The sequence below is a fragment of the Trinickia sp. EG282A genome (genome assembly GCF_040965455.1).
Classification (GTDB): domain Bacteria; phylum Pseudomonadota; class Gammaproteobacteria; order Burkholderiales; family Burkholderiaceae; genus Trinickia; species Trinickia symbiotica.
On record NZ_JBFRCC010000001.1, the window covers coordinates 1537431 to 1651954 of the forward strand.

Below are 114524 nucleotides of genomic sequence, written 5' to 3' on the forward strand. Positions count from 1 at the left end.
ACTCAACGGCAGCAACCGTCCGCCGCGGCTTCCGATCCCATCGTCCGCACGACCACGCTGCTCGACTTCGACACGACGCAGCGCGACGGTCACATGACGCCCGAAGAGCGCCACCTGCTGCGTCAGCACATCGAGGACGCCGTGCGCGAGCTCTACAAGCGTTGACGCGCGGCCGAAGGTTCTCCGTTTCCCGGAAACGTCGCCACGAGTCAATGACCGGTTCGCTCCGTTTCTTGCCCTTGCTCTCTCCCTGCGTTACCGTGCGCGCGCCGCGCGCCAGGCAATCCATAGCTTGCGAATCGGCGTGAGCGCGATCCGCTGATGCAGGATCTGGTAGCCGTCTCGCTCGATTTCGTCGAGCAGCGCGAGCGCCATCGCCGATTGCGCGCGCAGCGTGCGCTGGGTCTTGCGCTCGGAGGCCGGGATGCCGGCGAGCGCCACCTGGAGCGCGTCGCGAGCCCGGCTCGTCTGGAAGCGCATGAGCTCAGAAAACTCGGCGCTGTATTTGCGATTGATGAGATCGGCCGCGGTGACCTGATGGCGCTGCAGTTCGTCGATCGGGATATAGATGCGGCCGTGGCGCGCATCGTTTCCGAGCTCCTGAACCAGCTGCGCCAGCATGAGCGCATTGCCGAGCGGCGGCGCCCACTCGCCCGCGCGCTCGGGCTCGCGCGCCGTGACGCGGGCGACCGCGCCCGCGAACGCGCCGCCGACCTTCTCGATGTACCCGCGCAAGTTGGCGAAGTCGAGATAGCGCGCCTGATTGAGGTCCATTTCGAAACCGGCGACGAGCGCCTCGAGCGTTCCGGCTTCGGTGCCGATGTCGGCCCCGTGTGCCGCGAGCGCGAGCGAGACCGGATGCGAGGGCCGTCCCGTCGCGAGCGCGCCGAGTTCCTGCTGCCACCAGGCGAGCTTCGTGCGGCCGATGGCCGGATCGCTCGTTTCCTTGACCGTTTGCTCGAGCTCGCGGCGCAGGGCGAACAGCGCGGTCAGCAGCGGCTGCCGCGCGACGGGCGCCTGACGGAGCGCGTAGTAGACGCTGGAGCCTGGCGGCCCGGCCTTTTGCGCGCAATAGTCGTCGAAGTTCTGATGGGATAAGCCTGAATCTTGTGACACGTCTGGCAAGCCGCGAGCGACGGAACGAGTGGAGTGCGGATACTACCTCATCCGCGTGTCGGGGCTGGCTCTCCGCGTTCCGGCGGGAAGCGCGCGCAGGAAGGAAAGCACGTGTCCGGCGCCGCCTTTGGTCCAGACGTCGACATGGTCGGCGTCGTCGATCAGCACCAGCCGGCGCAGCCCGGGCACGGCGGCGTGCAGCGCGGCGAACTGGCGCGGCGGGATCAGTTGGTCGGCAAGGCCGCCGTATATCAGCACGGGCGCACGCACGGCGCCGATCTTCGCAAGGTTGTCGTACCGGTCGCGCAGCATCCAGCGAACGGGCACGTAGGGAAAGCGCGTGCGGGCGACATCGGCCATACAGGTGAAGGGCGCTTCGAGAAGCAGCGCTTCGACAGGGTACTCGGTCGCCATTTGAACCGCGACGCCGGAGCCGAGCGAATAGCCATGCAGAACGACGCGCGACGTTTGCCGATAGGCAAACTCGAGCGCCGCGCGGCCGTCCGCGTAGAGCCCCGCTTCGTGCGGCTTGCCGGGGTTGCCGCCGTAGCCGCGGTATTCGGCGAGGACGACGCCGTAGCCGACCTCGACGAGAGCGTGCGCGATGTGTACGCGTTGCGAGAGGTCTTCGCCGTTGCCGTGAAAGAGCACGATGGTCGCGGCGTCAGGAGTGGCGGGCGGTTTATATCGAATACCGATCTCGAGGCCGTCTCGCGTTCGCACGACAGCGGGCGAGAGCCGATCGGCGTCCGGGTGTGGAGGAATGTCGCGGATCCGTTCGAGCGGATAAATGAGCCGGCCCTGCAGCCAGAGCAGCATCGCGACGATCGATCCATAGCCGAGCGCGGCGATGCCGGCGACGGAGAGCAGTGTCGTGCGCACCGGGATCTTCATGTCAGTGTGCGCCGGGCCGCCCCAAGCGCACTGACCGCCCCCGCGGGGGGCAGCGAACGAAGTGAGCGTGGGGGTCGTTCATGTCAGTGTGCGCACGCGTTCTAGGCAATGGACATCGTTGGCCGGACCGTGGTGGTGCAGCAGGGTCTCGAAGCGCGCGGGCGCAAGCCGTGGCGGCGGCTCGTAGCGCGGCGCGAGCTGCGAAAGCGCGCGGTGAAAGCGCGTGAACGTCGCAAAGTCGCGCGGATAGCGCGCTTCGTCGACGCCGAGAAACCGCCCCTCGCGCGTCGCGGAATCGATCAACGTGCGCCATCGCGCGATCGGCTCGATCCCGATGCTCTCGGTGCCGTGCGAGAACAGCATGAGGTCGATTTCCTCGAAGGGCGGCTCCCCGGCGAGGAAGCGCCGCAGCGCATCGGCCGATCGCTCGACGCAAAAGAGCAGCCAGAATGGCAGCGCGTGCAGTCGCAATGTCGTGAACGGATCCATCAGCAGGAAAGAATCGACGATGAGCCGCCGCGGCTCGATACCCGCGTCGCGGTACCAGTCGCGGTAGATATTCGCGGCGACGAAGCTCGCTGCCTCCGGTTCGCGAAAGCGAATCTCGACGATGCGCCAGTTCATCCTCGCTCCCATTGCCAGCAGCTCCTCGACGAGCGCCGCGTCGAAGCCCCATTCGGCTTCCGGCGCGATGTCGTCGGGCTCGGGCGGATCCCAACGGCTGCGTGTGCTGCCGTAACGAGCCAGATAATCGCGCACGCGCGGCCCTCCGTGCAAGTATTCATGCTCGGTTGCGCCGCCTGTCGCACCGAGCTGAAAGCAAGCGCGCTCGTTCAACCGAGTGACGGGCCACCTGCGTTTGCACGCCGCGACATAGAGCGTGCCCCCGCGCACCAGGTTGCGCAGCAGGAATTCGCGGTAGGCGAGCGGCAGGGTGCGGTGCTTGAGCCGGAAGTAGCGCATCGTCTGCAACATCAATCGATCCTGGTTCGGATCGAACATGTGATGGACGGCGATGCGGCTGTCGGCTTCGAGCAGTGCGTCGACGATGCGCCGACCCTCTTCGAAGGCGCGACGCGCATCGTCGGGATCCGATAGCGGCGCGCGCACCGGGCAGAGAAAAGTCTGCGGCAGCCACGGAACACCCAGCGCGGCGGCCAGATGAACGAGCGCGCCGTTCGAGGAGCCGACGAACGCGGCCGGGAAGGGGCCGTCCGGGTAGAGGCCGGCGACCCATTCGGCGATCTTTTCAATATCGAGCCGGCGCGCTTGCCGCGGGGCGATGCTTTCGGTCATGCCGCCGATCGCGTAGGCCCATTCGCGCGCCGTGCGCGGCAAGCAATTGATCGCCGGCATGGCGGCATCGAGGAGCGGCGACTGGCTGGGGCTGCTGAACGGATTTCCCGTCAGCGAGGCCGCCAATGCTTGTGCCATCGCGGCGGCCGAATCGAAGCGCGCGATTCCGCGCGGCGGTCTGTTCACGACTGGGCTCCCGCATGCGAGACGGCATCGGCCAGCCTGACCGGTTCATGCGAACGCAGCAGAAACGGCAGGATCTCGAACGCGAAACTTTCTGGATAGACGAAATTGAGCGTGTGCGTGCCCCCCGCGATGACGAGCAATTCGCCATTCGGCAATCGCCCGGCGACTTCCTCGGCCCAACGCTGTGTCGCGATCGAATCGCGGGAACCGCGTACGACGAGGGTCGGCGCCACGATATCGGACAGCCGATCCTCGATCCGATCGCGCATCGCCATCCGTATCGCGGCAAGTGCATAGGCAATGCCGGCCTTCGCATAGTCGATCCGAGCGACGGGGGCAGGCGAGGGCCGCCGCTCGCGCCGGCCGTTGATCAGTGCGCGCGTGATTTGCCGCGGCAGCGAGCGGGCGCAACGATCGATCGTCGGTCCTTGCAGCACGAGCCGATCGACGACATCGGGATAGCGCACGGCAAGCTCGGCGAGCACCTGGCAGCCGAACGAATTGCCGACGAACATGGCGCGCTCGATCCGGCACGTCTGCAGCCAAAGATGCAGCGCATGAGCCAACTCGACGACTGACAGCGGCGGCCGGTGAAGATGCTGGAGGCAGGCGCTTTCGCCGAAGCCGGGCAGATCGGGCGCATAGACGCGAAAATTCCGGCTGAGCGCGCATGCGAGCGGCTCCATGTAGCGGCTGGATACCACGAGACCGTGAACGAGAACGACCGGCGGGTAGTTCGCGGCGGAGGGCGGCCCGGGGCGCATTCGGTGAAACATCGAAAACGTACCCGCTTGCACGGAGCAGCCGGCTATCCCGGACGCACGTGTTGACGGCGTGAGCGCGGGCATGTGCTCGAGCCGACGCCATTCGACGGCGAGGCGCGCGGCTCCGGCACAGGCTGCCGCGCCGGCCGCAAGCGCCAGCGCTCCATCCAACATCGGATGTCCTCCACTGCCCCCCGTCGATCGAATCGGATTCTTCGGCATGGTCCGGCGACGTCATGCATGCGTGACGGATAGCGGGAATGTTGCAATGTTTGCGCCAGGGTTACCGGGCTCAGTCCGACGAATCCGCTCACGCCGGTAGTCATGAAATAGGGAATAATGGAAGTATTGCGTCAATGCAACATCTTTAATCCCGTTTTCTTAATCTTTCGAACGCTCCAATCCATCCTCGATTACGAGCGCGCGGCTCGGCCCCGGCAGGCTGCGCGTCGGTCCACCAAAAGACATGTCGAATACCTCAGTAGTCCAATCGAACGACGCACCGAGCGCACGCAACGCCGTGCGCGCATTGCGTTCGTCGCAGATCCGCGAAGTCGCAAACGCGGGCTTCGGCAACGGCGACGTCCTGCCGTTCTGGTTCGGCGAATCCGATCGCGTGACGCCTCGTTTCATCCGTGATGCGGCATCGGAGGCGCTCAACTCCGGAGCGACGTTCTACACGCACAACCTCGGCATCGCACCGCTGCGTGAAGCTATCGCGCGCCATGTATCGGCGCTGCACGGGCAGACGTCCGTCGATCATGTGGCCGTTACCAGCGCCGGCGTCAACGCGCTCATGCTCGCATCGCAATTGATCGTCGAGGCAGGCGATCGCGTTGTCGCCGTCACGCCGCTTTGGCCCAACATCGTCGAAATTCCGAAGATCCTCGGCGCCGATGTCGAGACGGTCTCGCTCGAATACGGGCCTCACGGCTGGCGGCTGGACCTCGACCAGCTGCTCGCGGCGCTCACCCCGTCGACGAAGCTTCTCATCGTCAACTCGCCGAACAATCCGTCCGGCTGGGTACTGACTCGCGACGAGCAGCAGACCGTGCTCGACCATTGCCGGCGCCACGGCATCTGGATTCTCGCCGACGAGGTCTACGAGCGCCTCTATTACGACGATGTCCGTCACGACGCTTGCGCGCCGTCTTTTCTCGACATCGCGTCGAGAGACGAGCGCGTCATTTGCGTGAACTCGTTCTCGAAGGCTTACCTGATGACGGGTTGGCGCCTCGGCTGGCTCGTTGCGCCGGCTGCGTTGATGGACGACCTCGCCAAGCTGATCGAATACAACACATCGTGTGCGCCGTCGTTCGTGCAGCAGGCCGGAATTGCCGCGCTGGGAGACGGCGGGAGCACGCCACGGCAGTTGGTCGGCGATTTGCGCGTGGCCCGCGACCATCTCGTGCAGTCTTTGCAGGCGTTGCCCGGTGTCGACGTCACGTCCCCGGCGGGCGCCATGTACCTCTTTTTCTCGATGCCGGGTGCCGGCGAAAGCCTCGCGCTCTGCAAAGCGCTCGTCCGCGAAGCCGGTCTTGGACTCGCGCCCGGCAGCGCGTTCGGCCCCGAGGGAGAAGGCTATGTTCGGTGGTGTTACGCCTGCGACGTCGCGCGCATCGATGCGGGGCTCGAGCGGTTGCGAACTTTCCTCGAGCGGCGAGGACTCGGACAATGACGATGACGAGCGCTCCGATTCGCGCGTTCCGCTATGCGCCACGGCAAAGCTGATTTCGTTGTATCGATAGCGCGATAAATTCGTTTGCCTCGAGGCGCGCCGCGCCCAGAATTCTCGCCATGCAGTCAGTGGGCCGCGTCATGAGCGCGCAAAGCGGGAACGCGGCGAGAAAGCGGCACGATGCCGCGCCTTCGGGGAGAGCGATGACGCCAATTCAAGAGAGTGCGCGTCCCGGGCATGCGCCCGGGGAACGGTCGGCCAGACTGAGCGGTTTGTTTGCGACGGAAGACTGGTGGGCCGTCTGGATCGGCCTCGGCGTCGTCGTGATCGCTTATGCCTTGTTCGCGGCAGGCGGCAGCATCAAGCCGATCGCCGTGGCGCCGGCGAAATGGAGCGCGTTGTCCGGCGCCGCCGGCGACCTGGGTTCGCACATCGTTTCTTACCTCGCGCTCGGGGCGGCGTTTGCCGTGCTCTTCGGCGTGAGCATCGCCGCGCAAGGCGGCTCAGCGTTCCAATTCGTCCGCGCTTTCATCGTGCTCTTCATCGTGTCGGCGCTCGTTTTTGCCTTCGGCGCCTGGACGGTCGCCGTGCGCTACAACCTCGAGCCGCCGCTCGTCGCGTTGGCGCTCGGCCTCGTCGTCTCTAACGCGTTCGGCGTGCCGGAATGGCTGAAGCCGGCGCTGCGCGTGGAGCTCTTCATCAAGGTCGGCATCGTTCTGCTCGGCGCGACGCTGCCCTTCACGCTGCTCGTCTGGGCCGGACCCGTTGCGCTCGGCCAGGCGACGATTGTTTCGCTCGTCACGTTCTTCACGATCTTCATCGTCGCGCGCTGGGCCGGACTCGAGCCGCGCTTCGCCGCCGTGCTGGGTGTCGGCGGCGCGGTATGCGGCGTTTCGGCTTCGATCGCCGTTGCCGGCGCCGTGCGCGCCAAACGGGAGCAGGCTTCGGTCGCGATCACGCTCGTCGTCGTCTGGGCGATCGTAATGGTCTTCGTGCTGCCGTTCGCCTCGCGAGCGCTCGGACTGCCCACTGGCGTGGCGGGGGCGTGGATCGGCACGTCCGAGTTCGCGGACGCCGCGGGAATCGCTGCCGCGCAGGCGTACGGCGATATGGCGCGTCACGCGGGCGGCGCCATTGCCGGATCGCCCGAGGCGTCCGTCCAAGCGTTCACGCTGATGAAAGTAATTGGCCGCGATATCTGGATCGGGATCTGGGCCTTCGTGCTCGCGATCGTCGCGACGAGCCGCTGGCAGGATGCCGCCGACGGCATTCGTACGCGGACGGGCTCAGGCGAAATCTGGGCGCGGTTCCCAAAGTTCGTGATCGGTTTCGTCATCGCATCGGCATTCGTTACGTGGGTCGCCAGCCATTACTCGATCGGCGACTATCGTGCGATCGTGACGCCCGCGCTCGTCGCGCCGATCACGACGCTGCGTATCTGGGCCTTTACGCTTTGCTTCCTGAGCATCGGGCTCACGACGAGATTTGCCAGCCTCGCGGCAACGGGCAAAAAGCCGTTGGCTGTATTCGCGGCCGGTGTCGTCGTGAATGTCATCGTCGGTTATTTGCTTTCCGCTCATCTCTTCGCCCCTTACTGGGAGCGGCTCGCGAAATGACAGACATTCCGAATGGCTGCGCTGCGTGCGGCTACTGGTCGAACGCGCGTTCTTCGCTCGAGGCCTCCATCCCTGGGCTGACGTCGCTCGGGTCGGCGTTCGGCGCCAGTGCGGCCGATACGCGCGTGTGTCGACTGCACGACCGGCTCACCGCGCCGCGCGACGGCTGTCGATCGTTCACGAGCCGATCGTCCGCTGCGATCGGTTGACTCGCTCGTTTCCGTTTTCTGCCCGCGAACGCGGACTTACGGCAATTGCCACCAGCGGGGCAACAGGCGCCGCACTTCGGGGCGGCGGTAGCGATCGTCGATCAGATGAAGCACGCCTACGTCATTTTCGCTGCGCACGACGCGCCCCGCGGCCTGAACGACCTTTTGGAGCCCTGGGTACAGATAGGCGTAGTCGTAGCCGCGGCCGAATCGGGCTTCCATGGCGAGCCGCATTTGTTCGTTGACCTCGTTCACCTGCGGAAGGCCCAGCGTGGCGATGAATGCGCCGATCAGACGCTCGCCGACGAGGTCGATCCCTTCGGAAAACGCGCCGCCCAACACGGCAAGGCCGATGCACGAATCCGTCGCGCGAAAGCGTGCGAGGAACGCGTCGCGCGCCGCCTCATCCATGCCTGGCGCTTGTTTGCATATCGGCAGATGCGGATGCCGCGTGCGAATCAGCGTGCAGAGGCGATCGAGATAGTCGAAGCTGCTGAGGAAACCTAAATAGTTTCCGGGGCGAGCCGCATATTGCTCGGCAATCAGATCGGCGATCGGCTCGAGCGATCGCTCGCGGTCCCGCCAGCGCGTCGACACATGGCCTGCTACCTGCACGGTGAGCTGCTCGGATCGGAACGGGCCCTCGATGTCGAGCCATGCCGTCGTGTCGGGCAAGCCGAGCATGTCGCGGTAGAAGTGTTGCGGGTTGAGCGTGCCCGAGAACATGACCGTCGAATGCGCCGTGGCGTGCCGCGCGGCGAGAAATGGAGCTGGAACGACGTTGCGCACGCATAGCGTCGAGGTCCTGCGTGCGCGGCCACGCGCAACGTATTCGACCGATGTCGCATCGAACAGAGAATGATCGTCGAACTGCTCCGCGAGTGCGACGAAATGCGTTGTATCGAAGAAGAATTGCAGCAGCGGCTCTTCGATCGCGACCGACGGTTCTCCGAGTTGCTCGCTGACCAGGCCGATGAACTTCTGCGCGGCGATGAGCAGCGTCTTGGGTATCTCGTCGTAGACCTGGTAGGCGGTGCCTTGCGTACGAGCGAGCGCGTTCCATTCGCGCTGCAGGCGTTGGAGCGATCTTTTCAAACCCGCGGGCGCCGCTTTGATCGCTTTGCGCAACGCGCTTTGATCGAGCGAGGCCGTGTACATCTTACGCGCTCGCTCGAGCAGGTTGTGTGCTTCGTCGACGAGCACGGCGATGCGCCATTGGTTCATCCGCGCCAGCGCATGCAGCAATGCGCTGCTGTCGTAGTAATAGTTGTAGTCGCCTATGACGACATCGCTCCACCGCACCAGTTCCTGCGCGAGGTAGTAGGGGCACACCTCGTGCGCGAGCGCGGTTTCGCGCAACGCTGCCCGATCGAGGCGCCGCGTGGCGAGCGCCGCGCGGCGAGCCGCGCCGAGACGGTCATAAAAGCCGCGCGCGAGCGGACACGATTCGCCGTGACAGGCTTTGTCCGGGTGCTCGCACGCCTTGTCGCGTGCGGTGAGTTCGAGCGTACGAAGCGGCAGCCCGCCTGTTTCCGCGCCAAGCGCATCGATCGCCTCTAGCGCAAGCGCACGGCCCGGCGTCTTCGCCGTGAGAAAAAAGATGCGTTCGACGCGGTCTTCCCCGCAGGCCTTCAGTGCGGGGAAGAGCGTCGCAAGCGTTTTGCCGATGCCCGTTGGCGCTTGCGCCATCAGCGTCCTGCCGTCGCGCGCGGCACGGTAGACGGCCACGGCAAGCTCGCGTTGGCCCGTGCGAAACGTCCGATACGGAAAGGCAAGGGCGCTCAAGGCCGCGTTGCGCGCGCGGGCGTGGGCTTGCTCTTGAACGGCCCAGTCGAGAAATCGCTCGCATTGCTCGACGAAGAACGTTTCGAGCTCGGTTGCATCGTATGTTCGAGTGAGCGCCGTTTCCTTTCGCGTCGAGACATCGAAGTAGATGAGGGCGACATGCAGTTGCGACAGTTCGCGCGCTCGGCACAACAAATGCCCGTAGACAAGCGCTTGTGCCCAGTGCAGCGCACGGTGATTGTCCGGCATCGCGTCGAGATCGCCGCGGTACGTTTTGATCTCCTCGAGTCGATTGTCGGCCGGATCATAACCGTCCGCTCTGCCGCGCACGGTCAGTTCTCGATGCGTGCCGGTCAAGGAAATTTCGGACTCGTAGCGAGGCCCACGTCGTGCGGTGACCACCGCATGCCCCTCGATTCCTTCGAGCGCCGTGGGAGCGGGAGTGAAGCGAAGATCGAGATCGCCGCGCTTGGCCGTGAATTCGCAAAGCATGCGGACGGCGACAACGTAGCTCATGCCGACGCTTCCGTCTCTTCGGCCTCGTGCCAGCGCACATCGACGACACGCACGGGAATGCCGTTACGCGCGCAGTATTGGAGCCAGCGGCTTTGATTGTCCTGCAGCCGGTCGCCGGGACCCTTCACTTCGATCAGCTCGTAGCGGCGCTCGCGAGGCCAGAAACGGACAAGATCGGGCAGGCCAGAGCGGTTTTCGCGAATGTCGTCGAGCAACCGCATGAACCACAGCTTCAGGTGCGCGGCTGGCAGACAATCGAGCGCCGTTTCCAGTAGCTCAGGGGTGAGGACGCCCCAGAAGACGAACGGCGATTGCAGCCCCGCTTTGCATTCGAAGTGACCGACGATCGTTTGCCGATAGGTGCCGTTGTCGAGCTGCGCGATGCAATGAGCGAACTCGCGTGCGCGGCGCACAGAGAAGTCAGGGGCGTGCAAATCGGCGGGGCCGCGCTGGAACGGATGGAAGAACGCGCCGGAGACCGGCGCGAATACGGCTTCCCAGCAAAGGAGCCCGAACAGCGAGTTGATCAGTGCGTTTTCGACGTAGTAGACCGGCGCATGCGGCGCGTCGAGATGATCGCGCACCGCGTATTCGACGGCGAACGATTCCCGAGGGCGGGCGAGCGTCAACAGCTCGCGTGGAACGACCGAGGCGCGCTCTGCGCGCAAGGCCGGAAGTTGCAAGCGCCGCCGCAGCCGCGGCAACAGTCTCGCGACGCGCTGGCTCTCGGCTTCGTTTTCCGGAGCGATCTCAGCCTCCGAGGCAAGCGTCAATGCATCGCCGAACCGATCGCAAAGTTCAAGCACGCGCATGCGGCGGTGGCGAGCGCCGGGCCAGGTGCAACGCTCGTAGACCGTCAGCGCGAAATTCCATTCATGCCGTCGTTCGGCGCATTGGCCGATTCGAAACAAAAGCTTTGCTCGACGCGTCTCGAGCCACGCATTGTCGATCTTGATCGAAATTGCCGCCCCGAAGATGGACTCGAGCGAATCGACGTCTTCAGCGGCATCGAGCGCTTCTCGGCAGGCATGCAGAGCGAGCCAGGCGTCGACGTCGGCCCGTTGCCGGAACGCCCGCGCCGAAGGGGCGATCGATACCGTCTCGTATTGGTAGACACCGAGATCGGCCAGCACGAACTCGGACCAATCTTGGTGCAGATTGCCGAAGAACAGGAGCTTCAGCCGATCGGCGAGCGGTGCGATGCAGACATGGAGCACCTGATCCGGCGTATCGGCATCCCAATCAACGAGACGCCTTGCGTCCGTGTGCCTCGCGCGTAGAAGGTCGAGCCAATCGGACTTGCGCGCCGACTTCGAGATGTCCGCGTCACTGAAGATCCGCTGCAACTCGGAACGCGTTGACAGTGCGAAGAGCTCGTCGATCGTCAGCGGCGGATCGGGATCGACCCAGCCGAGGATCGTGAGAGGAGCGGCGGCTGCGACGGGGCAACCGACCTCTTCGTACGTCAGGCGGCTCGTGCGAAAGAGCATGCCCTTGCGCATCAGCATGCGCACGAGCAGCGCGCGCGAGTTCAGCGGAAGGCGAGGGAATTCGGCGAGAAAGGCGCGCTCGCTCGCGTCGACCAGGTCGTCGTAGCGTTGCGCCAGCCACGCCAGCGCGCGTTCGAAGTTATGCAGGTAATAGAGCGGGGACGGAACGTCGGTAAGCACGGGCGGAACGGCAACCTGTATATTTGTACAGGCATAATAGCAAAGTCGGCGGTCTATCCAAGGTCGAACCGACGAAATTTGCCATGCGCCGCTCGGCCCGCTTCCAAGCTCAGGGCCGAATTCGCCAGGCGCCCGCGGTTACGCGAGCATTTCGATGCCGTGTTTCCGGACGATCTGCAGAAGCTTGGCTGCCATTCCACTCGGATGTTTCGCGCCCGTCTCCCACTTTTGAACGGTCGAAAGACTCGTGTTTAGGTAACGAGCGAATACTGGCTGGCTCACCCTTGCGTTCTTGCGGATGTTGGCAACGTCCTGGGCACTGAATTCCGGCGTATCGGCGATGCAGAGTTCGTCGTATTCGCGCATGGTCTTCTTGTCGATTACCCTTGCGCGGTGCAGGCCCGCAGCGGCGCTATGGATTGCCTCGTCCAGGTCGCTTTTGTACCGTGGTTTAGCCATCGCTGAAAATTTCCTCTAGTTCCTTGTATCGGACCAACGTATCGATGTCGGCTCGATTCATCTTGCCGTAGTCCTTCGCGAGCTTCTTGAGTCTCGCCAGCTGACTGTCGTCTATGTTCTCCATATCCTGCTTCGCAAACAGGAATACGAAAATCCAGACTGTGCCGACCTTGCTGATAACGATGCTTCGCTGCCGGTTGTCGTCGAGCCGCTTTTTCCAGACGTTGCCGCCAAGATCGTTTCCTTTTCCCTCCGCGAGATCAGAAGCTGCTCGCCACAACGCTTGATTCGAAAGTCTGGATTTCTTCGCTGACTTGGCGAATGCCTTCGTCTTGAATACCCGTATCTTCTTCCTGAACTTCGTCATCTTCACATGGATCGAGGATTGAAATATAGCACTGGGTGCAAGCTTTTTCTAGCGTGCAGATCGCGTCGAAAAAACGGACCTAGAAGTGCCACCCTCGAAGCAGTGTCAAGGACGATTCGGCGAAGGAGTTGCGCATCGCGTCATCTTCGGACGTTCGACCGTCATTGGCCGCGAGCCTCAAGCAGCAAACGGTGGCCCTCGGCATTTGCGCGTTGCCGTCGACATTGCAACGATGAGCGATGGTAGGACCCCAACACGGTCGTGAGGAAGCGCGGCGCCGCCGCTGCTTTTCGTTGGCAGCGGGGCGCCGGCGACGCCGTGCCACGTGCAGGCCGTCTCAGACGTGGGGCGGGCAGGTGCCCGACAATCAGGCCCGGTTAGCCTTTTCCAACCCTTCCCAGAGCCCGTTCAAATAAACGGCGCCGAGCGCTCGATCAAAAAGGCCGTAGCCCGCGCGTCCCGTCTCGCCCCAGATCATCCGGCCGTGGTCGGGTCTCGCATAGCCCTCGAACCCGATTTCGAAGTAGGCCTTGACGATCTCGGCCATATCGAGCGACCCGTCGGCGGAGCGATGTGAAGTCTCGTAAAAGTCGCCCTCCGCATTGGTTCGCACGTTCCTCAAGTGGGCGAAATGGATGCGGCCGCGCGCGCCAAACTCGCGCACGAGCGCGGGAATATCGTTGCGCGGGTCGGCGCCGAGCGAACCCGAGCAGAGCGTCAGTCCGTTCGCGGGATCGTCGACGATCGAAAGCAGGCGCTCGAGGTCGTCACGATTCTTCACGATGCGCGGGAGGCCGAAGATCGGACGCGGCGGATCGTCGGGGTGCATCGCCATCCGAATGCCGCAGTCTTTGGCGATCGGAACGATGGCACGCAGGAAGTACTCGAGGTTGGCCCAGAGCCCCGATTCATCGAGCGTTTCATACTCGTGCAACAGCGCTTTCAGCTCGTCGGGACGATAGCTCGTATCCCAGCCGGGCAGCGCGATGCCTTTCGAGAAGTCGAGCGCTTCGATGGCGTCGGCATCGAACGCGAGCGTCGTCGACCCGTCGGGCAGGCGCATTTCGAGCGACGTGCGCGTCCAGTCGAAGACGGGCATGAAGTTGTAGCAGACGACCTTCACCTCGCAGGCGGCGAGGTTGCGCAGCGTCTGCCCGTAGTTTGCGATCAACGCATCGCGCGTGGGCTTGCCGAGCTTGATGTCCTCATGCACGGGCACGCTTTCGATCACTTCGAGCTTCAGCCCGTGCGCCTCGACTTTTTCCTTCAGCGCGCGGATCTTGTCGAGCGGCCAGACATCGCCGACGGGCACGTCGTAGATCGCCGAGACGATCCCGTACATGCCCGGGATTTGGCGAATATAGGCGAGCGGGATCGGATCGTTGTCGCCATACCAGCGGAAGGTCATCTTCATGATTCGTTCGGTGTCCTATCTATTGACCGGCAAATGCGTGCCGCGTGCGCGACGATGCGACAACGCGACCGGGGCCGGGGCCGGGCTTGCGTCGCCGCGTCAGGCTTACGCACCGCTTAGGTAATGACGCCGACCTGCCAGGGTACGAACTCGCTTTGGCCGTATCCATGCAATTCGCTCTTCGAGCGCGTGCCGGAAGCGCAGTCGAGCATCATGCGGAAGATCGCCTCGCCGAGCTCATCGATGGTCGCCGTGCCGTCGATCACGCCGCCGCAGTTGATGTCCATATCGTCTTGCTGACGCTCCCAAAGCGCCGTATTCGTCGCGAGCTTCAGCGACGGCGACGGCGCGCAGCCGTATGCGGAGCCTCGTCCCGTCGTGAAGCAGATCAGATTCGCGCCCGACGCGACCTGTCCCGTCGCCGATACCGGGTCGTAGCCGGGCGAATCCATGAACACGAACCCCTTAGCGTCGATCCGTTGCGCATACTCATAGACCGCGACGAGATTCGTCGTTCCGCCTTTCGCCACGGCGCCGAGCGATTTTTCGAGGATCGTCGTCAGGCCGCCCACCTTGTTACCGGCTGAGGGATTGTTGTCCATCGCCGCGCCGTTGCGCGCGCAATAGTCTTGCCACCAACCGATGCGTGCGAGCAGATTCTCGCCGACTTCGCGGCTCACGGCGCGACGCGTCAGCAGGTGCTCGGCGCCATAGACTTCCGGCGTCTCTGAAAGGATGGCGGTCCCGCCGTGCCGAACGAGCCGATCGACGGCCGCGCCGAGCGCCGGATTGGCCGAAATGCCCGAATAGCCGTCGGACCCGCCGCACTGAAGCCCCACGACGAGATGCGAGGCCGGCACCGGCTCTCGCTTCACGCGATTCGCTTCGGGCAGCATTTCGCGGACCATCGCAATGCCGCGCTCGATCGTCTTGCGCGTGCCGCCGCTGTCCTGAATCGTGAACGTCCGCAAACGCATGTCGGACTCGGTCAGCCCGCCCGATTCGAGTACGCCGCCGATCTGGTTGGTCTCGCAGCCGAGGCCGACGAACAGCACGGAAGCGAAGTTCGCGTGAACCGCGTAGCCGGCCAGCGTGCGGCGCAGGATCGCGATGCCTTCGCCTTGCATGTCGATGCCGCAGCCGAGACCATGCGTCAGCGCGACGACGCCGTCGACGTTGGGGAAATCCGCCAGCGCTTCGGGATGGACATCGCGCCGGAAATAATCGGCGATGGCGCGCGCGACAGTCGCCGAACAGTTCACGCTCGTCAGCACGCCGATGTAATTGCGCGTGGCGACGCGGCCGTCCGCTCGTCTGATGCCCATGAAGGTGGCCGGGTCGGCGACGTAGTCCGTCGGATGCGTATCGATCCCGAACGCGTGCTCGCGCTCGAACTCGGCCATACCGAGGTTGTGTACGTGCACGTGCTGGCCACGCGCGATGTCCTCGCGGGCGACGCCTATGATCTGGTTGTAGCGCTTCACGGGCTCGCCTTTGGCGATCGCCCGCGTCGCGATCTTGTGCCCGGGCGGGACGAGGCCCGTGACCACGAGATCTTCGGCATCGAGACGGGTCCCCGAGACGAGTTGACGCGTGGCAATGACGACGTCGTCGTTCGGATGAAGGCGGATGACCGCATGCGCGGCCGATGTCCGGGTGGGAGCTGAAGTCGACATGTCGGGCCTTCTCAAACAGGGTGAAACGATCGATCAGATCGGCGTGCGTGCACCGGTCCGCATCTCGCTGCGCTCGCGCTCGAGCGAGAGCGGCTCGATCCGGCCAACGATCACGAGATAGCTGAACGCGCCGAGAAAGCAGAAGCCACCCGCGACGACGAGCGGAATCGTGAACGAGCCCTTCGTCATGGCGACCATAAAGCCGGTGAACGTCGTGATAACGATGCCGGCCAGATTCGACGCGAAGTTCTGGATGCCGCCGATCGAGGCGACGTGGCGCAGCGTAGGCGCGACGTCGCCGGGCAGCGACCAGATGCTCGCGGCGGCGAAGGCGAGACTGCCGTACGAAATGCCGAAGAACGCCAGCATCAGATAGACATTCGAGGTGAACGCGGACAACGTGATGACTGACGACATCAGCATGCCGCCCACCATACAGGTCTTGCGCGCGGCAGTCAGCGAGAGACCGCGGCGATAGAGCGCGTCGGAGACGAGCCCGCCGATCCAGCCGCCCGGAATCGCGATCAGCGCGGGAATCATGCCGAGCGTGCCGAGCGACTTCAGCGAAAAGCCGCGCGTCTGCACGAGATAGGTCGGAAACCAGGTGATGAAGAAGTAAATGACGAAGTTCAGGCAGAAGAAGCCCAGCATCATGCCCCAGAGGGTGCGATGGCGAAAGAGCGACGACCACGTCACGTTGTTCGCTTCGTCGCCGTCGCTGGCGCCGGCCGCGCGCGGCGCATGAACGACGTCGTGCTCGCCCGTCATGTCGCCGTGCGCCGGGCTGCGATAGATGATAAGCCAGCCCACGATCCAGACGGCGCCGAGCAAACCGGTGATGACAAAGGCGGCTTTCCATCCGAGCGTGCCGATGATGAGGGCGACGACGGGGATCGACAATGCGGAGCCGACTCGCGAGCCGCTATCGAAGATGCTGGTCGCGAGCGCGCGCTCCTGAGGCTTGAACCACTGGCTCACGAGCTTGGCGCAAGAAGGATAGGCGCCGGCTTCGCCGACGCCGAGCAGCAGCCGGCAGCCGAACATCGACGCCACGCTCGACACGCCTGCCGTCGCGGCCGTGAAAAGAGACCACCAGCCGACCGCGAGCGGCAGCGCGATGCGCGCGCCGACGCGATCGACGAACCAGCCGAACGGCATCTGCATGAAGGCGTAGGTCCAGAAGAACCCGCTCAGAATGAGGCCCATTTGCGCCGGACCGATGCCGAGCGCCTTTTCGATCTGGGGGGCTGCGACTGCGAGATTGGCGCGATCGATGTAATTGACGGCGAGCGCGAGAAAGCATAGAAAAACAACGACCCAACGCATCTTTCTCATCTGATAGTCTCCTTGAGTAGGGCATCTGTCACGCGAAACCGGCGGCTCGCCGCGATGCCTCGTAAGTGAACCTGCAACTGCGTCACATAGGCATGGCTACGCGAAGCGCCGCATGCAGGCGGGGCTGCTCGATCTTCAATCCGAGCTCGCGCGCCAGATCGATGACGGGCTGGAAGCGTCGCCGCTTTTTCTCGTCGTGATTGCGCGCGATATCGGCCAGGCGGTGGTCGAGAAACGGGTTTTCGAAACGCTCGCGCACTTCGTCGAGATAGTCGCGAGCGGCGCTGGCTTTCCCGAGTGCGTCGAAGACCGGCAAAACTTCGTCGCGCCACAGCGACTCCAGGTCAGCCCGCAGGGCGGGATCGCGCATGGCGTGCAACGTGTTTTCGTCGGCCGGGCGGCGATCGGTCTGCCAGCGCTCGGCGAGATAGGTGTGGCCGAGATTCAGCAGCAGCAACTTCAGCCGTTCGTAGTGCGAAAGATCGTCGGTCACGATCATGGCCTCGTGCTCGCAGGGCAACACCATGCCAGGGCGCCGCTCGATGGCCCATAGCGCATACGGCTCGGCGATCGCGCCGATCGGCCGTATCGGTTCGGAGACGATACGGTCCACGAGCGAGTTGACCCATACGCAGCGCTCTTCGATGTAGCTCAGAAACGCCGGATCAATCGCCCAGACGCGCGCAATCCCGGCGACGAGCGTGCGCAGCGTATCGCCGTTGTTGGAGACGAGCTCGCAAGGCAATACGGTCAGCGGCTCGCCGCCCGCGCGGAAGCGGGCGTGGAGCAGAACGACGAGCTTGGCGGCAAAGCCGCGCGGCGGCGGCGCGCCAGCTTCGAGCAGTGCGGGCGTGTCTTCGTCGAAGAGAACATAGCCGCTATCGCTCGTATTCGAGATCACGACGCGTGCATCGCGAACGAATCGTTCGAGCACGAGAGGCCACTCGCTATTGGCGTCGAGCGCTTCGCTGACCGCATGACAATCGACGGTCGCATCGACGACCGCTTCGTGGCGCAAGCCGCGAATCCGCACGGGATAACGTCCATGCGCGCGCAGCGCTTCAATGCGTGCGCGGCTTTCGGGGTTCGTCGTAGTTTGAACGACGGTGATGCCGCCCAGCGCGCGACCCGCGCCGAGCGCCTCGGAAACGAACAGGTCGGCATGGGCCTGCAGGAATCGGCTCGTGCCGAATTGGAGAATCGGGTTGCTCATGATCGTTCAGTGATGTCTCGTTACCGGCCGGGGCGGGGCGCCACGGCCGCAGTAGCGAGTAGGGCAAGCGTTGGCGTCGTGCGACCTCAGCACGCAACGAGCGCTTTGATGACGCCCGCGCCCGGGTCGAGCAGCTTCGGAAACTCGGAAGGCAGTTCCGCGAGCGACAGCTTGTGCGTGTTGAGCGCGTCGGTCGGGATTTTGCCGGCGCGCATCGCGGCGAGCACCGTTTCAAAGTCGGCCACCGTCGCATTGCGGCTCGCGAGCAGCGTCGTTTCGCGCTTGTGAAACTCCGGGTCCGAGAACGAGATCCGGCTGTTCACGATCGAAATCAGTACATACCTGCCGCCGTGCGCGACGAATTCGAGGCCGCGCTCCATCGCTTTCGCGTTGCCGGTCGCATCGAAGACGACTTCGAAGAATTCCCCGTCGCTCAACTCGGCGAGGCGCGCTTTGTCAGCGCCGGCTTCGCTCGTATCGAGCTCGACGGTGCCGTCGGCGCCGAGCGCCGTCTTGCACGCGGCAAGACGGTCGGCGCGGCCGTCGAGCACGTAGACGCGCGCTCCGCGCAGCTTGGCGAAGATCGTGGCCGCCATGCCGATCGGACCGGCGCCGACCACGAGCACGCGCTCGTCCGCTTTCACGTCGGCGCGGGCGACCGCATGCGCGCCGATTGCGAGAAACTCGATCATGGCCGCCTGGTCGAGCGTGACGCCATCGGCCTTGAAAACGAATCCTTGCGGCACGGCAAGGTACTCCGTCATGCCACCGTCCGTGTGCACGCCGAGCACGCGGATGTTCGTGCAGCAATTGGTCTTGCCGGCCCGGCAGGCGACGCAGCGACCGCAGGACAGATACGGCATTACATAGACCTGGTCGCCGGCTCGCACGCGAGCGCCAGCCGGCGCCGATTCGACGATGCCGGCGAGCTCGTGTCCCATCACGCGCGGATAGGCGAGATAGGGCTGGTTGCCGGTGAAGATATGCAGATCGGTGCCGCATACGCCGATTCGCTTGACGCGGATCAGGACGTCGTCAGGGCCGGGTTGCGGGATGGGCTGGTCGGCGACGGCGAGTTTGCCGGGTTCTTCGCAGATGACGGTTTTCATCGACGGGCGGAGTTCTCTGGGAGCGGAATGCGTCGCGCGGCGGACAGCGCGATGCGGGTTGAGCGTGCGCGAGCGATGAAGTCGTCGTGAACGACGTTGCCTCGCTGTTGCTTCTGGCCTTACCAGTTGCGAAAATATCGAAACTGACCGAGCTGGTCAAGCCAGTTTTACCCGAGGTCGCCCATGGGGCGTCATGGGGACAGCTTCGATCGTGCGCGGGCGTCGCATTTGCGCGACGATCGGTTCGATTTACAATCGCCCGTCGCCAGGCAGCCGGAAAGGCTTGCCGATCGCCGATCAATGGTTTGCCGACAAGCAGGAACCGTCACGTGGCCATCAAACCCGCCGAGACACGGCGTCTTTACCTACAAATTGCCGACAAGCTGCGTGCGTTGATGGAGCAGCCCGGCTTCACGCAGAACGGGCGGTTGCCGTCCGAGCGTGTGCTGGCCGAGCAGCTCGGCGTATCGCGGCCGTCGGTGCGCGAAGCCCTCGTCGCGCTCGAGCTCGAGGGGCGTGTGGAGATCCGCATGGGGTCCGGCGTCTATGCGTGCGCGACGCCGAGTGCGGTTCGCGATGCCGCGCGGCCCGAAGCGGAGCTCGGCGAGAGCCTCGTCGACATCATGGGAGCGCGCGTCGTCATCGAAGGCGCGGTTGCGGCAAGCGTCGCGCCGTTCGCCAAACCGAAGGCGCTGAAGGCGCTGCGCACGCTCTACGACAAGATGGTGCGCGAAGTCGAGGCGGGGCAGCAGCCGACGGCCTTGGACCGGGCGTTTCACGTCGCCATTGCGCAAATGACGGGCAACGACCTGCTCGAACGCACCGTCGGCTCGCTGTTCGACGAGCGCCACAGCCCGCTCTCCGCGAAGCTGCGCGATCACTTCGAGAACGAAACGACCTGGCAGGCCGCGCTCGACGAGCACAAGGAAATTCTCGAGGCGCTCGAAGCGCACGACGCGATCCAGGCCCAGGCCGCGATGCAACGGCATCTGAAGGCCTCGCTCGATCGCGTCATGCCGCTTCGTAAGCAGAACTAAACGCCTCTCATCGCTTCGCGTGTCTACGCCCAGAAGTCGGAGACTTCGATGTCGCGCAGGTCGAACACGAGCACTTCGGCGTCATGGCCATCCGTGAGCGTGAGGCTCCGCTCGGCGCGCACGCGGACGCCGTCGCCTTCCGACAGCACGGTGCCATTCACGCTGATGCTGCCGCGCGCGACGTGAACGTAGGCGAACCGGTTCGCTTCCAGATCGAGGCGAGCTTGCTCGTCGCCGTCGAAAAGGCCGGCGTAGACACGCGCATCCTGCCGGATCTGCAGCGCTTCGTCAGCGCCTTCCGGCGAGATCACGAGACGAAGCTGGCCACGCTTGTCCGAATCGGAGAACGTCCGCTGCTGGTAGCGCGGCGTCGCGCCTTTCGCCGCGGTGGCGATCCAGATCTGCAGAAAGTGGACCGGCTCCGTGCTCGACGGGTTGAACTCGCTGTGCGCGACGCCCGTACCCGCGCTCATCAACTGGATGTCGCCGGGCCGGATCACCGAACCGGTGCCCATCGAGTCCTTGTGTTCGAGCGCGCCTTCGAGCACGTATGAAAAGATCTCGACGTCCCGGTGCGGGTGCTTGCCGAAGCCGCGGCCCGGCATGACGCGATCGTCGTTGATGACGAGCAGGTCGGAGAAGCCCATCTGCTTCGGGTCGTAGTAATTGGCGAACGAGAACGAGTGGCGGGAGCTGAGCCAGCCGTGTTCGGCGCGTCCGCGCTCGTCTGCGCGGCGGATTTCAAGCATGTCGATCTCCAGAGTCGGTGTTCCCCGGCAACGAACGATACGTTGCCGTTCACCACGCTCCGAAGTTTAGGGCGCCTAACGAATTTGAAATCCGTCACCAATGCGAATCACTGTCTCGTTGCCGACGACAATCTAGCTTTCGATGAACGGCGCGAGCAGAGACCGGTCCGCTGGCCCGAGACGATCGCTTGCCGTCTGCACCTGGTGCCAATAGGGGTAGAGAAGCGCAGGCACGCTGATCTTGTCGAGCCGGGCTCTTTCTTCGGCCGTCAGCTTCAAGTCCGCGGCGCCGAGGTTGTCGCGCAACTGCGCTTCGTTGCGCCCGCCGATGATCACGGAGGCCACGGCGGGTCGACCGAGCGTCCATGCGAGCGCAACCTGTGCCGCCGATACGTTGCGTGCGCCGGCGATATCGACGAGCACGTCGACGATCGACCAAAGCCGCTCCTCGTCGCGAATCGGCGGCTCCGTCCAGCCCGCGAGCTGACGCGTCCCTTCAGGCGTGACGCCGCGCCGATGCTTGCCCGACAGCAGGCCGCCCGCGAGCGGGCTCCAGACGAGTATGCCGAGGCCTTGATCGAGCGAGATCGGCACCAACTCATACTCGGCTTCGCGCGCCTCGAGCGTGTAGTGAATCTGCTGGCTGACGAAGCGGGGCAGCCGGTCGCGCTCGCTGAACCCGAGCGCCTTCATGATGTGCCAGCCCGAGTAGTTCGAGCAGCCGACGTAACGTACCTTGCCTTGACGCACCAGGAGATCGAGCGCGCCGAGCGTTTCTTCGACGGGTGTAATGCCGTCCCACTCGTGAATCTGATAGAGATCGATGACGTCGGTCCTCAGTCGCTTGAGACTGGCTTCGCAGGCCTGAATCAGGTGGTGCCGCGACACTCCGCGATCGTTGGGACCGGCGCCCATCGGAAAGCGCGCTTTCGTCGCGATCAGTACGCCACCTTTGCGCTTGCCGCCGAGCGCCTCACCGACGATTTCTTCCGATGCGCCGTCGGAGTAGACATCGGCCGTGTCGATGAGGTTGACGCCGGCATCGATGCATAGCTCGATCTGGCGACGCGCCTCGTCGAGGCCCACGCGGCCGACGCTCGCGAATTTGCCCTTGCCGCCCATCGTCATCGTGCCCAGCGTAATGGTCGACACCATGAGGCCCGAGCGGCCAAGTTGACGGTATTCCATGAAAACGCTCCTCCGTTGGAAGTGGACGGCGCGAAGGCTTGCGAACCGAAAGGCGTGCCAAGCGTGCGCGCCGGATCGAGGAGGGCATTATCGCGTCCGAACGAAATTGATGTCGGGTTCGCGCGCATGGCGGTGGTAGGGCGACGGGACACCCGAAAGGGTGCCCCCGCGTGCGATAATGCCAAATCGCGTCTCTTTCCGCCGCCGGCCAGAGGCATCGTCGCTTCGCGCCGCGGCGCTCATGCTTTGTGAAAAACCTTGCCGTTCCCGTCGATGAGCTCCCTTCGTTCGACGAGGTCATCGACGTTCGCACGCCGCTCGAGTTCGCCGAGGATCACGTCCCCGGTGCGATCAACGCGCCAGTGCTGTCCAACGAAGAACGCGTGATCGTCGGCACGCTCTACAAGCAATCGCCATTCGAGGCGACGAGGCTCGGCGCCGCAATGGTCGCACGCAACATCGCCCACCATCTCGACACGCTCTTCGCCGACCGCCCGCGTACCTGGCGGCCCCTCATCTACTGCTGGCGCGGCGGCAAGCGCTCCGGCTCGATGACGACCTGGTTCAATATGATTGGCTGGCAGGCTCGCCAGCTCGACGGCGGTTACCGGTCCTACCGCCGTTGGGTGCTCGATCTGCTCGAGCGCGTGCCGCCGCAGCTGACTTATGTCGCGCTGACGGGCCACACGGGCACCGGCAAAACGCGGCTCCTGCACGCGCTTGCCGCGGCGGGCGAGCAGGTGCTCGACCTCGAGGGGCTTGCGCGGCATCGAGGATCGCTGCTCGGTGCGTTGCCCGACGCCGAGCAGCCGACGCAAAAGGCTTTCGACACCGCGCTCGCCGCGGAGCTTGCCAAATTCGTCCCTGAGCGCCCCGTCTTCATCGAAGCTGAAAGCCGCCGAATCGGCCGAATTAGCCTGCCGACAACGTTGCTCGACGCGTTTCGCGCCGGCCGCCGCGTGCGCGTCGTCGCGCCGCTCGAAACGCGCGTGAAATTCCTGCTCGAGGATTACGGCCATCTGTTCGATAACCCGCAGTACTTCAAAGATCAACTCCAGCGGCTGATCGGCCTTCATAGCCGGCAAACGGTCGAGCATTGGCACGCCTTGATCGATGCGGGCGAGCGCGAAGCGCTCTTTGCCGAGCTCGTCGAGCGGCATTATGATCCGGCCTATGCGACCAGCAGCTTGCGATCGTTCGGCGACACGGAGCACGCTTTGCGGTTCGCTTTCGATCCTTGCGCCGAAGATCGAGTCGGCGAGGCGCGGCGGCTCGCGGCGCTGATTCGCCCGAGTAAAGAAACGGCGCTCGACGGCAACCCTGAGAAGCGCGCCGAGCGCCGCGGGGCCGAGCGGCATCTGACGGCCGGTACATAACCGCAACTGGATATCTGCGAGGCACTATGGAGACGCTCGGACAGAGCCGGCAAAAGGTCAGTTTTCCGGTGGCCGTCGTGATTTTCGCGCTCGTCGCGGTGGTCGGCCTTTACTACGTCAAGTGGTCGCCGTACTACCATCGGGTGTTCGTCGCCGCCGACACCCATTCGATCGGCCGTTCCATCCTCTCGGGAACGGCTGCGACGCCCGAGCCGGTGTCGTGGCAAGCGGCCCTCGACTATGCCAGCGCGTACGGGCGCGCAATCTGGCAGGCGCTCGTGCTTGGCTTGCTGCTAGGTTCCGCGGTTCAAACGCTGCTGCCCGTCCACTGGGTGGCAAAGCTCCTCGGCAAGGCCGGATTGCGCAGCGTCGCGGCGGGTGGCCTGCTGTCGCTGCCCGGCATGATGTGCACCTGTTGCGCCGCTCCCGTGGTCGTCGGGCTGCGCGAGCGTCAGGCCTCGCAGGGCGCCGCCGTGGCGTTCTGGCTCGGCAATTCGGTGCTCAATCCCGCGACGCTCGTGTTCATGGGGTTCGTGCTCGGCTGGCACTGGACGGCGCTGCGCCTCGCCCTCGGCATCGTTCTCGTGTTCGGCGGCGGCTGGCTCGTCGATCTCACCGCCACCGCTTCGGAACGCACCGCGGCGCGCGTGCAGCTCGATGCGTTGGCCTACGAGGCCGCCCCGCAGGGCAACGCCATCGCGAGGTGGTTCAAGTTGCTCGCGCAGATGGCCGTGCGGCTCGTCCCTGAATACATCGTTCTCGTCCTGCTGCTCGGCGCGGCGCGCGCCTGGCTCTTTCCGCATGTCGGCCCCGAAGTCGACAACGCGATCGGATGGATTCTCCTGTTCGCGCTCGTCGGCACGCTGTTCGTGATCCCGACCGCAGGCGAAGTGCCGATCGTTCAAGCGATGCTTTCGTTCGGTGTCGCGGCGGGGCCCGCTGCCGCCTTGCTGATGACGCTGCCGCCCATCAGCTTGCCGTCGCTTGCGATGACGGCGCGTTCGCTGGGCCGGCGCGTCGTGGTGATGATGGTGTTGATGGTGTTCGCCGTCGGCGTGGCGGGCGGGCTTGCCGCCATTGCGCTCCATTTTTGATTTCTCTGGGGGTTCTCCATGAACGCGCCAACAGCCGGTTCGTCGACGGTGCCGCGCCTCACTGAGCTATCGCACGGCGGCGGCTGCGGCTGCAAGATCTCGCCGAGCGTCCTCGCCGAATTGCTCAAGCGCACGACGCCGATGCCGACGTTCCCCGATCTGCTCGTTGGTTCCGAGACGGCCGACGATGCGGCGGTCTACCGTCTGAACGACGAGCAGGCGATCGTCGCCACGACGGACTTCTTCATGCCGATCGTCGACGACCCGTACGACTTCGGCCGCATCGCGGCGACGAACGCGCTGTCCGACATCTACGCGATGGGAGGCAAGCCGCTCTTTGCGCTCGCGCTCGTCGGCATGCCGATCAACGTGTTGCCGCACGAAACGATCGCGCGCATCCTCGAAGGGGGCGAGTCCGTCTGCGCCGATGCGGGGATTCCGGTGGCCGGCGGCCACTCGATCGACTCGGTCGAGCCGATCTACGGGCTCGCGGCGATCGGCGTCGTCGATCCGCGGCGGATCGCCCGCAACGCCGGCGCGCGCGCCGGCGATCTGCTCTTGCTCGGCAAGCCGCTCGGCGTGGGAATTCTGTCCGCCGCGCTGAAGAAACAGCGGCTCGAGGCGGCCGGTTACGCCGCCATGATCGCGGCGACGACGAAGCTCAACCGCCCCGGCACGGCGCTCGGGAGGCTCGATGGTGTGCATGCGATGACGGACGTGACGGGATTCGGGCTGCTCGGCCACTTGCTCGAGCTTTGCCGCGGTGCAGGGTTGGCGGCGCGCATCGATTACGCGGCGCTGCCGTGGCTTGAATCCGTGCCCGAACTCGCGCAGGCGGGATTCGTTACCGGCGCATCAGGCCGGAACTGGGCCGGCTACGGACACGAGGTGACGCTATCGCCGGAACTGCCGCCGATCGCGCAGGCCTTGCTGACCGATCCTCAGACGTCGGGCGGATTGCTCGTGGCGTGCTCGGAGCAGAGCGTCGACGACGTGCTCGAGCGCTTCCGCGCCGACGGCTTTGGCGATGCGGTAGTGATCGGCACGATGACGGAAGGGACGCCGCACGTGCTGGTTGCCTGACCGAGGCTCCTGTTCTTGCGGCGTTTCGTTCGCGGTGCGAGCGTGAGCTTCATCGCTGCAGACATCGATCGACGAATCAGTTACAATCTCGCGCTTACGCTTTCGGGACCTGCCTTCCGCGCTCACCGCGCGAGCCGGAATGGTCGAGAGCGTGCCGGATATCGGAACGCGCAGCGCGCCGTTCCGGCTGCGAGGATGGCGAAATTGGTAGACGCACCAGGTTTAGGTCCTGACGCCAGCAATGGTGTGCGGGTTCGAGTCCCGCTCCTCGCACCACTGGAATTCCCCACGTCGAAAGGCCGCCTTCGGGCGGCCTTTGTCGTCTACTACTGAAGGAATTTCACGATTGCGAAGCAAATACCGATCAAGGTGCTGACACAGACGAACGGCATCCAGCGCCTTTCTCTGTCTAGTTTGATCGATTCGGAGACCAGTTTCATCGTCTCCGCGGTCAGCTTCGTAATTTCCGCTTCGAGCTTGGCGACATCCAACGACTTTTCCATCTTCTTTCTCCTTTTCGGCCGCTGGCTTCCGGCGACCCGCATTGCATGGTTACGGCAGTGGATCGTATTGCCAGCAATCGGGCGACTGCAGACTGGACTACATTTTCGGACCAAATTACGAGCGGGTGGAGTCGTCCGATCGGCCAGGGGCGTGCCGAATTGCGACGCGGATCGCATCGCGCATCGGGCGACTCGCGGCCACAGGCGGAGCCGAGTCGGTTGTGAGCGCAACCATTGATGCTCTATGCTTCCGTCCATCGGGCACGCACGTGCCTTCCAAGATCGAATCCCATGAGCCAAGAATCAGAAGCGCCGGATCGTGTCTCGCACACGGCCGTCATTGGAGCAGGTGCGATCGGTGGCCTGATGGCTGCAGCGCTTGCACGGGCCGGTCATGAAGTCAGCGTGCTCGCGCGCGGCAGGACGCTCGATGCGATCCGCGAGCATGGCGTGCGCGTCATCGATGGCAACGGCCAAACATCGTCGATCATGCCCCGCGCGAGCGACGATGCCGCGGAGCTGGGCGCACAGGACTTCGTCGTCATCGCGCTGAAGGCGCAAACGCTCCCGGCGATCGCGGCGACTCTGCGTCCCCTCGTCGACGAACGGACGACAATCGTCAGCGCGATGAACGGCCTGCCGTGGTGGTTTCTCGACGGCACCACGACGCCGCTCGCGGGTCAACGCATCGATGCCGTCGATCCCGAAGGCGTCGTTTCACGCGCGCTGCCCGCGCCACGCGTTTTGGGTTGCGTCGTTCACTTGTCCGCGTCGACGGACGCTCCCGGCATCGTGCGGCGCGGGCTCGGGAATCGGCTCATCGTCGGCGCGGCATATGCGGCACACGCGCCGATGGCGCGAGCGTTCGCCGCGGCGCTGGGGGCGGGCGGGTTCGACGTGCAAGCCGTCGACGACATTCGCACGGAGATCTGGGCCAAGCTCTGGGGCAACATGAACATGAATCCGCTCAGCGCGTTGACAGGCTCCACGGCCGATCGCCTGCTCGACGATCCGTTCACCCATGCGCTCGTGCTGCGGATGATGGAGGAGGCCGAGGCGATCGGCGCGCGCCTCGGCCTTTCGACGGGCATGAGCGCGGCTGAGCGCGTTGCGGTGACGCGCAAGCTCGGGGCATTCAAGACGTCGATGCTTCAGGACATGGAGGCGGGCCGGCCGCTCGAGATCGATCCGATACTCGGTGTGTTTCCCGAGCTGGGCCGCAAGCTAAGCGTGCCCACCCCGTTCTGCGACGCCGTGCTCGGGCTGCTGCGCCAGCGCGCGGCCAATAGCGGTCTCACGATCGTTTGATTCGATCGACGATCGTCATTCGTCCATCGTCGGTCGCCGATCGTCATTCGCGAGGGCGCTGGCAATGACCTTGTCGAGCGCGCGGCTCAAGGCGGCTTTCTCGGCCTCGTCGAGGCAGCCGAAGAGATCCGCGTTCCATTTGCGCGCGATCGGCATGACCTTGCGATAGAGCGCGCGCCCCTCGTCGGTCAGCGAAACCATGACGACGCGACCGTCCTCGAGGCTCGGCGTGCGGCGCACGAGTCCGCGCTTGATCAGGGCTTCGGCGGCGCGGCTCGCCTGGCTCTTGTCGAGGTTCGCGTGTTTCGCCAGATCCATGATCGAAAACGGCCCGAACGATCCGACCGACGCGATGATGCGCGCTTCGGGCAGCGAGACGTCGAGCTTCGCCTGGTATCGCTCGCTGATGCCGCGCTCGGAGAGCTTGTTCAGCACGTGCATCCGATAGGTCAGAAATTGCTCGAGCCCGGCCTTGGCGGCCTTCGCGGAACTAGTGCTCATAAGCCGTACTTCAACCGCGTGAGTTGCTCGGCCTCGTTCGCTAGCAGCCGCGCCGCATCGCGGATCGCGGTGTCGAGCGAAATCGGCCCGGGCGCGGGTGAAAAGCAGCCGCAAAAATGCTCGGAGAGCCGCTCGAGCGCGGAGGAATCGACGGCGCCGGAGAGCAGCGTCGCGGGCACGCCCGCGGTCCGCGCGTGGCGGCAGGCGACGAACGGCGCCTTGCCGTGCAGCGTCTGGACATCCGAGCGGCCTTCGCCCGTGATGAGCCAGTTGGCGCCGTCGAGTGCCGCGTCGAGTCCCACTTGCGCCGCGACGACTTCCGCGCCCGCCTCGAATTCGGCGCCGAGCATGCGCAGCGCGAAACCGAGCCCGCCGGCGGCACCCGAGCCCGGAAGGTCGCGCGCGGTGCGCCCGAGCGCCGCTTCGAGAAGCGCCGCAAAGCGGGCAAGCACACCGTCAATCAAAGCGATCTGGTCGGCGCTCACGCCTTTTTGCGGACCGAACACGGCCGTCGCGCCGTGTTCTCCCGCGAGCGGATTATCGACGTCGGACATCGCGACGAAGGAAGCCTCGGCGAGCCGCGCGTCGAGCCCTGACGCATCGATGCGCACCAGTCGCGAGAGGTCGGCCGGCGTGGGTTCGAGCTCGCGCCCATGATCGTCGAAGAGCTTGAGCCCGAGGCCGACGAGAAGGCCCGCCCCGCCGTCGTTCGTGCTGCTGCCGCCGAGCGCGACGAAAAAGCGCCGCATGCCCGCATCGAGCAGCAGACGAATCGCTTCACCCATGCCGCGCGTGCTGCGCGCTTCGACGGGCGCGCACATCGCGACGTCATCGGTAATCCCGACGATCTCGGCGGTCTCGACGATCGCGGCGCCGTTCGACAGCAGGCCCACCGCGGCGTCGCGTCTGGCGCCGCTCGCGCCGCGCACCTGCAACACACGCCGCTCGCCGCCGCGCGCGAGCATGGCATCGAGCGTGCCTTCACCGCCGTCGGCCATCGGGCAGAGCCGCACGACGGCGTCCGGCCTGGCGCGCGCGACGCCCTTGGCGATGGCTTCGGCGACGCCTTGCGCGCTCAGAGAGCCTTTGAACGAATCGGGGGCAATGACGATGACCGGCGAGAGGTTCGGCATGAGTGTGTCTCCGAATGGGTCTTATCTCTATAACCTATGGCGAATGCGAGTTGCCGCGCGCCGTGCGCGGCCGCTGTCCGGGCGACAGCTTAACAGGTCGGTCATCGGGGGTGGGAGCTGTTGGCGGCGGCAAAGCGACGCGCGATCGAGACGGAAGCGGCCACGTCCATGCGCGGCCAGCCGGGCGGAATAGTTTGCTAGAATAACCGATTCTTCCGATCCGAACCGTGCTCCTCGAGAGCGCCGACTCCGGTCGATATTGCCAAGAACAACGTCAAGGCAAGCGCCACGCAATGCCAACGAGGAAGCGAAAGGATGGTGATCAAGCACCGTTTTTTCGCGTCCGTTCGTGCGGCTGGCTCGACTGGGGAAAAGGTGCGCTCGCGATACCCGATGGTGTCGACGAGCAGTGGACACGGGGAAGGTTACTGACACGCTTGAACAATTTAGGACGATTGAAGCCATGGCTAACGTTGTTGAAAACCTCGGCAAGCTTGAACGCCGCGTGACGATTTCCCTGCCGAAGGAGGCGGTGCAAAAGGAGATCGAGTCTCGGATCCGCCAGATCGCCAAGAACGTGCGCATGCCAGGCTTCCGTCCGGGCAAGGTGCCGCTCAAGATGGTGACGCAGCAGTACGCGGGGCAGGTCGAGGCCGAGGTGCTCTCCGACAAGGTCGGCAAGCAGTTCTTCGACATCAGCCGCGCCGAGAACCTGCGCGTTGCCGGACAGCCGAGCTTCAGCCCGAAAGAGGATAGCGATACGGACAGTTACGCGTTCGACGCGACGTTCGAGGTCTATCCCGAAGTGAAGATCGGCGAGCTGTCGACGGCGGAAATCGAGCGCTCGGTCACGTCGATTTCGGAAGCCGAAGTCGATCGCACACTCGAGATCCTGCGCAAGCAGCGCGTGCACTATCACGCGCGCGGCGAAGCGGGCGAGCATGGCGACGGTGGCGCGGATGCGGCGGCGCAAAGCGGCGATCGCGTTACCATCGACTTCGTCGGCAAGATCGACGGTGAGGCGTTCCAGGGCGGCACGGCCGAGGATTTCGTGTTCGTGCTCGGCGAAGGACGCATGCTGCCCGAATTCGAACAGGCCGCGACCGGCCTGAAGGCCGGCGAAACGCGCGAGTTCGATCTCCAGTTCCCGGACGACTATCACGGCAAGGAAGTCGCGGGCAAGACGGCGCAGTTCACGGTCACGATGAAGAAAGTCGAGTGGCCCCATCTGCCCGAAATCGACGGCGAATTCGCGAAGTCGCTCGGCATCGCCGATGGCGACCTCACGAAGATGCGCGCCGAAATCAAGGAAAACCTCGAGCGTGAGGCGAAGCGCCGCACGCAGTCGATCGTCAAAAACCAGGTGATGGATGCGCTCCTGAAGCTCGCCGAGCTCGACGTGCCGAACGCGCTCATCGAACAGGATCAACAGCGCCTCGTCGAAATGGCGCGCCAGGATCTCGTGCAGCGTGGCGTGCCGAACGCGGCCGATGCCCCGATCCCGGCCGAAATGTTCAAGGAGCAAGCCGAGCGCCGCGTGAAGCTGGGCCTCGTGCTGGCCGAGCTCGTCAAGGCGAACAACCTCGAGGCGAAGCCCGAGCAGATCCGCGCCGAGGTCGAGGAATTCGCGAAAAGCTACGAAGACCCGAAGGAAGTGATCCGCTGGTATTATTCGAACAAGCAGCGCCTGGCCGAAATGGAAGCCTACGTCGTCGAAAGCAACGTCGTCGAGTTCGTGCTCGGCAAGGCGAAAGTGACGGATAAGGAAGTCAGCTTCGAAGCACTGGCGAGCGCCTCGGCGCAAGCGTAAGGCATCGCCGCGAACGGCGTGCTGGCTGTCGGGGCGACGGCCGCACGCCGTTTTTTCTCGCAAAAGGCATCCCGGGGCCGGGTAGTTTTGGCGCCGGGTTCTCGAGGCAAGACACCGGTGCGCTGCCGTCGGCATTCAAGACACATTCCAAGAGAAGGACTCATCGCATGACCTTTCGCGCTCAATTGCTCGACACGTTGGCCTCACAAGCGCCGCGGGATCTTGAAACCCAAGCGTTGGGGCTCGTGCCGATCGTCGTCGAAACGAGCGGCCGGGGCGAGCGTTCGTACGACATCTATTCGCGCCTGCTCAAGGAGCGCGTCGTCTTCATGGTCGGCGAAGTCAACGATCAGACGGCAAACCTCGTCGTTGCGCAGCTGCTGTTCCTCGAGAGCGAAAATCCCGACAAAGACATCAGCCTCTACATCAACAGCCCAGGGGGCTCCGTCTCGGCGGGGATGGCGATTTACGACACAATGCAGTTCATCAAGCCGGACGTCTCGACGCTGTGCATGGGGCTTGCGGCGAGCATGGGGGCGTTCCTGCTCGCGTCCGGGGCAAAAGGCAAGCGGTTTGCGTTGCCCAACGCGCGCGTGATGATTCACCAACCGCTTGGCGGCGCGCGCGGCCAGGCGTCGGACATCGAAATCCAGGCACGCGAAATTCTTTATCTGAAGGAACGGCTCAACCAGTTGCTCTCGCACCACACCGGGCAACCCGTCGAGCGCATCGCGCGCGACACCGACCGTGACAACTTCATGTCTGGCGAGGACGCCCAAGCATATGGCCTGATCGACCAGGTCTTGCAAAAGCGCCCGTAAGATGCCCTAAGCGCCGCGGCGAGCCGAATTCTTTCATACCTCGGTATGGTTGCCGGCTCAAGCGGTGTTATAAATGGTCGATAATAGTTTCAGGCGCGGGCAGCGGAGGCGCCAGACAAGTTCGGCGAACTTGTTCCGTCCCCAATGGGGGCGGTGGCGTGCCCTGCCTGCGTAGTGATTCGAGTGTCCGGAGGCTCGTATATCCATGGCGGACAAGAAGGGTTCGAACAGCGAAAAGCTGTTGTATTGCTCGTTTTGCGGTAAAAGCCAGCATGAGGTGAAGAAACTGATTGCCGGCCCGTCGGTGTTCATCTGCGATGAGTGCATCGACCTGTGCAACGAGATCATTCGCGACGAAGCCGCGGGAGCAGGCACGGACGCTGGCTTGTCGAAGTCCGACTTGCCGAGCCCGCAGGAAATTCGTGAGATTCTCGATCAATATGTGATCGGCCAGGAGCGAGCGAAGAAGATTCTCGCCGTGGCGGTTTACAACCATTACAAGCGGCTCAAGCACCTTGACAAAAAGGACGACATCGAGCTGTCGAAAAGCAATATTCTGCTAATCGGACCGACCGGTTCGGGCAAGACATTGCTCGCGCAGACTCTTGCGCGGCTGCTGAACGTGCCGTTCGTGATCGCGGACGCAACGACGCTGACCGAAGCCGGTTACGTCGGCGAGGACGTCGAGAACATCATTCAGAAGCTGCTGCAGAACTGCAACTACGAAGTCGAGAAGGCGCAGCGCGGCATCGTCTACATCGACGAAATCGACAAGATCAGCCGTAAATCGGATAACCCGTCGATCACACGTGACGTTTCCGGCGAAGGCGTGCAGCAGGCGTTGCTGAAGCTTGTCGAGGGCACGATGGCGTCGGTGCCGCCGCAGGGTGGCCGCAAGCATCCGAACCAGGACTTCATCCAGGTGGACACGACGAACATTCTGTTCGTCTGCGGCGGCGCGTTCGACGGCCTCGAAAAGGTCATCACGGACCGGACCGAAAAAACAGGGATCGGTTTCGGCGCGACGGTCAAGAGCAAACAGGAGCGCGACGCGGGCGAGGTGCTGCGCGAGGTCGAACCCGAGGATTTGATCAAATTCGGGCTGATTCCCGAACTGATCGGCCGTCTGCCGGTCGTGGCGACGCTCGGCAAGCTCGACGAAGCAGCGCTCATGAAGATTCTCGTCGAGCCGAAGAACGCCCTCGTCAAGCAGTACCACAAGCTGTTCGCGATGGAGCGCGTCGAGCTCGAAATCCGGCCCGCGGCGCTACAGGCCGTGGCGCGCAAGGCCATCCGGCGCAAAACGGGCGCGCGCGGCCTTCGCTCGATTTTGGAACAGGCGCTCCTCGACGTGATGTATGAATTGCCGGCCATGAAAGGGGTCAGCAAAGTAATAATCGACGACAACGTCATCGATGGCGACGGCAAACCGTTGCTGATCTATGAAGAAGCGCCGAAAGTGGCGGGTTCGAATTGATCGAGCAGCCGAGAAGGCTTTTGGAGAAGCCGTTCATGGCCGACGTGAACGGCTTTTTTCGTTTATCTTGTGGGTGATGCTGACTACCGCGACACGTGCACTGAACTTTTTCCCACACGCGAAGGCTTGCATTCCGTATAGCGGGCCTCAACTACTGAACGTTACGAAACCATTCTTGGGGAAATGAAAATGTCAGGAACCCAGCTCCTTCCTTCCGAGCGCACCACGCTCCCACTGCTGCCGTTGCGGGATGTGGTCGTGTTCCCGCACATGGTCATCCCGCTGTTCGTGGGGCGGCCGAAATCCATCAAGGCGCTCGAGGTGGCGATGGAGGGCGGCAAGCACATCATGCTTGTCGCGCAAAAGACCGCGGCGAAAGATGAGCCGACCGAAAAGGACATGTATGAAGTGGGATGTATCGCGAACATCCTGCAAATGCTGAAGTTGCCCGACGGCACCGTGAAAGTGCTCGTCGAGGGGCTGCAGCGTGCGAAGACGTTGACGATCGAAGAGCAGGAAACGCAGTTTTCGTGCGAAGTCATGCCGCTCGAGCCCGATCATGCCGATAGCGCCGAAACCGAGGCGTTGCGCCGTGCGATCGTCTCGCAGTTCGATCAGTACGTGAAGCTCAACAAGAAGATTCCGCCTGAAATCCTCACGTCGCTGGCGGGCATTGACGAAGCCGGTCGCCTGGCCGACACGATCGCCGCGCACCTGCCGCTGAAGCTCGACCAGAAACAGCACATCCTCGAGATGTTCCCTGTCATCGAGCGGCTCGAGCATCTGCTCGCGCAACTCGAGGCGGAAATCGACATTCTGCAGGTCGAAAAGCGTATCCGTGGTCGCGTGAAGCGGCAAATGGAGAAGAGCCAGCGCGAGTACTACCTGAACGAGCAGGTCAAGGCGATTCAGAAGGAGCTCGGCGAGGGCGAGGAAGGCGCGGACCTCGAGGAGCTCGAAAAGCGGATCGAAGCGGCGCGCATGCCGAAGGAGGCCAAGAAGAAGGCCGACGCCGAGTTGAAGAAGCTCAAGCTGATGTCGCCGATGTCGGCCGAAGCAACGGTCGTGCGCAACTACATCGACACGCTGATCGGCTTGCCGTGGCGCAAGAAGAGCAAGGTCAACAACGACCTCTCGAACGCCGAGCGTGTGCTCGACGAGGATCATTTCGGCCTCGAAAAGGTGAAGGAACGGATCCTCGAGTATCTTGCGGTGCAACAACGCGTCGACAAGGTCAAGGCGCCGATTCTCTGTCTCGTCGGGCCTCCTGGAGTCGGTAAGACTTCGCTCGGTCAGTCGATCGCTCGTGCGACGAACCGCAAGTTCGTGCGCATGGCGCTCGGCGGCGTGCGCGACGAAGCCGAGATCCGCGGTCACCGCCGGACCTACATCGGTTCGATGCCGGGCAAGATTCTGCAGAGCCTCACGAAAGTCGGCGTGCGCAATCCGCTTTTCCTGCTCGACGAAGTCGACAAGATGGGCATGGATTTCCGCGGCGATCCGTCGTCGGCGTTGCTCGAAGTGCTCGACCCCGAGCAGAACCATACGTTCGCCGATCACTACGTCGAAGTGGATTTCGATCTCTCGGACGTGATGTTCGTCGCGACGTCGAACTCGCTGAACATTCCGCCTCCGCTGCTCGACCGGATGGAAGTGATTCGCCTCTCGGGCTACACCGAGGACGAGAAGGTCAGCATCGCGCAGCGCTACTTGCTGCCCAAGCAAAAGCGCAACAACGGCCTGAAGGACGGCGAAATCGAGGTCAGCGAGCAGGCGATTCGCGACATCATTCGCTACTACACGCGCGAAGCCGGCGTGCGTTCGCTCGAGCGCGAAGTATCGAAGATCTGCCGCAAGGTCGTGAAGATGCTGCTGCTGAAGAAGGCGGAAGGCGCGGTCAAGGTCGATGGCGAGAACCTCGACACGTTCCTTGGCGTGCGCAAGTACGACTTCGGCCTCGCGGCCAAGCAGAACCAGATCGGACAGGTCACGGGTCTGGCGTGGACGGAAGTCGGCGGCGATCTGCTGACGATCGAGGCGGCCGTGATGCCGGGCAAGGGCAACGTCATTCGCACGGGTTCGCTGGGCGACGTGATGAAGGAGTCCGTCGAGGCGGCGCGGTCCGTGGTGCGCTCGCGTTCGCGGCGACTCGGCATCAAGGATGAGGCGTTCGACAAGCAGGACATCCACATCCACGTGCCAGAGGGCGCGACGCCGAAAGACGGTCCTTCCGCGGGTATCGCGATGACGACGGCGCTCGTGTCGGTCCTCACGGGCATTCCCGTGCGGGCGGACGTGGCGATGACGGGCGAGATCACGCTGCGTGGCGAAGTCCTGCCAATCGGCGGCCTCAAGGAGAAGTTGCTGGCGGCGCACCGTGGCGGTATCAAGCTCGTGCTGATCCCGGAAGAGAACGTCAAGGACTTGACCGAGATCCCTGACAACGTCAAGAACTCGATCGAGATCGTGCCGGTGCGTTGGATCGACAGGGTGCTCGAGCTCGCACTCGAGCGCGTGCCCGAGGCACTCCCCGAGGAGGAGCCGAAGCCGGCCGCGCCCGTCGCCGATGCGACCAAGGAGACGGCTACCGAGTTCGTGAAGCACTGACGATCGATCGGAACGGATCGCTTCGGCGGTCCCGATCCGCTGGCGCGCCGTGCCGCATTCGCGCGGCGTGGCCAAGAGCCCATAGGGTCTTTGCCCTGTGGGCTTTTTTGCGTGTGCATGCGGTGATCTCGTCAGGGATACCTCGATTCGGGTCATCCCGGTGCAACCCCGGTTGACATGGGCGTTTCGTCTGCATCTAATGAGCAAGCTCAGCTTTGCGTGCCGAACGCTGCGCGCATCGCAAGGGCATTCACCACGATTGCAACATTCACGCTCGGGGGTTTTGGATGAACAAGTCGGAACTGATCGATCACATCGCGGAGCAGGCGGATTTATCGAAGGCAGCGGCAGGGCGTGCGCTCGATGCGTTGATCGCAGGGGTCAAGAACACGTTGAAAAAGGGCGATTCGGTCACGCTCGTCGGGTTCGGCACGTTTGCGGTGGGTAAGCGGACGGCCCGCACCGGGCGCAATCCGCGCACGGGCGCTGCGATCAAGATCGGTGCGGCGAAAGTTCCGAAGTTCAGGCCTGGCAAAGCGCTGAAAGATGCGCTAAACTAGCGGGCTCGCTGATTGAGTAGATAAGCCGTTCAGCGAGAAATCCGCAAGCTGCGGCGTCGAGCTAGCTCGAATGAGCGAGCAATGTGTCACGCAGCGCGAACGGGTGCTTAGCTCAGTTGGTAGAGCGGCGCCCTTACAAGGCGTAGGTCGGGAGTTCGAGCCTCTCAGCACCCACCATTTCCGTTCGCGATTTGCTTCAGGCAGTTCCATCGTGTTCTGTTGCAGTACCCCGAAACCCGCACTGCTATTGGCTCTGCGGGTTTTTTGTTTTCGGTCGAAGGTACGAAGGCGTTCGCGGTCTCGCCTGAATGAATTAGGTTCGACGAGCCGCCCAATAGGTTCGTGTATTGGTAAATTCTCGAATCCCGGCCGTTGCAAGTTCGCGGCCATATCCAGATTTCTTGGTGCCGCCGAATGGAACGCGCGCGTCGGACGCCGTCATCGCATTGATGAAGGTTGCACCCGTCGTGACGCGCTTGGCAATGTTGAGCGCCCGATCCATGGACGAGGACCAAATGCTGATGGACAGACCAAATTGTGTGGCGTTTGCGAGTCGAATGGCGTCTTCGTCGTTCTTCGCAACGGCGATTGCAGCGACGGGCCCGAAGGTTTCCTCGTCGAACGCTGCGATACCCGGGCGGGTGTTGCCAAGTACGGTCGGCGCATAGAAATAGCCGGGACCATCGATAGTGGCGCCTCCGGTGAGCAGCGTAGCGCCGGCCTCGAGTGATCGCTTGACCTGGCTTTCCAGGGCGTCGCGCAAGTCGGCACGGGCCAGGGGCCCCATCTGCGTTCCTTGTGCAATTCGCGAAAAAGGCGCAAGCGCTTGTGGTCGGCGATCCCTTTGAACATATGAAGCGCTTCGCGCAAACGCAGCTTTGGCCCGCGTTGTTGAAGCGAGCCTTCACGGCGGCTGCTACCGCATTCGAAATGTCCGCATCATCGAGCACGACGAATGCATCTGATCCGCCGAGCTCGAGTACCGACTTCTTCGATGCGCGCCCGGCGGCACTACCGACGGCTGCTCCCGCCCGGTTCGAGCCGGTGAGCGTCACTGCAGCGATGCGATCGTCGTCGATGAGCGTGTTGATCACTGCCGGGACTTCTGGTTCCGCGACAACCAACGTCGTTACCAGATGCGACGGGAAGCCGGCGTCGACAAATAGCTGCTCCAGCGCAAGAGCGCACCCCGTGACATTAGGCGAATGCTTGAGAACGACGCCATTGCCAGCGGTCAGCGACGGAATCGCAAAGCGCATCACCTGCCAGACGGGAAAGTTCCATGGCATCACGGCCAAGACCAACCCAATGGGTTCGTAGCTGATCCAGGCATCGACGCCATTGATGTCGACCTTCTCGTCCGCAAGAATCCGTTCTGCGTTATCGGCGTAGTAGAGCGCAGTTACTGCAGATTTTTCCACCTCTCCTGCGGCCTCTGCGGTGATTTTGCCCATCTCCGTCGTGATGAGCTTGCTTAGCACCGGGCTTTTGCGGCGGAGTTCGTCTGCGAGTCGTCGGATCGCCGCGACTCGCAGGTCGAGCGGTGTCTTTCCCCAAGACAGCGCCGCGCTATGGCCGGCGGCGACCGCTCGCTCGATCTGCTCGGGAGACCAACCGCGGTAGCTTTGTAGAACCGAACCATCGATTGGGTTCAGCGTGGTGATGGTTGATGTCATGACGTTTTCCTGTTGGATCGGCGCGAGCGGGGGGCTTCCGGCTGCTCGCGGCAGGGCGATCAAGCGTGATGGAAGAGCTGAGTGCAAAGCGTATTGACTTGGCTGCCTTTGACGACGCAGCGGTCTGCTGCCTCTCGCCACTTCGCGAAGTGGGGAGCGGCCCGGTGAGCCTCGATTGCCGCCTCGTCGTCGTACAGCTCGTAGAACATGAAGTGCAGCGGATCCTTCATGTCCCGCGTGACGTCGAAATACCTGCAGCCAGGTTCGTCGGAAAACGTGCGCGCGGCGTTTTCGTTGATGGCGGACAGAAATTCTTCCAAGTGTTCGGGATAGACCTTCAAAGAAACAATAAGCGCAATCATTTTGAAGTATGAGTTGGTTAGGCGTATGCGGGTTGGGGAAGGGGAACGTTGGTTTCTTTGGCCAGCTTGGCCATGCTCTGCCAAGTGTTGTCGGCCAGCGCGATGCCAGACTCGCTTAGCTGTTTGCGGTTGTGGTCTTCCAGTTCACCAGGGAAGAAGATTTCTTCGATGCCGTGCGCTTTTGGCACTCGCTTGATCTCGTCGATCAAGGTTTCCATCCGTTGCTCGAATTCGGCCAGCGGCATCATCGATTTAATGTCGATCGTGATCAGAAGGTGGCCGCAGCCGCTGTGCCTTGTGGCGTCATACGGCCCGACCACCTTGGAGCCGAACTGGCTTCCCGTGAGCACGCCGGCAAGCACATCCATCATGAAAGAAATGACGTAGCCTTTGTGGCCCGCCATAGGGAGGATCAAGCCATGAATTGCCTTGGCGGCATCCGTGGTCGGCACTCCGTTTTCGTCGGCTGCCCAGTTGTCGGGGATGGCGGCTCCGCGCTCTGCGGCCAGATAGACTTTGCCGCGCGCGACTGCGGTGTTCGCAATGTCCATTACCGCCACACCGCGCCGACCGCCTGGCGCGGCAATCGACCACGGATTCGTGCCAACGGTTTTGTCTCGGCCGCCCCAAGGCGCCATGGCGGGACTCGCATTGGTGGCCAAAAATGCGATGCAGCCGGCTTTGGCTGCCTCTCGCGTGAAATAAGCCGCTGTTCCGAAGTGATTCGAGTTGCGCACGCCGACGGCGCTGACGCCGAATTGACGCGCACGATCGATCCCCTGCGCGACTGCCTTCGCGGTCAGAACCTGTCCTATCCCGTGGCGCCCGTCGAGCACTGAAACGGCACCGGCCTCGAGTACATGCCCCGGTTCAGTGACAGCGGTCATGACGCCGCTGCGCAAGCGATCGACGTACCAGGGCAAACGCAGCATCCCGTGCGACGAATGCCCCCATAGCTCCGCGGTCACGAGGCTATCGGCGAGCAGATGTGCGTCGTTTTCCGGAACGCCCAAGTGCTTCAAAGTAGCCGTACCGAACTGCGTCAGTTCCTCCGCGTGTACGGTGAATGGCATGAAAAATCTCCCAGCAATATTGACTGATTTGTTTACCGTTTGCCGTGTTCCGCGACGACCGGATTGGTTTGGCCGGACGCAGTCAACGTACGCGTCGCCTCGAGGGTGGCGTATATCCATAGGATTTTCATCGGCTGCGTTTTCGAAAGATTGCGGAACCGATGGTTGACGTTGGGCGGGATGAACGTGACGTCGTGGGGCTTCAGTGGGTACGCCAGTCCGTCGATATCGAGCATCGCTTCGCCTTCCATCAGCACAACGCTTTCTTGACAGTTGTGGCTATGAAAGGGAATCTCCACACCGGGGTCGAACGACGTATAACCCGTGATGAAGCTGGTGGAACCCAGTTCTCGTGAAATCAGCGGCGTGGTCCTGGCGCCTCCGCCACGCTCGTGCGTAGGCAGCGACTCTGGCTTCAGAAGGGCTGCGCCCGAGGGAGTCTTCACAGACATATTTGTTCTCCAATCAAAAAGAAAAAGTGGCTACGCTCGTCGTAGACATGCGCTGAGTCGTTGCGCCTGATGCTGGCGGGAGCGCGCCATCAGGCCGCCACTTCCGCTTGCGAGCGTTTTTGGTCTCGTGTCATCGGCGATCGCGTCATGGTGAGCACGACGATTGCACCCACGAGCAGCAGCAAGCCGGCGATGCCGAACGCCCAGTTGTAGCTGCCGGTGGCGTGAATGACATAGCCGGTCGCGATGGGAGCGATCATGCCAAACACATTTCCACCGACGACAAGGAATGCCATGGCTTTCGCAATGTCGCGCGAGTTCGGGAGCAGGTCGTTGAGGAGGGCAAAGTTGAGTGACGTCGTGGACGCGATGCCCGCAAGCGTGATCGAAAACACCAGTAGCAACCAAGGAAGGTCGGAGATGAACGGAACGGCGAGAATCGTCGCGCCCGTAATCATTGCAAGCGCGACCGCGTTGCGGCGGCGGCCGGTCCCGACTCCGCTCGTCTTGAGATACCGGTCGCTCAGGCGGCCGACGATAATGCAAAGGACGACGGACGCTGCATAGGGAACGGCGGCGAGCACCCCGGTATGGGCAATCGTAATATGCCGGGTCGTCTGCAGGTAGCTAGGCAGCCAGGTCAGGAAGAGATACTGCGTGTAGACGTTGCAGCCCTGTGTGATAGCCAAGCCCCAGATCGTGGGCGAGCGCATGAGAGCCAAGAGCCCGCCGGATTCAGTCGCTTGATGATCGATGCCCGCGGGTTTGGCATCGCGCTCGCGGAGAATCTTTTCGCGTTCGTCGGTACTAAGCCACCGCACCCGCTCCGGCGTATTGAAGAACAGCAGCCACGCAGCCAACCATACAAAGCCGATCGCGCCGGCAACCACGAACGAGATGCGCCAGCCGAAGAGTGCAACAAGTGAACCGAGCATGACCGAGCAAATAGCGGGTCCGGCATACGATCCGCTGTTGAACATCGCGTTGACCACCCCGCGTTCGCTGGCCGGGATCCATTGACGGATCACTTTCGCCCCGACTGGATTGCTACTCGACTCGCCAGCGCCCATGACCAGGCGCGCAAGCATCAAGCCGGCAAAGCTCGACGCTGCGCCAGTCAACGCCGTAGCGGCGGACCACACCGCAATGCCCAGACCAGCCATCTTCTTTGTGCCGAACCGATCGGTCAGAAAGCCCATCGGGAGGAGAAACAGCGTGTAGGTCCAGACGAACGACGAAAACAGATAGCCCATGCCAATGGACGTCAGATGAAACTCCTGCGCGATGGGTTTGGCCGCAATGGAGAGCGCGATCCGGTCCATGTAGTTGATCATCGATAGACAGAAGAGAAAGAGGGCTATCCAGCCGCGACGAAACGACATCCGTGTCTCCGTATTTGCCAACCCCATCCAGTAGACGGACCAGGCTTGAATTAAGCGTTTTGTAAACACAAAACGCAGTTTGGGTTAAAAAAATGCGGCCGCTCTGGCCACGATCGAAAAAACGCCACGCCTATGGCCGTGGCGTAAAGACTTCTTGGGCGTGAACCTTGGCGCGCCGCGCGCCTTCTATGTGCTGGCGCAGCAGCGTGGCAGCGCGGAGCAGGTCGTGCGCAGCGATCGCATCAAGGATGGTCAAATGCTCGATCGCCTGCTCCTGTCGCGGTTTGCGCGCCCTGGCCTGTCGATACTCCACGAGGCGCCTAAGACGGTCCATCCGACGGACCGACTGCGCGATGAAACGGTTGCCGGACCATTTTGCGATCGTCTCGTGAAACTCGCTGTTTGCTTCGAAAAGCTCCACGGAGTTCATCGACAGATACCCGCTCCCCGCAATGAATTGCTGCCTGCGCCGCAAGGCTTCCAGCTCAGCGGGGTTCGCGTTGAAAGTCGGTGACATGATGCCGGTCGGCTCGACCGCTGCGCGAAAAAGATAGCTTTCCTCGTAGGCTTCGACCGAGTCGATCATCGGCATAAATTGCCAGCCGTGGCCGACTTGGCGTTCGATCCACCCTTCTTCCTGCATGCGCGAGAGAACGCGACGCAGCTCGCTTCGAGATACATCGTAATGCCGCATCAAATCAGCCTCGGACACCACATCGGATAGCTGGTGCGCGAGCCGGTCGTCGGCAATTTTCAGATAGAGCGGGTCGTCGGGCTCCTTGAAGAACTGCTCAGCGATTTCCGATACGTCTCGCGCGCGCTTGGCCATGAAGAATCCGCGGTTGGCGTCGTAATACACCACCCCGAGCGCGGCCAAGTAATGCAGTGCCACGTTGACCGGTGTGCGGGACGTACCGATTTTCTCGGCCAGGAGCGATTCGGCCAGGCGGTTGCCTATACCGAGGTCCTCCCGGCGCGCCAACGCAAGGATCTCCCGCGTCACGCGGGTTTGCAGCGGGGTGAGAGCGGGTGCGTCGACGAAGGTGCCCATGTCCGGTACGTGTGCGTGCAGCAAATCGCCATTCACGACCGCCAGATTCGGCGGTGCCACTGAAAAGTCAGCATGTGATTGTGCCATTGCTTGCTTCCTTCGATGACGGCCCGCCACGCCGCAGTTGGGGTAACTACCGAGCGGGACTTCGTTTGCGTATTGCTTTTTGTGATCATAGAATGCACGCAACGGAAACGCAAGGCGCTCGTCGTCGATCAGGAGGAAACCCGTAATGGCAAGCGTTCTTTTCAACCCATGCGCCAGCGTGTAAGGCGGCACCCATGCTTGTGACCTACGCATATGTCGGATGTCGAACGACGCGAGCGCGGAACGCTCGGGGCAAAGGCATCAGCGTGTACCGGATCGATTCGACCACGGGACGTTGGGAACCGATCGAAGTCTGCCCGGCCATGGATAACCCTTCCTTTCTCGCATTGAACGCGCAACAGGACAGGCTTTATGCAGTCCACGGCGATGGCAGCGATGTGAGCAGCTATTGCATCGATCACGCAACTGGGCGGCTGGAGATGCTGAACACGCAATCGTGCGCGGGCATGAATCCCGTCCATCTCGCGTTGTCGCGCGACCGTGCATCGCTCGTGGTATCCAACTACGCGACCGGTGCGGTTGCTCGAATGCCCTTGGGCGCCGATGGGGAATTGCTGCCCGTTGCTTCCATGGTGAATTTATCGGGCCTGCCGGGGCCGCACCGGACGGAACAATCGAGCTCGCACCCGCATCAGATTTCACGGTACGCGACGGTCCGCTACAACTCCAACTGGCACATCGTCCCCGACAAGGGCCTGGATACCGTATTCGCCGTGCAGTGGAAGGAAAACGGCGAACCGATGCTTATGGCACATCGTTGTCGCGAGGGTTCGGGCCCGCGCCACGCCGCATTTCACCCCATGTCGCCAATCGTTTACGTGGCCAACGAACTGGACTCCACGGTGACGACTTGGAGGTTCGATGTCTTCACAGGCGAATTGGAGCCGTTGGACACCGTATCGACTATTCCACGCAGCATGCATGGACCTACAAGTGCCGCGGGAATCGCGATCGATCCGACCGGCCGACATCTCTATGTTTCGAATCGAGGACATGACTCGGTCGTCACTTTTACGCTGGATGGGGCGAGCGGATTTCCTAAAGAGCCACGTTGGACGGACACGCAGGGAGAGTTCCCGCGCTTCATCTGTCTCAGCCCTTGCGGAGACCATCTCTATGCTGCGAACGAGCGATCGGACACGATCGTTCAGTTCCTGCGCGACAAAGTCGCAGGCAACCTGACGCCAACCGGTCGCACGATTCATACAGGCAGTCCCGTATGCATCGTCTTCAAAAACAATTAGCGCCATTTCGCGCCGCGAATTTCCAGTATTGGAGACCGGCGTGCCAGTTCGGAGCCCAGTGTACGCAGGCGCAGGGAGTGGTTTCCGCTAGTGTCGTCGTCGGCCGCCATGCGATGACGAGCGTAATTGGCCGGCTGCATTTTTGCGGCTCGCTGTCGTAGTCAACAAAATAGGAGACGCAGTCGATGAAGTCCTCAGTTCGTTGTATCGCAACTGCAGTACTTATGCTAAGTGCATGTTCGGTGGTGGATGCCGGCGCTGCCGAAAAAATCACCATCATCGTCGGCGGGATCAACAAGCTGATTTACCTGCCGCCCAAACTCGCGGAAAACTTGGGCTATTTCAAGGACGAGGGCCTCGACGTTGAATTGCAGTCGCAGCAAGCGGGCGTCGATGCCGAGAACGAACTTCTTGCTGGAGCGGCGCAGGCCGTAGTCGGTTTCTATGATCACGCCATTGATCTGCAAACGAAAGGGAAGGACGTAGAGAGTATCGTCATATTCGGACTCGTGCCGGGCAGCGTGGAAATGGTCCGGACCGACGAGGCGCAGCGGATTAAGACCATGGGCGATATCAGAGGCAAAACGCTGGGTGTAACGGCGCTCGGTTCATCGTCCACGTTCCTCGGCCAGTACCTCGCGTCCAACTATGGGTTGAAGACAAACGAATATTCGATGCTGCCCGTGGGCGCGGGCAACAGTTTAATGGCGGCGATCAAGCAAAAGCGGGTCGACGTTGCATGGACGACAGAGCCGACCACTTCGCTCTTGCGCGCTAGCGGGGACGCCAAGCCACTGGTCGACCTCAGCACCATCGAGGGCACCAAGGCTGCGCTGGGCGGACTCTACCCGGCGTCGAGCCTTTACGTGACGCGCGATTGGGCGCAAGCACATCAGGACGACGCGCGGAAATTGGCGAGGGCGTTCGTTAAGACGCTGCAGTACATTCGCAGTCATTCCGCTGAAGATATCGCAGCGAAGATGCCTGCGGATTACTACGGCGGCAACAAGGCACTCTACGTTCAGGCTTTGAAAGCGTCTCTGCCGATGTATTCACCGGATGGAAAGATGCCGCAGGGCGGCCCCGAGACAGTGTTGAAGGTCCTGAGCGGCTTCAATCCCAACATCAAAGGCAAACACATCGATCTTCCGAAGACCTTCACGAACGAGTTCGTCGACGAAGTCAAATAGCGGACGGCTTCACCGGAGGCAGAGCAGCTACCCGGAAACCTGCACCGCCATCGGCTCTGCAGGTTTTTTGCTGCCGCCGCGATATCACCCCAATCCCAACGGCTCCCGGTAGGTGCGCGCCTGTTCCTCGATCCACTCACGAAACGCGCCGAGCGGCGCGCTATCCGATTTCTGCTCCGGATAGATCAGGTAGTACGACCGGTCGCTCAAATAGTCATGCTGCGCAACGGGAATCAAAATGCCGCGCCTCAACTCGTCCTCGATCAAAAGACGTGGGATGAGGGCAATCCCGATGCCCTGAATGGCCGCTTCGGTCTGCATCGAAAAGAGCTCGAATCTCGGCCCCGACATATCGCCTTCCACTCGCATGCCGCGTGACGCGAACCAGTCGCGCCAAGCATACGGCCGCGTGCTCTGCTGCAGCAGGCGATAGCGGGACCAGTCGGAAGCCTTGAGTCTTTGCCGCGGTGCGATGAGGTCGGGACTGCAGACGGCGATCAAGCTCTCGCGCATAAGAAAGCAGCTTGCCGTGCCGGGCCATGTCGCGGGGCCGGCGTAAAGCGCGGCGTCGAAATCGGTGTCGCCGAACAGGAACGGGCGCGTGCGTGTGCTGAGATTGACGGTGATGTCCGGATGAGCCGCCATGAACATCGACATGCGCGGGAGCAGCCATTTCGTCGCAAACGTAGGTACGACCGCGACTTCGAGCGTGCCTCCCTTGCCGCCTCTGCCCATCAATTCCACCGTATCGCGTTCAACATCGTCGAGGCGGGAGGCCACCTTCCGACTGTAGGCAACACCGGCTTCGGTCAGCGCCACGCCGCGGCGATCCCGGCGAAACAACTTGAGGCCGAGGAAATCCTCCAAGGAAGCAATCTGCCTGCAGACAGCGCTTTGCGTCACCGCCAGCTCATCCGCAGCTTTCGTGAAGCTCTGGTGGCGTGCCGCCGCTTCGAACGCGGACAGTGCGAGGGTGGACGGAATCTTTCTACGCATGGTGCTGGAACTCTTGTCGGATGACCTGTGCAATTTTCGCACAGGTCGCTGACAACAAATCGTTTGCTCGAGCGGAATGCTGCCGATAGATTGATGGAACGATCAACAGTTCCGAGCCAGAAATGAGTCAACAGCACAAATCTTCGTCGTTTCAATGGGACGACCCGTTACTGCTGACGCAGCAGTTGAGCGAAGAAGAGCGCATGGTCGCGGAGTCGGCGCGATCCTATTGCCAGGAGCGTCTCGCGCCGCGCGTGCTCGAAGCGTTTCGCAATGAGCGAACAGACCCGGCCATTTTTCGAGAGATGGGCGAACTCGGGCTGCTCGGCGTGACGATACCGGAAGCGTACGGTGGCGCCGGTCTGAATTATGTCAGCTACGGTCTCGTGGCGCGCGAAGTGGAGCGCGTCGATTCGGGCTACCGCTCGATGATGAGCGTCCAGTCTTCGCTCGTCATGGTGCCCATCAATGCATTCGGCAGCGAAGCCGTCAAACAGAAATATCTGCCGAAGCTCGCCACGGGAGAATGGATCGGCTGCTTCGGTTTGACGGAGCCCAATCATGGCTCGGATCCCGGAAGCATGGTGACGCGAGCACGAAGGGTAGCAGGCGGTTACCAACTGACGGGCAACAAGATGTGGATCACGAACAGCCCGATCGCCGATGTCTTCGTCGTTTGGGCGAAGGACGACGAAGGTGCGATTCGCGGCTTCGTGCTCGAAAAAGGCTGGAAGGGACTGTCCGCGCCCGCGATTCATGGGAAGGTTGGATTGAGGGCATCGATTACGGGAGAGATCGTCATGGATGAGGTGTTCTGCCCGGAAGAGAATGCGTTCGCCGATGTGCGCGGCTTGAAGGGCCCCTTCACGTCTCTGAACAGCGCGCGTTACGGTATCGCCTGGGGTGCGCTCGGAGCGGCCGAAGATTGCTGGCACCGCGCGCGTCAATACGTGCTGGATCGGAAGCAATTCGGCAAGCCCCTCGCCGCGAACCAGTTGATCCAGAAGAAGCTCGCGGATATGCAAACGGAGATTGCGCTCGGTTTGCAGGGCTGCTTGCGGCTCGGCCGCATGAAGGACGAAGGGACGGCCTCAGTCGAGATCACATCCATCATGAAGCGCAACTCGTGCGGCAAGGCGCTCGACATCGCCCGCATGGCGCGCGATATGCTCGGCGGAAACGGCATCAGCGACGAGTTCGGCGTCGCTCGCCATCTCGTGAACCTCGAAGTCGTCAATACCTATGAAGGGACGCACGATATTCACGCGCTGATTCTCGGGCGCGCCATCACCGGCATCGCCGCTTTCTAACAGCAATGAACGAAATCCTGCAACCGGGGGCGCTCGCCGGCGTACGCGTTCTCGATCTTTCGCGCGTGCTCGCGGGCCCGTGGGCCGGCCAGTTGCTTGCCGACCTGGGCGCCGATGTCGTCAAGGTGGAGCGTCCGGGCGCGGGCGACGATACCCGTGCGTGGGGGCCGCCGTGGTTGAATGATCCCGAGGGAGAATCGACCGGCGAATCGGCCTACTACCTGAGCGCCAACCGCAACAAGCGATCGGTGACGATCGATCTGGCCGACCCGGAAGGCCAAGATGTCGTGCGGCAACTGGCGAGCAAGGCGGATGTCTTGCTCGAGAACTTCAAGGTGGGCGGCCTCTCGCAATATGGGCTCGACTACGCCAGCCTCAACGCGATCAATCCACGACTCGTCTATTGCTCGATTACCGGATTTGGGCAGACGGGGCCTTACTCGTCGCGCGCCGGCTACGACTTCCTGATCCAGGGCATGGGCGGTTTGATGAGTCTCACCGGCCGTCCCGACGGCATGGAGGGCGCAGGCCCGCTCAAAGTCGGCGTCGCGTTGACGGACATCATGACGGGACTGTACGCGACGGTTGCGGTGCTGGCCGCACTGAAGCGCCGCGAGCAGTCCGGGGAAGGGCAGCATATCGACCTTGCGTTGCTCGACGTACAGATCGCGTGTCTCGCGAATCAAGCGGCCAACTACTTGGTGAGCGGGGTCGCGCCACGGCGTATGGGCAATGCGCACCCGAATATCGTTCCGTACCAGGAGTTTCCGACAGCCGACGGGTACATGATCGTGGCAGTCGGCAACGACAGTCAGTTCGCGAGCTTGTGCAAGACGCTGGGCAAGCCGGAATGGTCCGGTGACGAGCGCTTTGCCACCAATCCCCAGCGCGTGAAGCACAGGAACGAGCTCATTGCGCTGATTCACGGCATGACCGTGCGCCGTACGACCGACGAGTGGGTGGCCGCGATGGAAGCCGCCGGCGTGCCCTGCGGCCCGATCAATACGCTCGATCGAGTGTTCTCGGATCCTCACGTGCAGGCGCGCGGAATGCGCATTGAGATGCCTCACCCATTGGCGAAGCAGGTGCCGCTCGTGGCGAACCCGATTCGGCTGTCAGAGTCGCCCGTGCAGTATCGGCACGCACCGCCGACGCTCGGCGAGCATACCGACGAAGTATTGTCGGATTGGCTCGGCGCAACCGCCGCGGAAATCGATGCTTTGCATGCAAAGCGCGCGATATGAATAGGCGGGCGATGCGCATTGGCGGCGCGGAGCACATGCGGCGTGGGATTGCGCACGTCCCTGCGATATGAACACTATGCAGCAAGCTCGGCGGGATGCCGCCGCCGCCGCCAATGCCGAAGATGCGTCGACTTGGCGCTGGCTTTCGGCACTGCTCGAAGAGCGACGCATTCGCTGGCGCTTTGCGTTCGGCAGGTGGGTCGTGACTGTCGATCGGGCGCAGGTCGCTTCCGAACTGACCTTCTATGACGCAATTCGCACGGCGAAGGACGAAGCCGGGCAGCGCGGAGTGGGGCAGTTCGACGAATGGGCGGATCGACCGCGGCGTTCGACGTCACCCGCAAACCGACGCAAGGTCGGGCACGACACCTACCCCCATTAGCCTGCACGCATCGTTTCACTCTGTTTTCCAGCGAACATTCGCCGCTTTCCAGGCGCCATTGACGAGCGCGCCGCAAACACACGTAAACACTGACCACGATTTGCCCCCGAGGGCATTGACCGTTGCTGACGTTTTCATAGAATATGCACAAAATACGTTATTACGTGTAAGTGAGTTGGATATGCATATACGTTCATGCGGTCGACCTCGGAGGAGACAATAGTGAAGAAGCGAATCATGGCTGCGGCGACAATCGCAGCGGGAACGTGCGCCGGCATCGTGCCAAGTGCGCACGCTCAGAGCAGCGTGACGCTGTGGGGCTTGCTCGATGCAGGTGTGTCTTACGTCAGTAATATCGGCGGGCATTCGGCGTGGAGGCTCGACGACGGCATCGCGCTGCCGAATCTCGTGGGTTTCAAGGGCAGCGAAGATCTCGGTAACGGCACGCACGCGGTCTTCGAGTTGGTGACGCAATTCACGTTGCAGGGCAATCTCGTCGCACAGGCGACGAACGGAAGAGGAACGGGAACGGGGCTTTTCGCTCGCAACGCCTGGGTTGGGCTCGATAACGATCGGTACGGGAAGCTCACGTTAGGGCGGCAATACGACTTCATGGTCGAGACACTCTTTCGCGACGTCGGCGCAGACATCGCAATGTATGGCGGGGGCTTCTATCAGTTTCGCGACGGTCCGTTCGCCAAGCTGGGCATTCCGGACTCACCGCCCGACGAAGCGTTCGACTTCGATCGCATGAACGGCGACACGCCGTTGAACAACGCGGTGAAATACACGAGCCCGCTCTTCGGTGGATTGCGGTTCGGGGGCATGTATGCCTTTGGCGGCACGGCGGGAAACTTTCGCCAAAACAGCGCGGACAGTGTCGGTGCGAGCTATGCGGCCGGGCCATTCGCCTTCGGCGCGGCTTATACGGACGTACGCTATGCCGCGCTGCTCGGCGACAGCATCCGCAACTTCGGTTTGGGCGCGAAATACAAGGGGGACACGCTGCTGTTGACGGCACTCTTCACGAATACGCGCAATTCGCACAACGGTGCGGCTGTCAACGCCGCGGAAGCAGGGGCGCTTTACAGCTTCACGCCCGCATTCTCGACGAGCTTTGCGTATACCTACATGTGGGGCAACGCAGGCGTCGATCACAATCATGCGCATCAGTTCGGCGCGGTGGCCAAGTACTTCCTATCAAAGCGCACCGCGGTCTACGCGCAAGGCGCCTATCAGCTGACCAACGCGGGCGCTAATGCGGTCATCAACGGGACGTTCGGCCCGTCGAGCGGTCGCTCGCAGTTCGTCGGTCGGATCGGTATGCAGACGGTGTTTTGATGAAACGCCTATCGGCGAGGCGATGCACGGCCTCGCCGATATTGCGGCAATGGAATGCCGCGCGGTCCCGAATCAGCGTGGCACTTGCTTACTGCACCGTGGCCAATTGCCGTTCGAGCGCTGCGGCGACGCGTGCCAGCGTGCCTTCGATATGCTTGCGCAAGAGCCGCGAGGCCTTTTCCTTGTCCCGGTCGATCGCGGCCTTCATGATTGCCTCGTGCTCACTGTTCTTATGACGCTCTTCGGTCCGGTGCAGCGCGGAATAGCGGCGATAACGTTCTGCGCGATCGAAGAGCGAGGCGATCATATTCGAGAGCAGGGCGCTCGGTGTCGCCGATAGCAGCGCCAGGTGATAGGCGCGGTGGCGTTCCGACCAGTCGTCGTCGAGCGCGACAGGGCCCGAGCCGAGACGCTTCTCGGCAAGGCTCAATCGATGAAATGCCGTCAGGACGGCCACTTCCCATTCTTCGCCGCCGTACTCGATGGAATCGCTGAGCGCTTCATGTTCGAGCAGCACGCGCATCCGCGTGATGTCTTTGAAGTCGTCGAGGCTGATCGGGGCAACCCAAAAGCCGCGATTTTCCGTCGCCTGGACGATGCCGTCTTGCGCAAGCCGGTTCAAGGCTTCTCGAATCGGCGAGCTGCTGAGGCCATATGCCTTCGAAAGGCTTTCGACCTTGAGCCGGCTGCCCGGGGCGAGTTCGCAACGGATGATGGACGTCTTCATCCGGGCAAAGGCAACGTCAATCAGCGGTGCACCGTTCGAGACGGGTGTCGAGTCCATGAGTGTAGGTAGACTACGGAATTGTGGATGACGTCATTTTATGCGCAAAATGTGGCCATATGCAATATAGGGCGCTTTCATTGGTCCAGCGAAAGCGCGAGGGTCATCCATCCCTCGCGCCGCACGGGTTGTCTTGAGGATCAAGCGCAGGCGGCAGCGGCCGGATTCTCGTGTGGCTTACCCGCTCCGAGCGCCGCGGCCAGCTCGCGGATCATTGCGCACGCCTCTTCGGCTTGGCGGGAAGCCCCATACACATAGTGATCGGGTCGAGCAATAACCGCGCTGCAAGCGTGCCGTCGCATCCAACCCACGAGCATGCCGTCCGAATCCTGGAAGGTGTGCGGCGGTGCGTTCGTCCCAACTGGCTCTGTGCCGATCACGACCAGCTCTACCGGAATGTCGCGCACGGCATCGCATTCCTCTGCGATACGCGCGATGACGGCCGCATCGACGTCGTTCGAGACAACGAGGCGAAACGTTGCGCCGGTCGCTTGATCGAGCAGGCATTGACGACCGTCCGGCAATTTGACGAGCGGCTGCGGAAACAGTTGACCGCGCGGTCCGTGAGCCGATGCGGACAAGAAGCCTGCGGCGAGTCCAGGAATCAGCGATTGCCGCACGGTACCGCGCGGATTCGCCGCCATTTCCTCGAGCAAGCGTTCATCCCGCTGGCGCGCGGCGGCCGGATCGCGCTCGCAGATAAGCTTGCCCAGCGATTTGGTGACGAGCGTCGTCTGCTTCACATGCGGGAGTCGCTCGGCCTGATACGTATCGAGTAGGAGAGGGGCTGCGGTGCCGCGGTTCACGAGCGCGAGCTTCCAAATCAGATTGGCCGCGTCGCGAATCCCTTGGCACATCCCCTGGGCCAGAAACGGTGGGGTCATGTGCGCCGCATCGCCGAGGAAGAACACCCGGCCGGAGCGCCATTGGCGCAGGACTAGCGCGTGGAAACGGTAGGACGAAGCTCGCCAGATGTCGTACTCGCTTTCGTCGAGCCAGCGCGAAATGAGCCGGCGAACGAACGCAGGTTCCATGACCTGCGCCGGCGTTTCCCCGGGATTGATCATGAATTCCCAGCGCCGAACCTGGCCGGGACCTACCACGAACGTGCAAGGGCGGTCGATTTCGCAATACTGGACATTCGTCTTCGGTAAGCTCGCGCCGCACCCGTTTTTGAGGACAACATCGACGACGAGCCACGGTTCGTCGAAGTCGAGGTCTTCCATCTCGAGACCAAGCGCCATTCGGATCGGGCTCGTTCCGCCGTCGCACGCGAGCACGTAGCTCGATCGATACGTGCACGGTGCATTCGACTCGCTCGGCGACTCGGTCACCGTCACGGATGCCCCGTCTTCGCCAGACGTCACGGCGTTGACGTGCGCACCGAGGTTGATCGTCACGGACGGGAAGCGGGCGAGATTGTCCCGCAGCGTGCTTTCGATCTGCGGCTGCATGAACACGTAGTTGGGCGCCCAGCCCAACTGGAACGGTGGCTCTGCCGCCTCGATGCGCCGAATCACGCTTGAATTCGTTGTCCGATATTCGGAAGGTCGATAGGGCATCACGTAAGGTGCGATTTTATCGGCGAGCCCCAAATCGCCGAAGATGCGCATGACTTCCTGATCGAAGCCCATTGCGCGCGGCTTATCGAAGACCGTCAGGGACTTTTCGAGCACGAGCGTGCGCAACCCGGCCTCGCCGGCAAGATTCGCGGCGACGGCGCCCACCGGACCGAGCCCGACGATGATCAAATCGAAGTCCACGTCTCCTCCTTATCGAATACTGTTCCGCAAGCGCACGCGAGACGCGCCGCACCTACGCATCGAACGCCACACGCTGGGCGGCAATGCGCGCGCGCATCTCGGCTATCCAGGCTTCGCGCGACAAAAAGCCGGGGCGGCGGCGGCACATGGCTTCCGTTCGTTCGAGGATTTCGTCCGCGGAAAGATCGAGGTTCAGCGGCTCGCGGCACGGTTGTGCCGTGAAGAACGGGCTGTCGACATACAACTCTAGCGGATTGCCCTCGGGATCCTTGAAGTAGATCGACCATGCGTTGCCGTGATCGACTTGCTCAATCCCTTGAACGCCGGCGCTCACGGCGCGCCGGTAGTAAGACTGCAGATCGGCGAGCGATTCGAGCAGCAGCGAGAGCTGATTGACGGGATTGAACGGCAGATCGGTCGGCTTCCCGTCAAAGAGCACGAGCTGATGATGGATCCGGGGATCCTGCGTCATGAAGTACAGACGGTGGCCGGTCGAGGCAACCCCTTTGTCACTGACGACGAAGCCAAGAAACTTGCGGTAGTAATCGACCATCTTCTCGAGGTCGCTGCAGAAGATCCCGCAATGCGTGAACTGAATTTTCGGTAATGCCGTCATGCCTGTCTCCGGATGTCTCGTTTCGTTCTGGTTCACGTTCACGCGTTCACGCTTCGTCCGCGACGGGGTTCGACAGTGTTCCGAGGCCCGGAATGACGACGTCGAACGTATCCCCCGGCTTCAGGAAAATCGGCGGCTGACGTTTGAAGCCGATTCCGCTCGGGGTGCCGGTCGCCAGGATGTCGCCGGGTTGCCAGTCGAGTGCCTGCGATACGTAAGCGATTAATCCGGGAATGTCGAACGCGAGCTCGGAGAGCTTTCCCGTCTGCAAACATTCGCCGTTGAGCGATCCTTGGATCGAGAGCTCGCGATAGTCGCGGATTTCGTCCGCGGTGACAAGCCACGGACCGAGCGAACCCGTGCCGCGGAAGTTCTTGCCCATCCCGTACTGGTGCGTATGGAATTGCCAGTCGCGCACGCTCGCGTCGTTGAAACAGGTATAGCCGGCGACGTGATCCATGGCGTCTTCCGGCTTGATGTGCGAGCCGCCCTTGCCGATCACGACAGCCAGCTCCGCTTCGAAGTCGAATTGGGTCGACACGCGCGGACGGATGATCGGAGCGCCGTGCGCGACCAGCGTTTGCGCGAAGCGGTGGAAGATGACAGGGTATTGGCCCACGGTGCGGCCGGCCTCCGCGGCATGCGCGACATAGTTGATGCCAACGCAAATGATCTTGCTCGGGTTGGGAATGACCGGTTCGAGCGCGAGCGACGAGAGCGCAAAGTCGGGCGACGCTGTATCGACGAGCCGCCGCGCTTGCGCGAGCTCGGCTGGATTCGATACGAGCGCGGCGAGATCGGCAACGGCCGGCAGACGCTTCGTCAGATCGACGACGCCGTCGTCCTTGACCGCGCCGAACCCCGATCGGCCTTGATTTCGGTACGAGATCAATTTCATACGTTTGCTCCTTTAGAGCGTAAAAGATATTTTTGTGCATATTACACCGCGATGGATATAATGCAAGCGCCGGTGTGCGATACGGCGCCACCGTCGGAAGTCGATGCGGACGGACCATTTCCTGGGAGCAACGGATGTCGCTAGTGAATGTAAGAAAGATCAAGCTGGACGTCGAAGAGGTCTGGCACGAGGGCGGTGACCGGCTGGGAGAGCCGTTGATGGTCGCCGTGGCAACGGCGATCGTCGCCAATCCTTACGCGGGGCGGTACGAGCCGGATCTATTGCCGTTCATGAGCGAATTGCGTCAGCTCGGAGCTGAGCTGTCGTCGCGTCTCGTCGCTCAGTTGGGCGGCGCGTCGAAAGTTCAGGCCTATGGGAAGGGCGCGATCGTCGGTGAAGACGGCGAACTCGAACACGGCGCCGTTTGGCACGAGGCGGGCGGATGGGCCATGAGGGAAACGCTGGGCGCGCCGAAGGCGATCGTGCCGTCCGCAAAAACGATCGGCGCAGTCGGCACGCGCCTGATGGTTCCGCTCGGGCACATTCAGGCTTCCTATGTGCGAAGCCATTACGGAACATGCGAGGTCACGGTGTGGGACGGCCCGCGTCGCAACGAAATCGCCTTTGCGCTGGCCATGGCGACGGGCGGGCGCGTTCATGCGCGGCTGGGTGGTTTGCAAGCATCGCAAGTCAAAGGGCTGGACGGCCTGCGCTAGCGTTCAGGTAAACGATGATTCGCTTTGTGCACAAAAAGAAATAGTGTGCACTTTTAGATAAAACAGGAGACAAACGATGACGACGAAGATGATGCGGGCGGCGCGCATGCACCATGTAGGCGAGCCGATGGTGGTGGAGAATATTCCCGTGCCGTCGCCGCGACCGACCGACGCGCTCGTGCAGGTGAAGGCATGTGGGATTGTGCCGAATCTCGGCAACGTGTTGAGCAATTGGGAGAAGTGGTTCCCGCATCTTCCGTTGCCGAAGCTGCCGGCCATTTTTGGTCTCGATGCAACCGGGGTCGTCGCGGAGGTAGGAAGTCAAGTTCATGCGTTCAATCCAGGCGATCGCGTCTATGTGAACCCCGCTCGCTATTGCGGAGGGTGTCGCGCTTGCCGTTCCGGTGACACCACCGCGTGTCCCTACTACACATTCAACGGCTATTTCGGATTCAGCGAACGCTCGCAGGCGATATTCGACGACTACCCGTACGGCGGGCTGTGCGAATACATGACCGCTCCGCAATATAGTCTCGTGAAGATCCCCGACAACCTGAGTCACGAAACCGCCGCGAGGTTCGGCTACTTGGGGACGGCCTATCGGGCGCTTAAAAAGGCGGAAGTCGGGCCCAGCAGCACGATTCTCGTGAACGGTATCAGCGGGACGCTCGGCATCGGCGTGGCTCTCTTCGGGCTCGCGATGGGAGCGAAGAAGATACTCGGCACGGCACGTAACCGCGAACTCCTGCAGCGCGTCAAAGCCATTGCGCCGGAGCGCATCGAAGTCATGTCGTTGGATGATGGCTCGGTCAGCGAATGGGCCGCGCGTGTGACGCGGGGTGCGGGTATCGATGCAGTCATCGATGCATTGGGACCAGGCGCGCCGCAGGAGACGCTGCGCGAAACGCTGAAGACACTGCGGCGCGGCGGCCATCTGATCAACATCGGCGCCGTGGCGGGCGAAGTCCCGATCAACCTGCACTATATGATGGACAACGATCAGCGCTTCAGCGGCTCTGCTTGGTTCACCGCGGGTCAAGGCCAGGAGATGGCCGATATGGTGGAGTCGGGCGTCGTCGATTTATCGGTATTCGAACATTGCGTCTTCAAGCTCGAAGACATCAACACTGCGCTCGGTGGTATCGAGAATCGCAACGGCGGCTTCAGCAATTACGTGATTTGCCCTTGAGCAGGGACGTATGTGCCTGACGTCGCGATGAGCCGTCGCGCCAGGCGCATCGATTATTTTTCTTTCTTCCGTCGAGCATATTCATGCATATCAGACGAGTCGTAACCGGTCATGACGACAGCGGCCGGTCCGTCTTGCTTTACGACGGTCCGACGCCGCGTACCGTCGCGTTTCAATCGATTCCCGGGCACGCCTTCGCTCAAGTATGGACGACACCCAGTTCGCCGGTTTCGCCTGCGAGCGGTGCCGATCCGACCGAAGGGCAGACCAACTTGCTGCCTGAAGCGGGCGGAACGAGTCTGCTGATCGTCACATTTCCGCCGGACAGCACGATGGCCGCACCGGATTTCGATCCCGCCGCGGCGGGTGCGGAATGCATTGCGCGCATGCCGGATCTCGCCAGCACGTTCGAGCCCGATTGCCCGGGCATGCATACGACCGATACGGTCGATTATGCGATCGTGCTGTCCGGTGAAATTTGGCTGGAAGTCGATGATGGAAAAGAGACTTTGCTGCGCCCGACGGATGTCGTCGTGCAACAGGGCACGCGGCACGCGTGGCGCAACAAGAGTCAGGTGCCCGCGCTCGTCGCGTTTTTCATGATCGGCGCCAGTCGCTCGAAGAGCGGGGCAGCGCTGTGAGCAGAGCGGAACTGGAGCATGCGTTGACGGCGAAACCCCTCGATAGCCCCATTCGACAGCAATTGTTGACGCATGCCCGCAGTCAGAACGCCTGGCTCGCGCGCCCGGTATCCGACGAACTGCTGCGCGAGTTATATGAATTGGCCAAGTGGGGCCCGACGAGCATGAATTGCTCGCCAATGCGAGTGACGTTCGTGCGTTCGGCGGATACGCGCGCGCAGCTGCTATCGGCTGTCTCGCCGGGCAACGTCGAGAAAGTCCGGACGGCGCCCGTCGTCGCGATCATCGCCCACGATACCGCGTTTTACGAGCAACTTCCCAAGCTGTTTCCGCACCGTCCGAATGCTGGCGATCTCTTTCGCGATCAACCTGCGCTCGCGGAAGAAACCTGCTTGCGCAACAGTTCGCTGCAGGGCGGATACTTCATTCTGGCTGCGCGCATGCTCGGTCTCGACTGCGGACCGCTGTCGGGCTTCGATGCGCGGCTGATCAATTCGCTTTTTTTCGCCGGCACTTCGTTGCGCGTCAACTTCCTCTGCTGCCTCGGCTATGGCGATCCGGCCGGGCTGTTCCCGCGCAGTCCTCGCTTCGATTTCGACGAAGCCTGCGCGATCGTCTAGCTATCCGAGCGGTTCGCGGCCGCTCGTTTCCCGTTTCCGCCTGTCCGCTTCGACTGAGGGCTCAGTAAATTCCCTAGTATCCGCTCGTCACCCAAGATGGTGTACTCATTATACCAGCGGCCGCTTAGGCGACCCGCACGGACGGGGAGCAATCGGCGATCGGCCGCCAGGCTCGCGGCTGAAGCGCCTACCCAATCACCATCGGTGTTCGAACCGACTCTCCATCGGAGAATTAAATGAACGAGAAGATCGCGCTATTCGGCGCGGGCGGCAAGATGGGCTACCGCCTGACGAACAATCTGCTGAAATCGGACTACCGCGTCGCGCACGTCGAGGTCAGCGAGGGGGGACGCAAGCGGCTAAAAGACGAACTCGGCGTCGAATGCGTCAGTGTTGACGCAGCGCTGGATGGCGCCGACGTCGTCATCCTGGCCGTGCCCGACACGTTGATCGGAAAGCTGAGCCATGAGATCGCACCGAAGCTGCCGGCCGGCACGATGGTGATGACGCTCGATGCGGCCGCCCCTTTCGCGGGCCACCTGCCTGATCGGAAAGACCTCGTTTATTTCGTCGCGCATCCCTGTCATCCGCTGATCTTCAATGACGACGCCGATCCGAAGGCACGACGCGATTTCTTCGGCGGCGCCTACGCCAAGCAATCGATCACCAGCGCGTTGATGCAGGGCCCCGAGGAGGCCTTCGATCTCGGCGAGCAGGTGGCGAAAACGATCTACGCGCCGATCCTGCGTTCCTATCGCCTGAGCGTCGAGCAGATGGCCTTGCTCGAGCCTGGGCTTTCGGAAACGGTGTGCGCGACGCTGCTCGACGTGATGCGCGAAGCGATGGACGAGACCGTCAAGCGCGGCGTGCCCGCGCAAGCCGCACGCGATTTTCTGCTCGGCCATATGAACATTTTGGCGGCGGTCATCTTCAAGGAGATCCCCGGCGCATTCTCGGATGCCTGCAACAAGGCGATTACGTTCGGCAAGCCGCGGCTCATGCGCGACGACTGGAAGCAGGTATTCGATCGCGAGGAAATCGCCGAGAGCATTCGGCGCATTACGTGACGCCGCAAAGTGACATCGCAAGAGCGCACCGAAATGCATACGACCTGGCCTGACGGCTTGCTGCTTGCCTTCTACGGCGACGACTTCACGGGATCGACGGACGCGATGGAGGCGATGACGGCGGCAGGCGTGCCCACGCTGTTGTGCCTCGATACGCCGTCGCGCGAGCTGCTCGCGCGGTTTCCGGGCGTTCGCTGCGTGGGGCTCGCGGGCGCCTCGCGCGGGCGCACGCCGCAATGGATGAGCGATACCTTGCCCGATGCGTTCTACGGTCTCGCGAAGCTGGGCGCGCCCATCCTGCAGTACAAGGTTTGCTCGACGTTCGATTCGTCACCCGAAATCGGCTCGATCGGTCGCGCCATCGATATCGGCGTGAAGGCGATGAATGGTGAGTGGTCGCCGATGATTGTCGGCGCCCCGCGGCTCAAGCGCTATCAAGTGTTCGGCAATCTGTTCGCGGCGATCGGCGGCGTAGGGTATCGGCTCGATCGCCATCCGACGATGTCGCGGCATCCGGTCACGCCGATGAACGAGGCCGACCTGCCCGTGCATCTCGGACGGCAGACCGATAGACGCATCGAGCTCGTCGACATGGTGCGCCTGCGATCGTCGGACGCGTTGCCGTTCGTGCATCGAATCGCCGGCAGCGACGTCCCTGTCGTGATGATCGACGTACTCGATGACGAAACGCTCGTCGAAGCGGGCAGGTTGGTTTGGGAAGGGCGCGGCGACGGTGTCTTCACCGCGTCGTCATCGGGCCTGCAGTACGCGCTCGCCGCCTGGTGGCGCAAGTGCGGCATGCTGCCCGCGTCACCGTCTCTGCCGGCGGCGGACGCGGTCGATGCCATCGCTGTCGTGAGCGGCAGCTGCTCGCCCGTGACGGCCGAGCAGATTCGTTGGGCCCGCGCAAACGGATTCCATGTGGCTCGACTCGATCTGAGACGTGCGCTCGATCGCGAGAGCGCAGGGGCAGAAGCCGAGCACCATGTTCGCCAGGCCGCCAAGGCCATTGCGCAAGGGCGAAGCGTCGTCGTGCACAGCGCCGAAGGCCCTGACGACCCCGATGTGCTCGGCTTCGAGGCGATTGCGCGAGCGGCCGGCATGACGCGCCACGATGCGGCGCGCCGCGTGGGCTCGACGCTCGCGGACATCATGCGACGCCTGCTCGATGAGATCGCGCTCAGGCGCGTGGTCGTGGCCGGCGGCGACAGTTCCGGTGAAGTGGCGAGCTCGCTCGACATCACAGCGCTGAGCGTGCTGGCCGCAATGGCGCCGGGTGCGCCGCTGTGTCGCGTCTGGTCCGATTCGCCGCGACGCGACGGGCTGGAGATCGTACTAAAGGGCGGCCAGATGGGCGAGGCTTCGTTTTTTGGCGCCTGCCTGAAGGGCGCGATGCCGACACCATGAAACGGCACCGCGTTCGCGGGCGAACGCAAAGCGCAAGCATGAGCGTCCCACCATTGAAGGGAGCATTGTCGTGACTGAACGGATTCATGCCTCTTACTGCCTCGAGACCGGAGCGGACCCGCGCGTCGCAGCGGATGTGATCGCGGGCGAGCAATCGAGCGGCACGTTCGTGGCGCTGCCGAACGAAACGCCGGAACTGAAGGAAAGATCGGGCGCGCGCGTCGAGCGGCTGCGAATACTAGGCGAAGTTGACGGACCGAGCCTGCCCGGCGGCATGCGCTCGAACCGCTACACGCAATGCGAGCTCGAGCTTTCGTGGCCCATCGAAAACCTGGGACCGTCGTTGCCGAATCTCGTCTCGACGATCGCGGGCAATCTGTACGAACTGCGTCAGGTGTCGGGCCTGCGGCTGACGGGCTTGCGTTTGCCGCCTTCGTTCGCGGCGGCCTATCCGGGCCCCGCGTTCGGGATCGAAGGTACGCGCCGGCTCACGGGCGTCAGCCACGGCCCGGTCATCGGCACGATCATCAAGCCGAGCGTGGGGCTGTCGCCGGAAGAAACGGCGCGGCAAGTGCGCGATCTCGTCATGGGCGGCATCGACTTCATCAAGGATGACGAGCTGCAAGCCGACGGCCCGCATTGCCCGTTCGACGAGCGCGTGCGCGCGGTGATGCGCGTCGTCAACGAGCACGCGGATCGAACCGGCAAAAAAGCGATGGTGGCGTTCAACCTCACGGGCGATCTCGATCAGATGCGCCGCCGCCATGACCTTGTGCTCGCCGAGGGCGGCACCTGCGTCATGGCGGTCTTGAACTCGGTCGGGATCGTCGGCCTGCACGAACTCAGACGTCATTCACAGTTGCCGATACATGCGCATCGGGCCGGATGGGGCTATCTGTCGCGCAGTCCGCAGCTCGGCTGGGATTACGCACCATGGCAGCAGATCTGGCGGCTCGCGGGCGCCGATCACCTGCACGTGAACGGGCTCGCCAACAAGTTCAGCGAATCGGACGAGAGCGTGATCGCGGCGGCGCGCGCCGTCCTCTCGCCCGTCATGCCCGAGGCGCCGATGCCGGCCATGCCCGTCTTCAGCTCCGGGCAAACCGGGCTGCAGGCGGCGCCTACCTATGCGGCGCTCGGCTGCGCCGATCTCATTCATGCAGCGGGGGGCGGCATTTTCGGCCACCCGGGAGGGGTGGCCGCCGGCGTGGACGCGTTGCGCGAGGCATGGGTTGCAGCGATCAAGGGCGTGCCGCTCGAGCAACATGCAATGCGTCATCCGGCATTGCAAGCTGCTCTGGGTTTCTGGAAGTGACGCTGTAAGGGGTGGTCGCGCAAGTCGCTTCAGTCGCCTCGGGTATTAGTGAAATGATGAAGCGATAGGAAGCCTGAGCGCGTCCGCGTTGGTACGTTGACATCATCAAGAGTGATAAGCACCAGTGGCAGCGGCAGCGGGAGCCGGCTCAATTGGCAATGCTGCTCGCCGCACATCAAGGAGACGAGACATGAAAGGTCTGAAGCAGTGGCTTTCCGGCGGAGCGTGCGCGCTCATCGTTTTGGGCGCTACCGGTCCGGTGCACGCGGCCGGCTTGATTGCGATCATCACGCCGTCGCACGACAATCCGTTCTTCAAGGTGGAAGCTGATACGGCCGACGCCCGCGCGAAGTCGCTCGGTTATGACACGATCGTCCTCTCGCACGACGACGACGCGAACAAACAGATGAATCTCGTCGATACGGCGATCGCACGCGGCGCGAAAGCGATCATTCTCGATAACGCGGGTTCGGAGGCCTCGATTTCGGCTGTGCAGAAAGCGAAAGATGCCGGTATTCCGTCGTTCCTCATCGATCGCGAGATCAACAAGACGGGCGTGGCCGTTTCGCAAATCGTCTCGAACAACTATCAGGGCGCACAGCTCGGGGGGCGCGCATTCGTCAAGGCAATGGGCGAAAAAGGCAACTACGTCGAGCTCGTCGGCCGCGAAGCGGATATCAACGCCGGCATTCGCTCGAAGGGCTATCACGACGTCATCGACCAGTTCCCGAACCTGAAGATGGTGGCGCGCCAATCGGCCAATTGGAGCCAGACAGAGGCTTATCGCGTGATGGAGTCCATCCTGCAGAGCCACCCCGACATCAAGGGTGTGATCGCCGGCAACGACACCATGGCGATGGGCGCCTCGGCCGCGCTCAAAGCGGCCAAGCGCGACGACGTGATCGTGGTCGGGTTCGACGGCAGCAACGACGTGCGCGACGCAATCGAGCGCGGCGAAATTCGAGCAACGGTATTGCAGCCGGCCGCGCTCGTGGCGACCCAAGCCGTGGACCAGGCCGACAAGTATCTGAAGACGCACTCGACGGGCAAGCCGGAAAAGCAGCTGATCGATTGCTCGCTGATCACGAAGGCCAACGCGAAGAAGCTCGATCTGTTCGCGCTGCGTTGAGCGTTGAGCGTTGAGCGAAACCGAGGGGGGCGCGGCCCGCCGGCGGCGCCGCCTGATGAGTTGTCGAGGCGAGGATACCGATGAGACGAATGGTGTGGGCGGGCGTGCTGCTTGCGCTGTGCGGCGCGTTGCCAGCGTGCAAGCTCGTGAAGAACGATGCGGCGGCCGTTGGGGCCGCGAGCGGCGCGGCGGCCGATCCTTATGCCGTGTCGGCGTACGATCCGAATGCCGCGGTCGCGAAGGAGTGGGAAGCGAAAGTGGTCCCCGATATCGCGAAGCGCGCGACGGACTTCAATCTGCTGCGCGATGCCGTTGCAGCCGATGCCGATGCGGCGGGCCAGAAGTACGGCTATCGCGACAAGACGAGCGGCGGGCCGTGGAATTTCCCGACGAAGCTGCGCGGCACGATCGTATCGGTCGACACATCGTCCAGCGAAGGGACGATCGGCGTCGATACGAGCGGCAGCGGCAAGCCGGACGTCATCGTCGATATCGGCCCCACCGTGCTCGGCACGGCGTTGCGCGATTCGCTCGATTTCGTTTCGTTTTCCGACTTCACGAATCAGATCGACTACGCGCGCTTTGGCACCGCGCTCAATGCCTACGCGGTCGAACATGTCATGAAGGCGCTGCCGCGCGACGGCCTGAAGGGCAAGACGATCACGGTGACCGGCACGTTCTCGTACGACGGGACGAGCGATCAGCCCGAGGTCGTGCCCGTTGCAATAGCACTGGAGAAAGCGCAATGAGCGACGGGGCCGATGCGGTGGTGTCGCACGACGACGTGATCCTTTCCGTCGAGGCGGTCACGAAGGTCTATCCGGGCACGACGGCACTGAAGGAAGTGAGCTTCGTCGTGCATCGGGCGGCCGTCAACGTGCTCGTCGGCGAGAACGGTGCCGGAAAATCGACGCTGATGCGGATCATCGCCGGCGCCGAACAACCGACTTCCGGCCGCCTCGTGCTCGATGGTGCGCCGATCGAGCTGGCCGACAGCGCGCAAGCGTTGAGGCACGGTATCGGGATCGTCCATCAAGAGCTCAACCTCTTTCCGAATCTGTCGATCGCGGAGAACGTGTTTCTGGGCCGCGAGATGACGCGCGGCCGCATTCATATCGACGCGAACACGCAGCGCACGAAGGTCCGTGCGCTCCTCGAGCGGCTAGAGTTGGACTTGAGCCCCGACACGCTCGTCGAGGAATTGCCGATCGGTCAGCAGCAATTGATCGAGATCGCGAAAGCGCTCGCGCAGGACGCGCGCATCCTGATTCTCGATGAGCCGACGTCGGCACTGAGCGCGGCGGAAGTGGAGGTGCTCTTTCGTGTCATTGCCGACCTCAAATCACATGGCGTCGCGATCGTCTACATTTCCCACAGACTCGAGGAGCTGGTTCGGATCGGCGACTACATCACGGTGCTGCGCGATGGGCGTATCACGGGCCATCAGCGCATGGCGCGGGTCGACGTGCGCTGGATCGTGCAGCAGATGGTCGGGCGGGAAACGCGCGATTTCGCGCGCCCCGTCGGGCATGAGCGCGGCGCCGAAGTGCTCGGCGTGCGCGCGCTGTCGCTGCCCAAGAAGGGCGGCGGCTATCTTGTCGATCACGTATCGCTGACGCTGCACGCGGGCGAAATCGTGGGCATCTACGGTTTGATGGGAGCGGGCCGCTCGGAGCTCTTCGAATGCATTCTCGGCTGCCACGCCGAGGCGGAAGGCGAAGTTGTGCTGGCCGGCAAGCCGTTGAGCGGCAGGGCGATCGCCGAGCGCGTGGCCGAAGGCGTCACGCTGATTCCTGAAGACCGCAAAGCGGATGCGCTGCTGCCGATCCTCTCGATAGGCAGCAACATGACGTTGTCGAGCCTGCGAACGTTGGCGCGGGGCTTCGACATCGACCCGAAACACGAGCAAAGTCGGATCACGCGGTATATCGGCGAGCTCGCCATGAAGGTCGCCGATTGGCGCCTGCCCGTCAGTTCGCTTTCCGGCGGCAATCAGCAGAAGGTCGTCATCGCGCGAGCCTTGATGACGACGCCGAAAGTGCTGCTGATGGACGAGCCGAGCCGCGGCATCGACGTCGGGGCGAAGGCCGACATCTTCAAAGTGATGCGCGATCTCTCCGTGAAGGGGCTCGGGATTCTCTTCGCCACCTCGGACCTCGAGGAAGTGATGGCGCTGTCGGACCGCATTCTCGTCATGTCGAGCGGGCGCGTAACGGCCGAGTTCGAGGCGGCCGAAGCCACCCAGCACGATATCGTCGCCGCATCAGCAGTCGGCCGGCGCGCGGCCGCGAGCTTGCACGAAACGGATGCCGTTCGCGCATGATTTCGACGAGGCACGGCATGCACACCGCTGAACGCAGACTCATAACATTGGAGACATCGAAATGACGGCTGTCGTCAAGCAAACGAGCTCGACGTGGACGGTCGGAGAAGCGCCGTTGCTGCTGTTGCTGAAGCTGCGTACGTTCATTGCGCTCTTCGCCGTGGTGATCTTCTTCTCCTTCGCCGCCACGAATTTTCTCAACATCGAGAACCTGCTCATCATGTCGAGACACGTCGCGCTCAACGCGTTTCTCGCGATCGGCATGACGTTCGTCATCGTCGCGGGCGGCATCGACTTGTCGGTCGGCTCGGTCGTCGGGCTCTCGGGGATGGTGGCGGGCGGACTGATTTTGCATGGCATCCCGTTGGGCGCATACACGCTCTACCTCAGCGTGCCGATCGTGATCGTCGCCGCATTGGCCGTCGGCATCGCGGTCGGAGCCATCAACGGCTTGCTGATCACGCGGCTCAACGTGGCGCCGTTCATCGCGACACTCGGCACGCTTTATGTCGCCCGCGGCGCGGCGTTGCTGTCTTCGGACGGCGAAACCTTCCCGAACCTGGCCGGCAATCCCGCTTACGGCACGACCGGGTTTCCGCTGCTCGGCAGTGCTTCGGTCCTCGGCGTGCCGCTTACCGTCTGGCTGTTGGCGATCATCGGCGTCATCGCCGCCTATGTCGCCGCGCGCACGCCGCTCGGAAGGCAGATCTACGCGATCGGCAGCAACGAGCGGGCGGCCCAGCTCTCGGGCGTGCGCGTGAATCGCGTCAAGATGATCGTCTACATGTTCTCGGGTTTTTGCGCGGCGATCGTCGGGCTCATTATCTCGTCCGAGCTCGTCGCTTCGCATCCGATGAGCGGCGAGACGTTCGAACTGAACGCGATCGCCGCGGCTGTGCTCGGCGGCACGTCGATGTCGGGTGGGCGCGGCAAGATCGGTGGGACGATCGTCGGGGCGTTCGTGATCGGCATCCTGTCCGACGGGCTCGTCATGATGGGGGTCAGTGCGTTCTGGCAAACCGTGGTGAAAGGCGTGGTGATCATTGCCGCCGTCGTCGTGGACCAGATCCAGCGACGCGTCCAGCATCGCTTCGCATTGCAACGACAAGCGGCTTCTGGAGGCTGAACCCATGACGGATGCTTCGGTGAATGTGCACGCGGCTGCCGGCAAGATCCGAGGGGCACTGATCGGCTGCGGCTTCTTTTCGCGCAACCATCTGCATGGATGGGGGGAAATCGATGGCGTCGAAATCGTGGCGCTTTGCGATGCGAACGAGGAGCGGCTGCGCATGGCGGGCGCGGCGTTCGGGATCGAGCGACTCTACAGCGATGCGGCCGCGCTGCTCGAGAGCGAGCGGCTCGATTTCGTCGACATCGCCACGACGGCGCCGAGCCATCGGGCGCTCGTCGAGCTCGCGGCGAGGCACCGCGTGGCCGTGATTTGCCAGAAACCGTTTGCCTTGTCGATGAGCGATGCCGAGGCGATGGTCGCCGTTTGCCGGCAGGCGGATGTGCCATTGATGGTGCACGAAAACTTCCGTTGGCAGCCCGCCATCCGCGCGGTCGGCCGCGTGCTGGCCGAAGGCGAGATCGGAACACCGTTCTGGGGCCGCATATCGTTTCGCTCGGCGTTCGATGTGTTCAGCGGCCAGCCATACCTCGCGCGCAATCCGCGCTTTATCGTCGAGGACCTTGGCATTCACGTGCTCGATATCGCGAGATATCTGTTCGGCGATGTCCGGCGGCTCTCGGCGACGACTGCGCGTGTGAATCCGGACATCGCCGGCGAAGACGTGGCGACGGTCCTTCTTCAACACGTTGCGGGCGCGACGAGCATTGTCGACTGCAGCTATGCGACGAGGCTGCCGAAGGAGCGTTTCCCGCAAACGCTCGTCGAGGTGGACGGTTCAGAGGGGACGCTGCGGCTTTTCGCTGATTACCGGTTGCAAGTTCATGGCCGCCGGGGTACCCGCGAGGAGCTCGCCGCGCCGAAGGTCTATCCGTGGTCCGAGGCGCCGTGGCACGCGATCCAGGATAGCGTCGTCGGCATTCAGTCTCATTGGATCGATTGCTTGAGGAAGGGAATCGAGCCATCGACGTCGGGGCGGGACAACTTGAAGACGCTCGCGTTGGTCGAGGCCACGTACCGATCAGCGGAAGCGGGGCAGGATGTCGTGCTTGGGGTGCCGGCTCCCGCCGCCGATGCCACGCGCAACTCCGTCGAGGCGTGACACGAATGATTACTGCATCCGACATGTTGCGCTTGTACGGTACGGAGCAGGTCGAGCCGCCTTCCCGCCGACTGCACGCGGGACTCTGGTCGGCCTGTTTGATCGACGGTGCATTGCGCGATATACGGTACGACGGCGTGGAAGTGATTCGCGCGATCGCCTATCTTGTACGCGACAAGGATTGGGGTACCTGTCGGCCCGAAATCAGCGATCAGCGGATCGACGAACGCGACGGGGGCTTTCGTCTCTCGTACAGCGCCCGTAGCACAAATCCGGACGGACACGCGTTGCGCTTCGAGATCGCGATCGACTGCGACGCCGAACACGGCCTCGAATGTCGGGCGACGTGCACGGCACTGACCGATTTCATCGCCGCGCGCTGCGGCTTTTGCGTGCTCCATCCGATCGCCGGCGTGGCCGGCGCGCCGGCTCGCGTCGAGCACGGCGACGGCACGGTCGAGGTCGCACATTTCCCCGATACGATCGATCCGTGGCAGCCGTTCATGGATATTCGCGCGATCGCTTACCAAACGCCGATGGGATGGTGGGTGCGCTGCGGGCTGACCGGCGACGTGTTCGAGATGGAAGACCAGCGCAACTGGTCGGACGCCTCGTTCAAGACCTATTCGCGCCCGCTGGCGTTGCCTTGGCCTTACACGATCCGTGCCGGCGAGACGAGCGAACAGGCGGTCTCGGTGACGATCGACGTGCCGGCCCATGCGACTGTACAGAGCAGGCAGAGAAATAAGCAGACCGACGACGCGATGGTCGCGGTCGACATCGACGCGCTATGCAGCGAAGAGTCGATGCCCGAGCTCGGCGTCGCGGTCGCCCCAGCGGAAATTGAAGCCGTACGCGCCAATCTGGACGCGCTGCTGGCCCTGGCCCCCCGACGGCTGATGCTGCACTTCGATCCGCTCGCGGGCCACGGCGCGGACGAGTTGCGGCGCTACGCGGAATTGAAGCGCGCGAGCGGTATTGCGGCGACGCTCGAGCTCGCGTTGCCTGGGCAGGGCGCACCGGCGGAGGAACTCGCGCGCGTCGCGGCGCAGATTCGAGAAGCAACGCTCGATTTGGCGGCTGTCGTCGTGAGTCCTGCCGTGCATCGCCAATCGAATCCGCCCGGCAGTGCGAGTCCACCGTGTCCGCCGCTCGACGAGGTCTACCGCGCGGCACGGCATGCGCTGCCCGGCCTACGTCTCGGTGGAGGCATGCTCAGCTACTTCACTGAACTTAATCGGAAGCGGCCGCCGCTGCGGATGGTCGATTACGTCACCCATGCCACTTGCCCGATCGTGCACGCGGCCGACGATCGCAGCGTGATGGAGACGCTCGAAGCCATCCCGCACATCACGCGATCGTGCCGCGCTTTGATCGGCGACCAACCGTATGCGATCGGGCCGATTTCGATCGGCATGCGGCAAAACCCCTACGGTTCGCGCGTCATGCCGAATCCGTATCGCGAGCGCGTGGCGATGGCCGAAGCGGACCCGCGGCAGCGCGCACGCTACGGGGCGGCGTGGCTAGGGGGCTACGTCGCGGCGCTCGAGGGCGCTCGCATCGAATGCCTGACGCTCGGGGCGCTCGTCGGGCCGCGCGGCGTCATGGACGTTTCGGGCGAGCGATATCCGATGTTCGATGTTGCCGCCATCGTCGCGCGGATGGCGCGCCGTCCTCGCGTCCCGTGCCGCTCGAGCCGGCCCGGGCAGGTCGCGGCGTTCGGCGCCGTGACGGACGCCGGCGCGCTGGAACTGGCCCTCGTCAACCTGACGCCGGATATCCAACGCGTATCGATAGGAGAACGAACGATCGCAACGCTCGACCCGTTTGGCCTGCGCTCCGTGGCGCTTGATACTGCGGGCTTCGCGGACCGCGCGCTTTAAAAACGACCCGCTTCGTGATATGGTCATCAGACCAGTTTTTTGCCTCTGTTCTCGATGCCAGAAATCATTCCTCGTCGCAAGCTCTATCAGGAAGTGCTCGATCGTCTGATGGAGCGCATCCGTCATGGCGAGATTCCACCGGGCGCGCATCTGCCGTCGGAGCGCGAGTTGATGGAGATGTACGGTGTTGGTCGTCCGGCGATCCGCGAGGCGCTGCAAACGCTCGAGCGCTCGGGCATCGTGGAGATCGTGCATGGCGAGCGAGCGCGCGTCGTCGTGCCGACGGCCGATGGATTGATCGCGCAGATTGCCAGCGGCGCGATGCATCTGTTGCGCACGCAGCCCGACATGCTCGAGCATTTAAAATCGGCGCGGCTCTTTCTCGAGGCAGGCACCGCACGGATGGCCGCCGAGCGCGCGACGAAGGAAGATGCGGCGCGGCTGCGCCTCAGAGTCGAGCAGCAACGCGCATCGATGGTCAATCTCGAAGAATTTCTCGAGCGCGATATGGCCTTTCACCGCGAGATCGCGCAAATCACGGGCAATCCGATTTTCCCGGCGATCGTCGAGTCGATTTTCCGTTGGGCTTCCGACTATTACCGGCCGATGGTTCGCGCGCCGGGCGCGGAAGCGCTGACGCTCGCCGAGCATGAGCGCATCACGGAAGCGATTGCCGCGGGCGACGGCGACGCCGCTGCGCAAGCCATGCATGCGCACCTGAGCCGGGCCAACGATCTTTATCGCACGTTGATGAAGAGTTGAGCGGAGCGAGGTGAGTGGCGAAAGCGAAGGGCACCACGACCGCGCTCGTCAGCCCGCCCGATTCGCAGCGTGGAGGCGGCTACTCCCTCCGGTTCGTACAGCCTCTCAACGGGGCCACTCGTCGTGCTCGTCGTTGAACAGTTCCGCAACGATGCCACGCAGCCATATTGTCCTTGCATCGTTATGAAATTTGCGATGCCAGTGCTGCTTGAGGTCGAAGCGCGGCAACGCGAGCGGCGGCTCGGCAAGCGTGATGGAAGCGTGCTCGGCCGCGTAGGCGAAGCCTATCGCATGCGGCACCGTCGCGATCAGATCGGTTCGCGAGAGGATGAACGGCAGGCTCATGAAGTGAGAGGTCTCGAGCACGGCGCGCCGCTGGATACGGTGCTTCTCCAGATACTTTTCGAGCACCTCCTGACTGCGGCCCTCCGCGCGCACCACGGCATGGCCGCATCGCAGGAACGCCTCGAGCGTCAGCGACCGCTTGGCAAGCGGGTGGCCGTTGCGCATCAAGCAGATGAACCGATGCGAGAAAAGACGCTGCTGAAAGAAGTTGTTGCCTGACAAATCGGGAAAATACCCGATCGCCAGATCGATTTCGCCGGCCGCGAGCCCGCGTTCGAGGTCGGCCGGCGGCAAAGAAAGCGAGCGCAAGTTTGCATGCGGCGCGCGTTGGGCCAAGACTTGCAATAGCCGCGGTAGAAAGACGATCTCACCGACATCGGAGAGCGCAATCGAAAACGTGCGCGTCGTCGTGCCCGGGTCGAACTGCTGCGTATCGAGCACACCGCGTTGAATATGTCCCAGCGCCTCGCGTGCCGATGGAATCAACGACAGGGCGCGCGGCGTCGGCTCCATGCCGCGTGAAGTCCGTACGAATAACGGATCGCCGAAATAATCGCGCAGTCGCGCCAGCGCCGTCGATACGCGCGGCTGGCTCACGCCGAGCATCTGCGCCGCGCGGCTGACGTTGCGCGCCTCCTCCATCGCCACGAGATAGGGAATCAAATTCAAGTCGAGATCCTGCATCACGCTTCGGGCCCCCTCGGGCCCCGCACCTTTATCGAAATGTCGTATACAGGGTATGCGCAAAATCGCGTTGCCGTATATTAGGGGGCGCCCGAGAATTCCCCTCAGCCAATCTTTCGAAGTAGAGATACAGAGGGGACATCCATGAAGACTCAAGTGGCGATCGTCGGCGCCGGGCCGGCGGGACTGCTTCTTTCTCATCTCTTGCGCCTGCAGGGGATCGACTCGGTCGTCGTCGAGACCCGCTCGCGCGAATACTGCGAGCACCGCATCCGCGCCGGCGTGCTCGAGCAGGGAACGGTCGATACGCTCGTCGAGAGCGGACTCGGCGCGCGCATGCAGCGAGAGGGGCTCGTCCATCATGGAATCGAGCTGCTGTTCGAGCGCAGGCGCCATCGCATCGACATGACCCGCTTGACGGGGGGCCGTTCGATCACCGTGTACAGCCAGCACGAGGTCGTGCGCGATCTGATCGCGGCGGCGGTCGATCACGAGCAGCCCGTTCTTTTCGACGTTGCGGATGTGTCCTTGCATGACATTCGAAGCGATCAGCCCTATGTAGAAATCGTTCATCGTGGCGAGCGCATCCGCATCGATTGCGATTACATCGCGGGATGCGACGGTTTTCACGGCGTTTCGCGTGCGTCGATTCCGGCCGACGTTCTGCGCACTTACGAGCGTGTCTATCCCTACGCATGGCTCGGCATTCTTGCCGATGCGACGCCGTCGGCGGACGAGCTCGTCTATGCGCATCATGAGCGCGGTTTTGCGCTTTTCAGCATGCGTTCGCCGAGCGTCACGCGCCTCTATCTCCAGTGTCGCCCCGACGAGAACCTCGCGGAATGGTCCGATGGGCGCATCTGGGCGGAGCTGCATACTCGCTTCGAAAACGACGAAGGGTGGACGCCCAACGAAGGGCCGATCACGCAGAAGAGCGTCACGCCGATGCGCAGCTTCGTGGCCGAGCCGATGCAATACGGACGGCTCTTTCTCGCGGGCGATGCCGCGCATATCGTGCCGCCCACGGGTGCCAAAGGGATGAACCTGGCGGTGGCCGACGTCCGCACGCTATCGCGGGCGCTCGCCGCCCGCTATCGGGACGGCAGGGTGGACCTGATCGAAGCCTATTCGACGACCTGCCTCGAGCGCGTATGGCGAGCCGAGCATTTCTCATACTTCATGACGAACATGCTGCACCCGTCGGCCGATGAAACGAGCTTCGTCAATCGATTGAAAATGTCGGAGCTGAAGTACGTCACGACCTCAGCCGCCGCGGCGCAGTCGCTTGCCGAGAACTACGTCGGACTGCCGTTTGCGGACATGGGCTGACGCGACTCACTTCGCGCGGGCGCGCGGGTGCCGAAAGTGGATGTTCGCGGGCACCAAGAGGGACTGCGGCTTTGGATCGCCTTCGAGCATCCCGATTACGCGTTGCAAGCTTTGAGCCGCGAGTTCGCGGCTATCCTGCACGATCGCGTCGATGGTGAGCGGCAGGCAATCGAGCAATTGATGATCGTCGAATGTCATCAGGCGGCCGGGGGCCTGGCCAAGCTTATGCGCGTTGTTGATGAACGACAGCGCGCCTTCGAGCAGCGTGATGGAGCCGGCGAACAGCACCTCGGGATAGCGCCCATGAGCTGCAAACCAGGCCTCCATCAGCACGCGCCCGGACTCCCGATGATAGTCGCGCTCGAAGACCCAATCCTCCCGTTCGGCCAGGCCGTGCGACGCCAGCGCCTGTCGGAAACCCGCCAGTCGGTCCCGGCTCGCCGATAGCTCGGGCTGGCCACCGAAGTAGACCACCTCGCGCGCGCCTTGTGCGAGCGCATCGCCGATCAGCATGGCCACCGTCTCGGTGGCATCGGTCACGACGTAGGGAATGCCCGTCTCGTCGACGCGCCGGTCCGCGAACACAAGCGGAAGGCGCTTCGTCCATTTCAGGTAGCGCTTCGGGTCGGCGGTGCAGGGCACCACGATCATGCCGTCGACCTGATGCGAGACGAGATGCGCGATCCCTTCGGTTTCGCGCGCGGGATCCTCGTCGCTCGTCACGACGACGAGCTGATAGCCGTATTCGTCTCGGCACAGCGTCTCCATCGCTTGAGCGAGCGCCGCATGCGTCGAGTTCGTAAGGTCCGGAATCACCAGGCCGATCGTGTTGCTGCGCCGGGAGCGCAGTGCTCGAGCCGATTGCGAGGGTGTGAAGTGATGTTCCTTGGCCACTCGCAGCACGCGCTCGACCGTCGCCGGCGAGATCCGGTAGCGTTCGGCATAACCGTTGAGCACCATGCTCGCCGTCGTCCGAGAGACGTTTGCGAGCCGGGCAATGTCGTCGATGGTGAGGCGCTCGAACTGAGTCACGTTGGCTTGTCCTCGAGGGGCCGCCGCCGGCCGGGCGCCGACGGCGGTTTTGCCCGTGCGTCGATGTTGATACCCGCACGGTGCTAGTGCCCAATCGTACTACGTGCGTGCCCCGTGCCGACGGCGTTCGGTCAACGAGCGCTTACTGCTTGTAAAGATTGAGCGGCACGTGGATGAGCTTGTCGACCGGCTGGCCTTGCGCCAGCTTCGTCGCCGTCTGCACGCCGTATTGGCCGATGAGCTCCGGCTGCTGCTGGACGGTTGCCGTCATCGTGCCCGCCTTGACGGCGGCCATCGCGTCATCGGTTGCGTCGAAGCCGACGACGATGACGTTCTTGAGCCCGGCGGCCTGGATCGCTTTCACCGCGCCGAGCGCCATTTCGTCGTTCTGTGCGAACACGCCCTGAATATCCTTGTTGCCTTGGATGATGTTTTCCATCACGGAAAGGCCTTTCGCGCGATCGAAATCGGCCGGCTGCTTCGTGACGATCTTCACCCCATTGTCCGACTCGATCGATTTATCGAAACCGTCGCCGCGCTCGCGGGCCGCCGAGGAACCCGGGATGCCCTGCAACTCGACGACGTTGCCCTTGCCGCCGAGCTTCTGCAGCATGAACTCGGCCGCCATCTTGCCGCCCGCTGCGTTGTCGGACGCGATGTGCGAGCTGACTTCGGCGCCGTTCACGCTGCGATCGAGCGATACGACTTTGATGCCTTTGTCGGTAGCCTCCTTGACGACATTGGCGACGGCCGACGAATCAGTGGGGTTGATCAGGATGACGCTGACCTTTTTTTGAATCAGATCTTCGACGCTTGCCTGCTGCTTGGCCGGATCGTTCTGCGCATCGACCGTGATCAGCGTGACGCCTTCCTTGTTCGCTTCGTCTTCGGCGCCTTTCCTCAGCGAGACGAAGAACGGATTGTTGAGCGTCGAGACCGACAAGCCCACCGTGACCGCGCTGGCGGCGGCGCCCGATGCGGGGGCGGCGGCCGACGCGGCGGTCGTGTCGGGTCCCTGTTTCGAGCAGGCGGCGATGCCGAGCACGAGGAGGCTCGCGACGAGGGGCGAAATGATCCGTTGCATCAGTTATCTCCTGGTTTTCGAATATGAAGTGTTGATTACATGTTTGTCGATTTACGACGATTTTTTGTTCGCGCGATCGATAAGGACTGCCAACAAAATCACGCCGCCTTTGACGACTTGCTGATAGAACGATGAGACATCGAGCAGGTTGAGGCCGTTGTTGAGCACGCCGATCAAAAGCGCGCCGACGAGCGTGCCGAAAATCCAGCCGCGGCCCCCGGTGAGGCTCGTGCCGCCTAGCACGACCGCTGCGATCGCGTCGAGCTCGTAGCCTGTGCCTGCCGTCGGCTGTGCCGAGTTCAGGCGCGAGGTCAGCACCACGCCGGCGATGGCCGACATGACGCCGGAAATCGTGTAGACCCAGAGCTGGACGCGATCGACTTTCACGCCCGAGAGCCGGGCCGAATCGGCATTGCCGCCCGTTGCATAGACGTGACGGCCGAACACGGTTTTTCTCAGCAGGAACCAGAATCCACCGAACATGATCAGCATCAGCACGACGGGGACCGGAAGCAGGCCGGCGACGTAGCCGCCACCAAGCATCGAAAAGAAATCGCTATGGAAGTCGCTGAGCGGGCTGCCGTTCGAGACCACGAGCGCGGCGCCGCGCAGCACCGTCATCGATCCGAGCGTCGCGATAAAGGGTGCAACTTTACCCTTGCTGATCACTAACCCGTTGACGACGCCCATGAGGCCACCGGCCGCTATGCCCGCGAGCGTCGCGAGCGCGGGTGCGGTGCCCGCCTGCATGAGGCTCGCGATGACGACAGACGACAGCGCGAGGATCGAGCCAACCGACAGATCGATGCCGCCGAGCAGGATCACGAGCGTCATGCCGAAGCCGATCAGCGCGTTGATCGACGCCTGCCGCATTACATTGAGCAGATTGCCGACGGTCAGAAAATCGGCGCTCGTCAGCGACAGGGCGAGCGCGACGATGACGAGCGCGATGAACGGCCCGAGCTTTTGGAGCGTGGCCTTGTGGGTGGGCGTGAGGATGGATTGCACGATTCCGGTACTCAGTTTCAAGCGGCTGCCGCCGCCGGTTTAACGAACAACAGCGTGAACACAGGCACCAACGCCGACAACGCGTGTCACGACACCGTCGAGACGACGGCTCGCTCGAGCACGGTACCGCCCGTGGCGGCCGTCATGATCGATTCCTGCGTTGCCAGCTTCGCGTCGAAGATTCCCGCCGGTCGGCCTTGATGCATGACGAGGATGCGATCGCTCATCGCCAGCACCTCCGGCAATTCCGACGACACCATCACGACGGCCACGCCGAGTGCCGCGAGCCGATTGACGATGTGATAGATCTCGGCTTTGCCGCCGACGTCGACACCGCGCGTGGGCTCGTCGAGCAGAAGAACCTTCGGCGGGTTGGCGAGCCATTTGGCGAAGACGACCTTTTGCTGGTTGCCGCCCGAAAGCGCTTTGACGTCGAGCTCTGCGTCGCGCGTGCGAATGCGCAACTGCTCGATCAGTTTCGCCACGGCGGCGCGTTCTGCTGCATCGTCGACGATGCCAAAGCGCGCGTAGCGCGAGAGATGAACGAGCGTCGCGTTTTCGCGCACCGACATGCCGAGCACGAGGCCTCGGCTCTTGCGATCTTCGGTGACGAAGCCGATGCCGGCGTCGATCGAATCGGATGGGTCGCGGATGTCGAGTACGCGGCCGTCGAGCAAAACCTGCCCGGCGGTCTTGGGACGCGCACCGAACAGGGTCTCGAGGATCTCACTGCGGCCGGCGCCCATCAGGCCGGCGATGCCGAGCACTTCTCCGGCGCGCACGTCGAATGAAACGCCCGAGATACGGCCGTCGTCGGCGAGACCCGACACTTCGAGGCGCACATCGCCGCGCCTGCTATCGCGGCGAGGGAAGCGCTCGCCGATTTCGCGGCCGACCATCATGCGCACGACTTCGTCGAAGTCGGTGCTCGAGATCGCGCGAACGCCCACGAACTTGCCGTCGCGCAGCACGCTCAGCTTGTCGCAAATGCGAAAAATCTCTTCCATCCGATGCGAGACGTAGACGATCGCGACGCCCCGCGCCTTGAGGTCTCGCATGACGGCGAAGAGTGCCTCGATCTCGCGATCGGTCAGCGCCGCGGTCGGTTCGTCCATGACGAGCACGCGCGCGTCGAGCGAGAGGGCCTTCGCGATCTCGACCATCTGCTGCTGACCGATCGACAGCTGCCCGGCCTCCGCTTGCGGATCGATGCTGCCGGCGCCGAGCACGTCGAGCCAGCGCCGCGCCTGGCTCCGCAACGCGCCCGCATCGACGATGCCGAAGCGGTGCGGCTCCCGGCCGAGAAACATGTTCTCCATGACCGTGAGCTGCGGAATCAGGTTCAGCTCCTGATGGATGATCGCGATCCCGAGGCGCTCGGCGTCGGCGGTATCGCGAATGCGGGCAGGCTTGCCGTCGATGGCGATGGTGCCCGCGTCGGCCTGATAGACGCCGCAGAGGATTTTCATTAGCGTCGATTTGCCGGCGCCGTTCTCACCCATCAACGCGTGAATCTCTCCCGCGCCGAGTTGAAAATCGACGTGCTCGAGCACGCGCACAGGCCCGAACGCCTTGCTGATGCCGCGCAAGGTGACTTGCATTACACGTCCCTCAGAAGATCACGCCCGAATGCAGGATCACATTCGCGTAGGGGCTGCACTCGCCGGTGCGAATGACGACTTTCGCGCGTTTCGTCAGGCGCTTGAACTCGTCGTGCGCGACGTATTCGACGCCGACGCCCGTGTTGGCGAATTGCTCGGCGCGGCTCGAGATGGCTGCGTTCTGCGTAAGGCTCTCGGTCGCGAAGACCGCGCGCTCGACTTTAAAGTCGGCGAGGACCGTATCGAGGACATCGGAGAAGCCCGGCATGCCGATCTTCAGCGATACGTCGATGCATTCGACGCCATCGGGAATCGGCAACCCGCAATCGGCGATCACGAGGCTGTCGGTGTGCCCCATGCCGGCCAGCACGCGAGCGATGTCACGGTTCAGGTGTCCGAGTTTTTTCATGGATGGATTTGCAGGAATCGTTCGAGCTCGGCCAGCGTCGGCATGCCGCCTTGTGCACCGGGGCGCGTGACGGAGAGGGCGCCCGCCGCGTTCGCGCGCCGTATCGCCTCGGCCATGCCGAGGTGCCAGAACGACGCGAGCGCGCCGTTGAACGTATCGCCGGCACCGGTCGTATCGACGGCGTTCACCGCAAAACCGGGCTGGTGCACGAGCTGGCCGTCGGGCGTGGCGTAGTACGCGCCTTCCTTACCGAGTGTCATCGCAATGCGGCCCGGCATGCGTTGCAGGATCGCGCGCCAGTCCACGCCGGGAGTCTGTAAAGCAGTGGCGAGTTCATGCTCGTTCGGCGTAATGAGCGTAGTCAGATCGAGCAGTTCGTCGGGCAGTGCGACCGCGGGTGCGGGATTCAGAAAAAACGGCTTGCCGTGCGCGCGCGCCACACGCGCGGCGTGGCATACGGTAGCGAACGGTATTTCGAGCTGGGCAAGGACGACGTCGGCATCGCGAAACGCTTGCTCGGCGCGGTCGATATCGGCGGCCGACAACTCGTGATTGGCCCCGGGCACGACGACGATCGCGTTGTCCCCGGCCGAGAGCGTGATCGCGGCGATTCCCGTTGCCTCGCGACCGGTCGAGACCCAGCGCGTATCGACGCCTTCGCGCGCGAGGATGGCCTTCATCTGCTCGCCGAACGCGTCAGCGCCGACACAGCCGATCATCGTGACCTCGGCGCCGAGACGCGCGGCCGCGACCGCCTGGTTCGCGCCCTTGCCGCCCGGGTATTGCGCGAAGCGCTTGCCGAACAAGGTCTCGCCGAGCCGCGGAAACTGGTCCGTTTCCGTCACGAGATCCATGTTGATGCTGCCCACCACCACAACGCGCGCCATCGCGGCTCCTTATGCGCCTCGATGCCGGCCTTTTGCAAGCATCGATTTTTATGACTGCTAAAACGTAATCAGCGTGAGGTCGGTTTATACCAGACTCGTGCGGCGAAGTCACACTAGGGAATTACCTGAGAGGCGATGCGCGAGCCGCGACCGGCAGATGTCAACGAGGGTCGGTCGGGATTCGGAAATTTTTCGCGAAGATGGCTTTCCGCGGAACATATCGTTGTCACGGCTATCGGCCGGCGGCGCGCACACGCGTGAAGTATCGCGCAGCAGGGCTCCGTCCCCAAGCGAGCGGGCGTTTTGCGCGCCCACCTGTGGGATCGGTGTGCGACCTCATCGAGACTCGTTTCCTCCTGGCTCCTCCCGGCTTTTTTCTATTGCGGTCTCGACCTTGTTCCACACGTCCTTGAGCCAAAATCGATAGAACGTGATGTTGGCCTCGCATAGAAGCCGACGTGCAACTGACTTTTTCCGGCGAGCCAACAATTCGTTGATTTCGCGCTTGAGCTCGTCGGCATCGAAGCCTTGCCAAATCGGCGGAACCGGCGTCAGGAAGTTCGGGCCGCAGACTGGTGCCACCTCCCGAAAGAAGATATCTCTCAGAGCTCCGCGTGGAAATTTTTTGAGGCGTCTCGCTTCGCGGTCATAGTCGACCTCGGTGTCCACAAAGAACTCCGACATCACCTCCCAAATGAATTCCCGATCGTCCTGGCTCAGCGCATCTGCCATGCCTGGAACTCCCGGAGCTCGTCTCTGTAAGCGTCGAAAGCCCTCTGGGTTGCAATGGTGCCCGCGGTCGATCCGATCAGCAACACGGCAATTGCGCAAATCGGAGCGGCGGGGCCACATACCGGTGCCACCGCCAGGCCTGCGATAAACCCGCCCAGTACACCCCCCTCTATGATCGTCCCCTGCCTGGCCGTCTCGGTCACCTTGTTGTTAGCCGAAACGATCTCATGAGCGGCAAGGGCGGCAGTTATCAAGATGCCGACTTTTCCGGCAATACGCAGCCTCGCAACCTTCGCCGTCACCGACGCATTGTTATGGCCGGCTGCCTCGATCACGGCCCAGTAGGCTCCATCGCGCTCAGCGGCGGATAAACTGGAAAAGGGCTTGGAAAACAGCTTCTGCGAATACCGATCCAGCAACCAGTCGAGCGACCGGCCGTCTAGCTTCTTAGCCTGCGCAAACGGAAGCCCTTGCGGCGAAGTGGCCTTCCGCGTTTCCTCCATGATCCGGTTACGCATTTGTTGGCAAAACGCTGCTCCCTCGACAGCCGTCATGTTCCCCGCGTTCACATCGTCCTGGACCATCTGGGACATTCTTCGAATGCCCTCGGCATAGCGTGTCCGAGTCTGTGCATCCGAAATCGCCTGTGTCCCGAAATAAGCGCCCGCGCTCTCCAACGCTTCGCGAGCCGACCGCAAGATACTGGCGCCGTCTAGGGCGTGCTCGTGCTTCGTCTGATATGTGCCGTTGAATGCCTGACTCGTCCGGGATCCTGTCATAGCATTCCTCGTGCGTCCGTTGGAACACTGTCGCTTTGTGATTCCCGATTAAAAATTGCGGACAGCAAGGCTTCCGTGGCTGAGCCCGCAGTGGCGTTGCTGTCCTCCAAGATTTCGACATTCGTACACGGGCTGCCATTGGGCCGAGCAAAACTCACGGTGTTCTGTGCATCGAAAGCGCCCATCTCGACCGAGCCGTCCGCGAAGTGCGCTGCACAGCGCATTCCTTCGCAATTTCCCTCATCGCGCAGGGAAAAACCGATCCAATGCCACGCATCGTCAGCTGAGTCATCAGCCGAAAACCGAGCGATAGCCGGGCTCATCCGCGCGATATCGCCGTCGCCGATGGTTTCGGACATAGCGCGAACGACCTGGAAGACCGGTGGGGGATTACAGTCGCAAGCGTTGACGTCGCCGGAAAGAGCGTGCTGCCGGCCGTTCTCAGCGGTGCCGGAATGGCGCGGGCCACGCGGTGAGATATAGCCGTCCTTCTTGCAGGCGTCGCACCACGTCTTCATATAGACGGTCGACAATTCGACGCGCACTCCGTCCGCGCCTTGATACGTGCTCGTGGGTAAGCCCTCGACAATAACCGCGGCCCCCGCGCGGTCACCTTTAGCGAGAAAATATCGTTGCATTGCGCCTCCTCAATGAAGCGCTTCGGTGTTCGCCGGCGGGGGAATGTAGTCGGGGTCGAACAGCCCTTCGATGGGCTTCCCGGCGCGCTCGTTAATGCCCGCGCCGTTATGCAGGGATTTGACGATGCGATCGCCGTTGCTCAGGCGGCTGCCGACAAGCGCAAGCGGCTTATCCAAGTAGACGGCTGCAAAGCCTGCCCCATCGATGATATATGCCTCGCTCCCGTCCTCGTAGACAACCTTGTCGCCGACGCGGGCGATGGTCAGGTCGGCGATTTTCGCGCCGCTGCTCGCGTGAGCGACTCGCCCACCGCGCTCGGTAGTCGAGCCCTCCGTCGCGAACGGATGATATTTCTCAACGACCGCTTCAGCATTTTCTTGTTGCTTGTTTTTTGCGTTTTGCATAAATGATTACTCCTTTTAAGAGTCGGCTTGAATTCTCGGAATACTCTCGTGCGGCAGCAGCGTGCCGTTATTTTGGTCGACGATTATAGCAACGGAGCGCGCCTACACCGTTCCACGACGCATGGAGCGAGAGCGTACGTCGTCCGCTGTTGCGATCGGCAATGCAATGCGGTGGGCCGCGAAACCGGTCATCGCGGGCCGACGACTTGCCTTGAAGGCAAGATCGTGAGACCCCCGACGACTCAGCTTCCGCTCCAGCACGGGCAAGTCAGCGCTGTGCAATTGCGGGAGACCGACACCGCCGTCAGACGATGTCGTCGACGACGCCACCGTCGACGCGCAGCGCCGCGCCCGAAGTCGCCGAAGCTTGCGGCGACGAAACATAGACGACCATATTCGCCACTTCGTCGACGGTGGCCGCACGCTGGATCACCGAGCTCGCGCGATGCGCCATGACGAATTCCTTGCCGATCTGCTCCAGCGTCTTGCCCGTCTTCGCCATTTCGTCTTTCATCATTTCGGCGAAGCCGTCGGATAGGGTCGGCCCCGGGAGCACCGAGTTGACCGTCACGCCGGTGCCGGCGACGCGCTTTGCGAGCCCGCGCGCGATGGCGAGCTGGGCTGTCTTCGATACGCCGTAGTGGATCATGTCCGCGGGGATGTTGCGCGCGGATTCGGAAGAAATGAAGACGACGCGGCCCCAGCCGCGCTTGACCATGTCGGGCAGCAACGCGCGCGAGAGCCGCACGCCGGACATGACATTGGTCTGCCAGTGCCGTTCCCAGACGTCGTCATCGGCATCGTAGAAGTCTTGCGGCTCGAAAATGCCCGCGTTGTTGACGAGGATGTCGACCGGCGGCAGCTCACCCAGCAGCTTCTGCGCGCCGGCCGCATCGCCGAGATCGGCGGCGATGCCGCGCCACTGCGCGGACGGTACGGCCGAGCGCAGTTTCTCGCCGGCCCTCGTCACGCTGGCGTCGCTGCGGCCATTCAACATGACGGTCGCACCGCTTTCGGCGAGTCCCTTCGCAATCGCAAAACCTATCCCGCCCGTGGAGGCGGTGACCAACGCTGTCTTACCGGAAAGATCGATTTTCACGCGAAGTCTCCTTGAGTTGGGCAGAGCAACGCCCAATCTTAAGCGCTTCGCGCGAGATGTGTCGTCCGCTCGAACGCGATCAGAATGCGTGGCGTAAGCCGACCATGCCGACGAACTGCGAGCGTCCGGAGGACGGCGTTGTATTCTGCGAATCGCCGACCACGGCTACCGCGTCGATGATGCTCGTCCCCGTGCCCGCGCTGACGAGGGTCTTCCCGCGCGCGATTTGGTACGCCTCGAGCAAGTAGATCGTGGTACGGGTCGAGAGGCTGTAGGCCTGCTCGAGCGACACTTGATGGTAGCGCGCGGGATCGGCGATGCCGTTGGATTTGCTCGCGCGCGTATAGCTGTAGCCGGCAGCCACGATAAGAGCCGGCGTGAAGCGGTAGGTCGTGATGACGCCATAGTTGTTGAACACGGCTTCATTCGTGAAGAGCGATCCGGTGCCCGGCGCATACTGGACGTTCGAGTAGTTGATGCCGACCATCCAGTTTTTCAGCGTATAGCGCGCCGCCGCGGCGAAGAGCTGCACGCTCTCGGCCGTCGAGTACCCGCTGTTGACGGGCGAATTGATCGCGAAGCTGCCGAGCGCCTGGCTAGTCGAAATGTTCTTGAGCTTCACGTAACCGGCCGCCAACGCGAACGGCTGATACGCGTAGCTGACAGCGGCGCTGAAGTTGCTGCCCGTCGCCACGCCGCCCGGTACGCCGCCGAGCGCATACTGCGCGCTCAGTTGCAAGCCGGCGATCGTCGGCGAAAGATAGGTGACGGAGTTGTTGAAGCGCAGCGTCGTATCGAGCGCGTCGACGTCTCCCGGATGCGCTCCCGTCGCGCCGGTCAGGACACCCGTCGGTCCGAGCGCACCGACCATCGAAAAGTAAGGCGTGTATTGGCGGCCGAGCGTCAGTGTTCCGTATCGGTCGTTGCTCAATCCGACGTAGGCTTGCCGGTTGAACATCAATCCGGAGCTCGAGAGCGCTCCGGTCAGCGAGTTGAAGCCGTTTTCGAGCCGGAAGATCGCTTTCGTCCCACCGCCGAGGTCTTCGGCACCGAGCAGGCCGAACTTGCTTGCCTGCAGGTTGCCTTGGCTCATGTAGAAGTTCGACTGTCCGTGCTGGTTGCTGACGTAGGCGAACGCGTTATCGACGACGCCGTAAAGCGTCACGCTGCTTTGCGCGTGCGCGCCAGTCGAGAACGCCAAGCCGGCGAGCGGCAGGCATGAAAGGGTGAGGGCACGGCGCCTGGCATGCTTGCGATCGTTCACTTGAGAGTCTCCGGGGCAAGTGCCGCCCGGAATTGGGCGGGCGAATCGGGTTGTTATCCGCTGCGCCTTCACGCGTAAGCGCGCATGGCGACGAGCGTCTCGCTTTTGATTTTTCGTCGCGTTACCGCGGCGCGCATCGATCCTTTCAACGAGGTGGCACGCGAACGGTCAGACGCCTCCAATTCGCATCCACGCGATCGGACGCGAGATTTCCGTGCACGCACAGCACCTCGCGAGCATCGGCCGCGGGCAGCCAGACTTCGATCTCGTCTTGCGCGCTAGCGTGTGAGCCGGTGTAGACGACCGACAGCCGAAGCGTCGTTTCCTCGCTTGCCAGGGTGAGTTCCCAGCGCCCCTGTTCGCCTGAGCGCCATGCTTCGCTCTCACCGTCGTCTTCAATCGAACCGCCGCGTGCGACACCCGTTCCGGCGAACGGCAGCACGGCGAACGCGCGCCGGTCCGCTCGATGCGCGAACGTCTGCTCCGCGATGTTGAGCGCAACGGCAAAACCCTCGCGAAGCAGCATGACGGGCTTCTCGAGGGGCGCCGGTAAGCGAATCGTCTGTCCGCCCTCGAATGCTTCGCCGCTCCAGTACGACAACCAGCGCGCGCCAGACGGGAGATAGACATCGCGCGTCGTTTGGCCCGGATCGACGACAGGCGCCACGAGCAACGACGGGCCCAGCATCATGTCGTCGCCGTCGACGAGACAGTGTGGGTCTGCGGGGAACTCCGCGAACATGGGACGCAGCACGGGCTCGTAAGCGTCGTGCGACTGCCAAAGCAAATCGTAGAGATAGGGGATGAGACGGTAGCGCAGCTTGATGAGGCTTGCGACGCAGGGCGTCACTTGCGGGTACATCCACGGCTCGTTGACGGTTCCGTCGTCATTCCATGAATGGATGCTGAATCGAGGCAGAAAAATGCCGAATGCGACCCAGCGAGCCAAGAGTTCGGGATCGGGTGCCGGCCCCGAAAATCCGCCGATATCGTGGCCGCTGTTGGATACACCGGACATCGCGAGCCCGAGGCCCATCTTGAGGTTGAAGCGCAGCGTCTCCCAGGACGTGTAGTTGTCGCCGGACCAGGTCTGCACATATCGGTGCATCCCCACGCCACCCGAGCGAGACACGAGGAACGGACGCAAGGATGGCGCGTGCTCGCGCTGTGCGTCGCGCGATGCGCGCATCATCAAGAGCGTCTGCAGGACTTTGGCTTGGCGTGCCGGGTAGGGCTGGCCGTTGCCGTGCGCGAGCGCGTCGTCGGTCCAGATCTCGAACTCGTTGTTGTCGTTCCATGTCGAGGCGATGCCGTGGCTGAGCAGGGCGTCTTTGACGCGCGCTTTCCACCACGCGATCGTGGCTGGATTCGTGAAGTCGAGATACGCCCCGACCTCGTCCCAGAACTGTACCCAGGCCGGCTCGCCGGCGTTCGTTCGGATCAGCAGTCCAGCCTCGGCGGCTTGACCGAAGGACGGATGATCGCGCAGCAGGCATGGCTTGATGTTCGCGCACAGGCGAACGCCGTGATCGAGATAGTGACTGACGAACGCGTCGATGTCCGGAAATTTGTCGCGATTCCAGTGAAAGACGTAACGCTTGGGCCCGATCGATGTGTAGCCCGATGACAGATGGAACGAGTCGCAGAGAACATCGTGCTCATGACATCGCTCGATAAACTCGTTCATGCGCCGTTGAGCGTCGGGCGCATCGGTATAGGTCATCGTCGAGCCGGAGTAGCCGAGTCCCCACTTTGGCATCCAGGCGGGGCGCCCCGTCAGCCAGGTAAACCGGCGCACGGCCGCGAGCGGCGTGGCGGGCGAGGCGATGAAGTAATAGTCGAGGTCGCCGTGCTCGGCGATGAAGTGCCGATAATGCCCGTGATAGTTGTCGAGCTCGCGGCCCATGTCGAAGTGACAGTCGGCAAGCGTGTCGTAGAAGAGGCCGAAGCCCGTCGCTGTTTGCGGTTGCCACGTCAGATAGAACGGGATGTGCTTGTAGAGCGGGTCGGTCGAGCGCGCGCTGTAGCCCATCGCATCGATATTGCGCATTTCGTAGCGCTGGCCCGCGCGATCGAGTGAGCCGGCGCGTTCGCCGAGACCCACATAGAGCTCGTCCTGGCGCCGCTCCAGATAGTGATAGACGCGCGAATCCCACCAGCCGAAGTTGTAGGCCTGCGTCTGTCGATCGCGCAAAACGGGGTGCCACACCCCTTCATGCAGGATCTCCCAGGCGCAATAGCCGCCATCGAGCGCGATGGTCAGGCGAATGCAGGCCGTTTGAACGACGACACGATCCGTATCGCTCGAAACTGAATACTGTGTTTGCGCGAATCCTGAAAGATCGCGCCGGTCCCGACCCTCGAGCGGGACGTCGTCGATGCCCGGCGCGATCGCCCAGGTGCGCGGGCCATGCAATTCGCCGTCGGGCAGCACGAGCATGCGAATGATGTCATCGGCAAGGACGAAGCACTCCATGCGGCAGCCGCTGGCGGCGGTCAGTACGAAAGGGTTGCCGGTACGCGCCGAGAGCGTGAAGCGCGGACGTTGATCGAGCGAGGCCATGCGATATTGATGGGTAAGGAGTTCAGGCGATACGGGCGTCGGGTTTCGGTGCGCTCGACCGCGGCGCGCGCGTCACGCCTCGCATCAAGACGACGAGCAGCGTCGCGCCGATGATGTCGAAGGCGCCGAGCGCACCGAAGAGCGGTCCGTAGCCGATCGAATCGGCAAGCTGGCCCACGAGGAGCGAAAAGCCGAGTCCGCCGATCCAGGCCGCCATGCCCGCGAAGCCGCTCGCGGTGCCGACTTCGCTCGACTCGAAGACGTCGGCGGCGAGCGTGTTGACGAGCGCGGAGATCATCTGATGCGCGAAGCCGCCGACGCAGAAGAGGGCGATTGCTTCGTAAGGAGAACGAACCAATCCGATACATGCGGGACCGATCATCATCAGCGCGCCGAGGATGACGCCTGCAACGCGCGACCAGACGAGCGGCAGGCGCAGACGCTTCATCAGGAACGGAGACAGATAGCCGCCGAAGAGTCCGCCGAGATCGGCCGCGAGAAACGGCAGCCATGCGAAAAGCGCGATGGCCTTCAGATCCATATGTCGTTCTGTGGCGAGGTAGAGGGGAATCCAGAAGCTGAATGTCTGCCAGGCCGGTTCCGCGAAGAAGCGTGCTTGAGCGATCGCCCAAAAGCGGCGCGTACCAATGACGCGACGGATGCGGCGATCGTCGCCGGCAGGCGCCGCGATCGGGCTTTGGCCGCTCATGATGGCGGCGCGTTCGTTCGCCGAAATGCGTTTGTGATCGCCGGGCGAGCGATAGAACGCGAACCAGATCGCGGCCCAGACGAAGCCGAGCGCGCCCGTGACGGCAAATGCACTTTGCCAGCCGTAGCGCAGCGACAGGAAGATCACGAGCGGCGGGGCCAAAAGCGAGCCGAGCGAGGTGCCTGCATTGAAGTAGCCGACCGCGACCGATTTCTCGCGATCGGGAAACCACTCGGCCACGACCTTCATGCCGGCCGGGATGGCCACGGCCTCCGTGAGCCCCATCAGTCCGCGCAGTCCGGCAAGCGACAGCCATCCGCCCGCGAGCCCGTGCAGACAGCCCGTGATCGACCATAGCGCGGCAAAGAGCGCAAAGCCGATACGCAAGCCGATCAGATCGACGATGAAGCCGCAGATCGGTTGCATAAGTGTGTATCCGACCTGAAAGGCGCCGACGACATACGAATACTGCTGCGTGCTCATGTGCAGCAGCGTTTTCAGCTGCGGCGCCATGACGCCCAATGCGTTGCGCGACAGGTAATTCATGATCGTGCCGAGACATACGAGCGCGATGATCCACCAGCGCAAGCCGACGATGGTCTTCAAATCCGTCTCCTTCTTCTCTCGTACGCCCGCGGGCTCTACCCGCTCGCAAGCCGTCGGACGCATGATCGAATTCGAACATTTTGGTTTCGTTATCGGTCATCGTACAGCCATGCGCATACGAGAACATCAGGGAAAACCCTTGCTGGCTCACGAAGGCGGGCGCGAGGCGTGCTGTCGATCGGCCGCCCGCGTGCTGTCAGACGTCATATGACACCTGGACGAGCCGGTCGCCGTGTACGCTGACCGTGTTATTCGTTCGAACAAGTAGTTGTTCGTTTGCGAGCGCAGAAGATGGCGCACGAAAGCAGGACTATCGAGGAGGGATAGCGCCAGAATGATGGCCGCTTTCGCGATTCAGCGAGGGGAGTTGTACCTTCACGCGCTTTGCGGGTTCAGCGTCACATGCGTAAGCTCGGCCCTCGGGCGTGCGCGCTCGCATTGTTCTTTCCGCCGCACCAGTGAATTCTGAAATGCCCCATTTATCCACTGCGGCCACGCTCCTACACTGGCATCACCAGCTGCAAATAAGGGTGTTTGCGCCAAACGTAAAAGACAGTGTCGGAGGTCATCATGAAGTCGATCATCAAAGCAGTCGCCATCGCCGTCGCGCTCGCTGCGCCGGTTGTCTCGTTCGCTCAATCGAACAACCAGCCGCTCACGCGTGCGCAAGTCCGCGCGGATCTCGTACGCGTCGAGAAGGCCGGCTACAACCCGCTCGACTGGCTCCACTATCCGGAGAACATCCAGGCAGCCGAAGCCCGTATCGCCGCGCAAGATGCAACCAACGGCGTGGGTGGCGCGCAAAGCGGTGCTGAATCCGGCCGCGCGAGCGATGGAGCAATCAGCTCGTATTCGCCGCCGATCGCTCAGCACAAGTAAGCAATCGAACGCAGGCGTGCCTCGAAAAGACACGCCTGCGGCGAGCACGACAGCCTCGACGTCGTGCCGTTCACTACATCAATTGTGAGGCCCTGAATCCTCCGAGCCGCTGGGGTTCCCGGTGGTGTTGCCCAGACCCGCGCTGTTGCGGTCTGGGCTTTTTTGGCTCCGCTCAGACGAGCGTCAACTTCACGTCGATGTTGTTGCGCGTGGCGTTCGAGTAAGGGCACACGACGTGGGCCTTTTCGATTAGCGACTGCGCCTGTGCGCGGTCCATGCCCGGCAGCGAAATTTTGAGCTCGACTTCGATGCCGAAACCGTTCGGGATCGGACCAATGCCGACCTCGCCGTCGATCGACGCGTCGGCCGGCATCTGGATTTTGTCGCGTGCCGCGACGAATTTCATCGCACCGATGAAGCAGGCGCTATAGCCGGCCGCAAAGAGCTGCTCAGGATTGGCTCCTTCGCCGCCGGCACCACCGAGCTCGCGCGGCGTCGTCAGTTTGAAATCGAGCTTGCTGTCGGGCACGACCGCACGGCCGTCGCGGCCGCCGGTGGCATGAGCATGAGCGCGGTAAAGAACTTTTTCGAGTGACATGACGACTTTCTCCTTCGTGGATAAGTGCTTCTGACCCAAATGATCTATCTACCGGGAGGTAGACAGGCGCCTGCAAAGAAACGATACACCAACTTCGTTTCCTCAACTCTTTGGCAGCGCAAAAAGCGCCGACCATCGATCCGATATCTATCTATGCACAGATAGAATCCAACAAAAACGGAACACACGGCTTTGCGGCGTGCGTGCCGAGGATCCGGTTATTTCGGGATCCTCCACAACGCTTCCACCTCGTCCATCCGGCTCTTGGTGTGAAACAACCGGCTCGTCAACACGCTGCCCTGATACGCGGCGAACAGTGCGCGTGCCGCATGCTCGGGCTTGCCGGCGATCGCGATCGTCTTTTCCTGCACGCCTTGAGCCAGTACCTTCGCGAGCCAGCTTTCGTTGGCCTTGAAGAATGCCTGCACGGCAAGGCGTACGTTATCTGGAAGCGAGCCGATATCGGCCGCGAGCATGCCGCACAGGCAGATCTGGTCCCCATCGCCGAGCGTGCGGGCGAAGAGCTTCGCATACTTGGAGAGCTTCGCATCGGCCGCAAGCGCCGCATCGATCGACCCTAGCGCTCGCAGCACTTCGCTGCTGTACTCGTTGACGGCTGCGAGCACCAAATCGTCCTTCGACGGGAAGTAGTAGTGGATGCTCGATGTCTTCACGCCGACGAGCTCGGACAGATCGCGATAGCTGAAACCGTTGTACCCACGCAGCATCATCAGTGTGATGGCGTGCTCGAGGATCTGTTCGCGGACTGTGCTCGTCGTTTCCATGAGGCGGACTTTATCTATCGGTAGATAGAATGTCAAGTAACTTCACGCCGACCGACGCCAGGGTGAGCGTCGGCAACGTAGCAGACGCTCACGTCTCACGATGCATCGACAATCGCTGTGCGGTGTCGCCGAGCATCGTAGTGACGTCGTCGAGCGATGGTGCGACGTAGCTATCGATGCGGCGCATGTACGGCGTCGTCATGGCGGCGATCGCTTGGCCGGAAGGGCCGAGAATCGGGAACGAGACGTCGGTGACGCCGAACGCATGCGCGCTCTCCTGGCGCAAAAACCCGTGCGAGCGGATCGTCTCGAGCGTGGCCGCGACCTGCTCGTTCGTCAAAGCGATCTCGCCCTTGACCTTCGTGTGCTCGGTGAGCATCCGTTCGCGCTCGCTCTCGCTTTGAAACGCGAGCATGACGTGGCCGGATGCCGTATCGACGAGTCCGACGCGCGAGCCGAGCCGGATCGACAGGCCCCAGGTCCCGGGGCCGTCGACCTGGGCGATGACGAGCAGATTGCCGCGGTCGTAGACGGTCAGATGGCACGACTGCTCGGCGCGCTCGGCGAAGCGTTGCATTTCGGGCAGCGCTTCGGCGATGAAGCGATTCATCGGCGGATGCCGGTGCGCGAGGGCGAAAAGCTTCAGGCTGAGCGTGTATCGGTCGCCGCCAGGCGAGCGAATGACGTACTGCCGAGCGACGAGGCGCTCGAGCATTCGGTAGATCTCGCTCGCGTTGCGACCGAGCGCCTTCATGATCTCGGCACGCGTCAGGCCTTCCTTTTGCTCCGACAAAAGCTCGAGGATATCGAGCCCTTTGTCGAGTGCGGGGGCACGATAGCGATCGGCTTCGTCACCGGGCGAACCACTCGGGGCCTGTGCCGCCGGCTTCAAGTTCTGGGCTGGGTTCAATTAGTTGGCAGTCTCGAGAGAAGTAGGCATCGCGTCGTTGCCGGGTTGCGTCATTGCGAACGAAACCAGGCGTTCCGGGCCGCTTCATCTTACGGGGACGTGATCGGCCTGGAGGGCTCCTCAGGGAAAATACGCACCCGCGCCGCTTGACGCACGATCATTCGCATATGAATAATATATTCATTGGTGAATCGGTGGCTAGACGGTGATTGGCGCTAGGATACCGGTTCCATCGCACCATCACGCCATTGCCGAGCGCCGCGCGGCCCAGGACAGGAGACAAATATGGCACTGAGCGAGACGCAACAGGCGACCGACGCCCGGCTCATCCTGCTCTCGCCGGAGGACAACTGCCTCATTGCGGGCACGACGCTCGAGGCGGGCACCTCGCTCGTGATCGAAGGCGAAACGGTCGTGCTCGGCAAGACGATTCCGCTCGGGCACAAGCTCGCGCGACGCGCATTGGGCGCCGAGGAGAAAGTCGTCCGCTATGGGGCGCCGATCGGGCACGTCACGACCGAAGTCGCAAGAGGCGATCACCTGCACATGCACAACCTCGTCAGCGATTATCTACCCACGTACACGCACGAGGCCGGTCACAGCTTCGTTTCGCATCAACACGGCGAAGCGTGAGCGTCGTCGCGTCGACGAACTTTCCGGGGAACAACCACCCACTATGAACGAGCTTTCATCGAACGCCGCGCCGCTACGCGGCTATTTGCGCAGCGACGGACGTAAGGGCATCCGCAATGTCGTGGCCGTCGCGTACCTCGTCGAGTGCGCGCATCATGTGGCGCGCGAAATCGTCGCGCGCTTTGCGCCGCGCTTCGACGATGCCGGTTTCGAGGAAGGGGTCGTCGACGCCGACTTCGAGCCGAAGAATGCCCATGACGACGACCCGGACGTCCATTTGATCGGATTTCCGGGCTGCTACCCGAATGCGTATGCCGAGAAGATGATGGCTCGCATCGCGACGCATCCGAACGTCGGCGCCGTGCTTTTCGTCTCGCTCGGCTGCGAGAGCATGAACAAGCACTATCTCGTCGATCTCGTGCGGGAGACGGGGCGGCCCGTCGAAGTGCTGACCATCCAGGAAACGGGCGGCACGCGCAGCACCGTCATGCGCGGCGTCGACTGGGTGCGCCGCGCGCGGGCGACGCTGCGCGCGCAGCAGACCGTGCCGATGGGCTTCGACGAACTCATTGTCGGCACCGTCTGTGGCGGCTCCGACGGCACGAGCGGCATCACGGCGAACCCGGCGGTCGGCCGCGCGTTCGATGCGCTGATCGAGCGCGGCGCGACCTGCCTCTTCGAGGAGACGGGCGAACTCGTCGGCTGCGAGTTTCACATGAAGTCGCGCGCGGCGCGGCCCGAGCTCGGCGACGCCATCGTCGAATGCGTGGCAAAGGCCGCGCGCTATTACACGGTCATGGGGCATGGCAGCTTCGCTGTCGGCAACGCCGACGGCGGACTGACCACACAGGAGGAAAAGTCGCTCGGCGCCTATGCGAAAAGCGGCGCCTCGCCGATCGTCGGCATCGTCAAGCCTGGCGATATCCCGCCGACGGGCGGTCTCTATCTGCTCGACGTCGTGCCCGACGGCGAGCCGCGCTTCGGCTTCCCGAACATCAGCGACAACGCCGAGATCGGCGAGCTGATCGCCTGCGGCGCTCATTTGATTCTTTTCACGACGGGGCGCGGCTCGGTGGTGGGCTCGGCGATTTCGCCCGTCGTCAAAGTTTGCGCGAATCCGGCGACCTATCGCAAACTGTCGGGCGACATGGATGTCGACGCGGGCCGCATCCTCGAGGGGCGCGGCACGCTCGACGAGGTAGGGCGCGAGGTGTTCGATCTGACCGCCGCGGCCGCGGGGGGCACTCGGACGAAATCGGAGCTGCTTGGCCACCAGGAGTTCATCTTGACCTACAAAGCATTCGAGCCCATCGGGCCGGCGTGTCTTCCCATCGCGCAGGTCGCGCCCGCGGGGGTGAGCGCATGAGCGAGACGCGCAACGGTGCAGTGTCGGAGCGCCGCAAAGTCGGCCGCACTGCGCTCGAAGTGACGGCGCTCGGGTTGGGAACGGCCGGGCTCGCCGGACTTTATAGCGACGTGACCGAAAACGAAGCGCGCACGGCAATCGATGCCGCGTGGGACGCGGGCATCCGCTTCTTCGATACGGCACCTTACTATGGCCATACGAAGGCCGAGCATTACGTCGGCGCCGCACTGCGCGATCGGCCGCGCGAGGAGTTCGTGCTGTCCACGAAGGCTGGCCGGCTCATGCGGCCGCGCCGCGATGCGGCCGCGCGTGCACCGAGCAACGGCTGGGCGCATCCGCTTCCGTTCGAGCCCGTTTTCGATTACACGCGCGACGGCATCCTGCGCTCATTCGAAGACAGCTTGCAGCGGCTCGGGGTGGCTTCGGTCGATATCCTGCTCATTCACGACATCGGACCCGTCACTCACGGCGATCGCAACGAGCACTATTGGCGGCAGTTGAGCGAAGGCGGCTTCAAGGCACTCGACGAGCTGCGCAAGGCAGGGGCCGTGCGCGCGGTCGGGCTCGGTGTGAACGAGGCGCAGCCGATCGTCGAGACGATGCGCGAGTTCGATATCGATTGCGCGCTGCTCGCTGGACGCTATACGTTGCTCGAGCAGGCGACGCTCGACACGTTCTTGCCCGAATGCGAGCGGCGCGGCGTTTCGATCCTGGTCGGCGGCGCGTTCAACTCGGGCATCCTCGCGCATGGCGTCCGTCATCTGAAGGAGCGCCGCGAAGCCGGCAACAGCGCGGCGAGCGACCTCAAGTTCAACTACGGGGAGGCGCCCGCGGAGGTAGTCGAGCGCGTGGCCGGCATCGAAGGCGTTTGCGACGCGCACGGCGTCGCGCTGCCGCACGCGGCCCTGCAGTTTCCCTACGCCCACCCGGCGGTCGCGAGCGTATTGACGGGGGCGCGCAACGCGAGCGAGGTGCGGCAGAATGTCGACGCATTCACGAAAGGGATTCCCTCTGCATTCTGGGACGCGCTGCGCGCGGCGGGCCTGCTGCATCCGAGCGCTCCCACGCCGCGGAGTTGATGGCGTTTTCGTGACGCCGTATTGAAATCGCTTGCTTCGTCTGCCGCCGTCAGCAAAAGGCGGCAGCGAAGCAAAGAAGCACAGGGCAAAGGCAGGTTGGGACGATGAACACCGTCGATGCGCATCAGCATTTCTGGGCAATCTCGCGCGGCGATTACGGCTGGCTCACGCCGGCGCTCGCGCCGCTCTATCGTGATTTCGGCCCGGCCGACTTCGCGCCGCTCGCGCAGTCGGCCGGCGTGGCTCGCAGCATCGTCGTGCAGGCAGCACCGACCGTCGCCGAAACACGCTACTTGCTCGACCTCGCGCGTGAAAATCCCGTCGTTGCCGGCGTGGTCGGCTGGGTCCCGCTCGACGACGCCGCGGCGCCCGCGCTCATCGCCGAACTGGCGCGCGAGCCGAAGTTCAATGGCGTGCGGCCGATGCTGCAGGACCTGTCCGACGACGACTGGATCGCGAGAGCGCAACTCGGGCCTGCCATCGACGCCCTGATCGAGCATGGGCTTGCCTTCGACGCGCTCGTGTTCGCGCGCCACTTGCCCCATCTGTTGACGTTCGCGCAGCGCCATCCGGACTTGCGAATCGTGATCGATCATGGCGCGAAGCCGCCGATCGCCGAGGGTGATGCGGGCTGGCAGCCATGGGCCGAGCGCATCGCCGAGCTCGCGCGGCTGCCGCAGATCCATTGCAAGATTTCGGGGCTGGCCACTGAGGCCGGGCCCGGATGGAGCGACGAAACGCTGGCGCCCTATGTGGATCATCTGGTCGCGCACTTCGGCGCGAAGCGGCTCATGTGGGGCAGCGACTGGCCCGTGCTCGAGCTCAACGGCGATTACGGCGGCTGGCACGCGTGCGCGACGAGATTGACCAGCAGGTTGACAGATGACGAGCGCGCAGCGATTTTCGGCGGCACCGCGACCACCTTTTATGGCCTTTGACTTGGCCTTTGACTTGGCCTTTGACTTGACCGTTGACGGCTTGCCCGCCTCGCCTCGGCGAGCGCCGGATGTCTTCGAACGATAGATGTCATCGACCTCCCACATTCGATCAATGAACGGAGCACCGGATTCATGAACGTAAGCGAAACACGTTTCCCTTCACCGCCGCCTGAGCGGCTTGCCGGCAAAGTGGCGCTCGTCACAGCCGCGGCCCAAGGCATCGGCCGCGCCTGCGCGGAACGTTTCGCGCGCGAAGGCGCGCGCGTCATCGCCACGGACATTCGCGTCGATCTCTTCGGCAACGTGCCGTTCGAGACGCGCAAGCTCGACGTGCGCGATTCCGCGGCGATTGCGGCGCTTGCGCGAGAGCTCGGCGGCGTGGACGTGCTGCTCAATGGCGCCGGCTTCGTCCACGCGGGAACGGTGCTCGAATGCGAGGAGGCGGATTGGGACTTCTCGTTCGATCTCAACGCCAAGTCGATGTATCGGACGATCCGGGCATTCCTGCCCGCGATGCTCGAACGCGGCGGCGGCTCGATCGTCAACGTCGCATCCGCGGCCTCGAGCGTAAAAGGCGTACCGAACCGCTTTGCCTACGGCGCATCGAAAGCCGCCGTCGTCGGGTTGACCAAGTCCATCGCCGCCGATTTCGTCACGCGCGGTATTCGCTGCAATGCGATTTGCCCGGGCACCGTCGAGTCGCCCTCGCTCGAGCAGCGCATTGCCGCGCAGGCAAGCGAGCAAGGCAAGTCGGTCGCCGAGGTACAGGCCGCATTCGTCGCGCGCCAGCCGATGGGTCGCATCGGTCGCCCCGAGGAAATTGCGGCGCTCGCGGCTTACCTCGCGTCAGACGAGGCAGGCTTTACGACAGGGCAGATCCACGTCATCGACGGTGGCTGGTCGAACTGAGCCGCTTTTTCAGTGGTCCGACCAATTTGCCGAATCGGGTCGCATGCTCAATCATGGTCGATCGCACCGGCGCGGTCGGATCGCACGCTCGACCGAATCGTTACTCAAACCCTTTATCTCACGCCATGAAACTGCTTCGCTTTGGGCCGAAAGGCCAGGAAAAACCGGGTCTTGTCGACGCCGACGGAAACATACGCGATCTTTCGGGCCACGTCGACGACATCGCGGGCGACACGCTGACCGATGCGAGCCTTGCACGCCTTCGCGCGCTCGATCCGGCGACGTTGCCGCTCGTCTCGGGTGAGCCGCGCCTCGGCGCTTGCGTCGGCCGCGTCGGCAAGCTCGTCTGCATCGGGCTCAACTATGCCGACCACGCGGCGGAATCGAACCTGCCGATCCCGACCGAGCCGGTCGTTTTCAACAAGTGGACGAGCGCGATCGTCGGCCCGAACGACGACGTCGAAATTCCGCGAGGCTCGACGAAGACCGATTGGGAGGTCGAACTCGGCGTCGTGATCGGGCGGCACTGCAAATACGTCGACGAAGCGAGCGCGCTCGACTACGTGGCGGGATACTGCGTCGTCAACGACGTATCGGAGCGGGCCTGGCAGATCGAGCGCGGCGGCCAGTGGGACAAGGGCAAGGGATTCGACACGTTCGGTCCGATCGGCCCGTGGCTAGTCACGCGCGACGAAATTCGCGATCCGCAGAGCCTCGATCTCTGGCTCGAGGTCGACGGCCATCGCTATCAGAACGGGAACACGCGCACGATGATTTTCCCGGTCGCGAAGCTCGTTTCCTACCTCTCGCAGTGCATGAGCCTGCAGCCGGGCGATGTCATCTCGACGGGCACGCCGCCGGGCGTCGGCCTCGGCCAAAAGCCCGAGCCGATCTACCTCAAGGCGGGGCAGACGATGCGTCTCGGCATCGCCGGCCTCGGCGAGCAGCGGCAGCGCACGGTCGCCGCCGGCTGATATCACTGCGATCGAAGCCGGGCTGCTCGGACGCGGCCCGGTGCCGTTGAAGAACGCCGATCCTCCGCTTGCCCGCCTTCGACTATGCTGGATGGAAGACTGAACGGCACAGCGAGGTGGCAACATGCAAATCTCCTTTCCGCAGGAGCCGGCCGAATACTGCGGCCGCGATCTCGTGCTCGCCTTTCCGGCACTCGTCGACGGCGAGCGCGTGCAATGCGCGATCACGGCGGAAGCGCTCGAGGACCATTTCGGCGCCGAGTCTCTGCGTGAAGACGACGTGCAACGCGCCTTCGAAGTCAATCGGCGTGCGATCGAACACGCCGCACGCAAGATGCTCCAGGAGTTAGGCAAGAAGCCCGTGCTGCTGCATAGCGGCTTTTTTCGCTTTTACGACGAATAGCGATCGGCAAGCCGGCAGCCGGCGGGCTTCGCCGCGCGTCGTTGCCGCCGCGCGCGGTCGTCGATTCCGACCTTGAGCGAGCCGGTCGCCGGCGCGGATGCCGACGCCGTCGATGCCGAAAGCGATGGAGGAAGAAAGCGATGCGTGCGATGGTCTTCGACGGAAGCGCGCCTTTGCTCGCCGAGCGCGAGCTGCCCGATCCGGTACCCGCCGCGGGGCAGTTGCTCATCGACGTCCATGCGTGCGGAGTTTGCCGCACCGATCTTCACGTGGTGGACGGCGATCTCGCGCATCCCAAGCGTCCGCTGATTCCGGGCCACGAGATCGTCGGCACGGTTGCCGCGATGGGCGAGGGGGCAAGCGGCTTCGCGATCGGCGAACGGGTGGGCGTGCCGTGGCTCGGGCATACGTGCGGGCACTGCCCATACTGCGCGCGCGGGCGAGAGAACCTCTGCGACGCCCCCGGATTCACCGGCTATACGATCGACGGAGGCTACGCCGAGCGCACCGTCGCCGACAGCCGCTATTGCTTCCGGCTGCCCGATCGCTACACCGACGTGGCAGCGGCGCCGTTGCTTTGCGCGGGGCTCATCGGCTACCGGACGCTCGCGATGGCCGGTGACGCCGAACGCGTCGGCATCTACGGTTTCGGCGCCGCGGCGCACATCGTCGCGCAAGTCGCCCGCCACCAGGGCCGCACCGTGTACGCTTTTACCCGTCCCGGCGATACAGTCGCGCAGCGGCTCGCACGGCGACTCGGCGCGCATTGGGCCGGCGGCAGCGACGAACGGGGGCCCGCTGCGCTCGATGCAGCGCTCATCTTCGCGCCTGTCGGGGCGCTCGTGCCGCGCGCGCTCGAGGCTGTCGTCAAGGGGGGTGTCGTCGTCTGCGGCGGGATCCACATGAGCGCGATCCCCGCGTTTTCGTACGACCTTCTCTGGGGCGAGCGTCGCATCGTATCGGTCGCCAACCTGACGCGCGAGGACGGTCACGCGTTCATGAAAATCGCGGGAGAGACGGCGCTCGAGATCGAGACGACGCCGTATCCGTTCACGGAAGCCAATCGCGCGCTCTCGGACCTGCGCGAAGGCCGCCTGTCGGGAGCGGCGGTACTGACGATGAAACGGTGAGGCGGCCCCGCCCGCGACCCGCGCGCGTCAAACGCGCGCGAGCGCTTCGAGATCGACGATGCGAATCCGCTTGCCGCGCGTTTCGAGCAGACCGTCGCGCTGAAACTTCGAGAACATGCGGCTCACCGTCTCGAGCTTCATGCCGAGGTAGTTGCCCATCTCTTCGCGCGTCATGCGCAGATGGAATTCGGCCGGCGAATACCCGCGCGCCTCCATCCGGCTCGACAGGTTGAGCAGGAAGCTCGCGAGGCGCTCCTCCGCGCGCATTGTCCCGAGCAGCATCATGAGCGCCGATTCTCGAACGATCTCGCCGCTCATCATGCGCAGGACTTGCTGCTGCAGCGGTTGCGATTCGGCGCAGAGCGCCTCGAGCAATGCGTAGGGAATGATGCAGACGCTGCTGTCTTCGATCGCGACCGTATCGCCGATATGGCGCCGGCTGTGAAGGCCGTCGAGGCCGAGCACTTCGCCCGCGAAGTGAAAGCCCGTCACCTGCTCGCGACCGTCGCGATGCATGACGACCGTCTTGAACGAACCCGCGCGCACGGCATAAATGCTCTGGAATTCATCGTTCGCGCGGTAGAGCGCTTCGCCGCGCTTGACGAGGCGCGTCGCGGTCACGATCGAATCGAAGAGCCGCAGTTCTTCCGACGTAAGGTTGTTCGGCATGCAGCCAGACAGCATCGAGCAGCTGGAGCAGCCTGCGCTCGTCGATGCGTTCGTCGACGCGGCATTCGACGTGCTCTTCGGCGTGGCCTGCGGTGTGGTCTTCGGCGGACGCATAGGTACGATCGAAGACAGGGGCAGCCGCTCCGCGCGAGTGTCTTCCTCTGGTTCCAATTCGAGCAGCATGTCTTCGTTCTCCGCCTTTTGGGTGCGCACCCGCCCTGGGTGCCGCGAAACAATTTCCATGTGAGTATCGGTGGTAGCGGGCGCCGAGCCTATCAGCGGCGTATGAAACTTCGGTAAGTGTTAGCGTAGGGTTGTAAGACTTCTCCTACGGCGGTGACGGAAAATGAGCGGCGATGCGTAGCCGGACCGCGGAGCGGCCCTTGGCGCGGCGATGCACGCCCGTCGAGCGGTGCTCTTCCGGTCGTTCGCAGGCTGGCGGGGCGTGTATTTTAATTGCTTAGCGAAGAGTAATAGACTGACGAATTCGAGCTGCGCGCCGATCACGCACTATCGCTCGGCGTGGAGGGGCGCAGTTTCTGTCAGAACTTTGCTGACGCAACGCAAGGCTGGCGCGGGGCGCTGGGGCCCTCAGCTGATGGCGGCGGGCTGTGGCTCGTGGGGCTCGTGGGGCTCGTGGGTCTCGCGCCAGAACGCAGCCAGCGCCGGATGGATCGCTTCGCGCCAGCGCGGACCGGTGAAAAGATCGTAGTGGTCGCAATCGGCAATAGTCAGCTGTTTGCGCCGCCTGTCGGGCACCGCGCTGCAGACCGCATGCGCCGCGTGGGTCTGGCCGGCGCCCGTGATGTCGTCGCGGTCTCCCTCGATCGTGCAGAGCGCCGACGCCGCGAGCGCGCTGCCGCGCACGCGCCGGCCGTCGACGTCCCAGGCACCGCGCGCGAGCCGCTGCTCCTTGAAAACGATGCGCAGCGTATCGAGAAAGTAGTCTTCGGTCATGTCGAGCACCGCCGCGTATTCGTCGAAGGCGCGCCGGCTCGCGGCTATCCTGGCGTCGTCGCCGGCGAGGCGGCTCGTCCAGTACCGCGTTTCGAGCGCCATCTGCCGATGCGGATGCGCGGCGACGATCGCGGCATGCTGCAGGTATCCGGGGTAGATGCGCCGTCCGCCGCCGCGATACCAGGCCGGCACCGTATCGATGACCGTGCGGCGGAACCAGTCGATGCTATGTGTCGCCGCCAGCCGGTCGACGGCGGTCGGATTGAGTCGCGTATCGATCGGTCCCCCCATCAGCGTGACCGAAAGCGGCCCGGGCTCGCCGCGAGCCGCGACGAGGGCCGCGGCGGCGACGGCCGGCACCGTCCCCTGGCAGACGGCGAGCACATGCAGCCCATTGCTGCATAGGCGGCGCATGAAGCGCTCCACGGTCAGCACGTAGTCGTCGAGGCCGAAGCGGCCCTCGGCGAGCGGCACGTCGCGTGCGTTGGCCCAGTCGGTCACGTAGACGTCGCCGTCCTCGAGCAGCGTTTCCACCGTCTCCCGCAGCATGACCGCGTGATGTCCTGCGAGCGGCGTGCAAAGCAGAATCGGCGCGCCGCCGTCGAGCCGCGCGCGATGTTCCCCTCGCCGCGCGAACCGGCGCAACGCGCAAAATGCCACGCGATCGACGACGGTTTCATCGATGTGAACGCGTCGGCCGCCGAGCGTCACCGACGCGATCGCGAACGGCGGCGGCTCCAGCGTCGTCTCGAACACGCGGCGCAGCCATTCGCAGCCGGGCATCGCGCGCGACTCGGGAGATTGCGCGGGCAGACCGCACGCCCGTGCGAGCGAGGCGGCCCATGTGTCCATCGAGCGAATCAGCGCGCGCTGCGTCTCGAGCCAGTTGTAGAGCATGAGCGTCTCCCGTCGGCACGATGCGCCGCGAGCCGGGAACGGCTGATTCCTCGGGCCTGCCGGGCGAGAGCCGATCAGCTATTGTGGGATCGGGGGAAGGGGCTGGCAACTCACGGTTTACGCCAGGATGGGCTGCTGTTGTACTATTGGACGTTTTTGTCCAACCTAACCCCTCACGCATGCTCGATTTCTTTCGCAACCACAAGCGCCTGATGATGCTCATGCTCGTCCTCGTCATCGTGCCGGGGCTGGGCTTCGTCGGTATCCAGGGCTTCCGTGGATTTTTCGACGAAAGCGCCAATGTGGCGAGCGTCAATGGGCACAAGATCACGCGTGTCGAATTCGACAATGCGGTGCGCCAGCAGCTCGATCAGGCGCGCCAGATCCTCGGCTCGCGATTCGACTCGAAGCTCTTCGACACGCCCGAGCGCCGGCAGCAATTGCTCGACAGCATGATTCAACAGCGCGCGCTGGCCGACGAGGCGCAGCGCGAGCATCTGACGGCGTCGGACGAGGCCGTGCGCCGGGCGCTGCTGGCTGACCCCGTCGTGTCGTCGCTGCGCAAGCCCGATGGCTCGATCGACCTCGACCGCTACAAGGAACTGCTGGCGATGCAGGGCATGACGCCGGAACAATATGACGAACGCGTGCGCTATGGCCTCGCGATCGATCAGATTCCCGACAGCATCCAGGCGAGCGCGTTTACACCGAAGAGCATGGCCGAGCAGCTCGCAAAGCTCGCCGAACAGCAGCGCACGGTCCAGTCGCTCGTACTGCATCCGGCCGACTACGCGTCGAAGGTCCAGCCGACCGACGCGCAGCTCGCGGCCTACTACGACGCGCATCGCGCCGAGTTTGCCACGCCGCAAACGGCGACGATCCAATACGTCGTGTTCTCGCCGGCGACGCTCTCGGCGTCGATCGCTCCAAGTGACGCCGACGCGAAAAAGTATTACGACGAGAACATCGCGCGCTACACGACGCCGCGCGAAATCCGCGTGAGCCAAATCCTGATCTCGTCACCGGCAACGGCGAGCGCGGCGGACGACGCCAAGGCCAAGGCGAAGGCGGAAAGCGTGCTGGCGGAGGTCAAGGCGCATCCCGATCAATTCGCCGACATCGCGAAAAAAGATTCGCAGGACCCGGGCTCGGCTTCGAAGGGCGGCGATCTCGGGTGGTCGACGGGCGGTGTGCTGACGGGCGACAAGGCATTCGATACGGCCGCTTTGGGCTTGAAGGGCAAGAATGCGATCAGCGGCATCGTTCGCTCGTCGTTCGGCTATCACGTCATCATGCTGACGGATGAGAAGCCGTCGGTCGTGAAGCCGTTCGCCGACGTGAAAGACGACATCATGAAGGAGCTGAAGGCGCAACAGGCCGCGAAGGCGTTCAGCGACGGATCGGACGGCTTCACGTCGACGGTGTACGAGCAGGCGAAGAGCCTTCAACCTGCCGCGGACAAGTACAAGCTCAAGATCGAGACGGCGACGGTCACCGACAAGCCGAGCCGCACGCTCCCTCCCGATAGCCCGCTCAACAATCCGAAGTTCCTGGCCGCCGTTTTCGCCAACGATGCGGTAAAGGACCACAACAACACGCAGGCGATCGACGCTGGAAACAACACGCTGATTTCGGCACGCGTGACCGACTACAAGCCGGCGGCCACGCCTCCGCTCGCGTCGATCAAGGACGCCGTGCGCAACAAGTATGTGGCCGAGCAGGCGCTCGAGCTGGCGCGCAAGGACGGCACGGCTAAGCTCGCCGATTTGCAGAAATCGAAATCGACGGCAGGGTTCGGGCCCGAAACGAAGCTTTCCCGCACCGACGCGCAGGGCGTGCCGCCGCCCGCGCTCGCCGCGGTTTTCAAGGTCGATGCGAGCAAGCTGCCCGCGTACGTCGGCGTCGATCTCGGCGACGCCGGCTACGGCATTTACCGCGTCAACGCCGTGGTGCCGGGCGCGCCGATCGATCCGGCGCGGCTTGCGGCTGCGCAGCAGCAGCTCGCCCAGATCAGCGCGCAGGAGGATATCGAGGCCTACCTCGCCGGGCTGCGCGCCCGCTCGAAGGTCAAGATGTATGGCTCGCTGGAGGGCAAGCAAGGCGACGGCGGCTAACAACCAGGCGGCACCGCTCCGGCGGTGCCGCGCGCTGCTGCTTCACCGGCGCAGCAGCGGCGCAAGCGCCGGCCAGACGTTGTCGAGCAGTACCGTCTGCGCCTGTTGGTTCGGATGCATCTGATCGGCCTGAAACATTTCGGGCTTGTTTTCGATCCCGGCGAGCAGAAACGGCACGAGCTGCACGTTGAATTCCTTCGCGAGCGTGCCGTATATCGCGTGGAAGCGTTGCGTGTAAGCCGGCCCATAGTTGGACGGCACGTACATGCCGACGAGCACAACTTTCGCACGAGCCTGCTGAGCTTCTTCGACGATCGTGCGCAGATTGTCTTCCGTCGTCGAGAGCGGCACGCCGCGCAGCGCGTCATTGGCGCCGAGCTCGACGATGACGATCGACGGCTTCAGGCGCGCGATCAGCTCGGGCATGCGCGCCCGTCCGCCGCTTGTCGTGTCGCCGCTGATGCTCGCATTCGCAACGCTATAATCGATCCGCTCGTCGGCGAGACGCCGGCGCAGCAACGCAACCCAGCCCGTGTCGCGCGGCAACCCGTACTCGGCCGAGATGCTGTCGCCTAGAACGACGATGACGGGCCGCGACGACTCGGCCGCGACGGCAGCCTCGGCGGGCGGCGGCCACGCCAACGTTGCCGCGGCGAGGACGGCTACCGCGGCAACGGCGCTGCGGAAGATTCGCTTCGCGCCTGCCGGCCTCGGCGAAACGAGGGCGGTGAGCCCGGCAAGCCTGGCGAGCCGAGCGGCGGTATGTGCAACAACACGCGAAGGCGGGCCGTCCCTATCGAACGTATTCACTCTCGAGCGATGCTTCTTCATGCAAGAAAATATCGAGCCCATCATCGAAGTGCGGAAGTTGTGCAAGAGGGTCAAGGATGCAACAGGGGAGCTCACGATACTCGACGACATCGACCTCGACGTCATGCCCGGCAGCAGCGTGGCGATCGTGGGTGCGTCGGGGTCGGGCAAGTCGACGCTGCTCGGCTTGCTCGCGGGGTTGGACAATGCCACTTCGGGGTCGGTTCGGCTCTTCGGCCGTGAGCTGGCGGCGCTTTCCGAGGACGAGCGCGCGCACCTGCGCAACGGTTCCGTCGGCTTCGTTTTTCAATCGTTTCAATTGATGCCCCATCTGACCGCGCTCGAGAACGTGCGGCTGCCGCTCGAACTGCAAGGCGGCGTGCTGGCGCACGAGGCCTCGCGGCGCGCGCGTGCACTATTGGAGCAGGTAGGGCTCGGCGCGCGCACGGGGCACTATCCGAAGCTGCTCTCGGGCGGAGAACAGCAGCGCGTCGCGCTGGCGCGCGCTTTCGTGACCGAGCCCGCGATTCTTTTCGCCGACGAGCCCACCGGCAGCCTCGATGCCGCGACGGGGCACGCGGTCATCGACCTGATGTTCCGGATGAACGCGGCGCACGGCGCGACGCTCGTGCTCGTCACGCACGACATCGAGCTTGCGCGTCGTTGCGCGCGCGTTGTGACGCTCGATGCCGGCCGCGTGACATGATGCTCGTCAGTGCGCCTTCGCCGCGTTTCTCGCCCGTTCGATGAGCGCCGAAGTCGACGAATCGTGCTTCGCCGGGTCGAACACCGGTGCGGTGAGGTCGGCTTCGACAACTTTGCCGAGAATCTTGCCGAGCTCGACGCCCCATTGATCGAACGGGTTGATGTTCCAGATCGTGGCCTGCACGAGCACCTTGTGTTCGTAGAGCGCGATCAGCGCGCCGAGTGAGCCCGGCGTCAGCGCATCGAGCAGCAGCGTCGTGGACGGGCGATTGCCGGGGAATACGAGATGCGGCACGAGCTCCGGCTTGTCGGGGCCGGCCACTTTCGTCGCCTCCTCGACTGTGCGGCCGAGCATCAGCGCCTCGCTCTGGGCAAAGCAGTTCGCGAGCAGCTTAGGATGATGGCTCGCGAGCGGATGCTCGGGCCTGAGGACGGCGATGAAGTCGATCGGCACGATCGTCGGCCCCTGATGCAGCATCTGGAAGAATGCATGCTGGCCGTTCGTGCCGGGCTCGCCCCAGGTGACGGCCGATGTCGGATAGTCGACGAAGCCGCCGTCGAGCCGCGCCGACTTGCCGTTGCTCTCCATCTCGAGCTGCTGCAAGTACGAAGGCAGGAAATGGAGCGCCTCGGAGTAGGGCGCGACGAGGTAAGTCTGTGATTCGAAGAAGTTGCGATACCAGATGCCGACGAGTCCCATCAGCACCGGCAGATTGCGCTCGAGCGGCGCCTCGCGAAAATGCGCGTCCATGCCGGCAGCCCCCGCGAGCAGCGCGTCAAACTGCAGCGGCCCGATCGAGATCATGATCGAGAGCCCGACTGCCGACCACAGCGAGTATCGCCCGCCCACCCAGTCCCACATCTGAAACACGTTATCGTGCGCGATGCCGAACTTGACGACCTCGGCCGGATTCGCCGATACGCCGACGAAATGCTTGGCGAGCGCGCTCTCCGGGCAGCCCTTCGCGACGAACCAGTCGCGCAGCGAGCGGGCGTTCGTCATCGTCTCGAGCGTCGTGAATGTCTTCGACACGACGATGACGAGCGTTTCTTCGGCGTCGATGCGGTCCATGACGCGCGCGAGATCGGCGCCGTCGACATTGGAGACGAAGTACGTGGAAATCTCGGGATGAGACAAGTGATCGAGCGCATGAACGACCATTTTCGGCCCTAGGTCCGAGCCGCCGATACCGATGTTCACGACATGGCGGATGCGCTTGCCCGAGTAACCCGTCCATGCACCGTTGCGCACGCGCTCGGCGAATGCGGCCATCTTCCCGCGCTCGGCCGTGACCTCGGCATGGTAGGGCGCGTCCGCGCGCGTGGCGCGAAGCGCCGTATGCAAGGCGGCCCGGCCCTCGGTCGGATTGACGATCTCGCCCGCGAACATCGCGTCGCGGCGCTTCTCGACGCCGGTTTCGCGCGCGAGCGCGACGAGCAGCCTCAGCGTCTCCTCAGTGATACGGTTCTTCGAAAAATCGGCGGCGAGACCGCCACCTTCGAACGTGAAGCGCTCGGCGCGCGACGGCTTGCCGCTATCGGCGGCGAACCAGTCGCGCAGTCGCGCGTCGCGAATCTGTTCGTAATGCGCTTTGAGCGCGGACCAGGAAGAAAGCGAGTTCGGCGTCATGGTATCGGTCGGAAATGGGCGGGTACGTGATGCCAGGCTGCGGTCAGTCAGTATAGCGGCGTTGAATGCCGTTCCGCAGCATCGTCCGCAAGCCGCCGTCAAATTGCCTGGGCGACGGGGTCGCTACCCGCGGGCCGGATAGATCAGGCGATTGAGCGAGGCGCGCACCGCGGGCGCGAGCTCGCTGGCCGTGAGGCCCGCGGGTCCGGCGCCGCCTGCGACGAGCGTATCGGCCGCGAGCCCGTGCAGGTAGACGCCCGCCAGCGCCGCCTCGTAAGCCGGCATGCGTTGCGCAAGCAGCGCGCCGATGATGCCGCCGAGCGCATCGCCCGTCCCCCCCGTGGCGAGCGCGGCGTTGCCGGTCGGATTGACGGCGGTACGGCCATCGGGCGCGGCCACGACGGTGCCGGCGCCCTTCAGCACAACGACGGCGCCGAAGCGGCTCGTCAGCGTGCGTGCCGCGGCGAGCCGATCGCGCTGGACAGCCGCCGCATCGACACCGATGAGACGGGCGGCCTCGAGCGGATGCGGAGTCAGCACGCAGACGTGGCCGGCCGCGCCCCGCGCGGCGAGCGCGGCGGCAAGCTTCTCGTCGTCGGCGAGGAGATTGAGCGCGTCGGCGTCCAGGAGCTTCGGCACATCCAGTTGCACCGCCTTCAAAAGAATTTCGGCCGCGAGAGCGCGTCGACCCATCCCGCAGCCGAGCGCCAGCGCGTCCATTTCTTCGAGTGCGAACGCGTGCCCGGAATCGAGCGGATGCAGCATCAACTCGGGGTGGGGCGGATCGTAAGGCGGCGAGCCCGCGCCGACGAAGGCCACGTGCACTTTGCCGGCGCCCGCATGGAGCGCCGCGCGCGCGGCCAGAATCGGCGCGCCGCACATGCCGGTATCGCCGCCGACGACGGCGAGGCTTCCGAATGTGCCCTTATGCGCGGCGAACGCGCGCGGCGGGAAGGCGGCGCAGAACAGGGCGGGCGCGTTGAGCAACGTGATGGCTGTGCCGGCCGTGCCGGCGGGCGCGGGATGCATCGCGGCGGCGGTGCCGTCGAGCGCCTCGACGCCGAGCGGCGCGACGGCGATCTCGCCCGCGAGGTCGCGGCCGTGCGTCATGTAAAGGCCCGGCTTCGCGCCGAGAAACGTGATCGTGTGCGTTGCCCGGACGGCCGGGCCATGGCCGACTACCTTGCCCGAGTCGCTGTCGAGGCCGCTCGGCACATCGAGTGCGAGCACGGGTTTTCCAGCGCCTGCCGCTTGCGCGATCCGTTGAGCCAATTCGGCGAAGATGCCTTCGAGAGGCCGCGCCAGCCCGATGCCGAACAGCCCGTCGACGAGCCAGCCGTAGCCGTCGAATGAGGCGGGGGCGCCAGGCGAGATTGACACGCCGGCCGCGCGGGCGCCGGCAAGCGCCCAGCGGGCATCGTCGGGCTTGACCTCGACTGGCATGCAGACCTCGACGTCGACGCCTGCCTCACGCAATTCGGTGGCGCAGACGAGCGCGTCGCCGCCGTTGTTGCCGGGCCCGGCCGCGAGCCAGACCGTCCGGCCGGCCGCGAGCGAGCCGTCATGTTCGGCCAGTTCGAGCAGACAGCGCGCCGCGGCCGCGCCGGCCCGCGCCATCAGCGTGTTGGCCGGCAAGCGCGCGCCCTCGCGCGCTTCGATCGCGCGCAGCTCGGCAACGGTGTAAAGCGGCAAGGGCCGCTCGTGGGGATTGACGAAGACGGGAGAGGCGGGGCGAGAGGCGGCTTCGGTCATGGTCGGGCGAGCGGGCGTTGAGGATCGGCGCGGCATTGCGCCGGGCGACGCGACTTCGACGCCATGACATGCACAGCGCATGCAAGGCGCCGGGGCGCCGCGGTTGGATCCGCCCGCGCCGCCTCAGTCGACGAAACGATCGGCGCGCAGCGCGGCCAACGTATCGGGCGGCACGCCGGGCTCCGTGCCGCTCACGAGATCCGCGATCACTTTAGCAGACCCGCAGGCAAGCCCCCAGCCGGCCGGCCCGTGCCCGAAATTCAGGAAGAGCCGCGGGTGCAACGCCTGGCCCACGACGGGCAGGCCGTCCGGCGAAAGCAGCTTGATGCCATCCCATGCATGAGCCGCGGAAATTCGAGCGGCGCCGGGAATCCAGTCGTGCGTGGCCTGCGCGAGAGCGGCCGTCGCCGCCTTCGCAAGCGGCTCGGCCGGCGCCTTCGCCACTTCGCGCTCCGGCTGCACGAGGGCCGCGCCCGCCACGCGCACGCGCTGATTCGCGCGCGTCATCGTGATGCGTTTCGTCGTATCGACGACGGTGAGATGCGGGGCCCGCTCCTCGTAGGCGATCGGCGCCGTCAGCGCGAACAAGCGGGCGGGATGCAGCGGCAGGCGCAGCCCCGAGCGCTCGATGAGCGCGAGGCTGCCCGCGCCCGCCGCCACGACGATCGCGTCGGCCGAAACGACATCGACGTCGCGCGAGCTCGAGCGCTCGCCCTCGGCGGGAGCCAGTTCGACGGCCGCGCGCGCGTTATCCAAGCGCAGCGTCGCAACCGCGCGGCCGAACTTGAAGTGAACGCCGCTTTCGTCTTCGAGGGACTGCTTGAGCAGCTTCGTGAAGAGCGGACAGTTGGCCATCCGCTCCTGTTCGAACAGCACGCCGCCCGCGAAAGCCGGGTCCGTCGGCACCGAATGCTCGACTTCGCCGCATTCGTCGGCCGAAAGCACGTAATGCCTCACTTCGAACTCGCGCAGCAGATCGAGCGCGCTTTGCGCCTCTTCCCAGTCGCGCGCATGGCGCACGACGTGCAGGACGCCGCTCGTTTGCTCGAAATCGAGCCCGAGACGCGTCTCGATGGCCTCCATCGTTTCGCGGGCGACGTCGACGAGCGGTTTGAGCCGCCGGTATTGCGCGCAAAACGCGTCATGCTCGGCGAGCCGTGCGAGACGTTGCATGAAGCGTCGCGTGGCCGAGTCGAAGCCCGGCTTGTAAACGATCCCGCCGCGTGGCGCGCGCGCCGTCTTCATGAAGGTCGGCCCGAACCAGACATCGAGCGGCGTCGGCAGGACCGCGCCGCCGTGTCCGTACGTGGCGCCTTGCGCGACGGTTGCATGACGCTCGATGACGCAGACGCGGTGGCCCGCCGCGTGCAACTGATATGCGGTGGCGACCCCGACGATTCCGCCGCCTATGACGATGACATCCATGAATGATTCTTTCGATGCGCTGCAACCTGCCGCGAGCCGCCGCACGCCGCATTCGGTCGCGTCGTGTCCGACGGCCGGCGCCGCGCCACGTGCAACGATCGCGTTGGCGATGCGGCGCCGGTGAAGCAAACCGCGCATCATAGCGCCAAAACGGGCGACGCGCCTCGCCTGCGCAGGCGAAAGCAGGGTGCCCACGCGAGAGCGGGCATGGCCCGTCGACGCTTGCAAGCGGCGGCGTGTGCGGACGAGCTGCCGCGCATGACGGCTTGGCTTATTGGGGGCCGAGTTCCGGGTATAATCTCGGTCTTCCTTCGCATCACGTCGTCTGCATGCGCAAGAGGGATCGGTTCTGAGCCCGATCGTCCGCCCGGCGCTAAGCGCGACTCAACGACGCCCACGTCTTTTCATGGCCCACTTCTCGTGTTTCCCCGGTGCTACGGCGCTATCCGAATTCCGTCAAACCCGCCTGCTCGAGACGCTTGCCCGCATCGATCCGAACATCGTCGGTGTGCGCGGCCAATATCTGCACTTCGTCAACGCGTTGACGCCGCTCACGTCCGACGACAGCGCGTGCATCGAGGCGCTCGTGCACTACGGCACGCCGTTCGCGGCCGGCGAGGGGCGCGGCGCCACCGAGACCTTTCTCGTCGTGCCGCGCTTCGGCACCGTCTCACCCTGGGCGAGCAAGGCAACGGACATCGCGCATCACTGCGGCCTCACGCACTTGCGCCGCATCGAGCGCGGAATCGAATACACGGTGATGCTGAAGCCCGGCTTTTTGGGCGTTGGCGGCAGTAAGGGCTTGACCGACGAAGCGCGTGCGGCTGTCGGGGCCGCGCTGCACGACCGCATGACCGAAAGCGTCGTGCGCGCGCGCGACGAGGCGCTGCATCTCTTCGACGAGCTGCCGGCCAAGCCGCTGTCCACCGTCGACATCCTCGCGCATGGGCGCGCCGCGCTCGAGCGCGCGAATACCGAGCTGGGCCTCGCGCTGGCCGAAGACGAGATCGACTATCTCGTCGATGCCTTCACGAAGCTCGGCCACGACCCGAGCGACGTCGAGCTCATGATGTTCGCGCAGGCGAACAGCGAGCACTGCCGCCACAAGATCTTCAACGCTCAATGGACGATCGACGGCGAGCCGCAGGACACGTCGCTGTTCCAGATGATCAAGAACACGGAGAAGCTCAGCCCGCAGGGAACGATCGTCGCTTATTCGGACAACTCCGCGATCATGGAAGGGGGGGCGGCCGAGCGCTGGTTCCCGCGGCAGGCGCGCGCCGGCGATGCTCAAGGCACCACCAGCGCTGAACGCGCCGGGGATGCTCTTGACGAGCGCTACGGCCGTCACATCGAGCTCACGCATACGCTCATGAAGGTTGAGACGCACAATCACCCGACGGCGATTTCGCCGTTCGCGGGCGCCGCCACGGGCGCCGGCGGCGAGATTCGCGACGAAGGTGCGACGGGCCGCGGCGCGCGCCCGAAAGCGGGCCTCACGGGTTTCACCGTGTCGAATCTCGAGCTGCCCGGCGCCGTCGAGCCGTGGGAAAACGCGCGCGACGCCGCGGTGCCGCCGGCATCGCGCAATCCGGCCGAGCAGCACACCGCCTACGGGCGGCCCGACCGGATCGCGTCGCCGTTGCAAATCATGATCGACGGCCCGCTCGGCGGCGCCGCGTTCAACAACGAATTCGGGCGGCCGAACCTCGGCGGCTACTTCCGCGTCTACGAGCAGAACGTCGGCGGCCAGGTGCGCGGCTATCACAAGCCGATCATGATCGCGGGCGGCATCGGCAACATCTCGGCGGCGCATACGCACAAGCACGACCTGCCGGCCGGCACGCTGCTGATTCAGATCGGCGGGCCGGGCATGCGAATCGGCATGGGCGGCGGCGCGGCGAGCTCGATGGCGACGGGCGCGAACACGGCCGAGCTCGATTTCGACTCGGTGCAGCGCGGCAATCCCGAGATCGAGCGGCGCGCGCAGGAAGTCATCAACGCATGCTGGCAGCTTGGCGAAGGCAATCCGATCCTGAGCATTCACGACGTCGGCGCCGGCGGACTCTCGAACGCGTTTCCCGAGCTCGTCGATGGCGCGGGCAAAGGCGCGCGCTTCGAGCTGCGCCAGGTCCCGCTCGAGGAAAGCGGCCTGTCGCCGCGTGAGATCTGGTCCAATGAAGCGCAGGAACGCTACGTCCTCGCGATCGCACCGGCCGATCTTCCCACGTTCGAAGCGATCTGCGCGCGCGAGCGTTGTCCGCTCGCGGTCGTCGGCGTGGCGACGGAGGAGCGGCAGTTGCAACTCATCGATGCGCAGGCCGAAGGAGCCCCGGGACGTCCCGTCGACATGCCGATGGAGGTGCTGCTCGGCAAGCCGCCGCGCATGCATCGCAACGTCGAACGCGTGGCGGCCGAGCGCGCGCCCGTCGACGTTACAGGCTTGTCGCTCGCCGAGCTTGCCGTCTCGGTGCTCAAGCATCCGACCGTCGCGAGCAAGTCGTTCCTGATCACGATCGGCGATCGAAGCGTCGGCGGCACGAGCGTGCGTGACCAGATGGTCGGGCCCTGGCAGGTTCCGGTGGCCGACTGTGCGATTACGGCCGTCGATTACGCCGGTTTCCGCGGCGAGGCGATGACGATGGCCGAGCGCACGCCGCTCGCCGTCATCGACGCGCCGGCGTCGGGCCGCATGGCCGTCGGCGAAGCGATCACGAACATCGCGTCGGCGCCGATCGCGTCCCTCGACAAGCTCAAGCTCTCGGCGAACTGGATGGCCGCATGCGGGAGCGCCGGCGAGGACGCCGCGCTCTTCGATACGGTGAAGGCGATCGGCATGGAGCTCTGCCCGGCGCTCGGAATCGGCATTCCGGTCGGGAAGGATTCATTGTCGATGAAGACGAAATGGGACGAGAAGGGCGTCGCGAAGGAAGTGACGTCGCCCGTCTCCCTGATCATCTCCGCATTTGCGCCCGTCGACGACGTGCGCCGCCATTTGACGCCGCAGCTTCGCCGATCCGGCGAAGCCGGCGATACGGTGTTGATCGCGATCGATCTCGGCCGCGGCAAGCAGCGGCTCGGCGGCAGCATCCTCGCGCAAGTGACGCAGCAAGTCGGCGACAGCGTGCCCGACGTCGACGATCCCGAGGATCTGAAACGCTTCTTCGCCGCGATTCAGGCGCTCAATGCGGCGGGCCTGATACTCGCCTATCACGACCGCTCGGACGGGGGCTTGTGGGCAACCGTCTGCGAGATGGCGTTCGCCGGACACGTGGGCGTATCGCTGAACGTCGACATGCTCACCCTCGATGCCGCCCATGAGTTCGATTATGGCGATGCGAAGGACTGGGCGAAGCAGACTAGCGGGCGGCGCGACGATCGCACGTTGCACGCGCTCTTCGCCGAAGAGCTCGGCGCGGTAATCCAGGTGCAGGCAGCCGAGCGCGACCAGGTGCTCGGCCTGCTGCGCGAGCACGGGCTCTCGGCTTGCTCGCACGTGATCGGCAAGCTCAACGAGCGCGACGTGATCGAGGTCTATCGCGACGCGAAGAAGATCTACGATGCGCCTCGCGCCGAATTGCAGCGCGCCTGGACGGAAGTGAGCTGGCGCATCGCGCGATTGCGCGACAACCCGGCTTGCGCCGATTCCGAATACGACGCGTTGCTCGATGCGGCGGACCCAGGCATTTCGCCGCAGTTGACGTTCGATCCGCAGGAGGACGTGGCGGCGCCGTACCTGAATAAAGGCGCGCGTCCGCGCGTGGCGATCCTGCGCGAGCAGGGCGTGAACTCGCATCTCGAGACGGCCTACGCATTCGATCGAGCGGGCTTCGACGCTTATGACGTGCACATGAGCGACTTGCTGTCGGGCCGTGCGACGCTGGCCGACTTCGCCGGCGCCGTGGCCTGTGGCGGGTTCTCCTATGGCGACGTACTCGGGGCGGGCGAAGGCTGGGCGAAGACGATTCGCTTCAACCCGATGCTCGCCGACATGTTCGCGGCGTTCTTCGGCCGGCCCGACACGTTCGCGCTCGGCATCTGCAACGGTTGCCAGATGATGAGCAGCCTCGCGTCGATGATTCCCGGCGCCGATGCGTGGCCGAAGTTTACGCGGAACAAGTCGGAGCAGTTCGAGGCGCGGTTCTCGCTCGTGCGCATCGAGCCCTCGCCGTCGATCTTCTTCGCCGGCATGGAGGGCTCGCGAATTCCCGTTGCCGTGGCCCACGGAGAAGGGTTCGCGGACTTCTCTCAGCAAGGTGATCCTGCGCGCGCGAACGTGGCGATGCGCTTCGTCGATCACCGCGGCGAAGCCACCGAGCGTTATCCGTTCAACCCGAACGGTTCGCCTGCCGGTATCACGTCCGTGACGACGCCCGACGGCCGATTCACGGTGCTGATGCCGCACATGGAGCGCGTGCATCGCACGGTGCAGATGAGCTGGCATCCCGATAGCTGGGGCGAAGCGAGCCCATGGATGCGCGTGTTCCGCAACGCACGGCGCTGGCTCGCGTAAGACGGCGAGACGGCGAGAAAGCGGATGGCAGCGATATCCGCCGTTCATGCGCGGCGGTGCCTTTGCAGTCATCGCCGGCCGATGCGCTGACCCAAGAATAAGAAAATCCTTACACGCCATTCGATAAAGAGTCGGAAGGCGGGGTCGTTTACATAGTTGAAACATAACGAGCCCGGCAGGCGCGTCCCATTGGCGCGCCGACATGCCGCGGCCCACAACGACCCACGCAATAGTGCGACGAAAGAGACCTGCAATCCGCAGCCATGGCATCACGCGCGCAGCGAAGCTGACGCTCGAGACCGCCGCGCTGACGCTGACGCTTTTGGCAGCCGCACGGGGTGCGCATGCCGGGGAATTGCCGTCGATGTTCTCGTTGAGCGGCTTCGGCACGCTCGGCGTGGCGCACTCGAGTCTCGACACCGCCGATTTCACGGGCGCCGCATTTCAGCCGGCAGGCGCCGGATACACGCGCCACTTCAACTTTGCCGGCGACACGAAGTTCGGGCTCCAGCTCACGGGCCGGTTCACGGACAAGCTGACGGCGCTCGTGCAAGTCGTATCGCGCTACAACTACGATAACCGCTACACGCCGACGATCGAGTGGGCGAACGTGAACTACGCGTTCACGCCGGACTTCAACGTACGGGTAGGACGGATCGAACTGCCCACCTTCCTCAGCTCCGACTACCGCGAAGTGGGTTATGCCAACCCATGGGTACGCGTGCCCGGAGAGCTCTATAACCTGGAGCCAATCACGAACAGCGACGGCGTCGATGCGTCTTACAGGCTGCGCTTCGCGCACGTCGTCGACACACTGCATTTCATTTATGGCCGCACCTCGTTCCACATCACTCCGGGCGGCACGAAGATCAAGGGGACGGACATCGGCGGAGTCGTGGACACGCTCGAGTACCGGAGCCTGACTCTGCATTTCGGCTACCTTCACGCGTACACCTCGTCGCCGTTCGTGCAAAGGTCGGCCGCGGTGGCTTACAGCGTCGGCATCGGTTACGACGTCCCGCGCTGGTTCGTGCAAGGCGAGCTCGCACGTGTGACGGCCGATCGACTGACCCCGGGCTACCTCGCCGGCTACCTGAGCGGCGGCGTGCGCTTCGGCCAATTCACGCCGTACGCGACATACGCCCTCGAGCATGCGCTCAACTATCAGACCATCATCCCGAACGCGAACCTCGGGCAAAAGGATCTATCGGTGGGCCTGCGTTGGGATTTCGCGAAAAATCTCGACATGAAGGTGCAGTACGAACACATCTGGACACCGGCCCAATCGGCGGGGCTCTTCATCAACGAGCAGCCGAACTTCCGCAACGGCTGCGCGGCGAATGTGTTCAGCGCCACCCTTGACTTCGTCTTCTAGGGGCGCGCATGCACGGGATCAAGCGAAAGCTGTCGGGCGCTCTGATCGGCGCGATTCTCGCGCTTTGCGCAACGGTGTGCGACGCGCAGATCGTCGTCATCGTCTCGGCGAAAAGTCGGCTGACGTCGCTCACGGTGAGCGATGTCGCCGATATCTACCTCGGACGCATGAGCCAGCTGCCCGATGGCGTTGAA

At 63.6% G+C, this 114524-nt stretch carries 103 protein-coding genes, 2 tRNA genes and 1 pseudogene (2 of these 106 cut by a window edge); 52 read left to right on the plus strand and 54 right to left on the minus strand.

The genetic code is table 11. The features are described 5' to 3' along the window. Positions 1–165: the 3' portion of a hypothetical protein gene (locus tag AB4Y31_RS07035; protein ID WP_368673263.1), read on the plus strand. Its footprint begins 156 nt before the window's first position; only the last 165 of its 321 coding nucleotides appear in the window; its start codon lies off the left edge, out of view; its stop codon occupies positions 163–165. Positions 166–255: 90 nt separating this feature from the next. Here the strand turns inward: AB4Y31_RS07035 and hpnD are convergent, their stop codons facing one another. The 4 genes from hpnD to AB4Y31_RS07055 form a co-directional block, all read right to left on the minus strand. Beyond that, the gene (hpnD, locus tag AB4Y31_RS07040) at positions 256–1116 is read right to left on the minus strand and encodes a presqualene diphosphate synthase HpnD (protein WP_368673264.1); all 861 of its coding nucleotides are present in this window, start codon (positions 1114–1116) and stop codon (positions 256–258) included. Between the two features lie 42 nt (positions 1117–1158). Further along, on the minus strand, positions 1159–2010 hold the full coding sequence (locus AB4Y31_RS07045; RefSeq protein WP_368673265.1) for an alpha/beta hydrolase: 852 nt from the start codon (positions 2008–2010) through the stop codon (positions 1159–1161). Positions 2011–2088: 78 nt separating this feature from the next. Continuing rightward, complete coding sequence (locus AB4Y31_RS07050) at positions 2089–3492, minus strand: hypothetical protein (RefSeq protein WP_368673266.1); 1404 nt, start codon at positions 3490–3492, stop codon at positions 2089–2091. After that, entirely contained in the window at positions 3489–4430 is a 942-nt protein-coding gene (locus AB4Y31_RS07055) for an alpha/beta fold hydrolase (protein ID WP_368673267.1), read from the minus strand. The genes AB4Y31_RS07050 and AB4Y31_RS07055 overlap by 4 nt, the downstream gene beginning before the upstream one ends. Positions 4431–4722: 292 nt before the next feature. Here AB4Y31_RS07055 and AB4Y31_RS07060 point away from each other — a divergent pair, with 292 nt between their 5' ends. From AB4Y31_RS07060 to AB4Y31_RS07070, 3 genes are all read left to right on the plus strand, one after another. Next, positions 4723–5934: a pyridoxal phosphate-dependent aminotransferase gene (locus tag AB4Y31_RS07060; protein WP_368673268.1), complete on the plus strand. Its 1212-nt coding sequence runs from the start codon at positions 4723–4725 to the stop codon at positions 5932–5934. 203 nt (positions 5935–6137) lie between these two features. Then, positions 6138–7550 carry a YeiH family protein gene (locus AB4Y31_RS07065; protein ID WP_368673269.1) on the plus strand — a complete coding sequence of 471 codons (1413 nt, stop codon included), beginning with the start codon at positions 6138–6140 and terminating at the stop codon, positions 7548–7550. Further along, entirely contained in the window at positions 7547–7759 is a 213-nt protein-coding gene (locus AB4Y31_RS07070; RefSeq protein WP_368673270.1) for a hypothetical protein, read from the plus strand. Before AB4Y31_RS07065 ends, AB4Y31_RS07070 begins: the two co-directional genes overlap by 4 nt. Before the next feature lie 36 nt (positions 7760–7795). Here AB4Y31_RS07070 and AB4Y31_RS07075 read toward each other — a convergent pair whose 3' ends face one another. The 9 genes from AB4Y31_RS07075 to AB4Y31_RS07115 all read right to left on the minus strand — a co-directional run bounded on the left by AB4Y31_RS07075 (position 7796) and on the right by AB4Y31_RS07115 (position 19303). Next, positions 7796–10060: an ATP-dependent DNA helicase gene (locus tag AB4Y31_RS07075; RefSeq protein WP_368673271.1), complete on the minus strand. Its 2265-nt coding sequence runs from the start codon at positions 10058–10060 to the stop codon at positions 7796–7798. Beyond that, on the minus strand, positions 10057–11730 hold the full coding sequence (locus AB4Y31_RS07080) for a VRR-NUC domain-containing protein (protein ID WP_368673272.1): 1674 nt from the start codon (positions 11728–11730) through the stop codon (positions 10057–10059). The genes AB4Y31_RS07075 and AB4Y31_RS07080 overlap by 4 nt, the downstream gene beginning before the upstream one ends. Positions 11731–11868: 138 nt before the next feature. Next, entirely contained in the window at positions 11869–12189 is a 321-nt protein-coding gene (locus AB4Y31_RS07085; protein ID WP_018443478.1) for a DNA-binding transcriptional regulator, read from the minus strand. Next, the gene (locus AB4Y31_RS07090) at positions 12182–12556 is read right to left on the minus strand and encodes a type II toxin-antitoxin system RelE/ParE family toxin (RefSeq protein ID WP_018443477.1); all 375 of its coding nucleotides are present in this window, start codon (positions 12554–12556) and stop codon (positions 12182–12184) included. The genes AB4Y31_RS07085 and AB4Y31_RS07090 overlap by 8 nt, the downstream gene beginning before the upstream one ends. Positions 12557–12923: 367 nt before the next feature. Continuing rightward, positions 12924–13970: a mannonate dehydratase gene (gene uxuA / locus AB4Y31_RS07095; RefSeq protein WP_368673273.1), complete on the minus strand. Its 1047-nt coding sequence runs from the start codon at positions 13968–13970 to the stop codon at positions 12924–12926. A gap of 116 nt (positions 13971–14086) precedes the next feature. Continuing rightward, the gene (locus AB4Y31_RS07100; protein ID WP_368673274.1) at positions 14087–15646 is read right to left on the minus strand and encodes a UxaA family hydrolase; all 1560 of its coding nucleotides are present in this window, start codon (positions 15644–15646) and stop codon (positions 14087–14089) included. Positions 15647–15679: 33 nt separating this feature from the next. Next, positions 15680–16981, minus strand: coding sequence for an MFS transporter (locus AB4Y31_RS07105; RefSeq protein WP_018443474.1), 1302 nt, complete (start codon positions 16979–16981; stop codon positions 15680–15682). Positions 16982–17063: 82 nt separating this feature from the next. After that, the gene (locus AB4Y31_RS07110) at positions 17064–18194 is read right to left on the minus strand and encodes a mannitol dehydrogenase family protein (RefSeq protein WP_368673275.1); all 1131 of its coding nucleotides are present in this window, start codon (positions 18192–18194) and stop codon (positions 17064–17066) included. An 86-nt stretch (positions 18195–18280) separates the two neighbouring features. Further along, positions 18281–19303, minus strand: coding sequence for a zinc-binding alcohol dehydrogenase family protein (locus AB4Y31_RS07115; protein WP_368673276.1), 1023 nt, complete (start codon positions 19301–19303; stop codon positions 18281–18283). 329 nt (positions 19304–19632) lie between these two features. Here AB4Y31_RS07115 and AB4Y31_RS07120 point away from each other — a divergent pair, with 329 nt between their 5' ends. Beyond that, complete coding sequence (locus AB4Y31_RS07120) at positions 19633–20340, plus strand: FadR/GntR family transcriptional regulator (protein ID WP_368673277.1); 708 nt, start codon at positions 19633–19635, stop codon at positions 20338–20340. 23 nt (positions 20341–20363) lie between these two features. Here the strand turns inward: AB4Y31_RS07120 and AB4Y31_RS07125 are convergent, their stop codons facing one another. Beyond that, positions 20364–21089 carry a pirin family protein gene (locus tag AB4Y31_RS07125; protein ID WP_368673278.1) on the minus strand — a complete coding sequence of 242 codons (726 nt, stop codon included), beginning with the start codon at positions 21087–21089 and terminating at the stop codon, positions 20364–20366. A gap of 132 nt (positions 21090–21221) precedes the next feature. Further along, positions 21222–22277: an aldo/keto reductase gene (locus AB4Y31_RS07130; RefSeq protein WP_368673279.1), complete on the minus strand. Its 1056-nt coding sequence runs from the start codon at positions 22275–22277 to the stop codon at positions 21222–21224. Between the two features lie 248 nt (positions 22278–22525). Here AB4Y31_RS07130 and mnmH point away from each other — a divergent pair, with 248 nt between their 5' ends. The 4 genes from mnmH (at position 22526) to AB4Y31_RS07150 (ending at position 26106) form a co-directional block, all read left to right on the plus strand. Then, positions 22526–23653, plus strand: a complete 1128-nt coding sequence (mnmH, locus tag AB4Y31_RS07135) for a tRNA 2-selenouridine(34) synthase MnmH (protein ID WP_368673280.1) — start codon at positions 22526–22528, stop codon at positions 23651–23653. Between the two features lie 26 nt (positions 23654–23679). Continuing rightward, positions 23680–24747, plus strand: coding sequence for a permease (locus AB4Y31_RS07140; RefSeq protein ID WP_368673281.1), 1068 nt, complete (start codon positions 23680–23682; stop codon positions 24745–24747). A gap of 18 nt (positions 24748–24765) precedes the next feature. Beyond that, entirely contained in the window at positions 24766–25830 is a 1065-nt protein-coding gene (gene selD / locus AB4Y31_RS07145) for a selenide, water dikinase SelD (RefSeq protein ID WP_368673282.1), read from the plus strand. A 189-nt stretch (positions 25831–26019) separates the two neighbouring features. Next, positions 26020–26106, plus strand: a tRNA-Leu gene (locus AB4Y31_RS07150). 50 nt (positions 26107–26156) lie between these two features. Here AB4Y31_RS07150 and AB4Y31_RS07155 read toward each other — a convergent pair. Continuing rightward, positions 26157–26333, minus strand: coding sequence for a hypothetical protein (locus AB4Y31_RS07155; protein ID WP_020566521.1), 177 nt, complete (start codon positions 26331–26333; stop codon positions 26157–26159). Positions 26334–26624: 291 nt separating this feature from the next. On the opposite strand from AB4Y31_RS07155, the gene AB4Y31_RS07160 reads away from it, so the two are divergent. Then, a complete protein-coding gene (locus AB4Y31_RS07160; RefSeq protein ID WP_368673283.1) occupies positions 26625–27641 on the plus strand; it encodes a 2-dehydropantoate 2-reductase in 1017 nt (338 codons plus the stop codon). A gap of 15 nt (positions 27642–27656) precedes the next feature. Here the strand turns inward: AB4Y31_RS07160 and AB4Y31_RS07165 are convergent, their stop codons facing one another. Both AB4Y31_RS07165 and AB4Y31_RS07170 read right to left on the minus strand, forming a co-directional pair. Beyond that, on the minus strand, positions 27657–28142 hold the full coding sequence (locus tag AB4Y31_RS07165; protein WP_368673284.1) for a MarR family winged helix-turn-helix transcriptional regulator: 486 nt from the start codon (positions 28140–28142) through the stop codon (positions 27657–27659). After that, positions 28139–29275: a glycerate kinase gene (locus AB4Y31_RS07170; protein WP_368673285.1), complete on the minus strand. Its 1137-nt coding sequence runs from the start codon at positions 29273–29275 to the stop codon at positions 28139–28141. The genes AB4Y31_RS07165 and AB4Y31_RS07170 overlap by 4 nt, the downstream gene beginning before the upstream one ends. A gap of 463 nt (positions 29276–29738) precedes the next feature. Between AB4Y31_RS07170 and tig the strand changes: the two genes are divergently transcribed. From tig to AB4Y31_RS07200, 6 genes are all read left to right on the plus strand, one after another. Continuing rightward, the gene (gene tig / locus AB4Y31_RS07175) at positions 29739–31085 is read left to right on the plus strand and encodes a trigger factor (protein ID WP_368673286.1); all 1347 of its coding nucleotides are present in this window, start codon (positions 29739–29741) and stop codon (positions 31083–31085) included. A 167-nt stretch (positions 31086–31252) separates the two neighbouring features. Further along, positions 31253–31906, plus strand: a complete 654-nt coding sequence (clpP, locus tag AB4Y31_RS07180; protein WP_018443460.1) for an ATP-dependent Clp endopeptidase proteolytic subunit ClpP — start codon at positions 31253–31255, stop codon at positions 31904–31906. Positions 31907–32111: 205 nt separating this feature from the next. After that, complete coding sequence (gene clpX / locus AB4Y31_RS07185) at positions 32112–33383, plus strand: ATP-dependent Clp protease ATP-binding subunit ClpX (protein ID WP_018443459.1); 1272 nt, start codon at positions 32112–32114, stop codon at positions 33381–33383. A gap of 189 nt (positions 33384–33572) precedes the next feature. Then, complete coding sequence (gene lon / locus AB4Y31_RS07190; RefSeq protein WP_026230188.1) at positions 33573–35990, plus strand: endopeptidase La; 2418 nt, start codon at positions 33573–33575, stop codon at positions 35988–35990. A 287-nt stretch (positions 35991–36277) separates the two neighbouring features. Further along, positions 36278–36550, plus strand: a complete 273-nt coding sequence (locus AB4Y31_RS07195) for an HU family DNA-binding protein (RefSeq protein ID WP_018443457.1) — start codon at positions 36278–36280, stop codon at positions 36548–36550. Positions 36551–36651: 101 nt separating this feature from the next. Next, positions 36652–36727: transfer RNA gene (locus AB4Y31_RS07200), tRNA-Val, on the plus strand. A gap of 136 nt (positions 36728–36863) precedes the next feature. On the opposite strand, the gene AB4Y31_RS07205 is transcribed toward AB4Y31_RS07200, so the two are convergent. The 7 genes and pseudogenes from AB4Y31_RS07205 to AB4Y31_RS07235 form a co-directional block, all read right to left on the minus strand. After that, complete coding sequence (locus tag AB4Y31_RS07205) at positions 36864–37337, minus strand: aldehyde dehydrogenase family protein (RefSeq protein ID WP_368673287.1); 474 nt, start codon at positions 37335–37337, stop codon at positions 36864–36866. Between the two features lie 115 nt (positions 37338–37452). Beyond that, positions 37453–38226: pseudogene (locus AB4Y31_RS07210) on the minus strand (aldehyde dehydrogenase family protein); the annotation flags it as partial. Between the two features lie 59 nt (positions 38227–38285). Continuing rightward, on the minus strand, positions 38286–38588 hold the full coding sequence (locus tag AB4Y31_RS07215) for a putative quinol monooxygenase (protein ID WP_368673288.1): 303 nt from the start codon (positions 38586–38588) through the stop codon (positions 38286–38288). A gap of 17 nt (positions 38589–38605) precedes the next feature. Next, positions 38606–39661, minus strand: coding sequence for an Ldh family oxidoreductase (locus AB4Y31_RS07220; protein WP_368673470.1), 1056 nt, complete (start codon positions 39659–39661; stop codon positions 38606–38608). Between the two features lie 32 nt (positions 39662–39693). Beyond that, positions 39694–40113: a cupin domain-containing protein gene (locus AB4Y31_RS07225; RefSeq protein ID WP_368673289.1), complete on the minus strand. Its 420-nt coding sequence runs from the start codon at positions 40111–40113 to the stop codon at positions 39694–39696. Between the two features lie 89 nt (positions 40114–40202). Further along, positions 40203–41522 carry an MFS transporter gene (locus tag AB4Y31_RS07230; protein WP_368673290.1) on the minus strand — a complete coding sequence of 440 codons (1320 nt, stop codon included), beginning with the start codon at positions 41520–41522 and terminating at the stop codon, positions 40203–40205. A gap of 103 nt (positions 41523–41625) precedes the next feature. Beyond that, positions 41626–42633 (minus strand): FCD domain-containing protein, encoded by a 1008-nt coding sequence (locus AB4Y31_RS07235; protein WP_368673291.1) that lies wholly within the window; start codon positions 42631–42633, stop codon positions 41626–41628. A gap of 194 nt (positions 42634–42827) precedes the next feature. Here AB4Y31_RS07235 and AB4Y31_RS07240 point away from each other — a divergent pair, with 194 nt between their 5' ends. Together AB4Y31_RS07240 and AB4Y31_RS07245 are read left to right on the plus strand one after the other, a co-directional pair. After that, positions 42828–43898, plus strand: coding sequence for a lactonase family protein (locus AB4Y31_RS07240; protein ID WP_368673292.1), 1071 nt, complete (start codon positions 42828–42830; stop codon positions 43896–43898). A gap of 224 nt (positions 43899–44122) precedes the next feature. Then, positions 44123–45088, plus strand: a complete 966-nt coding sequence (locus tag AB4Y31_RS07245) for an ABC transporter substrate-binding protein (protein ID WP_368673471.1) — start codon at positions 44123–44125, stop codon at positions 45086–45088. 84 nt (positions 45089–45172) lie between these two features. On the opposite strand, the gene AB4Y31_RS07250 is transcribed toward AB4Y31_RS07245, so the two are convergent. Beyond that, the gene (locus AB4Y31_RS07250) at positions 45173–46084 is read right to left on the minus strand and encodes a LysR substrate-binding domain-containing protein (RefSeq protein WP_368673293.1); all 912 of its coding nucleotides are present in this window, start codon (positions 46082–46084) and stop codon (positions 45173–45175) included. Between the two features lie 122 nt (positions 46085–46206). On the opposite strand from AB4Y31_RS07250, the gene AB4Y31_RS07255 reads away from it, so the two are divergent. From AB4Y31_RS07255 to AB4Y31_RS07270, 4 genes are all read left to right on the plus strand, one after another. Further along, entirely contained in the window at positions 46207–47394 is a 1188-nt protein-coding gene (locus AB4Y31_RS07255; RefSeq protein WP_368673294.1) for an acyl-CoA dehydrogenase, read from the plus strand. Positions 47395–47399: 5 nt separating this feature from the next. Then, entirely contained in the window at positions 47400–48638 is a 1239-nt protein-coding gene (locus AB4Y31_RS07260) for a CaiB/BaiF CoA transferase family protein (protein ID WP_368673295.1), read from the plus strand. A 76-nt stretch (positions 48639–48714) separates the two neighbouring features. Continuing rightward, a complete protein-coding gene (locus tag AB4Y31_RS07265) occupies positions 48715–49020 on the plus strand; it encodes a hypothetical protein (RefSeq protein ID WP_368673296.1) in 306 nt (101 codons plus the stop codon). A gap of 237 nt (positions 49021–49257) precedes the next feature. Continuing rightward, positions 49258–50361 carry a porin gene (locus tag AB4Y31_RS07270; RefSeq protein WP_368673297.1) on the plus strand — a complete coding sequence of 368 codons (1104 nt, stop codon included), beginning with the start codon at positions 49258–49260 and terminating at the stop codon, positions 50359–50361. A gap of 88 nt (positions 50362–50449) precedes the next feature. On the opposite strand, the gene AB4Y31_RS07275 is transcribed toward AB4Y31_RS07270, so the two are convergent. The 4 genes from AB4Y31_RS07275 to AB4Y31_RS07290 all read right to left on the minus strand — a co-directional run bounded on the left by AB4Y31_RS07275 (position 50450) and on the right by AB4Y31_RS07290 (position 54422). Continuing rightward, positions 50450–51145 (minus strand): GntR family transcriptional regulator, encoded by a 696-nt coding sequence (locus AB4Y31_RS07275; RefSeq protein WP_368673298.1) that lies wholly within the window; start codon positions 51143–51145, stop codon positions 50450–50452. Between the two features lie 140 nt (positions 51146–51285). After that, on the minus strand, positions 51286–52908 hold the full coding sequence (locus tag AB4Y31_RS07280; RefSeq protein WP_368673299.1) for a bifunctional 3-(3-hydroxy-phenyl)propionate/3-hydroxycinnamic acid hydroxylase: 1623 nt from the start codon (positions 52906–52908) through the stop codon (positions 51286–51288). A 52-nt stretch (positions 52909–52960) separates the two neighbouring features. Further along, positions 52961–53524, minus strand: coding sequence for a VOC family protein (locus tag AB4Y31_RS07285; RefSeq protein WP_368673300.1), 564 nt, complete (start codon positions 53522–53524; stop codon positions 52961–52963). 46 nt (positions 53525–53570) lie between these two features. Next, on the minus strand, positions 53571–54422 hold the full coding sequence (locus AB4Y31_RS07290; RefSeq protein WP_368673301.1) for a fumarylacetoacetate hydrolase family protein: 852 nt from the start codon (positions 54420–54422) through the stop codon (positions 53571–53573). A gap of 134 nt (positions 54423–54556) precedes the next feature. Here AB4Y31_RS07290 and AB4Y31_RS07295 point away from each other — a divergent pair, with 134 nt between their 5' ends. From AB4Y31_RS07295 to nanR, 14 genes are all read left to right on the plus strand, one after another. Then, a complete protein-coding gene (locus AB4Y31_RS07295) occupies positions 54557–55138 on the plus strand; it encodes an amino acid synthesis family protein (RefSeq protein ID WP_368673302.1) in 582 nt (193 codons plus the stop codon). A 76-nt stretch (positions 55139–55214) separates the two neighbouring features. Continuing rightward, complete coding sequence (locus AB4Y31_RS07300) at positions 55215–56327, plus strand: alcohol dehydrogenase catalytic domain-containing protein (RefSeq protein WP_368673303.1); 1113 nt, start codon at positions 55215–55217, stop codon at positions 56325–56327. Positions 56328–56410: 83 nt separating this feature from the next. Further along, the gene (locus AB4Y31_RS07305; protein ID WP_368673304.1) at positions 56411–56968 is read left to right on the plus strand and encodes a cupin domain-containing protein; all 558 of its coding nucleotides are present in this window, start codon (positions 56411–56413) and stop codon (positions 56966–56968) included. A 23-nt stretch (positions 56969–56991) separates the two neighbouring features. Beyond that, complete coding sequence (locus tag AB4Y31_RS07310; protein WP_368673305.1) at positions 56992–57588, plus strand: malonic semialdehyde reductase; 597 nt, start codon at positions 56992–56994, stop codon at positions 57586–57588. 236 nt (positions 57589–57824) lie between these two features. Then, positions 57825–58655 (plus strand): phosphogluconate dehydrogenase C-terminal domain-containing protein, encoded by an 831-nt coding sequence (locus AB4Y31_RS07315; RefSeq protein ID WP_368673306.1) that lies wholly within the window; start codon positions 57825–57827, stop codon positions 58653–58655. 33 nt (positions 58656–58688) lie between these two features. After that, entirely contained in the window at positions 58689–60062 is a 1374-nt protein-coding gene (gene oiaK / locus AB4Y31_RS07320; RefSeq protein WP_368673307.1) for a 3-oxo-isoapionate kinase OiaK, read from the plus strand. 70 nt (positions 60063–60132) lie between these two features. After that, positions 60133–61377, plus strand: a complete 1245-nt coding sequence (locus tag AB4Y31_RS07325) for a ribulose-bisphosphate carboxylase large subunit family protein (RefSeq protein ID WP_368673308.1) — start codon at positions 60133–60135, stop codon at positions 61375–61377. 190 nt (positions 61378–61567) lie between these two features. Beyond that, positions 61568–62506 (plus strand): D-ribose ABC transporter substrate-binding protein, encoded by a 939-nt coding sequence (locus AB4Y31_RS07330; protein ID WP_368673309.1) that lies wholly within the window; start codon positions 61568–61570, stop codon positions 62504–62506. Positions 62507–62586: 80 nt separating this feature from the next. After that, the gene (locus AB4Y31_RS07335) at positions 62587–63255 is read left to right on the plus strand and encodes a DUF2291 family protein (protein WP_368673310.1); all 669 of its coding nucleotides are present in this window, start codon (positions 62587–62589) and stop codon (positions 63253–63255) included. Then, a complete protein-coding gene (locus AB4Y31_RS07340) occupies positions 63252–64829 on the plus strand; it encodes a sugar ABC transporter ATP-binding protein (protein WP_368673311.1) in 1578 nt (525 codons plus the stop codon). Before AB4Y31_RS07335 ends, AB4Y31_RS07340 begins: the two co-directional genes overlap by 4 nt. Positions 64830–64890: 61 nt before the next feature. Continuing rightward, positions 64891–65955, plus strand: coding sequence for an ABC transporter permease (locus tag AB4Y31_RS07345; protein WP_368673312.1), 1065 nt, complete (start codon positions 64891–64893; stop codon positions 65953–65955). Between the two features lie 4 nt (positions 65956–65959). Next, on the plus strand, positions 65960–67060 hold the full coding sequence (locus tag AB4Y31_RS07350; RefSeq protein ID WP_368673313.1) for a Gfo/Idh/MocA family protein: 1101 nt from the start codon (positions 65960–65962) through the stop codon (positions 67058–67060). Positions 67061–67065: 5 nt separating this feature from the next. Continuing rightward, positions 67066–68943, plus strand: a complete 1878-nt coding sequence (locus AB4Y31_RS07355) for a hypothetical protein (protein ID WP_368673314.1) — start codon at positions 67066–67068, stop codon at positions 68941–68943. 54 nt (positions 68944–68997) lie between these two features. Further along, positions 68998–69705 (plus strand): transcriptional regulator NanR, encoded by a 708-nt coding sequence (gene nanR, locus AB4Y31_RS07360; RefSeq protein WP_107152362.1) that lies wholly within the window; start codon positions 68998–69000, stop codon positions 69703–69705. Positions 69706–69810: 105 nt separating this feature from the next. On the opposite strand, the gene AB4Y31_RS07365 is transcribed toward nanR, so the two are convergent. Then, positions 69811–70734 carry a LysR family transcriptional regulator gene (locus AB4Y31_RS07365; protein WP_368673472.1) on the minus strand — a complete coding sequence of 308 codons (924 nt, stop codon included), beginning with the start codon at positions 70732–70734 and terminating at the stop codon, positions 69811–69813. 144 nt (positions 70735–70878) lie between these two features. Between AB4Y31_RS07365 and pobA the strand changes: the two genes are divergently transcribed. Beyond that, positions 70879–72063: a 4-hydroxybenzoate 3-monooxygenase gene (gene pobA / locus AB4Y31_RS07370; protein ID WP_368673315.1), complete on the plus strand. Its 1185-nt coding sequence runs from the start codon at positions 70879–70881 to the stop codon at positions 72061–72063. Positions 72064–72069: 6 nt separating this feature from the next. Here the strand turns inward: pobA and AB4Y31_RS07375 are convergent, their stop codons facing one another. From AB4Y31_RS07375 to AB4Y31_RS07440, 14 genes are all read right to left on the minus strand, one after another. Beyond that, positions 72070–73095 (minus strand): LacI family DNA-binding transcriptional regulator, encoded by a 1026-nt coding sequence (locus AB4Y31_RS07375; RefSeq protein ID WP_368673316.1) that lies wholly within the window; start codon positions 73093–73095, stop codon positions 72070–72072. Positions 73096–73237: 142 nt separating this feature from the next. Beyond that, entirely contained in the window at positions 73238–74179 is a 942-nt protein-coding gene (gene rbsB / locus AB4Y31_RS07380) for a ribose ABC transporter substrate-binding protein RbsB (protein WP_368673317.1), read from the minus strand. 51 nt (positions 74180–74230) lie between these two features. After that, the gene (locus tag AB4Y31_RS07385; RefSeq protein WP_368673318.1) at positions 74231–75208 is read right to left on the minus strand and encodes an ABC transporter permease; all 978 of its coding nucleotides are present in this window, start codon (positions 75206–75208) and stop codon (positions 74231–74233) included. A gap of 65 nt (positions 75209–75273) precedes the next feature. After that, positions 75274–76788, minus strand: coding sequence for a sugar ABC transporter ATP-binding protein (locus AB4Y31_RS07390; RefSeq protein ID WP_368673319.1), 1515 nt, complete (start codon positions 76786–76788; stop codon positions 75274–75276). A 10-nt stretch (positions 76789–76798) separates the two neighbouring features. Continuing rightward, positions 76799–77197, minus strand: a complete 399-nt coding sequence (gene rbsD / locus AB4Y31_RS07395) for a D-ribose pyranase (protein WP_018443427.1) — start codon at positions 77195–77197, stop codon at positions 76799–76801. Beyond that, entirely contained in the window at positions 77194–78084 is an 891-nt protein-coding gene (gene rbsK, locus AB4Y31_RS07400; RefSeq protein ID WP_368673320.1) for a ribokinase, read from the minus strand. The genes rbsD and rbsK overlap by 4 nt, the downstream gene beginning before the upstream one ends. Before the next feature lie 336 nt (positions 78085–78420). Next, positions 78421–78816 (minus strand): hypothetical protein, encoded by a 396-nt coding sequence (locus AB4Y31_RS07405; protein ID WP_107152301.1) that lies wholly within the window; start codon positions 78814–78816, stop codon positions 78421–78423. Further along, entirely contained in the window at positions 78801–79409 is a 609-nt protein-coding gene (locus AB4Y31_RS07410) for a hypothetical protein (protein WP_146166237.1), read from the minus strand. Before AB4Y31_RS07410 ends, AB4Y31_RS07405 begins: the two co-directional genes overlap by 16 nt. 182 nt (positions 79410–79591) lie before the next feature. Beyond that, positions 79592–80233 (minus strand): hypothetical protein, encoded by a 642-nt coding sequence (locus AB4Y31_RS07415; RefSeq protein ID WP_368673321.1) that lies wholly within the window; start codon positions 80231–80233, stop codon positions 79592–79594. A gap of 9 nt (positions 80234–80242) precedes the next feature. Beyond that, a complete protein-coding gene (locus AB4Y31_RS07420) occupies positions 80243–80638 on the minus strand; it encodes a PAAR domain-containing protein (protein WP_368673322.1) in 396 nt (131 codons plus the stop codon). A 304-nt stretch (positions 80639–80942) separates the two neighbouring features. Continuing rightward, entirely contained in the window at positions 80943–81737 is a 795-nt protein-coding gene (locus AB4Y31_RS07425) for an SDR family NAD(P)-dependent oxidoreductase (RefSeq protein ID WP_368673323.1), read from the minus strand. Positions 81738–81816: 79 nt separating this feature from the next. Further along, on the minus strand, positions 81817–83001 hold the full coding sequence (locus AB4Y31_RS07430) for a porin (protein ID WP_368673324.1): 1185 nt from the start codon (positions 82999–83001) through the stop codon (positions 81817–81819). 145 nt (positions 83002–83146) lie between these two features. Beyond that, on the minus strand, positions 83147–85564 hold the full coding sequence (locus tag AB4Y31_RS07435) for a TIM-barrel domain-containing protein (RefSeq protein ID WP_368673325.1): 2418 nt from the start codon (positions 85562–85564) through the stop codon (positions 83147–83149). Positions 85565–85586: 22 nt separating this feature from the next. Further along, on the minus strand, positions 85587–86879 hold the full coding sequence (locus tag AB4Y31_RS07440) for an MFS transporter (protein ID WP_368673326.1): 1293 nt from the start codon (positions 86877–86879) through the stop codon (positions 85587–85589). 570 nt (positions 86880–87449) lie between these two features. On the opposite strand from AB4Y31_RS07440, the gene AB4Y31_RS07445 reads away from it, so the two are divergent. After that, entirely contained in the window at positions 87450–87758 is a 309-nt protein-coding gene (locus tag AB4Y31_RS07445) for a DUF4148 domain-containing protein (protein ID WP_368673327.1), read from the plus strand. A 172-nt stretch (positions 87759–87930) separates the two neighbouring features. On the opposite strand, the gene AB4Y31_RS07450 is transcribed toward AB4Y31_RS07445, so the two are convergent. The 3 genes from AB4Y31_RS07450 to AB4Y31_RS07460 all read right to left on the minus strand — a co-directional run bounded on the left by AB4Y31_RS07450 (position 87931) and on the right by AB4Y31_RS07460 (position 90033). Then, the gene (locus AB4Y31_RS07450; protein WP_368673328.1) at positions 87931–88356 is read right to left on the minus strand and encodes an organic hydroperoxide resistance protein; all 426 of its coding nucleotides are present in this window, start codon (positions 88354–88356) and stop codon (positions 87931–87933) included. A gap of 218 nt (positions 88357–88574) precedes the next feature. Continuing rightward, positions 88575–89141: a TetR/AcrR family transcriptional regulator gene (locus tag AB4Y31_RS07455; protein ID WP_368673329.1), complete on the minus strand. Its 567-nt coding sequence runs from the start codon at positions 89139–89141 to the stop codon at positions 88575–88577. Positions 89142–89229: 88 nt separating this feature from the next. Then, positions 89230–90033 carry an IclR family transcriptional regulator gene (locus tag AB4Y31_RS07460; RefSeq protein ID WP_368673473.1) on the minus strand — a complete coding sequence of 268 codons (804 nt, stop codon included), beginning with the start codon at positions 90031–90033 and terminating at the stop codon, positions 89230–89232. Positions 90034–90336: 303 nt separating this feature from the next. Here AB4Y31_RS07460 and AB4Y31_RS07465 point away from each other — a divergent pair, with 303 nt between their 5' ends. The 8 genes from AB4Y31_RS07465 (at position 90337) to AB4Y31_RS07500 (ending at position 97483) form a co-directional block, all read left to right on the plus strand. Further along, entirely contained in the window at positions 90337–90684 is a 348-nt protein-coding gene (locus AB4Y31_RS07465; protein WP_018443417.1) for a UxaA family hydrolase, read from the plus strand. Between the two features lie 43 nt (positions 90685–90727). Further along, the gene (locus AB4Y31_RS07470; protein ID WP_368673330.1) at positions 90728–92050 is read left to right on the plus strand and encodes a UxaA family hydrolase; all 1323 of its coding nucleotides are present in this window, start codon (positions 90728–90730) and stop codon (positions 92048–92050) included. Then, positions 92047–93129, plus strand: a complete 1083-nt coding sequence (locus AB4Y31_RS07475; protein ID WP_368673331.1) for an aldo/keto reductase — start codon at positions 92047–92049, stop codon at positions 93127–93129. The genes AB4Y31_RS07470 and AB4Y31_RS07475 overlap by 4 nt, the downstream gene beginning before the upstream one ends. A 104-nt stretch (positions 93130–93233) precedes the next feature. Next, positions 93234–94067, plus strand: a complete 834-nt coding sequence (locus tag AB4Y31_RS07480) for an amidohydrolase (protein ID WP_368673332.1) — start codon at positions 93234–93236, stop codon at positions 94065–94067. Between the two features lie 132 nt (positions 94068–94199). Continuing rightward, positions 94200–94976 (plus strand): SDR family oxidoreductase, encoded by a 777-nt coding sequence (locus AB4Y31_RS07485; protein ID WP_368673333.1) that lies wholly within the window; start codon positions 94200–94202, stop codon positions 94974–94976. Positions 94977–95101: 125 nt separating this feature from the next. Continuing rightward, positions 95102–95950 carry an ureidoglycolate lyase gene (locus AB4Y31_RS07490; protein WP_368673334.1) on the plus strand — a complete coding sequence of 283 codons (849 nt, stop codon included), beginning with the start codon at positions 95102–95104 and terminating at the stop codon, positions 95948–95950. Positions 95951–96074: 124 nt separating this feature from the next. Then, complete coding sequence (locus tag AB4Y31_RS07495) at positions 96075–96353, plus strand: DUF1488 domain-containing protein (protein ID WP_018443411.1); 279 nt, start codon at positions 96075–96077, stop codon at positions 96351–96353. A 140-nt stretch (positions 96354–96493) separates the two neighbouring features. Next, positions 96494–97483: a zinc-dependent alcohol dehydrogenase family protein gene (locus AB4Y31_RS07500; RefSeq protein WP_368673335.1), complete on the plus strand. Its 990-nt coding sequence runs from the start codon at positions 96494–96496 to the stop codon at positions 97481–97483. Positions 97484–97510: 27 nt separating this feature from the next. On the opposite strand, the gene fnr is transcribed toward AB4Y31_RS07500, so the two are convergent. Then, positions 97511–98335, minus strand: coding sequence for a fumarate/nitrate reduction transcriptional regulator Fnr (gene fnr, locus AB4Y31_RS07505; protein ID WP_368673336.1), 825 nt, complete (start codon positions 98333–98335; stop codon positions 97511–97513). Positions 98336–98743: 408 nt separating this feature from the next. After that, positions 98744–100006, minus strand: coding sequence for a polyhydroxyalkanoate depolymerase (gene phaZ, locus AB4Y31_RS07510; RefSeq protein ID WP_368673337.1), 1263 nt, complete (start codon positions 100004–100006; stop codon positions 98744–98746). Between the two features lie 179 nt (positions 100007–100185). Here phaZ and AB4Y31_RS07515 point away from each other — a divergent pair, with 179 nt between their 5' ends. Continuing rightward, positions 100186–102120, plus strand: a complete 1935-nt coding sequence (locus AB4Y31_RS07515; RefSeq protein ID WP_368673338.1) for a SurA N-terminal domain-containing protein — start codon at positions 100186–100188, stop codon at positions 102118–102120. 42 nt (positions 102121–102162) lie between these two features. Here AB4Y31_RS07515 and AB4Y31_RS07520 read toward each other — a convergent pair whose 3' ends face one another. After that, the gene (locus AB4Y31_RS07520) at positions 102163–102951 is read right to left on the minus strand and encodes an arylesterase (protein WP_368673339.1); all 789 of its coding nucleotides are present in this window, start codon (positions 102949–102951) and stop codon (positions 102163–102165) included. On the opposite strand from AB4Y31_RS07520, the gene AB4Y31_RS07525 reads away from it, so the two are divergent. Next, complete coding sequence (locus tag AB4Y31_RS07525) at positions 102950–103636, plus strand: ABC transporter ATP-binding protein (protein WP_368673340.1); 687 nt, start codon at positions 102950–102952, stop codon at positions 103634–103636. The two genes, AB4Y31_RS07520 and AB4Y31_RS07525, sit on opposite strands and share 2 nt — an antisense overlap. A 6-nt stretch (positions 103637–103642) precedes the next feature. Here AB4Y31_RS07525 and pgi read toward each other — a convergent pair whose 3' ends face one another. From pgi to AB4Y31_RS07540, 3 genes are all read right to left on the minus strand, one after another. After that, the gene (pgi, locus tag AB4Y31_RS07530) at positions 103643–105265 is read right to left on the minus strand and encodes a glucose-6-phosphate isomerase (RefSeq protein WP_368673341.1); all 1623 of its coding nucleotides are present in this window, start codon (positions 105263–105265) and stop codon (positions 103643–103645) included. 123 nt (positions 105266–105388) lie between these two features. After that, a complete protein-coding gene (locus tag AB4Y31_RS07535; RefSeq protein WP_368673342.1) occupies positions 105389–107017 on the minus strand; it encodes an NAD(P)H-hydrate dehydratase in 1629 nt (542 codons plus the stop codon). A gap of 123 nt (positions 107018–107140) precedes the next feature. Beyond that, complete coding sequence (locus tag AB4Y31_RS07540) at positions 107141–108442, minus strand: FAD-dependent oxidoreductase (RefSeq protein WP_368673343.1); 1302 nt, start codon at positions 108440–108442, stop codon at positions 107141–107143. Between AB4Y31_RS07540 and AB4Y31_RS07545 the strand changes: the two genes are divergently transcribed. From AB4Y31_RS07545 to AB4Y31_RS07560, 4 genes are all read left to right on the plus strand, one after another. Beyond that, positions 108441–108566 (plus strand): hypothetical protein, encoded by a 126-nt coding sequence (locus tag AB4Y31_RS07545; RefSeq protein WP_368673344.1) that lies wholly within the window; start codon positions 108441–108443, stop codon positions 108564–108566. The genes AB4Y31_RS07540 and AB4Y31_RS07545 overlap by 2 nt on opposite strands. Before the next feature lie 282 nt (positions 108567–108848). Further along, on the plus strand, positions 108849–112955 hold the full coding sequence (gene purL, locus AB4Y31_RS07550; protein ID WP_368673345.1) for a phosphoribosylformylglycinamidine synthase: 4107 nt from the start codon (positions 108849–108851) through the stop codon (positions 112953–112955). Positions 112956–113187: 232 nt separating this feature from the next. Further along, positions 113188–114330, plus strand: a complete 1143-nt coding sequence (locus AB4Y31_RS07555) for a hypothetical protein (protein WP_368673346.1) — start codon at positions 113188–113190, stop codon at positions 114328–114330. 8 nt (positions 114331–114338) lie between these two features. Then, a protein-coding gene (locus AB4Y31_RS07560; protein WP_368673347.1) for a phosphate ABC transporter substrate-binding protein crosses the window boundary here: on the plus strand, positions 114339–114524 show its 5' portion. 252 nt of this gene lie beyond the right edge of the window; the window shows 186 of its 438 coding nt (coding positions 1–186); its start codon is at positions 114339–114341; the stop codon falls past the right edge of the window.

Excerpts from the sequence above, each read along its gene's own strand:
- AB4Y31_RS07045 (WP_368673265.1), bottom strand. The coding sequence starts at position 2,010 with ATGAAGATCCCGGTGCGCACGACACTGCTCTCCGTCGCCGGCATCGCC.
- AB4Y31_RS07055 (WP_368673267.1), bottom strand. The coding sequence starts at position 4,430 with ATGTTGGATGGAGCGCTGGCGCTTGCGGCCGGCGCGGCAGCCTGTGCC.
- AB4Y31_RS07060 (WP_368673268.1), top strand. The coding sequence starts at position 4,723 with ATGTCGAATACCTCAGTAGTCCAATCGAACGACGCACCGAGCGCACGC.
- AB4Y31_RS07065 (WP_368673269.1), top strand. The coding sequence starts at position 6,138 with ATGACGCCAATTCAAGAGAGTGCGCGTCCCGGGCATGCGCCCGGGGAA.
- AB4Y31_RS07070 (WP_368673270.1), top strand. The coding sequence starts at position 7,547 with ATGACAGACATTCCGAATGGCTGCGCTGCGTGCGGCTACTGGTCGAAC.
- AB4Y31_RS07075 (WP_368673271.1), bottom strand. The coding sequence starts at position 10,060 with ATGAGCTACGTTGTCGCCGTCCGCATGCTTTGCGAATTCACGGCCAAG.
- AB4Y31_RS07085 (WP_018443478.1), bottom strand. The coding sequence starts at position 12,189 with ATGGCTAAACCACGGTACAAAAGCGACCTGGACGAGGCAATCCATAGC.
- AB4Y31_RS07090 (WP_018443477.1), bottom strand. The coding sequence starts at position 12,556 with ATGACGAAGTTCAGGAAGAAGATACGGGTATTCAAGACGAAGGCATTC.
- uxuA (WP_368673273.1), bottom strand. The coding sequence starts at position 13,970 with ATGAAGATGACCTTCCGCTGGTATGGCGACAACGATCCGATCCCGCTC.
- AB4Y31_RS07100 (WP_368673274.1), bottom strand. The coding sequence starts at position 15,646 with ATGTCGACTTCAGCTCCCACCCGGACATCGGCCGCGCATGCGGTCATC.
- AB4Y31_RS07105 (WP_018443474.1), bottom strand. The coding sequence starts at position 16,981 with ATGAGAAAGATGCGTTGGGTCGTTGTTTTTCTATGCTTTCTCGCGCTC.
- AB4Y31_RS07110 (WP_368673275.1), bottom strand. The coding sequence starts at position 18,194 with ATGAGCAACCCGATTCTCCAATTCGGCACGAGCCGATTCCTGCAGGCC.
- AB4Y31_RS07115 (WP_368673276.1), bottom strand. The coding sequence starts at position 19,303 with ATGAAAACCGTCATCTGCGAAGAACCCGGCAAACTCGCCGTCGCCGAC.
- AB4Y31_RS07125 (WP_368673278.1), bottom strand. The coding sequence starts at position 21,089 with ATGCTTGAAATCCGCCGCGCAGACGAGCGCGGACGCGCCGAACACGGC.
- AB4Y31_RS07130 (WP_368673279.1), bottom strand. The coding sequence starts at position 22,277 with ATGGAATACCGTCAACTTGGCCGCTCGGGCCTCATGGTGTCGACCATT.
- AB4Y31_RS07140 (WP_368673281.1), top strand. The coding sequence starts at position 23,680 with ATGGAGACGCTCGGACAGAGCCGGCAAAAGGTCAGTTTTCCGGTGGCC.
- selD (WP_368673282.1), top strand. The coding sequence starts at position 24,766 with ATGAACGCGCCAACAGCCGGTTCGTCGACGGTGCCGCGCCTCACTGAG.
- AB4Y31_RS07155 (WP_020566521.1), bottom strand. The coding sequence starts at position 26,333 with ATGGAAAAGTCGTTGGATGTCGCCAAGCTCGAAGCGGAAATTACGAAG.
- AB4Y31_RS07160 (WP_368673283.1), top strand. The coding sequence starts at position 26,625 with ATGAGCCAAGAATCAGAAGCGCCGGATCGTGTCTCGCACACGGCCGTC.
- AB4Y31_RS07165 (WP_368673284.1), bottom strand. The coding sequence starts at position 28,142 with ATGAGCACTAGTTCCGCGAAGGCCGCCAAGGCCGGGCTCGAGCAATTT.
- AB4Y31_RS07170 (WP_368673285.1), bottom strand. The coding sequence starts at position 29,275 with ATGCCGAACCTCTCGCCGGTCATCGTCATTGCCCCCGATTCGTTCAAA.
- tig (WP_368673286.1), top strand. The coding sequence starts at position 29,739 with ATGGCTAACGTTGTTGAAAACCTCGGCAAGCTTGAACGCCGCGTGACG.
- clpP (WP_018443460.1), top strand. The coding sequence starts at position 31,253 with ATGACCTTTCGCGCTCAATTGCTCGACACGTTGGCCTCACAAGCGCCG.
- clpX (WP_018443459.1), top strand. The coding sequence starts at position 32,112 with ATGGCGGACAAGAAGGGTTCGAACAGCGAAAAGCTGTTGTATTGCTCG.
- lon (WP_026230188.1), top strand. The coding sequence starts at position 33,573 with ATGTCAGGAACCCAGCTCCTTCCTTCCGAGCGCACCACGCTCCCACTG.
- AB4Y31_RS07195 (WP_018443457.1), top strand. The coding sequence starts at position 36,278 with ATGAACAAGTCGGAACTGATCGATCACATCGCGGAGCAGGCGGATTTA.
- AB4Y31_RS07205 (WP_368673287.1), bottom strand. The coding sequence starts at position 37,337 with ATGGGGCCCCTGGCCCGTGCCGACTTGCGCGACGCCCTGGAAAGCCAG.
- AB4Y31_RS07215 (WP_368673288.1), bottom strand. The coding sequence starts at position 38,588 with ATGATTGCGCTTATTGTTTCTTTGAAGGTCTATCCCGAACACTTGGAA.
- AB4Y31_RS07220 (WP_368673470.1), bottom strand. The coding sequence starts at position 39,661 with ATGCCATTCACCGTACACGCGGAGGAACTGACGCAGTTCGGTACGGCT.
- AB4Y31_RS07225 (WP_368673289.1), bottom strand. The coding sequence starts at position 40,113 with ATGTCTGTGAAGACTCCCTCGGGCGCAGCCCTTCTGAAGCCAGAGTCG.
- AB4Y31_RS07230 (WP_368673290.1), bottom strand. The coding sequence starts at position 41,522 with ATGGGGTTGGCAAATACGGAGACACGGATGTCGTTTCGTCGCGGCTGG.
- AB4Y31_RS07235 (WP_368673291.1), bottom strand. The coding sequence starts at position 42,633 with ATGGCACAATCACATGCTGACTTTTCAGTGGCACCGCCGAATCTGGCG.
- AB4Y31_RS07240 (WP_368673292.1), top strand. The coding sequence starts at position 42,828 with ATGCTTGTGACCTACGCATATGTCGGATGTCGAACGACGCGAGCGCGG.
- AB4Y31_RS07245 (WP_368673471.1), top strand. The coding sequence starts at position 44,123 with ATGCTAAGTGCATGTTCGGTGGTGGATGCCGGCGCTGCCGAAAAAATC.
- AB4Y31_RS07250 (WP_368673293.1), bottom strand. The coding sequence starts at position 46,084 with ATGCGTAGAAAGATTCCGTCCACCCTCGCACTGTCCGCGTTCGAAGCG.
- AB4Y31_RS07255 (WP_368673294.1), top strand. The coding sequence starts at position 46,207 with ATGAGTCAACAGCACAAATCTTCGTCGTTTCAATGGGACGACCCGTTA.
- AB4Y31_RS07260 (WP_368673295.1), top strand. The coding sequence starts at position 47,400 with ATGAACGAAATCCTGCAACCGGGGGCGCTCGCCGGCGTACGCGTTCTC.
- AB4Y31_RS07265 (WP_368673296.1), top strand. The coding sequence starts at position 48,715 with ATGCAGCAAGCTCGGCGGGATGCCGCCGCCGCCGCCAATGCCGAAGAT.
- AB4Y31_RS07270 (WP_368673297.1), top strand. The coding sequence starts at position 49,258 with ATGGCTGCGGCGACAATCGCAGCGGGAACGTGCGCCGGCATCGTGCCA.
- AB4Y31_RS07275 (WP_368673298.1), bottom strand. The coding sequence starts at position 51,145 with ATGGACTCGACACCCGTCTCGAACGGTGCACCGCTGATTGACGTTGCC.
- AB4Y31_RS07285 (WP_368673300.1), bottom strand. The coding sequence starts at position 53,524 with ATGACGGCATTACCGAAAATTCAGTTCACGCATTGCGGGATCTTCTGC.
- AB4Y31_RS07290 (WP_368673301.1), bottom strand. The coding sequence starts at position 54,422 with ATGAAATTGATCTCGTACCGAAATCAAGGCCGATCGGGGTTCGGCGCG.
- AB4Y31_RS07295 (WP_368673302.1), top strand. The coding sequence starts at position 54,557 with ATGTCGCTAGTGAATGTAAGAAAGATCAAGCTGGACGTCGAAGAGGTC.
- AB4Y31_RS07300 (WP_368673303.1), top strand. The coding sequence starts at position 55,215 with ATGACGACGAAGATGATGCGGGCGGCGCGCATGCACCATGTAGGCGAG.
- AB4Y31_RS07305 (WP_368673304.1), top strand. The coding sequence starts at position 56,411 with ATGCATATCAGACGAGTCGTAACCGGTCATGACGACAGCGGCCGGTCC.
- AB4Y31_RS07315 (WP_368673306.1), top strand. The coding sequence starts at position 57,825 with ATGAACGAGAAGATCGCGCTATTCGGCGCGGGCGGCAAGATGGGCTAC.
- oiaK (WP_368673307.1), top strand. The coding sequence starts at position 58,689 with ATGCATACGACCTGGCCTGACGGCTTGCTGCTTGCCTTCTACGGCGAC.
- AB4Y31_RS07330 (WP_368673309.1), top strand. The coding sequence starts at position 61,568 with ATGAAAGGTCTGAAGCAGTGGCTTTCCGGCGGAGCGTGCGCGCTCATC.
- AB4Y31_RS07335 (WP_368673310.1), top strand. The coding sequence starts at position 62,587 with ATGAGACGAATGGTGTGGGCGGGCGTGCTGCTTGCGCTGTGCGGCGCG.
- AB4Y31_RS07340 (WP_368673311.1), top strand. The coding sequence starts at position 63,252 with ATGAGCGACGGGGCCGATGCGGTGGTGTCGCACGACGACGTGATCCTT.
- AB4Y31_RS07345 (WP_368673312.1), top strand. The coding sequence starts at position 64,891 with ATGACGGCTGTCGTCAAGCAAACGAGCTCGACGTGGACGGTCGGAGAA.
- AB4Y31_RS07350 (WP_368673313.1), top strand. The coding sequence starts at position 65,960 with ATGACGGATGCTTCGGTGAATGTGCACGCGGCTGCCGGCAAGATCCGA.
- AB4Y31_RS07355 (WP_368673314.1), top strand. The coding sequence starts at position 67,066 with ATGATTACTGCATCCGACATGTTGCGCTTGTACGGTACGGAGCAGGTC.
- nanR (WP_107152362.1), top strand. The coding sequence starts at position 68,998 with ATGCCAGAAATCATTCCTCGTCGCAAGCTCTATCAGGAAGTGCTCGAT.
- AB4Y31_RS07365 (WP_368673472.1), bottom strand. The coding sequence starts at position 70,734 with ATGCAGGATCTCGACTTGAATTTGATTCCCTATCTCGTGGCGATGGAG.
- pobA (WP_368673315.1), top strand. The coding sequence starts at position 70,879 with ATGAAGACTCAAGTGGCGATCGTCGGCGCCGGGCCGGCGGGACTGCTT.
- rbsB (WP_368673317.1), bottom strand. The coding sequence starts at position 74,179 with ATGCAACGGATCATTTCGCCCCTCGTCGCGAGCCTCCTCGTGCTCGGC.
- AB4Y31_RS07390 (WP_368673319.1), bottom strand. The coding sequence starts at position 76,788 with ATGCAAGTCACCTTGCGCGGCATCAGCAAGGCGTTCGGGCCTGTGCGC.
- rbsD (WP_018443427.1), bottom strand. The coding sequence starts at position 77,197 with ATGAAAAAACTCGGACACCTGAACCGTGACATCGCTCGCGTGCTGGCC.
- rbsK (WP_368673320.1), bottom strand. The coding sequence starts at position 78,084 with ATGGCGCGCGTTGTGGTGGTGGGCAGCATCAACATGGATCTCGTGACG.
- AB4Y31_RS07405 (WP_107152301.1), bottom strand. The coding sequence starts at position 78,816 with ATGGCAGATGCGCTGAGCCAGGACGATCGGGAATTCATTTGGGAGGTG.
- AB4Y31_RS07410 (WP_146166237.1), bottom strand. The coding sequence starts at position 79,409 with ATGTCCCAGATGGTCCAGGACGATGTGAACGCGGGGAACATGACGGCT.
- AB4Y31_RS07415 (WP_368673321.1), bottom strand. The coding sequence starts at position 80,233 with ATGCAACGATATTTTCTCGCTAAAGGTGACCGCGCGGGGGCCGCGGTT.
- AB4Y31_RS07420 (WP_368673322.1), bottom strand. The coding sequence starts at position 80,638 with ATGCAAAACGCAAAAAACAAGCAACAAGAAAATGCTGAAGCGGTCGTT.
- AB4Y31_RS07435 (WP_368673325.1), bottom strand. The coding sequence starts at position 85,564 with ATGGCCTCGCTCGATCAACGTCCGCGCTTCACGCTCTCGGCGCGTACC.
- AB4Y31_RS07445 (WP_368673327.1), top strand. The coding sequence starts at position 87,450 with ATGAAGTCGATCATCAAAGCAGTCGCCATCGCCGTCGCGCTCGCTGCG.
- AB4Y31_RS07450 (WP_368673328.1), bottom strand. The coding sequence starts at position 88,356 with ATGTCACTCGAAAAAGTTCTTTACCGCGCTCATGCTCATGCCACCGGC.
- AB4Y31_RS07455 (WP_368673329.1), bottom strand. The coding sequence starts at position 89,141 with ATGGAAACGACGAGCACAGTCCGCGAACAGATCCTCGAGCACGCCATC.
- AB4Y31_RS07465 (WP_018443417.1), top strand. The coding sequence starts at position 90,337 with ATGGCACTGAGCGAGACGCAACAGGCGACCGACGCCCGGCTCATCCTG.
- AB4Y31_RS07470 (WP_368673330.1), top strand. The coding sequence starts at position 90,728 with ATGAACGAGCTTTCATCGAACGCCGCGCCGCTACGCGGCTATTTGCGC.
- AB4Y31_RS07475 (WP_368673331.1), top strand. The coding sequence starts at position 92,047 with ATGAGCGAGACGCGCAACGGTGCAGTGTCGGAGCGCCGCAAAGTCGGC.
- AB4Y31_RS07480 (WP_368673332.1), top strand. The coding sequence starts at position 93,234 with ATGAACACCGTCGATGCGCATCAGCATTTCTGGGCAATCTCGCGCGGC.
- AB4Y31_RS07485 (WP_368673333.1), top strand. The coding sequence starts at position 94,200 with ATGAACGTAAGCGAAACACGTTTCCCTTCACCGCCGCCTGAGCGGCTT.
- AB4Y31_RS07490 (WP_368673334.1), top strand. The coding sequence starts at position 95,102 with ATGAAACTGCTTCGCTTTGGGCCGAAAGGCCAGGAAAAACCGGGTCTT.
- AB4Y31_RS07495 (WP_018443411.1), top strand. The coding sequence starts at position 96,075 with ATGCAAATCTCCTTTCCGCAGGAGCCGGCCGAATACTGCGGCCGCGAT.
- AB4Y31_RS07500 (WP_368673335.1), top strand. The coding sequence starts at position 96,494 with ATGCGTGCGATGGTCTTCGACGGAAGCGCGCCTTTGCTCGCCGAGCGC.
- fnr (WP_368673336.1), bottom strand. The coding sequence starts at position 98,335 with ATGCTGCTCGAATTGGAACCAGAGGAAGACACTCGCGCGGAGCGGCTG.
- phaZ (WP_368673337.1), bottom strand. The coding sequence starts at position 100,006 with ATGCTCTACAACTGGCTCGAGACGCAGCGCGCGCTGATTCGCTCGATG.
- AB4Y31_RS07515 (WP_368673338.1), top strand. The coding sequence starts at position 100,186 with ATGCTCGATTTCTTTCGCAACCACAAGCGCCTGATGATGCTCATGCTC.
- AB4Y31_RS07525 (WP_368673340.1), top strand. The coding sequence starts at position 102,950 with ATGCAAGAAAATATCGAGCCCATCATCGAAGTGCGGAAGTTGTGCAAG.
- AB4Y31_RS07520 (WP_368673339.1), bottom strand. The coding sequence starts at position 102,951 with ATGAAGAAGCATCGCTCGAGAGTGAATACGTTCGATAGGGACGGCCCG.
- pgi (WP_368673341.1), bottom strand. The coding sequence starts at position 105,265 with ATGACGCCGAACTCGCTTTCTTCCTGGTCCGCGCTCAAAGCGCATTAC.
- AB4Y31_RS07535 (WP_368673342.1), bottom strand. The coding sequence starts at position 107,017 with ATGACCGAAGCCGCCTCTCGCCCCGCCTCTCCCGTCTTCGTCAATCCC.
- AB4Y31_RS07545 (WP_368673344.1), top strand. The coding sequence starts at position 108,441 with ATGAATGATTCTTTCGATGCGCTGCAACCTGCCGCGAGCCGCCGCACG.
- AB4Y31_RS07540 (WP_368673343.1), bottom strand. The coding sequence starts at position 108,442 with ATGGATGTCATCGTCATAGGCGGCGGAATCGTCGGGGTCGCCACCGCA.
- purL (WP_368673345.1), top strand. The coding sequence starts at position 108,849 with ATGGCCCACTTCTCGTGTTTCCCCGGTGCTACGGCGCTATCCGAATTC.